Source organism: Achromobacter sp. MFA1 R4 (genome assembly GCF_900156745.1).
GTDB lineage: Bacteria > Pseudomonadota > Gammaproteobacteria > Burkholderiales > Burkholderiaceae_B > Achromobacter.
In genome coordinates this window covers 111,232-226,574 of sequence record NZ_LT707065.1, presented here as the reverse complement: position 1 = coordinate 226,574, position 115,343 = coordinate 111,232, and the positions used below count along the sequence as shown (strand labels likewise).

The 115,343-nt window shown below is 69.0% G+C and carries 83 protein-coding genes (2 of these 83 only partly in view); 61 read left to right on the top strand and 22 right to left on the bottom strand.

Features of this window, described 5'->3' with window-relative positions; all coding sequences use genetic code 11:
* The 5 genes in view from BXA00_RS00945 to BXA00_RS00925 are tightly spaced (at most 60 nt apart) and all read left to right on the top strand, a layout consistent with a single transcriptional unit that may run on beyond the window.
* Positions 1–70: the final stretch of a ligase-associated DNA damage response DEXH box helicase gene (locus tag BXA00_RS00945; protein ID WP_076515444.1), read on the top strand. The gene continues 2,393 nt to the left of window position 1, outside the view; only the last 70 of its 2,463 coding nucleotides appear in the window; its start codon lies beyond the left edge, outside the window; its stop codon occupies positions 68–70.
* Positions 54–725: a ligase-associated DNA damage response endonuclease PdeM gene (gene pdeM, locus BXA00_RS00940; RefSeq protein WP_076515442.1), complete on the top strand. Its 672-nt coding sequence runs from the start codon at positions 54–56 to the stop codon at positions 723–725. Before BXA00_RS00945 ends, pdeM begins: the two co-directional genes overlap by 17 nt.
* A gap of 60 nt (positions 726–785) precedes the next feature.
* A complete protein-coding gene (locus tag BXA00_RS00935) occupies positions 786–1,826 on the top strand; it encodes an acyl-CoA dehydrogenase (protein WP_076515439.1) in 1,041 nt (346 codons plus the stop codon).
* Positions 1,814–2,416: a bifunctional 2-polyprenyl-6-hydroxyphenol methylase/3-demethylubiquinol 3-O-methyltransferase UbiG gene (locus BXA00_RS00930; protein ID WP_076515436.1), complete on the top strand. Its 603-nt coding sequence runs from the start codon at positions 1,814–1,816 to the stop codon at positions 2,414–2,416. The genes BXA00_RS00935 and BXA00_RS00930 overlap by 13 nt, the downstream gene beginning before the upstream one ends.
* A complete protein-coding gene (locus BXA00_RS00925) occupies positions 2,413–3,144 on the top strand; it encodes a glycosyltransferase family 2 protein (protein WP_076515433.1) in 732 nt (243 codons plus the stop codon). The genes BXA00_RS00930 and BXA00_RS00925 overlap by 4 nt, the downstream gene beginning before the upstream one ends.
* Here the strand turns inward: BXA00_RS00925 and BXA00_RS00920 are convergent.
* Both BXA00_RS00920 and BXA00_RS28635 read right to left on the bottom strand, forming a co-directional pair.
* Positions 3,093–3,617, bottom strand: a complete 525-nt coding sequence (locus BXA00_RS00920; RefSeq protein WP_076515431.1) for a CinA family protein — start codon at positions 3,615–3,617, stop codon at positions 3,093–3,095. The two genes, BXA00_RS00925 and BXA00_RS00920, sit on opposite strands and share 52 nt — an antisense overlap.
* 62 nt (positions 3,618–3,679) lie before the next feature.
* Entirely contained in the window at positions 3,680–3,835 is a 156-nt protein-coding gene (locus tag BXA00_RS28635; protein ID WP_156902709.1) for a hypothetical protein, read from the bottom strand.
* A 337-nt stretch (positions 3,836–4,172) separates the two neighbouring features.
* On the opposite strand from BXA00_RS28635, the gene BXA00_RS00915 reads away from it, so the two are divergent.
* The 4 genes from BXA00_RS00915 (at position 4,173) to BXA00_RS00900 (ending at position 7,139) form a co-directional block, all read left to right on the top strand.
* Positions 4,173–4,931, top strand: coding sequence for a BON domain-containing protein (locus BXA00_RS00915; RefSeq protein ID WP_076515429.1), 759 nt, complete (start codon positions 4,173–4,175; stop codon positions 4,929–4,931).
* Positions 4,932–5,001: 70 nt separating this feature from the next.
* Positions 5,002–5,199 carry a hypothetical protein gene (locus BXA00_RS00910; protein ID WP_076515427.1) on the top strand — a complete coding sequence of 66 codons (198 nt, stop codon included), beginning with the start codon at positions 5,002–5,004 and terminating at the stop codon, positions 5,197–5,199.
* A gap of 34 nt (positions 5,200–5,233) precedes the next feature.
* Entirely contained in the window at positions 5,234–5,473 is a 240-nt protein-coding gene (locus tag BXA00_RS00905; RefSeq protein ID WP_369825589.1) for a hypothetical protein, read from the top strand.
* A 244-nt stretch (positions 5,474–5,717) separates the two neighbouring features.
* Positions 5,718–7,139 (top strand): FAD-binding oxidoreductase, encoded by a 1,422-nt coding sequence (locus BXA00_RS00900; protein ID WP_076515425.1) that lies wholly within the window; start codon positions 5,718–5,720, stop codon positions 7,137–7,139.
* A gap of 17 nt (positions 7,140–7,156) precedes the next feature.
* Here BXA00_RS00900 and BXA00_RS00895 read toward each other — a convergent pair whose 3' ends face one another.
* The 5 genes from BXA00_RS00895 to BXA00_RS00875 form a co-directional block, all read right to left on the bottom strand.
* Positions 7,157–8,380, bottom strand: coding sequence for a PepSY domain-containing protein (locus BXA00_RS00895; protein WP_076515423.1), 1,224 nt, complete (start codon positions 8,378–8,380; stop codon positions 7,157–7,159).
* A 7-nt stretch (positions 8,381–8,387) separates the two neighbouring features.
* The gene (locus tag BXA00_RS00890; protein ID WP_076515421.1) at positions 8,388–10,778 is read right to left on the bottom strand and encodes a TonB-dependent receptor; all 2,391 of its coding nucleotides are present in this window, start codon (positions 10,776–10,778) and stop codon (positions 8,388–8,390) included.
* 98 nt (positions 10,779–10,876) lie between these two features.
* Positions 10,877–11,797: a DUF4880 domain-containing protein gene (locus tag BXA00_RS00885; protein ID WP_076515419.1), complete on the bottom strand. Its 921-nt coding sequence runs from the start codon at positions 11,795–11,797 to the stop codon at positions 10,877–10,879.
* Positions 11,790–12,302, bottom strand: a complete 513-nt coding sequence (locus tag BXA00_RS00880; RefSeq protein WP_076515417.1) for a sigma-70 family RNA polymerase sigma factor — start codon at positions 12,300–12,302, stop codon at positions 11,790–11,792. Before BXA00_RS00880 ends, BXA00_RS00885 begins: the two co-directional genes overlap by 8 nt.
* Positions 12,303–12,481: 179 nt before the next feature.
* The gene (locus BXA00_RS00875; protein ID WP_076515415.1) at positions 12,482–13,300 is read right to left on the bottom strand and encodes an IclR family transcriptional regulator; all 819 of its coding nucleotides are present in this window, start codon (positions 13,298–13,300) and stop codon (positions 12,482–12,484) included.
* Between the two features lie 144 nt (positions 13,301–13,444).
* Here BXA00_RS00875 and BXA00_RS00870 point away from each other — a divergent pair, with 144 nt between their 5' ends.
* From BXA00_RS00870 to BXA00_RS00860, 3 genes are read left to right on the top strand one after another with little or no spacing between them, the layout of a single operon-like run.
* Entirely contained in the window at positions 13,445–14,260 is an 816-nt protein-coding gene (locus BXA00_RS00870; protein WP_076515413.1) for an enoyl-CoA hydratase/isomerase family protein, read from the top strand.
* Positions 14,257–16,362, top strand: coding sequence for an acetate--CoA ligase family protein (locus BXA00_RS00865; protein ID WP_076515411.1), 2,106 nt, complete (start codon positions 14,257–14,259; stop codon positions 16,360–16,362). Before BXA00_RS00870 ends, BXA00_RS00865 begins: the two co-directional genes overlap by 4 nt.
* Positions 16,363–16,392: 30 nt before the next feature.
* Positions 16,393–17,385 carry a tripartite tricarboxylate transporter substrate binding protein gene (locus BXA00_RS00860; protein WP_076515408.1) on the top strand — a complete coding sequence of 331 codons (993 nt, stop codon included), beginning with the start codon at positions 16,393–16,395 and terminating at the stop codon, positions 17,383–17,385.
* A 61-nt stretch (positions 17,386–17,446) separates the two neighbouring features.
* On the opposite strand, the gene BXA00_RS00855 is transcribed toward BXA00_RS00860, so the two are convergent.
* Both BXA00_RS00855 and BXA00_RS00850 read right to left on the bottom strand, forming a co-directional pair.
* The gene (locus BXA00_RS00855; RefSeq protein WP_076515406.1) at positions 17,447–18,433 is read right to left on the bottom strand and encodes a tripartite tricarboxylate transporter substrate binding protein; all 987 of its coding nucleotides are present in this window, start codon (positions 18,431–18,433) and stop codon (positions 17,447–17,449) included.
* An 89-nt stretch (positions 18,434–18,522) separates the two neighbouring features.
* The gene (locus BXA00_RS00850; RefSeq protein WP_076515404.1) at positions 18,523–19,752 is read right to left on the bottom strand and encodes a CaiB/BaiF CoA-transferase family protein; all 1,230 of its coding nucleotides are present in this window, start codon (positions 19,750–19,752) and stop codon (positions 18,523–18,525) included.
* A 172-nt stretch (positions 19,753–19,924) separates the two neighbouring features.
* Here BXA00_RS00850 and BXA00_RS00845 point away from each other — a divergent pair, with 172 nt between their 5' ends.
* The 18 genes from BXA00_RS00845 to BXA00_RS00760 all read left to right on the top strand — a co-directional run bounded on the left by BXA00_RS00845 (position 19,925) and on the right by BXA00_RS00760 (position 37,018).
* Positions 19,925–21,136, top strand: a complete 1,212-nt coding sequence (locus BXA00_RS00845) for an ABC transporter substrate-binding protein (protein WP_076515402.1) — start codon at positions 19,925–19,927, stop codon at positions 21,134–21,136.
* Between the two features lie 27 nt (positions 21,137–21,163).
* Positions 21,164–22,003, top strand: coding sequence for a MaoC family dehydratase N-terminal domain-containing protein (locus BXA00_RS00840; RefSeq protein WP_076515400.1), 840 nt, complete (start codon positions 21,164–21,166; stop codon positions 22,001–22,003).
* A 46-nt stretch (positions 22,004–22,049) separates the two neighbouring features.
* Positions 22,050–22,805 (top strand): SDR family NAD(P)-dependent oxidoreductase, encoded by a 756-nt coding sequence (locus tag BXA00_RS00835; RefSeq protein WP_076515398.1) that lies wholly within the window; start codon positions 22,050–22,052, stop codon positions 22,803–22,805.
* A gap of 28 nt (positions 22,806–22,833) precedes the next feature.
* A complete protein-coding gene (locus BXA00_RS00830; protein ID WP_076515396.1) occupies positions 22,834–23,769 on the top strand; it encodes an NAD(P)-dependent oxidoreductase in 936 nt (311 codons plus the stop codon).
* Positions 23,762–24,640, top strand: a complete 879-nt coding sequence (locus BXA00_RS00825; protein ID WP_076515394.1) for a branched-chain amino acid ABC transporter permease — start codon at positions 23,762–23,764, stop codon at positions 24,638–24,640. The genes BXA00_RS00830 and BXA00_RS00825 overlap by 8 nt, the downstream gene beginning before the upstream one ends.
* Positions 24,633–25,628: a branched-chain amino acid ABC transporter permease gene (locus BXA00_RS00820; RefSeq protein WP_231952181.1), complete on the top strand. Its 996-nt coding sequence runs from the start codon at positions 24,633–24,635 to the stop codon at positions 25,626–25,628. The genes BXA00_RS00825 and BXA00_RS00820 overlap by 8 nt, the downstream gene beginning before the upstream one ends.
* A complete protein-coding gene (locus BXA00_RS00815) occupies positions 25,625–26,413 on the top strand; it encodes an ABC transporter ATP-binding protein (RefSeq protein WP_076515392.1) in 789 nt (262 codons plus the stop codon). The genes BXA00_RS00820 and BXA00_RS00815 overlap by 4 nt, the downstream gene beginning before the upstream one ends.
* Positions 26,406–27,179 (top strand): ABC transporter ATP-binding protein, encoded by a 774-nt coding sequence (locus BXA00_RS00810; RefSeq protein ID WP_076515390.1) that lies wholly within the window; start codon positions 26,406–26,408, stop codon positions 27,177–27,179. The genes BXA00_RS00815 and BXA00_RS00810 overlap by 8 nt, the downstream gene beginning before the upstream one ends.
* Positions 27,180–27,190: 11 nt before the next feature.
* Positions 27,191–28,135, top strand: coding sequence for an SMP-30/gluconolactonase/LRE family protein (locus tag BXA00_RS00805; RefSeq protein WP_156902708.1), 945 nt, complete (start codon positions 27,191–27,193; stop codon positions 28,133–28,135).
* Positions 28,132–29,151 carry a tripartite tricarboxylate transporter substrate binding protein gene (locus tag BXA00_RS00800; RefSeq protein ID WP_231952180.1) on the top strand — a complete coding sequence of 340 codons (1,020 nt, stop codon included), beginning with the start codon at positions 28,132–28,134 and terminating at the stop codon, positions 29,149–29,151. The genes BXA00_RS00805 and BXA00_RS00800 overlap by 4 nt, the downstream gene beginning before the upstream one ends.
* A gap of 99 nt (positions 29,152–29,250) precedes the next feature.
* Positions 29,251–30,453: a MaoC family dehydratase N-terminal domain-containing protein gene (locus tag BXA00_RS00795; protein WP_076515384.1), complete on the top strand. Its 1,203-nt coding sequence runs from the start codon at positions 29,251–29,253 to the stop codon at positions 30,451–30,453.
* 37 nt (positions 30,454–30,490) lie between these two features.
* Positions 30,491–31,654 carry a CaiB/BaiF CoA-transferase family protein gene (locus tag BXA00_RS00790; RefSeq protein WP_076515382.1) on the top strand — a complete coding sequence of 388 codons (1,164 nt, stop codon included), beginning with the start codon at positions 30,491–30,493 and terminating at the stop codon, positions 31,652–31,654.
* Positions 31,651–32,883 (top strand): CaiB/BaiF CoA-transferase family protein, encoded by a 1,233-nt coding sequence (locus BXA00_RS00785; protein ID WP_076515380.1) that lies wholly within the window; start codon positions 31,651–31,653, stop codon positions 32,881–32,883. Before BXA00_RS00790 ends, BXA00_RS00785 begins: the two co-directional genes overlap by 4 nt.
* 59 nt (positions 32,884–32,942) lie before the next feature.
* Positions 32,943–33,524, top strand: a complete 582-nt coding sequence (locus BXA00_RS00780; RefSeq protein ID WP_076515378.1) for a cysteine hydrolase — start codon at positions 32,943–32,945, stop codon at positions 33,522–33,524.
* Positions 33,525–33,531: 7 nt separating this feature from the next.
* Positions 33,532–34,344, top strand: coding sequence for a CoA ester lyase (locus BXA00_RS00775; RefSeq protein ID WP_076515376.1), 813 nt, complete (start codon positions 33,532–33,534; stop codon positions 34,342–34,344).
* An 80-nt stretch (positions 34,345–34,424) separates the two neighbouring features.
* The gene (locus BXA00_RS00770) at positions 34,425–35,072 is read left to right on the top strand and encodes a GntR family transcriptional regulator (protein ID WP_076515374.1); all 648 of its coding nucleotides are present in this window, start codon (positions 34,425–34,427) and stop codon (positions 35,070–35,072) included.
* Positions 35,073–35,219: 147 nt separating this feature from the next.
* A complete protein-coding gene (locus BXA00_RS00765; protein WP_231952179.1) occupies positions 35,220–35,813 on the top strand; it encodes a hypothetical protein in 594 nt (197 codons plus the stop codon).
* 104 nt (positions 35,814–35,917) lie between these two features.
* The gene (locus BXA00_RS00760) at positions 35,918–37,018 is read left to right on the top strand and encodes an NAD(P)-dependent alcohol dehydrogenase (protein ID WP_076515370.1); all 1,101 of its coding nucleotides are present in this window, start codon (positions 35,918–35,920) and stop codon (positions 37,016–37,018) included.
* Between the two features lie 139 nt (positions 37,019–37,157).
* Here the strand turns inward: BXA00_RS00760 and BXA00_RS00755 are convergent, their stop codons facing one another.
* A complete protein-coding gene (locus BXA00_RS00755; protein WP_231952178.1) occupies positions 37,158–39,065 on the bottom strand; it encodes a mechanosensitive ion channel family protein in 1,908 nt (635 codons plus the stop codon).
* Between the two features lie 8 nt (positions 39,066–39,073).
* Here BXA00_RS00755 and BXA00_RS00750 point away from each other — a divergent pair, with 8 nt between their 5' ends.
* Entirely contained in the window at positions 39,074–39,400 is a 327-nt protein-coding gene (locus tag BXA00_RS00750; RefSeq protein ID WP_076515366.1) for a hypothetical protein, read from the top strand.
* Between the two features lie 139 nt (positions 39,401–39,539).
* Here BXA00_RS00750 and BXA00_RS00745 read toward each other — a convergent pair whose 3' ends face one another.
* Positions 39,540–45,836, bottom strand: a complete 6,297-nt coding sequence (locus tag BXA00_RS00745) for an autotransporter domain-containing protein (protein ID WP_172805838.1) — start codon at positions 45,834–45,836, stop codon at positions 39,540–39,542.
* Positions 45,837–46,219: 383 nt separating this feature from the next.
* On the opposite strand from BXA00_RS00745, the gene BXA00_RS00740 reads away from it, so the two are divergent.
* The 4 genes from BXA00_RS00740 (at position 46,220) to BXA00_RS00725 (ending at position 51,605) form a co-directional block, all read left to right on the top strand.
* The gene (locus BXA00_RS00740; RefSeq protein ID WP_076515362.1) at positions 46,220–48,097 is read left to right on the top strand and encodes a tetratricopeptide repeat protein; all 1,878 of its coding nucleotides are present in this window, start codon (positions 46,220–46,222) and stop codon (positions 48,095–48,097) included.
* A gap of 219 nt (positions 48,098–48,316) precedes the next feature.
* A complete protein-coding gene (locus BXA00_RS00735; protein ID WP_076515360.1) occupies positions 48,317–49,342 on the top strand; it encodes an isocitrate/isopropylmalate dehydrogenase family protein in 1,026 nt (341 codons plus the stop codon).
* 232 nt (positions 49,343–49,574) lie between these two features.
* Entirely contained in the window at positions 49,575–50,579 is a 1,005-nt protein-coding gene (locus BXA00_RS00730) for a TauD/TfdA family dioxygenase (protein ID WP_076515357.1), read from the top strand.
* Between the two features lie 15 nt (positions 50,580–50,594).
* Entirely contained in the window at positions 50,595–51,605 is a 1,011-nt protein-coding gene (locus BXA00_RS00725) for a tripartite tricarboxylate transporter substrate binding protein (RefSeq protein ID WP_076515355.1), read from the top strand.
* A 39-nt stretch (positions 51,606–51,644) separates the two neighbouring features.
* Here BXA00_RS00725 and BXA00_RS00720 read toward each other — a convergent pair whose 3' ends face one another.
* From BXA00_RS00720 to BXA00_RS00710, 3 genes are read right to left on the bottom strand one after another with little or no spacing between them, the layout of a single operon-like run.
* Positions 51,645–53,363, bottom strand: a complete 1,719-nt coding sequence (locus BXA00_RS00720; RefSeq protein ID WP_076515353.1) for an ABC transporter ATP-binding protein — start codon at positions 53,361–53,363, stop codon at positions 51,645–51,647.
* Positions 53,364–53,389: 26 nt separating this feature from the next.
* A complete protein-coding gene (locus tag BXA00_RS00715; protein WP_076515351.1) occupies positions 53,390–54,256 on the bottom strand; it encodes an ABC transporter permease in 867 nt (288 codons plus the stop codon).
* 30 nt (positions 54,257–54,286) lie between these two features.
* Positions 54,287–55,300: an ABC transporter permease gene (locus BXA00_RS00710; RefSeq protein WP_083714123.1), complete on the bottom strand. Its 1,014-nt coding sequence runs from the start codon at positions 55,298–55,300 to the stop codon at positions 54,287–54,289.
* A 304-nt stretch (positions 55,301–55,604) separates the two neighbouring features.
* Here BXA00_RS00710 and BXA00_RS00705 point away from each other — a divergent pair, with 304 nt between their 5' ends.
* The 9 genes from BXA00_RS00705 to BXA00_RS00665 all read left to right on the top strand — a co-directional run bounded on the left by BXA00_RS00705 (position 55,605) and on the right by BXA00_RS00665 (position 63,690).
* Complete coding sequence (locus tag BXA00_RS00705; RefSeq protein ID WP_156902891.1) at positions 55,605–56,384, top strand: transporter substrate-binding domain-containing protein; 780 nt, start codon at positions 55,605–55,607, stop codon at positions 56,382–56,384.
* The gene (locus tag BXA00_RS00700; RefSeq protein ID WP_076515349.1) at positions 56,381–57,259 is read left to right on the top strand and encodes a transporter substrate-binding domain-containing protein; all 879 of its coding nucleotides are present in this window, start codon (positions 56,381–56,383) and stop codon (positions 57,257–57,259) included. Before BXA00_RS00705 ends, BXA00_RS00700 begins: the two co-directional genes overlap by 4 nt.
* A gap of 36 nt (positions 57,260–57,295) precedes the next feature.
* A complete protein-coding gene (locus BXA00_RS00695; RefSeq protein WP_076515347.1) occupies positions 57,296–58,555 on the top strand; it encodes an aminotransferase class I/II-fold pyridoxal phosphate-dependent enzyme in 1,260 nt (419 codons plus the stop codon).
* Positions 58,552–59,289, top strand: a complete 738-nt coding sequence (locus BXA00_RS00690; RefSeq protein ID WP_076515345.1) for an amino acid ABC transporter permease — start codon at positions 58,552–58,554, stop codon at positions 59,287–59,289. Before BXA00_RS00695 ends, BXA00_RS00690 begins: the two co-directional genes overlap by 4 nt.
* Complete coding sequence (locus BXA00_RS00685; RefSeq protein WP_076515344.1) at positions 59,279–60,106, top strand: amino acid ABC transporter permease; 828 nt, start codon at positions 59,279–59,281, stop codon at positions 60,104–60,106. The genes BXA00_RS00690 and BXA00_RS00685 overlap by 11 nt, the downstream gene beginning before the upstream one ends.
* Positions 60,093–60,914 carry an amino acid ABC transporter ATP-binding protein gene (locus tag BXA00_RS00680; protein ID WP_076515342.1) on the top strand — a complete coding sequence of 274 codons (822 nt, stop codon included), beginning with the start codon at positions 60,093–60,095 and terminating at the stop codon, positions 60,912–60,914. Before BXA00_RS00685 ends, BXA00_RS00680 begins: the two co-directional genes overlap by 14 nt.
* Positions 60,915–61,010: 96 nt before the next feature.
* A complete protein-coding gene (gene metC, locus BXA00_RS00675) occupies positions 61,011–62,231 on the top strand; it encodes a cystathionine beta-lyase (RefSeq protein ID WP_076521720.1) in 1,221 nt (406 codons plus the stop codon).
* A gap of 147 nt (positions 62,232–62,378) precedes the next feature.
* Positions 62,379–62,729, top strand: a complete 351-nt coding sequence (locus BXA00_RS00670) for a VOC family protein (protein ID WP_076515340.1) — start codon at positions 62,379–62,381, stop codon at positions 62,727–62,729.
* Positions 62,730–62,754: 25 nt separating this feature from the next.
* Complete coding sequence (locus tag BXA00_RS00665) at positions 62,755–63,690, top strand: CysB family HTH-type transcriptional regulator (protein WP_076515338.1); 936 nt, start codon at positions 62,755–62,757, stop codon at positions 63,688–63,690.
* Between the two features lie 54 nt (positions 63,691–63,744).
* Here the strand turns inward: BXA00_RS00665 and BXA00_RS00660 are convergent, their stop codons facing one another.
* The 3 genes from BXA00_RS00660 to BXA00_RS00650 form a co-directional block, all read right to left on the bottom strand.
* Positions 63,745–65,361, bottom strand: coding sequence for an ABC transporter substrate-binding protein (locus BXA00_RS00660; protein WP_076515336.1), 1,617 nt, complete (start codon positions 65,359–65,361; stop codon positions 63,745–63,747).
* 62 nt (positions 65,362–65,423) lie between these two features.
* Entirely contained in the window at positions 65,424–67,121 is a 1,698-nt protein-coding gene (locus BXA00_RS00655; RefSeq protein ID WP_076515334.1) for a hydantoinase B/oxoprolinase family protein, read from the bottom strand.
* Positions 67,118–69,271: a hydantoinase/oxoprolinase family protein gene (locus BXA00_RS00650; protein WP_076515332.1), complete on the bottom strand. Its 2,154-nt coding sequence runs from the start codon at positions 69,269–69,271 to the stop codon at positions 67,118–67,120. The genes BXA00_RS00655 and BXA00_RS00650 overlap by 4 nt, the downstream gene beginning before the upstream one ends.
* Positions 69,272–69,523: 252 nt before the next feature.
* Here BXA00_RS00650 and BXA00_RS00645 point away from each other — a divergent pair, with 252 nt between their 5' ends.
* The 4 genes from BXA00_RS00645 to BXA00_RS00630 all read left to right on the top strand — a co-directional run bounded on the left by BXA00_RS00645 (position 69,524) and on the right by BXA00_RS00630 (position 74,191).
* A complete protein-coding gene (locus BXA00_RS00645) occupies positions 69,524–71,785 on the top strand; it encodes a rhodanese-like domain-containing protein (RefSeq protein WP_076515330.1) in 2,262 nt (753 codons plus the stop codon).
* Positions 71,786–72,064: 279 nt separating this feature from the next.
* Positions 72,065–72,280 carry a molybdopterin-binding protein gene (locus BXA00_RS00640; protein WP_076515328.1) on the top strand — a complete coding sequence of 72 codons (216 nt, stop codon included), beginning with the start codon at positions 72,065–72,067 and terminating at the stop codon, positions 72,278–72,280.
* Positions 72,281–72,487: 207 nt separating this feature from the next.
* Positions 72,488–72,745: a hypothetical protein gene (locus BXA00_RS00635; RefSeq protein WP_076515326.1), complete on the top strand. Its 258-nt coding sequence runs from the start codon at positions 72,488–72,490 to the stop codon at positions 72,743–72,745.
* Between the two features lie 33 nt (positions 72,746–72,778).
* Complete coding sequence (locus BXA00_RS00630; protein WP_231952177.1) at positions 72,779–74,191, top strand: patatin-like phospholipase family protein; 1,413 nt, start codon at positions 72,779–72,781, stop codon at positions 74,189–74,191.
* Here BXA00_RS00630 and BXA00_RS00625 read toward each other — a convergent pair.
* The 5 genes from BXA00_RS00625 to BXA00_RS00605 form a co-directional block, all read right to left on the bottom strand.
* Positions 74,072–74,413: a DUF3325 domain-containing protein gene (locus BXA00_RS00625; protein ID WP_076515325.1), complete on the bottom strand. Its 342-nt coding sequence runs from the start codon at positions 74,411–74,413 to the stop codon at positions 74,072–74,074. The genes BXA00_RS00630 and BXA00_RS00625 overlap by 120 nt on opposite strands.
* A complete protein-coding gene (locus tag BXA00_RS00620) occupies positions 74,410–76,287 on the bottom strand; it encodes a PepSY domain-containing protein (RefSeq protein ID WP_076515323.1) in 1,878 nt (625 codons plus the stop codon). Before BXA00_RS00620 ends, BXA00_RS00625 begins: the two co-directional genes overlap by 4 nt.
* 2 nt (positions 76,288–76,289) lie before the next feature.
* Positions 76,290–78,767: a TonB-dependent receptor gene (locus tag BXA00_RS00615; RefSeq protein WP_076515322.1), complete on the bottom strand. Its 2,478-nt coding sequence runs from the start codon at positions 78,765–78,767 to the stop codon at positions 76,290–76,292.
* Between the two features lie 121 nt (positions 78,768–78,888).
* Entirely contained in the window at positions 78,889–79,869 is a 981-nt protein-coding gene (locus BXA00_RS00610) for a FecR domain-containing protein (RefSeq protein WP_076515320.1), read from the bottom strand.
* Positions 79,866–80,372 carry a sigma-70 family RNA polymerase sigma factor gene (locus BXA00_RS00605; RefSeq protein ID WP_076515318.1) on the bottom strand — a complete coding sequence of 169 codons (507 nt, stop codon included), beginning with the start codon at positions 80,370–80,372 and terminating at the stop codon, positions 79,866–79,868. The genes BXA00_RS00610 and BXA00_RS00605 overlap by 4 nt, the downstream gene beginning before the upstream one ends.
* 465 nt (positions 80,373–80,837) lie before the next feature.
* Between BXA00_RS00605 and BXA00_RS00600 the strand changes: the two genes are divergently transcribed.
* From BXA00_RS00600 to BXA00_RS00540, 13 genes are all read left to right on the top strand, one after another.
* A complete protein-coding gene (locus tag BXA00_RS00600; RefSeq protein WP_076515317.1) occupies positions 80,838–81,353 on the top strand; it encodes a sigma-70 family RNA polymerase sigma factor in 516 nt (171 codons plus the stop codon).
* Entirely contained in the window at positions 81,350–82,348 is a 999-nt protein-coding gene (locus tag BXA00_RS00595) for a FecR domain-containing protein (RefSeq protein WP_083714121.1), read from the top strand. The genes BXA00_RS00600 and BXA00_RS00595 overlap by 4 nt, the downstream gene beginning before the upstream one ends.
* A gap of 196 nt (positions 82,349–82,544) precedes the next feature.
* On the top strand, positions 82,545–84,953 hold the full coding sequence (locus BXA00_RS00590; protein WP_231952176.1) for a TonB-dependent siderophore receptor: 2,409 nt from the start codon (positions 82,545–82,547) through the stop codon (positions 84,951–84,953).
* 15 nt (positions 84,954–84,968) lie between these two features.
* Entirely contained in the window at positions 84,969–85,490 is a 522-nt protein-coding gene (locus BXA00_RS00585) for a sigma-70 family RNA polymerase sigma factor (protein ID WP_076515315.1), read from the top strand.
* Positions 85,491–85,641: 151 nt separating this feature from the next.
* Positions 85,642–85,869 (top strand): MbtH family NRPS accessory protein, encoded by a 228-nt coding sequence (locus BXA00_RS00580; RefSeq protein WP_076515314.1) that lies wholly within the window; start codon positions 85,642–85,644, stop codon positions 85,867–85,869.
* The gene (locus BXA00_RS00575; protein ID WP_076515312.1) at positions 85,866–86,609 is read left to right on the top strand and encodes a thioesterase II family protein; all 744 of its coding nucleotides are present in this window, start codon (positions 85,866–85,868) and stop codon (positions 86,607–86,609) included. Before BXA00_RS00580 ends, BXA00_RS00575 begins: the two co-directional genes overlap by 4 nt.
* The gene (locus tag BXA00_RS00570) at positions 86,587–87,294 is read left to right on the top strand and encodes a 4'-phosphopantetheinyl transferase superfamily protein (protein WP_076515310.1); all 708 of its coding nucleotides are present in this window, start codon (positions 86,587–86,589) and stop codon (positions 87,292–87,294) included. The genes BXA00_RS00575 and BXA00_RS00570 overlap by 23 nt, the downstream gene beginning before the upstream one ends.
* Before the next feature lie 71 nt (positions 87,295–87,365).
* Positions 87,366–88,382, top strand: a complete 1,017-nt coding sequence (locus BXA00_RS00565; RefSeq protein WP_076515309.1) for a TauD/TfdA family dioxygenase — start codon at positions 87,366–87,368, stop codon at positions 88,380–88,382.
* A 6-nt stretch (positions 88,383–88,388) separates the two neighbouring features.
* Positions 88,389–92,834 (top strand): TauD/TfdA family dioxygenase, encoded by a 4,446-nt coding sequence (locus BXA00_RS00560; protein WP_076515307.1) that lies wholly within the window; start codon positions 88,389–88,391, stop codon positions 92,832–92,834.
* Positions 92,831–96,019 carry an amino acid adenylation domain-containing protein gene (locus BXA00_RS00555; protein ID WP_076515306.1) on the top strand — a complete coding sequence of 1,063 codons (3,189 nt, stop codon included), beginning with the start codon at positions 92,831–92,833 and terminating at the stop codon, positions 96,017–96,019. The genes BXA00_RS00560 and BXA00_RS00555 overlap by 4 nt, the downstream gene beginning before the upstream one ends.
* A complete protein-coding gene (locus BXA00_RS00550; RefSeq protein WP_076515304.1) occupies positions 96,016–103,905 on the top strand; it encodes a non-ribosomal peptide synthetase in 7,890 nt (2,629 codons plus the stop codon). Before BXA00_RS00555 ends, BXA00_RS00550 begins: the two co-directional genes overlap by 4 nt.
* Positions 103,905–111,776: a non-ribosomal peptide synthetase gene (locus BXA00_RS00545; protein WP_076515303.1), complete on the top strand. Its 7,872-nt coding sequence runs from the start codon at positions 103,905–103,907 to the stop codon at positions 111,774–111,776. Before BXA00_RS00550 ends, BXA00_RS00545 begins: the two co-directional genes overlap by 1 nt.
* Before the next feature lie 5 nt (positions 111,777–111,781).
* Positions 111,782–115,343, top strand: the 5' end (the start) of a protein-coding gene (locus BXA00_RS00540) for a non-ribosomal peptide synthetase (RefSeq protein ID WP_076515301.1). Its footprint extends 11,534 nt past the window's final position; only the first 3,562 of its 15,096 coding nucleotides appear in the window; it begins with the start codon at positions 111,782–111,784; its stop codon lies beyond the right edge, outside the window.

Here is a 115,343-nt window from a genome sequence, read left to right as displayed (position 1 = left end):
CGAAACCTGGCAGGCGCGCGTCCGGCGCGCGGCCGAGCAGTTGGAGAAGCGCTATGCCCGCGACGCCTGACGCGGGACTGGCGATGACGCTGGCGGGCGAGCGCGTGGTCCTGCTTGGCGCGCGCGCCTTGCATTGGCCGGCGCGCGCCAGGCTGGTGATCGCCGATCTGCACCTGGGCAAAAGCCATGTCTTTCGACAGGCCGGCATCGCGGTCCCGCGCGGCGCCACCCTGGACGATTTGCGGCGGCTGTCGGACCTGGTGGCGGCAACGGCAGCGCGCGAATTGCTGATCGTGGGCGACGTGCTGCACGGCCCGGCCGCGCAGGCCGCCTGGCGCGATGCGTGGATCGGCTGGCGCCAGGCCCATCCCGATCTGGACGTGGCCGTGCTGGCGGGCAATCACGATCGCGCGCTGGACGGCGTGGCCCTGGGCATGCGCCAACTGGGCCAGGCGTGGGCCGACGGCCCGTTTCTGTTCCGGCACCTGCCGCAGGCGGACGCGCAGGGACGCCATGTGATCGCCGGGCACGTGCATCCCAAGACGCGCGTGCCCGGCGTGCCGCGAAGCTGGCCCGCTTTCTGGCTGCGACCCGCGATGACCGTCCTGCCCGCGTTCTCCGACTTCACGGGCGGACACGCGGTGCAGGGCGGGCAGGGCGCGGCGCTGGTCGCGTGCGTGGAGGGCGACGCGTTGCCGCTGGGATGGACGCCGCGCCCGGCGTGACGATGGGCACGGCGTTTGCTGCATGCGGGGCATTCTCCACGCCGCGCCATCGACCTTTCCATGACCCACTCTCCCGGCTTCGCATCCCCCTTGCCCCCACTGCACCAGGCGCTGGGCGAGGCCGTGGGCGGCGTGCGCAGCGCGATGGACGCCGGACGATGGTTGCGCGTCCTGGTCGACCAGGGGTGCGATCGATTGCCGCTGCCCGCGTCCGGCCGCACGCTGGACCGTTGGCGGGCGCTGGCACGTGTGGCCGCGGCGGACCTCAGCCTGGCCAAGCTGTATGAGGGGCACACCGACGCGCTGGCGATCCTGGCCGAGCTGCGCGCGTCCGCGCCGCCGCCGCATAGCCGCTGGGGCGTGTGGTGCGCCGAACCGCCGGACCAGCGTGTCGAGATCGTGCCGCAGGCAGGCGGCGCCGCGCGGCTGCGCGGCGTGAAGGGCTGGTGTTCCGGCGCCGCGTCGGTGACGCACGCCCTGGTGAGCGGATGGAATCCGACGGGCGAGCCTTGTCTTGCCGCCGTGGCGCTGGATCAACTGGGCGTCGCGGTGACCGACGCCGGCTGGCACGCCGTGGGCATGCGCGCGTCGGCCAGCGTCGATGTGGTGTTCGACGACGTGCCCTGCACGCTCGTCGGCGAGCCGGGCGCGTACGTGCATCGCCCCGGCTTTCATCATGGCGGCGCGGGCGTCGCGGCGTGCTGGTACGGGGGCCTGGAGCGCATCGCGCAGACCCTGCGCGGCGCGTTGCCAGCAGCGGGCGCCGATCCGCACCGGCTGGCGCACCTGGGCGCCATCGACGTGGCCATGGCGATGGCGCGGGCCGTGCTGCGCGAGACCGCCGCGGTCATCGATGCGCATCCGCACGAGGCGTGCGCGCTGGAGTGCGTGCGCGCACGCCTGGCCGTGGAATCCGCCGCGGCGCAGGTAATGGAGCGCGCCGCGCGCGCGCTGGGCGCCGGGCCGCTGTGCCGCGACGCGGGCTTTGCGCAAGCGATGGCCGATCTGCCCATCTACATCCGGCAGAGCCATGCGGAGCGCGACCAGGCCTCGCACGGACAGGTGGTGCTCAGGCGGGAAGGCGCGCCATGGGCCCTGTAGCGGCAGACCATTTCGAACAGCTGTACCGCGCCGATCCCGACCCCTGGAGGGTGTCAAGCGCCTGGTACGAACGCCGCAAGCGCCGCCTGCTGCTCGCCGCGCTGGGCCGTGAACGCTACCGCCATGCCTTCGAGCCGGGTTGCGGCGCGGGGCAATTGACGCAGTGCCTGGCCCTGCGCTGCGCGCGCGTCAGCGCGGCCGACATTGCGCCCGCCCCCGCCGCGCGTTGCCGCGCACGCATGGCGGAAAAAGGCCTGGACCACGTGGACGTGCTGCTGCTGGACCTGCCGCGGCAATGGCCCGCCGCACCGGCGCGCGGATTCGATCTCATCGTGCTGTCCGAGGTCGGGTATTACCTGGACGATGTCGCGCTGGCCCGGTTCCTGCGCGGCGTGGACGCGTCGCTCGCGCCCGGCGGCGAGATCGTGGCCTGCCACTGGCGGCCGGATTTCGACGATCGCCTGCAGCCCACCGACACCTTGCATGCCGCAATCGGCGCGCTGCCCGGCCTGGCGCGCCGGGTCCATCACGAAGAGGCCGAGTTCCGCCTGGATCTCTGGCGCAGACAACCCCAAGGAAGCGAGCCATGATCGGAGTATGCATTCCGGCGCACAACGAGGAGCGCCACATCCAAGACTGCCTGCGCGCGGTCACGCGCGCCGCGCGCCATCGGCGGCTGGGACGGGAAGCGGTGAAGATCGTCGTGGTGCTCGATCACTGCATGGACCGGACGGCGCCCTTTGCGGCCGCGTGGCCCGTGGATTGCGTGGCCATCCAGGCGCGCAATGTGGGGATGGCGCGCGCTGCGGGCGCGCAGCATCTGCTGCGGGCCGGTGCGCGCTGGCTCGCCTTCACCGACGCCGACAGCCGCGTGTCGCCGGCCTGGCTGGCCGATCAGCTCTCCCTGGACGCGGAAGTGGTGTGCGGGACCGTATCGGTGACCGGGTGGGAGGCCCATGGCGCGCTCGCCCAGCGCGCCCAACGCGCCTTCGTGCGGCACTACCAGGACTGCGACGGCCACCGTCACGTGCATGGCGCCAACCTGGGCGTTGCGGCGCAGGCGTACCGGCGGATCGGCGGGTTCGCTGCGTTGGCGTGCAGCGAGGACCAGGCCCTGGTCGACCGGCTGGAACAGGGCGGGGCGCGCATCGCCTGGAGCTGCCTGCCGCGCGTGACGACCAGTGCGCGGCCGCACTCGCGCGTCGAAGGCGGATTCGCCAGCGCGCTGCGCAAGGGCCGCGACGAGGGCGCGGCAGGCCCCGGCGTTCAGCCGGAACGCGATGCGGATGGCCGCGCGCCTTCGCGCCACTGCCTGTGATAGTCGATCAGGCGCGCCAGCGCATGTCCTGCGCTGGCGCGTCGGATCGTGTTGCGATCGCCCATGAATCGCATCGTTTCCGTGTAGACCGCCGGCGAAGCGTCGGCCGGCCCGGCCTTGAACACCCAGGCGTAGCACTGCGTGCCGGCGGGAATCTCATCGTCGGTGTCGTCGGTGACGCCTGTGTTGGAGATCGCGACGTTGGCGGGGCTGTTGCGCGCGGCGCCCAGGGCCATTTCCCGGGCCACCGCCTCGCTCGTGAGGTTGTGGCGCTGCAGCGTGCGCGCCGACACGCCCAGGCACTGCTGCTTGGCCTGGGGCGAGTAGGCGACGAATGCGCAGTCCAGCAACGCGCCCGCGCCGGGGATGTCCGCCAGCGTGGCCGCGATCAGGCCGGCCGTGCACGATTCGGCCGTCACGAGTGTCAGCGAATGCTCGTGCATGTAGGCGGCAACCCGTTCGATGGCATTCATGTCCGTCCCTCCTGGTGCATCGCCCGGGTGCGCAGCAAGCCGTGTGCCGGCCGGATATCGGCCTATCTGTCCGGCGGTTTGTGCGCCACGGCCACGCCCACCGCGCCGCAGGGCAGGCGGTACTTTCCACCGCCCAGCCATGTGACGGGCTCGCCCGTGGGCAGGGTGCAGACGTAGATGGGAACGCCAGAAGCTTCCTTGGTCCGTCTTGCGATCAAACGCCGTTCTACGCGGCATGTCGATCGATCGGGGAGTTTTACGATTACATCGGACAGCCTGGATCCCGAAGCCATTGTTCATCTCCTGAATGTCGTGTGTCGTTGTGCCGGATGCGGGGGGGCGGCCAGACCGCGCCGTCGTCACCGCATGGTTCCCCATTCTTAGCACCGCGGCGGCATTCGGCCTATCGGCCATTCAGCATGGGACCCCAATGGCGCATGCCCCGGCGTGCAAATCCGGCACAGCACTTGCTGCGCGTAGGGGGGCGGGCCGGCAACGTGGCAGATGGCCGAGGCCGGACCCGCAGGATTTGCAACTTGCAACGGGAGACACGACATGAGCAGAGATCCGAGGAACACGTCGAGATATCGCGGCGACCGGGAGCCATGGCAGGACCCCGCGCCCTCCTTCGGATACCAGGGCGCCGGCACGCGCCAGGGCGGCGCGCGCAACACCCGCGAGCCGGTGCGCAGCCGCAGCGACGATCCTGGCCAGAGCAGCTATGGCGGCTTTTCGAACGAAGACCCCGCGTTCCAGCGTCAACAGGTCTACAGCGGACGCGACCGGGCAGCGGGCGGCTGGGACCGTGACAGCGGCCCCGGACGGGGCCCGCGCGGCGGCAACCGGGACCCCGGCGGCCGCGACCCCGGCGGCCGCGACCCGGGCTATGACGGCCCTACATCGTTCGGTGACGACGAAGGCGGGTATTACGGAGACCGTCCGGCGTGGAGCGAGGAGCCCATGTCGTTCGAGACCGCCGAGCGCGGCGGCTATAACCGCGGACCGACGGCGTGGCGCGACCGCGGCTCGCGCCGGACCGATCCCAAGGGCTACGTCCGTTCGGACGAACGGGTTCGCGAGAACGTGTGCGAGGCCCTGGCCCACAGCGGCCTGGACGTGAGCGATGTGTCGGTGTCGGTGACCGACGGCCGGGTCGTGCTGGAAGGCACCGTGCCGCAACGCCGCACCAAACACGACGTGGAGGATTGCACCGTCGAGTGCGCCGGCGTGAATGACGTCGACAACCGCATCCGCGTTGCGAGCCCGGGCGCCAGCGCCGCGGGGGCCGGCGGCGTCCCCGGGAAGACGGCATGACCGGCGCGCCCGGACACAGCAGCCCCCCAACCCCCATGGGCCGATACGGCCCCGATGACAGGAGCAGACGATGACCAAGCCAAACGACACCACGCGGGACAAGGACGCCCCAAACCGCAGCGAAGACGACACGCCCCGCCAGGCCCAGGCCAGCCATGGCGACACGCAGAACCGCAGCAAGAAAGAGGGCCATGTCTCGCAGATAGGCACCGGGCAAGACCAGCAGAGCCAGCGCAATCGCGGGCAGGGCGCCCGGTCCAAGCCTTGAGCCCGTCCCCTGGCGCATCGCAGGACGGCAGGCCATGACGATGGACGCGCTATGGGACTTCCTGCAGTGGCCGGCCATGGCGGCGTCGCTGGGCGCCGCGTGGCTGGTCGCGTCGCGCAGCGCCCGCCGGCGCACGGCGGGCTTCTGGGTCTTTCTGCTGAGCAATGTGCTGTGGGTGGCGTGGGGCCTGCATGACGGCGCCTGGGCGCTTATTGCACTGCAACTGGGCCTGGCGGCGCTCAACGTGCGCGGCGTCCTGAAAAACGAGGCCTAGGGGCTGCTGGGCTCGCGGCCAAAGGCCTATACTTTTTTCATCACGCACGCTCCGGCGCACGAAACAGGGCGTCTGCCGCCTTCCCCCGCGCGGCGTACGCCGGGCAATCACGTGCCTAGGGTCATGGCCCCTTTCACAGGAGGCAAATCCCATGTCGCGCCCGATCCGATAGACGGCTCGCTCCGGACCCATTCCGGAGCTTCAGACGCTGTTTGTGAATGCATCGCCTTCAAGGAGATGTGTGATGAACAAACTGTCCAGCAGTAGTAACGATGACCCGCAGGCGAATGCGGCGCGCATCGCCGACCTGCAGGCGACGGCCCGAGGCCAGGTCCTGTTGCCGGGCGATGCCGGCTATGACGAGGCCCGCAAGATCTGGAACGCGATGGTCGACCGCCGCCCCGCGGTCATCGTCCGTTGCGCGGGCGTGGCCGACGTGCGGCGCGCTGTCGATGCCGCGCGTGAAAACCGGATGACGGTGTCCCTGCGCGGCGGGGGCCACAACATCGCCGGGACCGCCGTCTGCGACGGCGGCATGATGATCGACCTGTCGCCGATGAAGTCGGTGCGGATCGACCCCGAGCGCGCCAGGGCGTATGTGGAACCCGGCGCGACCCTGGCGGACCTGGACCACGAAGCCCAGGCTTTCGGCCTGGCGGTTCCCCTGGGCATCAATTCGACGACGGGCGTGGCCGGCCTGACCTTGGGAGGCGGCTTCGGCTGGCTCACGCGCAGGTTCGGCCTGACGATCGACAACCTCGTGTCCGCCGACGTGGTGACCGCGGACGGCCAGCTCCTGCGGGCCAGCGAATCGGAAAATCCGGACCTGTTCTGGGCCATCCGCGGCGGCGGCGGCAATTTCGGCGTGGTCACGATGTTCGAGTTCCAGCTGCATCCGGTGGGTCCGCAGGTCTATGGCGGGCTGGTCGTGTTGCCGCTTGAACAGGGCAGGCAGGCGCTGGCGAGATACCGCGACGCGCTGCAATCCTTGCCCGAGGAACTGACGGTGTGGGCGGTCCTGAGACAGGCGCCGCCCTTGCCGTTCCTTCCGCCCTCCGCGCATGGCAAGCCCATCGTCGCCTTCGCCGCCTGCTACACCGGCAGCCTGGACCAGGGAGCGCAGGCCGTCGAGGCGGTGCGCGCGCTGGGCGAACCCTACGGCGAACAACTCGGCCCGATGCCCTACGCGGCCTGGCAAAAGGCCTTCGATCCCCTGTTGACGCCCGGCGCCCGCAACTACTGGAAATCGCACAACCTGGGCGTGCTGGAGGACGGCCTGATCGACGCGGTCGTGGCGGCGGTGGGCGACGTGCCTTCGCCGCAGTGCGAGATCTTCTTCGGCCACATCGCCGGCGCGGCGATGCGCGTGCCCGTGACCGCCATGGCGTATCCGCACCGCGCGGCGCAGTTCGCCATGAACGTGCACGGACGCTGGGACGATCCGCAGGACGACGAGCGCTGCATCGCCTGGACGCGCGACATCTTCAAGGCCACCGAGCCGTACTCGCAGGGCGGCGTCTACGTGAACTTCCTGACCCAGGACGAGACCGCAAGAGTGGGCGCGGCCTACGGGGAAAACTACGACCGGCTGGTGCAGGTGAAGACCCGCTACGATCCGCAGAACCTGTTCCGGCACAACCAGAACATCAGGCCGGCGGGGCCTTGATGATGAACCGCGGCGGGTCAGCCGGGCCGGCGGGCGTTCGCATGGGCCCGGCCCCGCCGCTTGCGCTGCCAGATCAGGACGCCGGTCACGGACAGCATGGCGACGATCAGCCCAAGCGCGCAAGCGAAGATCCGGTAGGGCAGCCCGAAGACATGGGCCATGTGCAGCGCGCCCAGCCAGTTGCTGAACGTGTCGCCCCAGGCGCCGCGCGTGGGCAGGTAGGTTCCCACGCGTTTGCCGGTGTTGGCGTCGATCAGGATCGCGGTGTTGCCCACGTGCCGGCGCAGGTCGGCGTCGCTGTGCGCCAGATAGGCGTAGACGCCGCGGCGCCGGTCCAGCATCAGCATTTCCTCGCCGTCCACCTTGAAGCCGCGCTCGCGCGCCAGGGCGTCCATCGCGCGGCGCGCGGCCTGGAGCGCGGCGGGGCCGTCCAGCGCCGGCGTGGACATCGGCGCGGGCAGGACGGGCGCGCCGCGCCATGACGTATCGAACGGCATGATGACCGACATCACCGGCTGGTAGACCTGCGCGCGCAGATTGAACATCACGCTGGACCAGGCATACACCAGCAGCATCGCCCACAGCCAGAGGCCGAAGGCGCGGTGCAGATCCAGTGTGCAGCGCGCCGCGCTGGCGCCCGGCTTGATCAGCCAGGCGGGCCGCCAGGCGCGCCAGAAGCCCTTGCGCCGCGCGCCCCGGGCGGGCAGCGTCAAATAAAAACCCACGAAACAATCCAGCGTCCAGACCAGCGCGATCACGCCATACAGCAGCCGGCCCCAGACGCCCGGCAGCGTCAGGTCCAGGTGCAGGCGGTAGATGAAGGGCAAGAGATTCCCGCGTGCCAGCGAGAGGGCGTTTTCGTCGCGCCACCCCAGCACCTTGCCGCTGTAGGGGTCGGCGAACGCATGGGTGGCCGCCAGCGGCAGCGGCCGGCCGGTGGCCGCATCCCGCGCCGGCGCCAGCCGGAAGATCACGGCGCGGCCGGCTTCCCGCCGCAGCGGCACCTGGTCAACGGCGGCCCAGGGCAATTGCCGGGCCACCGCGTCCCGCAGCGCAATGGGGGCCAGCATGTCGCGCCCCTGCGCGGGCGCCATGAACCATTGCGGGTTCAGCCACGCGTCCAGGTCTTCCTTGAAGGCGAGCATGCTGCCGGTCAGCCCGGCCACGCACAGGAAGATGGCGGTGGCCAGCCCCGCCCACCGGTGCACGCCGACCCAGAACGGGCGCGCTGCGCTCGACATCGCGCGCTCAGTAGCGGGCGCGCAGGGTCAGCAGGAACGCCTGGGGCTCGCCAAAAATGTTCTGCGAACGCGGCGAACTGATCGTCGCGTAGTACTTGCGGTCAAACAGGTTGGTGATGTTGAGCGCCACGTCCAGGTTGCGGTTGATCTCGTAGCCGAACTTCAGGTCCACCGTCGCATAGCCGCCCTGTTCCAGCCGCGCGCCGTTGTATTGGGGCAGGGCGACATAGGTGCCGCTTTGCACGTTGACCCCGCCGCCGATGGTGTAGCGGTTCCAGTCGCCGGGAAGACGATAGTCGGTCCACACGCGCAGCAGATGACGCGGTGCGACCGCGGTCACGTTCGAATCGTAGGAGGCGCTCTGGTCCACGCGCGCCTGCAGCCAGGTATAGCCGGCGTAGACGTTCCAGCCTGGGCGGATTTCGCCGTTGACCTGCAGCTCGAAGCCGCGGTTGCGGGTCTTGCCGTTAGCGGTGTAGACGGTGGTGGAATCGGGCGAGAGCGTGGCGCGGTTCTCGTCGCGGATCTCGAACACCGCGAAGGACGCATTGAGCGCGCCGTCCAGGTATTCGCCCTTGATGCCGGCTTCGATCTGCCTGCCCTCCAGGGGCTTGAGCATATTGCCATCCGCCGTCGAATAGCCGTTCTGCGGCTGGAAGATCTCGGAATAGCTGGTGTATAGCGAGTAGGTGTCGTTCAGGTCGTAGATCAGCCCCAGGTTGGGCGTGAACTCGCCGTTGAAGCGGGCGTCCTGCGACTTTTCCCCGGCCAGCGTGCGTTGTGTGGAGGTCAGGTCCCACCAGCTGAAGCGGCCGCCTGCAACCAGCGTCAGCGGATCGGTCAGGCGCAGCCGCAGGTTGGAATAAATGCCCCACTGCTGGGTGCGGGCGTGATTGCCGTTGTTGAAGGCATAGTCCAGGCGGTCGAAGTCCGAGCGCGGCCGGGTGATGTCGATGCGCGGCGCCCAGCTTGGCGTCGGATAGTTCCACTCGTTGTCGAAACGCGAGTCCGTGTAATTGGCGCCCAGCGTCAGCGTGTGCTGGCGCCCGAACAGCGTGAAGGGGCCGTCGGCATAGGCGTCGTAGGAGGTCTGCGCCTGGCGGGTCGGGCCCTTGGCGGACAGGAGCTGGATCAGGTTGTTCGACGTGTTGGCCGGACCCCACCCATACGCCTGCTCGCGGTCCAGTTTGTTCTCGGCGTAGCGGCCCGACAGCTTGGCGGTCCAGCCGTTATCCAGGCGGTGCTCCACGTCGGCGAAAGCCTCGGTGGACGTGAACTGGTCGCGGTTCCAGTCGGCGCCGATGAAGGTCGAGCGCTTGATGTCGGCCAGCGAGAAGCTGGGCTGGCCCCCCGGGCCGAGGGTCATGGTGGCCGGGAGCGACCACATCGACGCATGGATATCGCGCTCCTGGCGGCCGCCGCCCACGGTCAGCGTCGTGCGGGGCGTAAAGTCGTACGCCAGTGCGCCGTACAGCACGGAATGCTGCTCGTTGGTCTTGTCATAGAAAAAGCGGCGGTCCTGGTACACGCCCACCAGCCGCCCGCGCAGCGAGCCGTCTTCGTTCAGGCCGCCCGTCAGGTCGACCTGCGAACGGTAGTTGTCCCACGATCCGGCCGAGACGCTGCCTTCGAAGCCGAATTCCTTCTGCGGGAGCTTGTGTACCAGATTGATCGCGCCGCCCAGCCCGCCCGCGCCGTTGTACAGCCCGGCGGGGCCCTTCAGCACTTCGACCCGGTCGTAGATGGCAAGGTCGGTGGACGACAGCATGCGCCAGTCGTATTGCGTGGGGATGCCGTCGATCTGGTACGACGTCATGTCGAAGCCGCGCGAATGGAAGATCGAGCGGCTGTTGTCGCGGCGTTCGACCGTGACACCCGCCGTGTTGCGCATCGCGTCGTCCAGCGTCTGCATCGCCTGCTGACGCATGCGATCCTGCGTCACCACGCTGATCGACTGCGGGATCTGGCGCTGCGTGAGCGGCGTCTTCGACCCCACGGTCGTCGGCGGGTTGTAGCGTTCCGCGGCCGAGTCGCCCGTCACCGTGACCGGCGCCAGCGTGCTGACCGCCGGCGCGGCCGGCCGGATGACGTAGTGGCGCTCGCCCGTCTGTTCCGCGATCAGGCCGCTGCCCGCGAGCAATGCCGCGAAGCCGTCGCCGACCGAATACGCGCCGTCCAGCGCGGGCGCCTGGCGGCCCGCTGTGAGCGACGGGTCGAACGACAGCGTGACCCGCGCCGATGCGGCGTATTGGTTCAACGCGGACTCGAGCGGCGCGGCGGCCTGATCGACGCTCATGCGCGCGGGCTGGGCATGGACGGGGGAAGCGAGCGCCAGCGCGGCGCACAAGGGCAGCAGGCGAAAAAGGCGCGTAGGCGTAAAGCAGGGGGAACGGGGCATGGCGGAAGCGATCCTGTTCAAACTGGGGGTGTCGTTCCCTATGTCGAACGGCGCGGCCAAAACCCGTAAAACCCGGCGCAGAAAATTTGTAACGGCATTCAGGTGGGCAGCACGCGGGTCCACAGGCCCGCGTAACGCTGGATCCGCGTGGGCAGCGCGCGGGCCAGCGTATCCAGGGCGCCCGGCAGGTCGTCCAGCAGGAATACGCCCGAGACCCGCAGGTCGGCCACGGCCGGATCGCAACTGATCCAGCCGCGCTGGTAGCGTGACAGCTCTTGCAGAAAATCCGCCAGGCGCATGCCGCGCACCGTCAGCACACCGCTCGCCCAGCCTGCGGGATCGAACGGCGCGGCCGGCTCGCGCCGCGCGTCGCGCGCGGTCACGCGATAGCGGCCGCCCGGGTCGGCCAGCGTCTCGCGGCCCTGCACTGGCGCAATGCGCAGGTCGCCGTGCGTCAGATCCAGCAAGGTCGCGTCCTCGATCTGACGCAGCAGGAAGCGGGCGCGCGTCCCCGTGAAGCAGGCCTGTCGCGTGCGCACTTCCCACGGGGCGCCTGCGCCCGTGTCCATGCGCAACTCGCCGGCCAGCAGGGTCAGGCGGCGCTCGCCCGAATCGGTGCGCACCGCGCTGCCGGTGTTCAGCCACAGCTCGGCGCCATCGGCCAGCGCGAACCGGCGGCGCTCGCCCACGCCGCTGCGGTAGTCGGCGGTCATGCGCTCCCAGGCGCCATCGCGCCACGCCAGCGTCGCGCCCGTGCCCACCGTGCCCAGGGCAAGCATCGCCAGCGCGCGGCGGCGGCCGCGTGACGGCGCGGCGCGCAAAGCCGCCGCCGCCACGGACCCGGACACCGTGCGCAGATCCGTTTCGATCGCCTGCAACTGGCGCCACACCCGCTCGTGCTCCGCATCGGCCTCGCGCCAGCGGCGGCAGGCCTCGTGCTCGGCCGCGTCCGCGTGGCCGGAGTTCAGGCGCACCGCAAAGAAAATCGCGCGTTCGAGCACGCCGGCCGGATTAGCCATAGCGCAGCGTGTAGCAATGGCGGATGGCGGCGGCCATGTACTTTTCGACCGAACTCAATGACACGCGCAGCGCCGCCGCGATCTCGGGGTAACGCATGCCGTCCAGCCGCGACATCAGGAAGGCCGCCTTCGCCTTCGCGTTCAAGCCGTCAAGCATGCGGTCGATGCGGACGATGGTTTCCAGCAGCAGGGCGCGCGTCTCGGGCGAGGGGGCCAGTTCCTCGGGCAGCAGGGCAAGTTCGTCGAGATAGGCGCGCTCCAGCCTGCGCCGGCGGATGTGGTCCACGGCCAGGCCATGCGCCAGCGTCGTCAGGTAGGCGCGCGGCTCCTGCAGGCCAGTGGCGCGTTCAGGCGCGGCCAGCAGGCGGTGGAAGGTGTCCTGCGCGATATCCGCCGCATCGAACCCGCAGCCCAGCTTTCTACGCAGCCAGTTCACCAGCCAGCGGTGATGATCCACATAGAGTGCGCGCACGTGGCGGTGATCCGGCGCCAGGCTGTGAGTCATGGAAGTGCGAGGGTATAGGAAAGGGTAGGATCGCGACGGAGTGGCGTCGAGATTGAGAATGGTTCTTATTGTATCAGCGGATGCCGGATGCCGGATGCCGGATGCCGGGTGGCGGCGCCGGCCGGCGCCCGGCCTGGGCCGCCGCCGACACGCCAGGCGCCAGGCGAACCCGGCCGCCCTCAATCGGCCGGCGCCTGGATTTCCAGTTGATGCGCGATCCTGGCCTTCAGCGCCAGCAGGTCCTGCGCGTGCTGCCGCGCCACCACGGACGGCGCATCGTCGGTGATCAGGCTGACGTTCAGCGCCAGCGCCAGTTCGCTCTGGCCGCGCAGCGGCGTGGACATCGCCACGACGCCGGGCTGCCAGGACGCGACGCAATATCCCTGCGCCGCCACCTTGGCGATGGCGGCGTCGATATCCGCGCGGATGGGCTTCCAGGTGGCGCTGCGATAGGTGCGCCGGATCTGGTCCAGCAACGTCTCGCGCGCGCTGGTCGGCAGCGTGGCAAGGTACGCACGGCCCAGCGAGGTCAGTTCGATCGGAACCCGCTGCCCCGCGACGATGGTGCGTAGCGACGCCCTGCGGTTGTAGCGGATGGATTCCAGGTAAACCATCTCGGCGCGGTCGGCGCTGGCCAGTCCCACGTTCATCCGCAGCTTGACCGACAGATCGCGCATCAGGGGCGTGGCCGCGCGGAGCACGGGCGAGGCGGCACGCATGGCGTGCCCCAGGCTGAGCACGGGCGCGGCAAGACGGTAGGCGCGCGCGCGCCGGTCGTGTTCCAGAAAGCCGCTGGTCACCAGGGTCTGGGTCAGGCGGCTGACCGTGGCGGCGGACAGGCCGGTGCGTTCGGCGAGCTCGCCGTTGCCCAGCAGATCCGTGCCGGGCTTGAACGCGCGAAGAATCTCCAGGCCGCGCTCCAGCGATCGATTCTGGCTGACGCCGGTAAAGCGCCGGCTGGCGCCGGACGGCGTTGCAGGCTTGGGGGGCGTATTCATGCAATTCCACTCCGTGGAAATGGGACGGTGTATTTGCGCACTGTAGCGCCTACCGTGTCGTCATTGCCAGCCGCCAAGTCCGCGATGGTCCGCGATGGTCCGCGATGCGCAGCGGCTGGCCCACCACAACGACGGAGCACGGATATGGCTGACTACGAATTCATCAGGCTGCAATCGCAGGACGGCGTGGCGACGCTGACGCTGAACCGGCCTGACAAGCGCAACGCGATCAGCGACGCGATGCGCGGCGAACTGATCCACGCGCTTGAGCTTGTCGCCCAGGACCGCGCCATCCGCGCGCTGGTGCTGACCGGCGAAGGCAAGGGCTTCTGCGCGGGCGGGGACATTGCGGGCATGCAGCGCCGGATGGACGCGCCGGCCGGCGAGGTCGGGTTCAACGGGTGGTCGCGCCAGCAGCGCGTGCACCACGCGCAAAACCTGCTGCATCGCATGCCCAAGCCGACGATCGCGGCGGTGAACGGCGCGGCGGCGGGCCTGGGGGCCGATACCGCGCTGAGCTGCGATTTCATCGTGGCCTCCGAGAGCGCTTCGTTCGCATGGAGCTACATCGCGCGCGGACTGATCCCGGACGGCGGCGGCCTGTATTTCCTGCCGCGCCGCGTCGGGCTGGCGCGCGCGAAGGAATTGATCTTCTCCGGCCGCCGGGTCCTGGCCCAGGAGGCGTTGCAGTTGGGCATCGCCGACCGGCTGGCGCCCGCAGGCACGGAGGTGGAGGCGGCCCAGGCCTGGGCCGCCGCCTTGAGCCAGGGCTCGGCCACGGCGCTGGCGCTGGGCAAGTCGATCCTGGACCAGAGTTTCGAGCTGACCGCCGACCAGGTCTTCGCCATGGGTAGCCAGGCGCAGGGCATCTGCTACACCAGCGCCGAACATCGCGCATCCGTGGCCGCGTTCCTGGAGAACATGGCCCAGACCGCCCGCGGCCGGGGAGACGCCCAATGAGCGCCCTCGACAAGCTGCTGCGGCCGCGCAGCGTGGCGGTGGTGGGCGCCTCGGCCGACCCGGCCAAGACCTCGGGCCGGCCGGTGGCCTACCTGCGCAAGCACGGATTCCAGGGCAGCATCTATCCCGTGAATCCCCGGGCGTCCGACATCGACGGGCTGCGTTGCTATCCCGACGTGCGCGCCTTGCCGCAGGCGCCGGACGTCGCCATCGTGGTGCTGGGCGCCGAGCGCACCCAAGATGCCGTGCGCGAACTCGCCGCCATCGGCACGGGCGCGGCCATCGTGCTTGCCAGCGGCTACGCGGAGGCCGGGGAGGAGGGCGCGCGCCGCCAGCACGAGCTGCGCGAGGCCGCGGGCGCCATGCGCATCCTGGGGCCGAACACGATCGGCCTGGTCAACCTGACGGACCGCATCACGCTGTCTGCCAGCGGCGCCCTGGAGCTCGACGCGCTGCACGCCGGCCCCATCGGCCTGGTCTCGCAAAGCGGGGGCATCCTGGGCGCGCTGCTGTCGCGGGCCGCCGCCCGCGGCATCGGCCTGTCCAAGCTGATCTCGACCAGCAACGAGGCCGACCTCGACCTGGCCGACTTCGTCGACGCGCTGGCCGACGATCCGGCCACCCGCGTCATCGCCTTGTATGTCGAGAGCATCCGCCATCCCGCCAGGTTCCGCGCCGCCGCGCGCAAGGCCCTGGAAGCCGGCAAGCCGGTGGTGGCGTTCAAGATCGGGCGTTCGGAATCGGGCGCCCGGGCGGCCGAGTCGCACACGGGCGCGCTGGCTGGGGCGGATGCCATGTACGACGCGCTGTTCGAGGACGCCGGCGTCATCCGGGCCGAAGCGTTTTCCGACCTGCTGGATATTCCGGCCGCGCTGGCGCATGAGCGCGCGCTGCGAGGCCGCCGCGTCGCGATCCTGACCTCGACGGGCGGCGCGGGCACGCTGGTGGCCGACTGCCTGGGCCTGGCGGGCTTCGAACTGCCGCCGCCCGATGCGGCGACCGGCGCCGCCCTGCGCGCCCTGCAGCCCGGCGGCCACGCGGTCCTGGACCGCAACCCCATCGACGTGACCCTCGCGGGCCTGCAGCCCGAGCTGCTTCGGGGCGCGATCCGCATCATGCTGGACAGCGGCGGCCACGACGCGCTGGTGGTGGTCGTGGGCTCGTCCGGCGTCGCCCAGCCCGAGCTGATGGCGGGCGCGCTGAAGGACACGCTGGCGGGCGCCGGCAAGCCCGTGTTGGCGTACATCAGCCCGCACGCGCCGCGCGCCGCGGAAGTGCTCGGCCGCTACGGCATTCCCGCGTTCCACACGCCGGAGGGCGTCAGCGCCGCGATGGCGGCGATGTGGCAAGTGCAGGGGCGCGGCCAGCCATCCAGGGCGCAGGCGCCGCGCGCGCCGCTGCCCATCGCCGCGCCCGTCGACGAAAGCGGGTCGCTGGACGAGGCCCAGGCCAAGGCGCTCTTTGCGCGCCATGGCATTCCGGGCGTCAGGGAAATCGTCGTGCGCACCGGAGAAGAGGCCGCGCAGGCCGCCGCCCGGCTGGGGCCACGCGTCGTGCTCAAGCTGCTGTCGCGCGAGATCACGCACAAGAGCGACGTGGGCGGCGTGGCCGTCGGCGTGGCGCGGGAAGACGTGCCTGCGCGGCTGCGGCAGATGGCCGACGATGTCCAGCGCCTCGCTGGCAGCCGGCCGCAGGCCTTCCTGGTCCAGGAGATGGTCACCGGCGCGGCGGAACTGATCGTCGGCCTGCACCGGGACCCCCTGGGGTCGGCGATTCTGCTCGGCATGGGAGGCGTCGTCGCCGAACTGGTCCGCGATACGACGCTGCTGATGCTGCCCGCCGACGGCGGCGGCCTCGCGCCGGAGCAGGTGCTTGCGGGGCTGCGTCGCCTGAAGACGTGGCCGTTGCTGGACGGCTACCGCGGGCGCGAGCGCGCGGACGTGCCGGCGCTGGTCGAGGCGGTGGTGGCGTTCTCGCGGATGGCCGCGGCCTTGGAGGACAGGCTGGTCGAGGCCGAGATCAACCCGCTCTTCGTGCGGCCCTTAGGCCAGGGCGTCTGCGCCGCGGACGGCGTGGCCGTCCTGCGGGAGCGGTCGAAGTAGTTCAGGCAGGTGGACAAACAGGAGACAACCATGAAACAGAAGAACCTATTCACGCGCGGCGGCATGGCCCTTGCGGCGGCCGTCCTGGCGCTGGGCGCCGCTGCGGCACCGCAGGCGCGCGCGGCATTTCCGGACAGACCCTTGCGCATCGTGGTGCCGTTCACGCCGGGCGGCGGCACCGACCTCATCGCGCGCCAGCTCGCCAAGGGCCTGACGCAGGAACTCGGCCAGACCGTCGTCGTTGAAAACCGTCCGGGCGGCAGCACCATCATCGGCACCGAGAACGTGGCCAAAAGCCCGCCGGACGGCTACACCCTGCTGATGTCCACTTTCGCCCACGCGGTGAATCCGGCCATCCACAAGAAGCTGCCCTATGACACCGACCGCGCCTTTGCCCCGGTGGCGATGATAGGCAAATCGCCGAACGTGCTGGTCGTCTCGCCGAAGTCGCCCTTCAAGAGCGTGCAGGACATCCTGGCCTACGCGCGCGCCCATCCGGGCAAGCTGACGTTCGGCTCCTATGGCAACGGCACGTCGGCGCACCTGGCCGGGGAACTCTTCAAGAGCCTGGGCAAGGTCGATATCCTGCATGTGCCCTACAAGGGCGCGGGCCCCGGCATCAACGACCTGATCGGCGGGCAGATCGACATGATCTTCTCGACCTCGGCCAGCGTCAGCAGCCACATCAAGAGCGGCCAGTTGCGCGCGCTTGCCGTGACGACGCAGCAGCGTTCGCCGGCCTATCCTGGCGTGCCCACCGTCGCCGAGTCCGGCGAGGCGGGCTACTTCGTGGATAGCTGGTACGGGGTCTTCGTGCCGGAAGGCACGCCCGCCGCGGTGATCGACCGGTTGAATGCCGCGATCCGGAAAGCCTCGCAGGACCCCGAGTTCCGCGCGGCGCTGGAGCTTGAAGGCCTGGCGCCCGACGTGGGCACGCCCGCGGCGCTGGGACAATACGTCAAGGAAGAAGAAGCGCGCTGGAGCCGGATCGTTCGCGACGCCGGCATTACCGACAAGCCGTAAAGGCGACACGCGGCCGGGCGGCTCGCCGCGCCGGCCGCCGTGACGCACCGGGCCCGGCGGCTCACTCGATCTTGATGTCCGCCTTGCGCGCCACGTCGCGCCACCGCTGCAGGTCCGCCTTCAGTTCCGCGCTGAACTGCGCGGGCGTGTCCAGGACCGGCTCCACGCCGCGCGTGACCAGCGCCTGCCGCGCGTCGGGCGCGCCCATGCCGGTCTTGAGCGCCTCATACAGGCGCTCGGCCAGGGCCGGGTCCAGCTTGGGCGGCGCCAGCACGCCGAACCAGGTCGTGGTCTGGAAGCCGGGCAAGCCGGCTTCCTGCACGGTCGGAATGTCCCGCGCCGTGTCCGAGCGCGCCGGGCCGGTCACCGCGATGGCGCGAAGCTGGCCGCTCTGGATGAGGGGCAGCGACGAGGGCAGGGTGTCGAAGTAGGCATCGACGCGCCCGCCGATGAGGTCCGTGATCACCTGGCTGCTGCCCTTGTAGGGCACGTGCTGGAAGTTCGACACCCCTGACGACTGGACGAACAGCGCCGCGGCCATGTGGGTGATGTTGCCCGTGCCTGCCGATCCGTACGGCACGGGCGTGCGGCTGGCCTTGGCGTAGTTCAGGAATTCGCCCAGCGTCCTGGCGGGCAGCTTGGGATTCACGACCAGCACGAGCGGGGTGTAGCCCACCTGCGTGATCGGCGTGAAGTCGCGCAGCGGATCGTAGGGCAGGCGCGATGACAGCGCCGGGCTGATGGATTGCGAGGCCGTGACGCCCAGCAGCAGCGTATAGCCATCTGCCGCGGCCCGCGCGACTTCGGCCGCGGCGATGGTGCCGTTGGCGCCTGCCTTGTTGTCCACGACGACGCTGGCGTGCAGGGATTCGCCCAGCCGCTGCGCAACCTGCCGCGCCACGAAGTCGGCGCCGCCGCCCGGCGGAAAGCCGACGACCAGGCGGATGGGCCGGTCGGGATAGCCCGCGGCGGAGGCGGTGGCGGCGGCGAACAGCAAGCCGGCGATGGCGGCCTTGAACAGGCCGGGCACAACGGGGTTGAGCTTCATCTTCTGTCTCCTCGGTTCTCGCCGCGCTGTCGCGCCCGTTGTCGATCCGGTCATCGTTGGGGCGTGATTGCGGCGCCTTTATACGCGGGTCATGCCTGCTTGCGCACGGGCGCCCATGCGAAATCGCCCGGCCGGCCGGCGCAGGCGGCGCCGCTGTCGATCAGGGCCTCGCACGCGTCGGGCGTAAGCCCCGCGGCCAGCAGCACATCCCGCGTGTGTTCGCCCAGATCCGGCGGCGGCAGCGTCGCCACGCCGTCGCGGGCGGCATCCCGGCGCGGAAACTCCGGCACGTCGAACGCCAGGTCGCGGTAGCGCACGCTGCGCAGCTTGCCGGGCTGGCGCGCCTGCTCGGCGTCCAGCACGCGTTCCAGCGGCAGGACTTCCGTGCTGCCGACGCCCGCCATCCGCAGCCGCGCGGTGGCATCGTCGAACGTCCGGGCGCCGATCGCCTTTCGGACGATTTCTTCGACCCGCTCGCGCGCCTTCTTCCTGTCCTTCAGGGCGGCGAGCGAGGCGTCGGCGGCCTCGGGCAGTTGCATTGCCTGGCAGAACTTCAACCAGTGTGCGTCGGTCAGCATCAGCAGGTACATCCAGCGTTCGTCGGAGGTCAGGTAGGCGCCGTACCCCGGCATGCTGAATTCGCCATGCGGCTCGCGTTCCGGCCGCCCAAGGAGCTGGGTCTTGAGCTGCACGCCCACCAGGTCGCGCGATGCGACGTGCAAGCCGGTTTCGTACAGGCCGATCTCCACATGGCCGCCTTCCTTGGCGGCTTCCGGCTGCAGCATGCGGGCGAGGATGCCGATGACGGCATAGGCGCCGGCGAACTGGTCGTGGTAGGACGGCCCCAGCCTGCTGGGGCGGCCATCGATGCGGTTGGCCTCCATGACGCCGGTGGACGCTTCGGCGACGGGGTTGGAAGCCAGGTCGTCCGCCTGCGGCCCGTCCGCGTAGCCGCGGATGTGGCAATAGATGAGACGCGGATTGATCGCCTGGCATTCCGCCTTGGTGAGCTTGAGCTTGCGCGCCGCCTTGGGCGCCAGGTTGTGCACGAATGCGTCGGCCGTCTCCAGCATTTTCAGAAAGGCGGCATGGCCGTCCGGCCGGGCGAGGTCCAGGCATACGCTTTTCTTGCCATGGCTGTAGGCGATGAACGTGCCGCTCGGGCCGCCGCGGACCAGGCTGCGGGTGGGATCGCCGCGCGGCGGCTCCACCTTGATGACTTCGGCGCCAAGCTGGGCAAGGATGTGCGAGGCAAAAGGGGCGGCAAGCATGGTGCCCAGTTCAATGACGCGGCGTCCCGCGAGGGGTGGGGAGTGCATGGTGTCTCCTGGCGTTTGGCTTGAAAGAATGCATTCTATATGTTCAAGGTTTGCCCAGTGCAACGCATTTTGCTAGGGAAAGCCCGTATTTTTCGCGGCTTGTAAATATATAAAATGCATTCTTAGTCGCTCAGCAGACGGCGGCAATCGAAGAACAACCAGGAGACACAACGTGCACAGAAGGACTTTTCTTTCCGGTTGTGCGGCGGCAGCCTCGATTTCGCTTCCAGGCTGGGCGCGCGCGCAGTCCGTTTCTCCCGGCATCGATACGGCCAGCAAGACGGTCACGGTCGGCGCCTTCACTCCCATCACGGGCCCGGTGCCGTTCTATGCCATCCTCTCCCGCGCCGCCGACGCCTGCTTCAAATGGATCAACGAGACCGACGCGCTGAACGGCTGGAAGATCAAGCTGGTCACGTATGACGACGGCTATGAGCCGGCCCGCAGCGTTGCCGTCACGCGCCGCCTGGTCGAAGAGAACAAGATCTTCGCGCTGGCCGCGCCCGTCGGCACCGCGCAATCCGTGGCGGTGATTCCCTACGCCAAGGAAGTCGGCCTGCCGATGATCGGCCCCATCGGCGGCGCGACGGCGCTTTTTGCGGAACGGCTGGTGTTCCCGCTGCTGCCCGACTACGGCTGGTCCGCGGCCTCGAACCTGGAATACGCCTTCAGCGGCCTGAACGCCGACCGCGTGGCGCTGCTATGGGAAAACGACGAGCTGGGCCGCTCGGCCAAGCGCGGCTTCGACATGCTCATGGCCGCGAATAAAAAGCAGCCCGCCGAGTCCATCCCCTTCGAGGTGCGCAGCACCGATTTCACGCCCCACGTGCGCCGCATCGCCAACGCCAAGGCGGACGTCGTGATCCTGTTCGGCTCCAACGCCAACCTGGCCGCGGCGCTCAAGACCGCGGACCGGCTGGGCTATCAGGGCAAGTGGATGGCGCCGTTCTTCACCGCCGATCCCACCACCTACAAGCTGGCCGGCCCGCTGCTGGACGGCGCCTATTTTTCCTCGTGGCTGATGCCGGTGGACGCGGACGACGCCAACATCAAGGCCTACCGCGACACCGTGGCCAAGCACTATCCCAACGACCCGATCGGCGTCTTCGGCCTGAACGGCTGGAGCAACGCGGCGCTGTTCGCCAAAGGATTCCAGATGCTGCTGGCCAGCGGCAAGCCGTTGACGCGCGCAAACCTGGTGGATGTCATGGAGACCATGACGAACCAGACCGTCGGGGGCGCGCGCGAGGTGACCTTCAAGCCCGGCGACCACCGGGGCGCGCGCCAGGAAGGGATCATCCAGGCCGTGTCCGGCGGCAGCTTCAAGCTGGTGCGGGACTTCAAGCCCTATCCGGCCGACGTGTTCGACGCCAAGCTGGCCTAGGCCGGCACACAGTAAAGGAGTGCCCGCGTGAGCAATGCATATGAAGAATGGGTCGGCCGCGAAGAAGCGCATACGCAGCGCATCGACGCGGCGGCCGTGGCGGCGATGGCGGCAACGCTGGACCTGGAAGGCGCGCCGCGCGCGGGCGAACCGCTGCCGCCCGGCTGGCAGTGGCTGTTCTTCAACCCGGCCGCGCGCCGCAGCGGGCTGGGCGAAGATGGCCATCCGCGACGCGGCGGCTTTCTGCCGCCCATCGACCTGCCGCGCCGCATGTGGGCGGGCAGCCGGATCAACTACCTGGCGGACCTGCCCATCGGTGAGCAGGCCACGCGGCGCAGCCGCATCGTGAAGGTCGAGAACAAGGTCGGCAAGCGCGGCGCGTTGTGGTTCGTGACGGTCCAGCACACGACGCAGTGCAACGGGACCGACTGCATCGTCGAGGAACAGGACATCGTCTACCGCGAGGCGCCGCCGCCCGGCGCGGCCGCCGCGACGCCGACGCGGCTCGAGGCCGAGGCGCGCTGGGGCCGCGAGGTCCGGCCCGACACGACGCTGTTGTTCCGCTATTCGGCGCTGACCTTCAACGGGCATCGCATCCATTACGACCAGGCCTACGCGCGCAACGAAGAAGGCTATCCGGACCTCGTCGTGCATGGGCCCCTGACCGCCACGCTGCTGCAGCAGCTTGCGGTGGAACACGGAGAAGGACGCGGCCTGGCGCGCTTTGACTTTCGCGGCGTCAGCCCCTTGTTCGTATCGCGCGCCTTCCACATAGAAGGCCACACGCAGGAAGACGGCACGTTCGCGCTGTGGGCGCGCGGGCCGGACGGCGAATTGGCGATGTCCGCCACGGCGGTGCTGCGGTAAGGCGCGGCGCGGCCCGGATAAAAACACTGACAGGAGACAAGAGAAGATGGCACAGCATTTGAGCGGTCCGGCGAATCTTGAAGGCCAGGTTGCGTTCATCACCGGCGGCGCGGGCGCCATGGGGCAGGCGATCGCCAAGGCATTCCGGCAGGCAGGCGCGCGCGTCATTGCGACGGACCGCGTGGCGCCCGAGGAGCTTGGACAGGCGCTGGGCGGCGGCATCGACTATCGCCGCTACGACGTGACCTCGCGCGCCGAGACCGACCAGGTTATCGACGCGGTGCTGGCCGAATACGGCCGGATCGACATCCTGGTGCTGTGCGCGGGCATCATCGCCCGCACGCCGCTGGGCGACAGCACCGATGACGAATGGGACGCGGTGATGTCCGTCAACGTGCGCGGCGTGGTCAATCCGGCGCGCAAGCTGTTTCCGCTGATGTGCCGGCAGGGCTTCGGCAAGATCCTGGCGGCCGGCTCCATCGCGGCCAAGAACGGCGGCGTGGCGTCGGGACCGGCCTACGTCGCGTCCAAGGCGGCCGTGCACGGCATGATGCGCTGGATCGCCAAGGCCGGCGCGCCGCACGGCGTCTATGCCAACACCCTGGCCCCGGGACCCGTCGAGACGGCGATGTGGGCCAGCGTCACCAGCGGCGGCGCGCCCTCGGCCAACGGCACCGTGCCGCTGGGCCGCTACGGCAACGCCGACGACATCGCGCAGGCGGCACTGTTCCTGTGCTCGCCCGCCTCCAACTGGATCACGGGCACGTCGCTGGACATCAGCGGCGGCATGTGGATGGACTGACGACCGCCGACGCAGACAGGAGCCACGCATGACCGCAGATACCCTACCCGTGATCGGCTTTATCGGCCTGGGCGTGATGGGCGGCCCGATGTGCCGCAACATGGCCGTCAAGCACGCCGGCGACGTCATCGCCTTTGACACGAACCCGCAGGCCCACGCCCTGCTGGACGGCACCGGCGCGCACCGCGCCGGCTCGGTGGCCGAGGTGGCCGAACGCGCCGACGTGGTGTTCCTGTCGCTGCCCGGCGGCCCGCAGGTGGAAGCGGTTTGCCTGGGCGAGGGCGGCCTGGCCCGCGGCGCGCGCCGTCCCGCCGTGATTGTCGACCTCAGCACCACCACGGTGGCGTCGGCCCGCGCGACGGCGCAGCGCCTTGCCGACCTGGGCGTCGCATTCGCCGACGCGCCCGTCGCCCGCACCCGCGAAGCGGCGCAGCGCGGCGAACTGAGCATCATGGTGGGCGCGGACGAGGCGCTGTATGCGCGCATCGAGCCGCTGCTGCGCTACATCGGCTCGGACGTGACACGCTGCGGCGAGACGGGCTGCGGTCAGGTGGTCAAGCTCATCAACAATGCGCTGGTGTTCGAGAACACCGTGGCGCTGGCCGAGATGATGGTGCTGGGCGAGCGCGCCGGCGTGCAGCCGGCGGTGCTGCTGGATGCGGTGTCCAAAGGGTCGGGCGACAGCTTCGTGCTGCGCAACCACGGGCGCCGGGCGATGCTGCCGCGGGAATTTCCCGAAAAATCCTTTCCGCCTGAATACGCGCTCAAGGATCTGGGCTACGTGCTGGAGCTTGCCGGGCAGACGGGGTTGACGGCGCGCGTCACGGAACTGGCCCAACGGTACTACGCGGCGACGGCCAGCGGCGGATGGAGCGGCCGCTACTTCCCGTCGGTGATCGAAATCATCGATCGCGGCGACGGCGCCGGCGTGGCGTCGGCGCAGCAGGAGTCCGGCCATGGATGATTTCATCGGACTCATCTGGGCGGGCGTGGTCAGCGGCTGCCTCTACGCCATGGGTGCGATCGGCATCGTGCTGATCTACAAGAGCTCGAATGTCGTGAACTTCGCGCACGGCAACCTGGCGGGCCTGGCGGCGTTCCTGGTGTTCGGCTTCACGGCCGGGCTGTTCGCGAACCTGGCCTGGGGCGCGGCCGTGGTGCTCACGCTGGCGATCATGGTCGCGGTAATGGCGGTCAGCTACTTCCTGATCGCGCCGCTGGTCTTCAAGTCGGACCTGACCAGCACCATCGCCACCCTTGGCGTGGGCCTGATCGCGCAGGGGGCGACGCAATTGCTCTTCGGCTCGAACGTGGTGTCGCTGGACCTGCCGCTGCCCGCGTGGCGCGGCCAGATCGGTCCGATCCGCATCACCGCCTATGACCTCGCGGTGCTGGGCGCGACCGCCGTCGCCATCGGGCTGCTGTACCTGCTGATCGAACGCACCCGCATCGGCATTGCGTTCCGCGCGGTGTCGGCCAATCCCTATGCCAGCCGCGTGTGCGGGCTGAACCTGCGCCGGGTGCATCTGTTTTCGTGGATCACGGCCGGCGTGCTGGGGCTGATCGCGTCGCTGCTGATCGTGCCGACGACGTTCCTGTCCTCGACCAGCGTGTCTTCCTTCATGCTCCAGGCGTTCGCGGCGGCCGTCGTGGGCGGCTTCAACAGCCTGCCGGGCGCGGTGCTGGGCGGCATCCTGATCGGCGCCATCATGAACCTGCTGTCGTTCTATGTCTCGGCCGAGTTCAACAACACCTATCTGCTGCTGACGATCCTGCTGGTGCTCAATGTGTTCCCGAAGGGCGTTCTGGCAATCCGGGGAGGCGCCCGTGTCTAGCGTGATCATGTCATCCAACCGCCTGGCGGCGGACGCAAAGCCGGCCGCGGTCGCCGCGGCGCCGCGGCGCCTGATGGCGGGCGCGGGCGTGGCCGGCGTGGTGGTCCTGGCGTTGCTGCCCCTGGTGGCGGGCGGCTACTGGACCTACACCCTGGGCCTGTGCTTTGCCAACGCCATTGCCATCATTTCGGTGAGCTTCCTGGTGCGCTATGGCGGCGAGGTCTCGATCGGCCATGGCGTGTTCGTCGCGGCCGGCGCGTATACCGTCGCCCTGATGGAAAAATACCTGGGCGTGTCGCTGCTGGCCAGCCTGCCGCTGGCGGCGGTCTCGGGCGCTTTCCTGGGGCTGCTCTTCGCCTATCCCTCGCGCTATCTGTCGGGCATCTACCTGGCCGTCGCCACGATGGCGCTGGCGCTGGCCCTGCCCGAGGTGCTGCTGCATTTCTCGTCGGTGTCGGGCGGCTACGAAGGGTTGTACGTCAAGCTGGATGCGCTGCCCGGCATCGCCAAGGAAACGCAGCGCTATTACCTGCCGCTGGCCGGGCTGGTCGCCGTCGCGCTGCTGCTGCGCCACTTCCGCCGCTCGCGCCAGGCGATGGCGCTGCTGCTGATCCGCGCCTCGCCGCACGCGGCCGAATCGTTCGGCGTGCGCCGCAGCTGGGCGCGCGTGTCGTGCATGGCCCTGAGCGGCGCCATCGCTGCCATCGCCGGCGCCCTGCTGTCGTTCAGCTCGTCAACCGTCTCGCCCAACAGCTTTACGTTGTGGACCTCGATCTTCCTGCTGGTCGGCTCGGTGGTCAGCCTGTATTCGATGTCGATCCTGGGCAGCCTGCTGGGCGGCCTGTTCCTGACGCTCATGCCGCTGCTGCTGGCCGGCGCGGGCGACTGGGTGCCCATCCTGTACGGCACGGCGCTGCTGGGCGTGGTGCTGGGCGTCAACGCGCTGCCCGCCAAGCTGCGCGCCCGTCTGCACGGAGGCAATCCATGAGCGCGCAAGCCACGCTGGACCGCGATCCGCTGGTGGTCGAAGACCTGTCGCTGTCGTTCGGCGGCATCCAGGTGCTGCAACACATTGCCCTGCATCTGAAGGCGGGCGAGATCACCGGGCTGATCGGACCGAACGGGGCGGGCAAGACCAGCTTTTTCAATTGCCTGACCGGCCTGTACTCGCCGCAGCACGGCAGCATCCGGCTGGGCAGCCAGCGCCTGGAGGGCGTGCCGCCCACCGGCCGCGCGGCGCTGGGCTTTTCCCGCAGCTTCCAGCACGTGGCGCTGTGTCCGGAGCTGACCATGGCCGAGAACGTCATGATCGGCCTGGACCGGCAGTCGTCGGCGGGCTGGCTGGACGCCTTCCTGCCCTTGCCCGGCGGCCGCGCCGAGCGCAGCCGCAACCGTGAGCGCGCGCTGGCGGCGCTGGACCGCCTGGGCGTGCTGCACGTGGCCGACGACTATCCCGCGCAGCTTCCGCCGGGCGTGCTGCGCCTGGCGGAGATCGCGCGCGCCATCGCCGGCGATCCGCGGGTGCTGCTGCTGGACGAGCCCGCGGCCGGCTTGAACTCCATCGAGACGGGCGACCTGTCCAGCGCCCTGAAGCGCCTGCGCGCGCCCGGGCTGGTGCTGGTGGTGGTGGAACACGACATGGACCTGATCATGGACGTCTGCGACACGATCCACGTGCTGAACGTGGGGCGGCTGCTGGCCTCGGGCAGCCCCGGGCAGGTGCGGAGCAATCCCGACGTTGTGCGGGTCTATCTGGGAGACGAGGATGCATGACGGAGCATCGACGCTGCTGGCGGTGGAAGGATTGACGGTGCGGTACGGCGCCGGGCCGGTTGTGCACGGCATCGGGCTGTCGGTAGGCGCGGCGTCTGTCGCCGCGCTGCTGGGCGCAAATGGGGCGGGCAAGTCCAGCACCTTGCGGGCCATCGCCGGGCTTGAGCCCGCGCAGGGCCGGGTCCTGCTCGATGGGCAGGACATCACTGGCCTGTCGGCGGCGCAGCGCTTTCGGCGCGGCATCGTGTACGTGCCGGAAGGGCGTGCCATCGTGACGGACCTGACGGTGGGCGAGAACCTCATCCTGGGCTCTTACTTCGTCGATGCGCGCACGCGGGCGCGGCGGGAACAGATGGTGATGGACTTCTTTCCCGAGATCGCGGGGCGGCGCAACGCGCCGGCCGGCCTGCTCAGCGGCGGCGAGCAACAGATGCTGGCGATCGGCCGCGGCCTGATGTCCGGCCCGCGCCTGCTCCTGCTTGATGAGCCCTCGCTGGGACTGGCGCCCCTGCTGGTGGCGCGCGTGTATGAGCGCCTGGCCGCCATCCAGCGGGAACAGAAGCTCGCGGCGCTGCTGGTGGAGCAGAGCTTTCACGTCGCGGCGCGGCTGGCCGAGCGGGCCTGGGTGCTGCGGCACGGCCATATCGTGGGCGAATTGGACGAGCAGGCGCTGCGCAGCCGCGAAGGACGCCAGCGCGCGATCGACGCTTATCTGGGCGCGCGTGGGCAGGCCAGCCCGTCCGCCACGACCGCCACCCACGCATGAAAGGAACCGAGATGGAACATCTGAAGCTGCAAGGCGAGGTCCTGGCGAGCGGACTGGAATTCCCGGAGGGGCCCGTGGCCATGCCGGACGGCAGCGTGCTGGTGGTGGAGATCGCCGCGGGACGCCTGACGCGCGTGCTGCCCGATGGCGAGCTGCGCAAGGTGGCCGAGCTGGGCGGCGGGCCGAACGGCGCGGCCTTGGGGCCCGACGGGCACGTCTACGTCTGCAACAACGGCGGGTTCAGCTGGCGCACCGACAACGGCTTCACGCGGCCGACCGGCCCGGCGGCCGACTACGCGGGCGGCAGCATCCAGCGCGTGGACGTGGCGACCGGCGCCGTGCAGACGCTTTACACGCACTGCGACGGCGTGGCGCTGCACGGCCCCAACGACATCGTCTTCGATGCGCACGGCGGCCTCTGGTTCACCGATTTCGGCAAGACCTTTGAAGACCGCATCCTGCGCGGCGCGGTGTATTACGCCCGCGCCGACGGCAGCCACATCCGCCGCGCGGCGCATCCCGTGCTGACGCCCAACGGCGTCGGCCTGTCGCCGGACGGCCGCGTGCTCTACGTGTCAGAGACCGAGACGAGCCGGCTGTGGTCGTACCCGGTCCTGGAGGGCGAGCGCGGACAGCTGGGCGCCGAGCCCTGGCCGTCGCCCAACGGCGGGCGGCTGGTGCATGGCCTGCCGGGCTTCCAACGCTTCGATTCGCTGGCGCTGGAAGCGGGCGGCAACATCTGCGTCGCCACGCTCGTGCGCGGCGGCATCAGCGTGTTCTCGCCGGGTGGCGAGCTGCTGGAGTTCCACGAGGCGCCCGAAGGTTATTGCACCAATATCTGCTTCGGGGGCGCCGACCGGCGCACCGCCTACATCACCCTGTCGGGGCACGGCCAGCTCTTCGCCGCGCGCTGGCCTCGCGCCGGCCTGGCGCTCAACGGAGGATGCTCCCAATGAACCTTCACGCAAAGGACGCATCGATGAAGCGCTCGAAGAACCCCGCCCGCCGGTCGGCCATCGCAGCCATGTTGGGCGCGGCGGCCCTGTGGGCCCTGCACCCGGCGGCCGTGGCGCAAGCGTGGCCCGACAAGCCCATCCGCGTCATCGTGCCTTACGCGGCCGGGCAGGGCGCTGACGTGCTGGCGCGTCTGGTGTTCCAGGAGATCGGCAAACGCCTGAACCAGCCCATCGTCATCGAGAACCGGGCGGGGGCGGGCGGCAACATCGGCTCGGCCGCGGCGGCGCGCGCCCCGGCGGACGGCTACACCTTTCTCTTTGGCACCAACGCCACCAACGCGGCCAACGAATTCCTCTACGCCAACCCCGGCTACGACGCCGCGAAGGATTTCGTGGGCGTGGCCATGATCGGCCTGCTGCCGATGGTGATCGCCACGTCGGACGCGGATCTGCCCGCCAACAGCGTGCCGGCGCTGATCGAGCGGGCCCGCGCCAAGCCCAATGCGTTGAACGTGGGCCTGCCCAGCACCACCGCGCAGGTCGTCTTCGCCGAGTTCGTGAAGTCCGCGCAGGCGCCGCTCTTCGCCGTCAAGTACAAGGCGTCCGGCCAGTCGCTGACGGACACGATGGGAGGACAGATTCCGCTGGCGATCGACACCGTCACCGCGGCCCGTCCGCACCTGGCGAGCGGCAAGCTGCGCGCGGTGGCGATCACTTCGCTCAAGGCGAGCGACATGCTGCCGGGCGTCAAGTCCGTGGCCGAGCAGGGCGTGCAGGGGTTCGACGTGGTGGCCTGGGATGCGCTCTTCGCGCCACGCGGCACGCCGGCCCATATCGTCCAGGAACTTGGCGGCCACATCCGGCATGTCCTCGAACAGCCGGATATGCGCCGCCGGATGCTGGATATCGGCGTCGAACCGCTGGTGATGCCGCCCGCGCAACTGGATGCCTTCGTCAAGGACGAACGCCAGAAGTGGGGCGACATCATCAAGGCCGCCGGGATCCGCATCGAATAACCGCCACGGACAGCGCCAACGCGCGCCCCTTTTTTTGATTACTTGAAGAATGCATTCTGCATTCCGTTGATAGCAAGGAGCATCAAAGTGAGCAATGTCATGAGTCTTCCCCAAGCCGATGTCGGAAACGCGCCCGCCGAAGGCCGCATCACCGACGAGGCCGTCGCCGCCGCCCGCGCGATGATCGGCCTGCACCTGCGGCCCGAAGGGCCCTACCTGCAGGACGCCACGGCGGACACCCTGCGCAACTGGTGCAACGGCATCGGCGACCTGAATCCGCTGTACCGCGATACCGGCTACGCCGCGGGCACGCGCTACGGCACCTTGCTGGGCCATCCCATGTTCCCCATGGCGTTCGGCTGGCTGGGCCGCACCCGCTGGGGCCTGCCCGGCGTGCACGGCTTCTACGCCGGCAACGATTGGGAGCTGTTCCGTCACGTCCGTCCCGGCGACCGCATCACCGCCATCGAACGCGTGGTGGGCGTCGAGGAAAAAGAGAGCAAATTCTCGGGCCGCCTGGTGCTGCAGTACGTGGAGGCCAGCTACTACAACCAGCGCGGCGAACTGGTCGCCCGCGCGCTGGGCACGTGCACCCGCCACGAGCGCAAGGCCGCGCGTGAAACCGGCAAATATAAAGAGATCGTCCAGCACGAATACACCGACGAGGAACGCGACCGCATCGACCAGATGGTGCTGGACGAGCCCAAGAACATCCGCGGCGCCAATGTGCGCTACTGGGAAGACGTGCAGGAGGGCGAGGAACTGCCGACGATCGCGCGCGGTCCGCTGTCGCTGATGGACACGATGGGATTCCTGGTGGGCTGCGGGCGCGGGCACACGCACGGCGTCGTGCTGCAGGCGGCCGTCAAGCATCCGGGCCATTTCTTCCGAAACCCCGAAGCGGGCGGCGGCGTGGAATACACCGGCATCGGCCATCACCGCGAGTCCGTGGCCAAGGAAGTCGGCGTGCCCGGCACCTATGACTACGGCCCGCAGCGTTCGTCGTGGATGTGCTCGCTGGTGACCAACTGGATGGGCGACGCCGGCGTCATCAAGCGCGTGCGCACCGAAATGCGCCGCTTCAACATCATGGGCGACACGACCTTCTGCAAGGGCAAGGTGGCCCGCAAGTACGTGAAGGACAAGACCGGCCTGGTGGACATCGAGCTGGCGGCGGAGAACCAGCGCGGCGAACTGACCACGCCGGGGATCGCCACCGTGGCCCTGCCGTCGCGCGACGTGCGGCTGCCGGCCTTCCTGGACGGTTCGGGCGTCGACCTCGAACTGCCGGTGACGCGCTGATCCGGCCCGCGGCCGCAACCTTTCGAGGCAGCCCCTTATGCAGTCCAACGAAACGCCACACACCGCCACCTTGCCGTTGTCCGGATGCAGCGTCCTGGAGCGGTCAAACACGGTGGCGGCCGCCTATGCCGGACGGATGCTTGCCGCCCTGGGCGCGCGGGTCGTGATGCTGGAGCCGCCCGGCGGTTCGCGCCTGCGGCAGGCGCCGCCGCTGACAGATGACGGCGAAAGCGCGCTCTTCGCGTACCTCGCGGTGGGCAAGCGCAGTCTGCAGGCCGACCTCGCATCGCCCGCCGGCCGCGACCTGCTCGACCGCGAACTGGCGCGCGCCGACATCCTGATCGACGACACGCCGGTGCGCGACCGCGAAACGCTGGGCCTCGTCCCGGGCGACATCGGCCGGCGCTTTCCCCGCCTGGTCCACGTCAGCGTCCTGCCGTTTGGCGCCGAGGGGCCCAAGGCCGATTGGGACGGCGAGGAAGTCAATCTGCTGCACGCGGGCGGCGAAGGGTTTCTGCTGCCCAACGGCCTGTCCAACGAACTGTTCCCCGACCGGCCGCCCCTGAAGATCTACGGCCACTTCGGCGGCTACCAGGGCGGGGCGATGGCGGCGTTTTGCGCGCTGTCGGCATGGTGGGCCGTGCCGGCGAGCGGCGGGCAGTATGTGGACGTGTCGGTGCAGGACGCCGTGCTGTCCGTGGGCGCCTTCGCCTTGCAGCGCCTGGGCGACGGGTCGCTGGAGCACCGGACCAGCCGGCGCTTTCGCTACGGCGGCGTGTTCGAGGCGCAGGACGGGTTCATCGAACTGCTCACGCTGGAGGACCGGCAATGGTCGTCGCTCGTCGACCTGCTGGGCAATCCGGAATGGGCAGCCGATCCCGGGCTGCGCGATCCGCTCGAGCGCAGCCGGCGCGGCGACGAGATCAACGCCCACGTCCGCGCGTGGATGGCGCGTCATCCGGTCGACGACATCGTGCGGCGCGCGCAGGAGCTGGGTGTGCCCGCGGCCAAGTACCGCCTGCCCGCCGAAGTGGTGGCCGGCGAGCAGGAGGCCGCGCGGGGCCTCTTCGCGCCGGCGGTGCTGGCCAACGGGCGTGACGCCCACATCCTGGTTGCGCCGTTCCAGTTCCGTTGCACGCCCTTGCCCAGGAAGGGACGCGTCCCGCCCTTGGGCGACATGGCGCAGGAGACATCCGCATGAACCCATCCGACACCCTCTCCGGCAACCCGCCCCGTGCGCTGCGGGCGCCGCTGGCCGGCGTGCGCATCGCCGATTTCACGATCCACGCGGCTGGCCCGTTCTGCACGCATCTGCTGTCGCAGTTGGGCGCCGAGTGCATCAAGATCGAAAGCCTGACGCGGCCCGACGCATTCCGCAAGCCGCACGCCGTCTATGGCCGCATGTCCGCGGCCACGTTCGACCAGGTGTCGGCCAACAAGCTGTCCGTGCGCCTGAACCTGAAGCAGCCCGAGGCCGTGGCGCTCGCCAAGCGGATCGTGGCGCTGTCCGACGTGGCGGCGGAAAGCTTTCGCCCTGGCGTCATGAAGCGACTGGGGCTGTGCTTCGACGCGCTGCGCGAGGTCAAGCCGGATCTCGTGCTGCTGTCCCTGTCGTCCTGCGGCCAGAGCGGCCCGGACTCGCACTTTGCCGGTTATGCGCCGCTGTTCGGCGCATGGGGCGGGCTGGGATGGATGAGCGGCTATAGCGACGGCCCTCCCGTGGAGATGCGGCACGTGATGGACCACGCGGCCGGCGTGCACGCCGCGCTGGCCACGGTGGCCGCGCTGAACCAGCGCCGGCGCACCGGCCAGGCCCAGCACGTGGACCTGGCGGCGCGCGAGGTCGCTTCGGCCATGATCGGCGATGCGCTGGTCCTGGCCAGCCTGGGCATCACCCCCGAACGGCCGGGCAATGCCGACCTGGCGATGTCCCCGCACGGCGTCTATCCCACCGCGCAGCCGGACCGCTGGCTGACGCTGGCCGTGCGCGACGATGCGCAGTGGCGCACGCTGGCGCGCATGCTGGGTCACGAGGACGACGCCGCGCGCCATCCCGACGCCGCATCGCGTCTGGCGCATCGCGGCGAGATCGATGCCATGGTCACGCAATGGCTTGCGTCGCGCGACGCCGATGCCACGGCCGACGCGTTGCAGCAGGCGGGGCTGTGCGCGCACGTGTCATGGACCATGCAGGACATCGCTTCGGACCCGCATCTGCACGCCCGCGGCGCCGTCACGCCGGTCGAGGCGCCCGGCATTCCCGCCCGCCTGGCGGTGGGCGCGCCGGCCCGCTTCAGCAAGTCGGACGAGATCGGAATCCGCCGCTTGACGCCCGCCTTGGGCCAGGACGAGGATTATGTCTTCGGCGAACTCCTGGGGCTGGACTCGGCCCAGCGCGCGGACCTGCAGGCGCGCGAGGTCATCCTGTAGGCCCTGCCGACCCGGCCCGCATCCCCAACCTTTTGAACCACAACCCTGAGGAAAGCCCGATGAAAGACGCCATCTATCTGGTGCTGGACATGGAGAACGACCTGGTCCACGCCGACGGACCCAATGGCCGCGCCGGCTACGGCGAACAGGTGCGCACCCGCGGCATCGTCGAACATACGCGGCGCGCCGTGGACAAGGCGCGCGCCGCCGGCCTGCCCATCGGCTTCGTGCGCGTGGGCTTTTCGCCCGACTACCGCGAATGCCCGCCCAACTCGCCGATCTTCTCGGGCGCGCGCAAGAACGGCATCTTCAAGCTGGGCGAGTGGGGCACCGAAGTGCATCCCGACCTGGGCCGCCAGCCGCAGGACTTCGACATCGTCAAGCACCGCGTCAGTCCGTTCTACAGCACCAGCCTCGAATCCATCCTGCGCGCTCACGGCATCAAGCGAATCTATTGCTCCGGCATCTCCACCAACGCCGTCGTGCAGGCCACGGTGCGCGAGGGCCACGACCGCGACTACGAAATGATCGTCCTGGAAGACTGCTGCTGCGGCCTGACCGCCGAAGAGCACGACAACGCGATCAAGAGCCTGCAGCGCTTCTGCCGGATCGTCAGCTCCCACGACGTCGTCTTCGAGTGAGGACCTTGTGAACCGACCCAGCCGCAGCCTGCTGTTCGTTCCGGGCGACCGCCCCGAGCGCTACGACCGCGCCGTCGCCAGCGGCGCGCACGAGGTCATCCTGGACCTGGAAGACGCCGTCGCGCCCGCCGCCAAGGACGCGGCCCGCGCCGAGGCGGCCAAATGGCTGGCGAATGGCGGCCAGGCCTGTGTGCGGATCAATCCCCCGGACACCCCTTGGCACGAGGATGACCTGGCGGCGCTGCGCGCCTTGCCCCGGGCCGCCGTGATGCTGCCAAAGGCCAATGCGGGCACACTCGCGCAGGCGCTGGCCGCCTTGCCCGGCCAGCGCATCATTGCGCTGCTCGAAACCGTGGACGGCTACATGGACCTGCCGGCGCTCGCCCGCCTGCCGGGCCTTGCGCGCATCGCCTTCGGCAGCGTCGACTTCGCCATGGACAGCGGTATCGCGGACCAGGACGATGCGATGACGCCCGTGCGCACGGCCATCGCGTTGGCGTCGCGCCACGCGGGCCTGCCCGCGCCCATCGACGGCGTCAGCCTGGAATTCAACGATCCGGACGCGATGCGGGCGCACGCGGTCCGATCCCGGCGCCTCGGCTTTGGCGGCAAACTGTGCATCCACCCGCGGCAGGTGGCGCAGGTCAACGCGGCCTGGCTGCCCACCGAGGCCGAGCAGTCCTGGGCGCGGCGCGTCCTGGAGGCGTTCGAGGCGAGCGGCGGCGCCGCCACCGCCGTCGACGGCAAGATGATCGACAAGCCGGTGGTCGAGCAGGCGCGGGGCATCGTCGCGCAAGCCGGGAGTGCGGCCATGGCTTAACGGTTAGAATCGGGCCCATATGGGCTTTGCGGCCTGCAAGCAGGTTCATCCGGTTCGTCCGGGCCACTCAGGCTTAATCGATGGAATACCGTACAAAAGAGGAACAGGTCGCTGACTATCTGCGCGAGCGCATCATCTCGGGCGTGTTTCCCCGAGGCTCGCGCTTGAAGCAAGCCGAAATCGCCGAGCAACTGCGCCTGAGCATCACGCCCGTGCGCGAGGCCCTCAAGCTGCTCGAGGCCGAGGGCTATATCAGCGGGGATTCGTACCGGGGAGCGCGCGTCGTCCCCTTCGATGCGGGGGCGTCCGCCGAGATCCTGCAACTGCGGCTGCTGCTCGAATCGCAGCTCGTGCGCGCCGCGATCGAACGCATCACCACCCAGGACATCGCCGAGCTGCGCGTGCTGGCCGAGGATTTCGCCAAGTCCTTCGCCAGCGGCGACCGCGCCACCGCTCGCGGCATCAACTACCGCTTCCATCGCCAGCTCTATGACATCGCCCAGTTGCCCCAGACCCTGCATTTCGTGCAGATCCTGTGGGCGCGCTATCCGTTCGACCTGATCAATTCGGCCTCGGGCCGCGGCGACGACGCCGTGCGCGAACACGAGGAGATCCTGCAGGCCTTTGCCTCCGGCGACGCGTCGGCGGCCATGCTGGCCATGCGCAAGCACATCGAGTCGGGCTGGAAGGTGCTGAAGTCGCTGAGCGACGCCGGCCCGGCGGAGTAAGAACCGCCCAGGGTGATGACTTTTGTCAACAACCCTCCCCGGAACTGCGCCAACATGATCGGGCGGACCCACCTCGCGATTTGACCGCGGGTCCCGCCACGGGGAGGCATCATGGGCGTTCGTAGCGGTGCAATAGGGCTTCTTCTTATGGTCCTGGCCGTCCTGCAAGGGGGCGTGGCCGCCGCGCAGCCGGTGGATCTGATGGCGCCGATTTCTCCGGCCGCGCTCGAACGCGTGAATCAGGACGCCGAAGCCACCCTGCTGCGGCTGTACCGCCAGTCGCCAAAAGCCCAGGCGCTGATCGCCCGGTCTTTCGGGGTGCTGGTGGTGTCCGCCATGCAGGCCGAGGCAGACGCCCCGGGCGTCGCCCAGGGGCGGGGCGTGTTGATCGACGCCGTGGGGGCGCGCAGCTACTACAACGTTGTCGCCAGCCTGGCCTCGTCGGTGCTCGGGCTCAGGGGCAAGGCGCTGATACTGGTCTTTTCGGACTACGAATCCATGCGCGCGTTCCAGGCCCTCCCGGGCTGGGTCGAAGGTGTCAACGGCGCCATCCAGATTCTGGACGACACGCACCTGGCCAGCCGCCGCGAGCCGGTCATTGAACCCATCGCTGCCTTCATCCTTTCCGATACCGGCCTGGTGCGCGGCCTGTCGCTCAAGGGAAGCCTGTTCATCCGGGTGCCGATGTACCTGTGCGCCGAGCACGCGCAGCCTTCCCCGCCGGATGCCGCCAAGCCCTGATCGCTGGGCTCCCGGCCTCGCGGGAAACTTGACTTCGGTCAAGTTGCCGACGGCATGGCGTACTAAGCTGAAAGCGCACCGCCGTTCAACTGCCGGAGTCCACCATGACCGCCACGATGAAAGCTGCCGTCTTTGCAGGTCCGGGCCGCATCGAAATCAGGGAAAAGCCCATTCCCGCAGTGGGACCGAACGACGCGCTGATCAAAATCACCACCACCACCATCTGCGGCACCGACATTCACATCCTCAAAGGTGAATACCCGGTCGCGCCCGGACTGACCGTCGGCCATGAACCGGTCGGCATCATCGAGAAGCTGGGAAGCGCCGTCACCGGCTACGAAGAAGGACAGCGCGTGATCGCCGGCGCCATCTGCCCGAACTTCAATTCCTACGCGGCGCAGGACGGCGCGCCATCCCAGGATGGCAGCTACCTGATGGCCAGCGGCCTATGCGGGTGCCATGGATACCGGGCCACCGCCGGATGGCGCTTTGGCAACATCATCGATGGCGCCCAGGCCGAGTATCTGCTGGTGCCCGATGCGCAGGCCAATCTGGCGCCGGTGCCGGACGCCCTGACCGATGAACAGGTGTTGATGTGCCCGGACATCATGTCGACCGGCTTCAAGGGCGCCGAGAATGCCAACATCCGCATCGGCGATACGGTCGCGGTGTTCGCGCAAGGCCCGATCGGACTGTGCGCGACAGCAGGCGCCCGGCTGCTGGGAGCCACCACCGTCATCGGCGTGGACGGCAACGCGCAGCGCCTGGCCATGGCGCGCAACTGGGGCGCCGATGTGGTCCTGAACTTCCACGAATGCGATGTGGTGGAAGAAATCCTGCGGTTGACGGGCGGCAAAGGGGTGGATTCGGCGATTGAAGCCCTGGGGCAGCAGACCACATTCGAATCCGCCCTGCGCGTGTTGAAGCCAGGCGGGACGCTATCGAGCCTGGGTGTGTATTCCAGCGATCTGACGATTCCCGTGTCGGCGTTCGCGGCGGGCCTCGGCGACCACCGGATAAACACCGCGCTTTGCCCCGGCGGCAAGGAACGCATGCGGCGCCTCATGAACGTCCTGGAATCCGGCCGGCTGGATTTGAGGAAGATGGTCACGCACCATTTCAGCCTGGACCAGATCACCGACGCCTACGATCTGTTCGGCAATCAGCGCGACAACGTGCTGAAGGTGGCCGTTCGTCCGGCTTGAGCGGGGTCTCCGCGGTGCTTCAATGCTGGGGGGCACGTTTCGGGCCGACGTGCTTCCCCCCCTTCATGCAGTCAATCACCGATGGTCGAGGGCTTTATCAGCTTTAATCCACGCGCCCCGTTGTAGCCGAGCGTTCCGATCAGCGTTCAGATCCGTGTTCCGATCCTTGTTCCGGCGCGGCCGGCGCGGCGTACCACTGCGCCGGTGGCACGACCTTCGGCTGGTCGGGGTCTCCCTCGTAGGCGGGAGTCATGATCTGCACCTTGTATTCGTTGAAGACATCCAGAATGTGGCGATGCAGTTCCGCATAGGTCTTGGCGATCGTCTGCGTGTCGCGGACGTACACGTTCAATTCATACTTGACCGAAAAATCCCCCAGCGTGGTCAGCAGGACAAATGGCGCGGGGTCCGCGAGTACGCCGGCGGTTCGCGCAGCCGCGGTGCGCAGCATGGCCTCCACCTGCCGCCACGGGACCTCATAGCTGATGCCGACCGAGGTGTGCAGAATCAATCCCCTGGCTTGGGCAAGGGAGCTGTAATTCGTCACGTCGCTGTTCAGGATCTGCGAGTTGGGAATCGTCACTTCCTCGTTCTTGGCGGTCCGCAGATGGATCACCTGAAGACGGACGGCCACGACTTCGCCGGTCACGTCCCCCACCTTGACCCGATCCCCGACCTTGAAAACCCGTCGATAGGTCATCAGGTAGCCCGCGATGAGATTGGAAATCGCCGTTGATGAGCCCAGCGATACCACCAGGCCGATGAAGATCGAGATCCCCTTGAACGCCGCGGTTTCAGAGCCCGGGATGTAGGGGTACGCGACGATAAGCGCAAACGCCAGGATCAACACCCGGACGAGCTTGTAGGTCGGGATGGCCCATTCCGGTTCGAACTGCGCGAATGCCACGCGCTTTTGTTCCACCGCATCGAAGAACTTCCAGGTTCGCCGCAGTACAAAGCGGGTCAGGTAGTAGATGAGGACGAGAATGAGAACGTCCGGAATGATCGCGGCCACGGATCTTCCCAGGTTCCCGGCCGTGCCGGTGGCCAGGTTCAACAGGTCGTTGGAAGCAGAGCGGGTCCAGGGAAAGAGCGCCAGCACATACTGCAGATACGCGTAAATCGACACGACGATGGTTGCAAGGCCGATGCCGAGCACCAACCGGTGCAAGACCTTCCAGATGGTATCCGACCGCACAACCTCGAAAGACTGTATTTCGACGGCGTGGACGCGACGCTCCAGACGCCGGGAGACGGCCTTGTCCAGCCACCGGTTCAGCATGAGGAGAATGGCAATTCCCACCGCCAACAAGGCGGTCGCCACTGCGGCGGAGAGGCCCGACTTGAGCAGGGCGTCGGTTGTGCGGGCAGCCCTGAATTCGTCGATGGCCCGCTGGATGCGGATCAGGTGCAGTGCCGCGACATTGTCGCGGCTGGTCTGCTCAAGCTGCGCATCGGCATCCGTCACCATCATCACCGCGGTCTTTCCCGCCAGGATGAGGGTGCCGTTGTCGGCCTCTTCAACCTTTACCTCGCCGCTTGGAAAAGACCGGTTCGACGCAACGTCGACGATTCTTTGCTGGATGCCCTTGGCCCGCTTGTCGGCCGGAAAGGACGACAGTCCACGAACCTGGAACAGGACCTGGCCATCGATTTCGACCGGGGCGGTCTCCAGCGTCTGTTCAAGGGAAGACGTTGCCGGCGCACGCGACGCTTCGCCTGCTGCGCCCTGCGAAGGCGCCGGCATCAGTAACAGTGCGGCAAGGATGGAGCACCAGAGTTTTCCAGCCATATCTTTCTCCCGCGCCGATGTCGCACCGCCATTTCGCTGCGAAGGCGAAACGTGAGCCATTGAGCGGCAATGCCCGAAACCCGGCAAGTCCGTGGTGAGCGCAGCGTGCCGAGTGGCTTGATCCATCTTAAGCCTGCGCGATCGGGCTGCGCGGAAGTTGATTGTCGTCAATGAATGGCGTTGTTCGCGCTTGCCTGCCGCGCCACGTTCGTCTTGTCTCCCTAAAATGCAGATACGCCGCTTGGCGAAACGCACGCGATTTCATGGAGCTCGATGCCATGATCAAAATGAAGACTCTTCCGCCTAACGAGTACGTCAGGCTGATAAACCACCTCAATGAGAAGGTGTGCGCGGGCGCCAGCGGGTTGTTGGTGACTTACACAGTCAGCGGCGTGGACTTGGGTCAGCGCACCCACCTGAAGGTCCCCCGCCACGCGGTCTCTGCGTCGGCATCCTCCATTATCGAACTGCGGCGAAGAGGCATATTCTGCTTTCCCATCCTCGCGCCGCTCGATGGCGCAGCGGCAGATCTGACGCCTTACCGCAGCGCAGCGGTGGCTTCGCGCAGCCGCGGCGCGATCGCAAGCTGAACCCAGGCGCTGTTGTTCATGTTTGGCATCGGCTGTTCCGTGGGGCCCGGTTTCTTTCGCGGGATGAAGGATGGCGGGGGGCGGTGCTTGGCGTGGCCGGGACGCCGCTGGCGTCCCCCGCCTCCCGTCCCGCTCCCGCCTAGTACCGCCACCGCACGTTCAACGACCCCGAGTGCTCCCGATTGCCGCCGCCATACTGCCCGCTGTAGAACAGGCCCAGCGTGGCGTTGGCGGACATGGCTACTTCGGCGCCCAGCTCGGCCAGCGCCGCGTTGCGCGCGATGGGCGTGCCCGACACGGTGAAGGCCTGGCCGCCGTCGAACGCCAAGGTGGACTGAGGCGCCACGTCGCCGAAGGCATGGCGCCAGCCCAGCGTGCCGTGCAAGCGGCCTTCGGCGCGGCCCAGCATGAAGGCGGTCTGCGCGCGCAGGCCCAGCGTGGACGTGGTCTGCTTGTCGCTGCTGCTTTGGCCGTGCAGCGCCGCCGATCCGCCGGATTCCGAGAAGCTGCGCGTGCGCAGATCGCTCCACGCAACGCCGGCGAACGGTTCGATGCTGGCGCGGTCGGACAGCGGCATCGCATAACCCAGTTCGGTGAAGAGCTGAGCCGTGCTGGCGCCGTAATCGGCGGTCAGCTTCTGCTGGACGCCGGACACGGAGGCATGGCGTTCGGTGCTGACGTCGTGCCAGGTGTAGGCGGCGCCCGCCAGCAGGTTGAGCTTGCCCGCGCCAGCCGCGAAGGATTTGCCGCCGTACACGCTGGCGCTGTAGCCGGACACGTCGGATTGCGATGCGCGGCCATCGACGGTGATCCTGCTGTCGGTGTAGCCCAGCGCGCCGCCCAGGCGCCAGCCGTTGCCCACGGCATGATCGGCGCCCGCAAAGACGCCGCCCGTATGCTGGCGGACCTGCGCCGTGTTGGCATCGCCTTGCAGCGTTTGCCAATTGCCCACCACTTCGGCCCAGGCAGGCTGCGCGTTGGACGAGGGCAGGGCGGAGGCGGGGAAGGTGCCGCCGGCCTGTGCCGTGGGCGCGCCCGCACGCATGCCGGCGTTCAGGTTGGCGCGCAGGTGCGACAGCGGCAGGGTGCGCGAGACGGCGCCGGCCCCCATCAGGCTGGACGCCACGCTGGCGTGCGCCTCGCCCGAGAGGCTGTTGAAGACTGCGGGCGGCGCGCCTTCGGGCAGGGTCAGGACATACTCATGCAAGGGGTTGCCGGCGGGCAGGCTGTCGAGCGCATTGGCCACGGCGCGTTGATTGCTGCTTTGCGCCGCATCGGCGAAGGCGATCGGGCGTGGCGGCGTGGCGGGGTCGACGGGATTGACCGGCGCCTGCTTGCGTTCCAGTTGCAGCGTGACGTTTTGCGCGGCGTATTGCAGCGTGGGATTCAGATAGGCGTAGTTGGACGACACGGTGTCGAAGTGGCCATTGATGGCGCCCGCCGTCAGGATCGTGTATTGCCGGGTGCTGTCGAAGCCGCCCTCCGGGCCGATATGAACGACGGACCCGGCCAGGTTGGCGGCGCCCGTGACAGCCACGCGCGCGCTGGCCGACGACGCGGGATCCGCCGCCACCTGGTAGGTGGAGCCCGGCAGCAGGGTCAGGTCGCCCGCCACCGTCAGGACGCCGCCCAGGTTGCCCGGGGCCAGGATGGCGCCGCTGCGCAGGGTGGTGGACCCGACCTGGCCCGCGCCTTGCAGTTGCGCGCCGCTGGACACCACCAGGGAGCCCCCCAGCGTGGCGGCCGACGCGATGTCCAGCGTGCCTGCCTCGACCAGCAGGTTGCCGGTGTACGCGCTGCCGTTGCCAAAGACGCGCAAGGTGCCCGCGCCCGACTTGGTCAGTTCGCCATTGCCGGTGATGGCCCCGCCCAGGCCCAGGGTGCTGCCGGCGCTAACCGCGAGGCCGCTGGCGGCAGCGACCTTGACGGCGCGTGCGGTGTCGAAACTGGCCGTCGTGGCCAGCACGCCGCCGCTCAGCATCAGACCGCCCGAGGCGGCGCCCAGGTTGGCGTCGCGCGACACGGACAGCGTGCCCTGGCGGATGTCGGTGCCGCCGGTGTAGGTGTTGTCCGCCGCCAGGACGAGCGTGCCGAAATCGGTCTTGGCCAGCGTGCTGGCGCCCGTGAGCGACGACGCGATGGTGCCGGTCATGGCCGCATCCGCGATCGATCCCGTCCCCACGCGGACGATGCTGACGCCGCCCGCGCCTTGCAGCGCGATCGCGTCGCCCTGGATACGATAGCCATCGGCAGCGATCTGCAGGCCAGTGACGCCGATGGCGCCCGCCGCGTCATCGACCGTGACGGTGCCGGCTTGCCCCTGGAACACGGCGTAGGTCGGGTTCGGCTTGAACACGCCATTGAGCGTGCCGTCCACGCTGGTCCAGTTGAGGTTGTCGGCGCGCCATGTGCCTCCGCCTCCGTCGACGGCGGCGTTGTCATGCAGCGCGGCGTTGCCGCCGTCCCAGAAGCCCAGCGCGGCGCCGGCGGTCGAGGCCAGATTGACCTGGCCGGCAACGGACGTCTGCACGGTCAGGGCGTTGGCGTCCACGCCCGCGGGTGTGATGCCGATGGCCAGGTGGTTGTCGGTCAAGCTACCGGCATAGTCGAACAGGCGGTAGACGCCCGCGCCAAAGCCGCCTTGGTCCGCCACGTTGAGCGTGCCGGCCAGGGTGAGGTCGCCGCCCACATTGAAGAGGCCGCTGTTGGGCGCGCTGCCCAGTCCGACATTCACCTGGCTGGCGCCGGTCAGCGACAGGTCCCCTACGATGGTCAGCATCTGCCCTTGCACGCCTTCCAGCGCGCCGCCGGTCAGCGCGGCGTTGCCCGTGATGGTGCCCGCGCCCGCGAGGACGCCCGTGCCGCTGGCGGCCGCGTTGCCGCGCAAGAGGCCATCGACCTGCAGGCGTCCGCCTGTGACGCTGGCCGAGCCGCCCAGCGCGTTGGCCACGCGCAGCGTGCCTGCCTGCACCTGGGTCTGGCCGGCGTATGCCTGGCTGTCACCCAGCAATTGCAGCTGGCCCGCGCCGGTCTTCACCAGGCTGCCCGTGCCCGTCAATTGACCGGCAAAAGCCGCGCCGGCGGCCTCTTCGAATACGACCGTGCCATTGTTCAGCAGATTGCCCCGGATGGCGCTGGCGTTGCCCGCCAGCGTGCCGGCCTCCACGCGCGTGTTGCCGTAGGTGTTGGCGCCGGACAGCGTCAGCGTGCCGGCGCCTTGCTTTTGCAGGTCGGCCGCGCCGCTGATGTTGCCTTGCAGGCCCAGCGTGGTGCCCGCGTCGACATCGATGACGCCGTCCTGCAGCAGCGACACCGCGCGCGCGCTGTCGAAGCTGGCGGTCGTGGCCAGCGTCCCGCCGTTGAGCGTGACGGCGCCTGCCGTCGCGCCCAGGTTGGCGTCGGCGGACACGGACAGCGTGCCCTGGCGGACTTCGGTGCCGCCGGTATAGGTGTTGTTGCCCGCCAGCACCAGCGTGCCGAAGTCCGACTTCACCAGCGTGCTGGCGCCGGTCAGGCTGGAGGCAATGGTGCCGCGCATGCCGGCGCTTGCGGCCATGCCCGTGCCCACGCGGATGATGCTTTCGCCGCCCGCGCCCTGCAGCGCGATCGCGTCGCCCTCGATGCGATAGCCGTCGGTCGCGATCTGCATGCCCGTCACGCCGATGGCGCCCGCGGTGTCGTCCACCGTCACCGTGCCTCCAGCGCCCTGAAACACCGCAAAGGTCGGGTTGGGCTGGAACCGGCCGTTGAGCGCGCCATCGCCATCCGTCCAGTTCAAGCCATCGGCGCGCCATGCGCCCGTGCCGCCATCGATCAGGCCGTTGTCGCGCTGCGCCGCGTTGGCGCCGTCCCAGAAGCTCAGCGTTGCGCCGGCGGTCGACAGCAGGTTGACCTGCCCGCCCACGGCGGTCTGAAGGCGCAGATCGCTCGCGTCGATGCCGCTGGGCGTGGCGCCGACGCTCATGGTGTTGCCGGTCAGCGCGCCGGCATAGTCGAACAGCCGGTACACGCCCGCGCCAAAGCCGCCCTGGTCGGCGACGTTCAACGTGCCATTCAGGCCGAGGTCGCCGTCCACCTGCACGAGCGCGCTGTTCGAGGCTGCGCCCAGGCTGACGTTGACGCGGCTGGCGCTATCCATCAGAAGGTTGCCGCCGATGGTCAGCGTCTGGCCTTGCGTGGCTTGCAGCACGCCGCTGGTCAGCGTGACGTTTTGATTGATGCGGCCCGAGCCGCCCAGCGTGCTGTTGTCCTGCACCGCGACGCTGCCGGCGATCGTGCCATTTGCGATCAGGGTGCCGCCCGTCAACACCCGGGTCAGGCCGGTGTAGGTGTTGACGCCCGACAGGGTCAGCGAACCGGGCCCGGCTTTGTCCAGGCCGCCTGTGCCCGAGAGCGTGCCCGCGAAGTTGCCCGTTTGCAGGGTCAGCGTATTGGCGCCCAGCGCGACCGTGCCCGCGCCCGAGAGCAATCCCAGGCCCCGGTTCCCCCCGGCGGACAGATCAAGCGTCCCGCCCGCGTTCACCGTGACGCCGGCCGTGGGAAGCACGCTGCCCCCCGCGCCCAGCGCCAGGGTGCCGCCGCTGACCGCCACGCTGCCGCCAAAGGTGTTGGCGCCCGACAGCGTCTGCGTGCCCGCGCCCGTTTTGATCAGCGAACCTGCGCCGGATATGACTCCCGAGAAGATGTAGCTGGCGTTGCTGTCCAAGGTCAGCGTGCTGGCGCCAAGCTGGACGACGCCACTGCCCATCAGGCCGCCCACGGTCTGGTTGCCTGCGGCGGACAGGTCGAGGGTGCTGGCCATGGTGGACAGAGAGACCTCCGGGGCGCTCAAGCTGCCCCCGGCGCCGATCGCCAGCGTGCCCGCCGTGATGGCGACCGAGCTCCCGGCAGTGTTCGTACCGGTCAGGGTCACGGTACCCGTCCCCGCCTTGTACAAGACGCCGGTGCCGGAGATGTCGCCGGCATACGTGCCGTTCGTGTCTTGCCGGAACATCAGTTGGCCATTGTTGAGGACGTCGCCCAGCACGCTTTGCGTGCCGGTATCCAGCGCCGAGCCGGACTGGATGGTGGTCAGGCCGGCGTACGTGTTGGCGCCATTCATGACGACCACGGCCGGCCCCGCGATGGTCAAGCCGCCCGTGCCCGATATCGTGCCGTCCAGCAGCATGTCGTTATTGCCCGCCAGGGTCAGGCCGCCGGCGCCAAGCACGAAATCGTTGTCCAGGAGCAGGCCGCTGGCCGGGCCCGTGATGGTGCCGCCATTTGCCGTGATCTGCGCGGTGCCCAGCACGTCGTTGTTGGTGATGTTGGCCAGGCCGCTGTTCAGGGTGACGGCGCTGCCCACCACCGCGGGTCCGGTCAGGTTCCAGGTGCCGCTGTTGATCACCAGGTTGTCGAAGTTGCGGTACGTGTCCCCCGAGATTTCGGTCGGGGCGCCGCCCGCGCCGCTGCCGGTGCCGGCAGACGGCAACACCGATTGCAGCACCAGGGTGTTGTTTGCTCCCGCACCGCCATCGACCGTGCCGGGCGGGGCGAAGCGCAACCCCGGAATCGTATCCACGGTCAGGTCCGCCACTGCGGTGCCCGATCCGCGCAACACCGTCGAACCCGAGACCGCGGTAAAGGTGTTGTTGCTTCCCTGGCCGAACGAGATGCCCCCGACGATCGTGCCCGCATTGGTGAAGCTGTGGCCTAGGCCGGGGGTGCCGACCTCCGCCAGCGCGATGCGTCCGATGATGGTTCCTGAGGACAGGTTCTCGAACATCACCTGGCCGCCGCCGTAGGCGGCGATCACCGGCATGTCCGCGCCGGCCACGATCAATCCCGTGCGCGGGCTGCTACGGATCAAGCCTGCGTTGCTCAGGCGGGTCGTGCCGCCCGCACCGTTGTGCACGGCGATGGCCATGCTGGACAGGTCGGGCAGGCTGGGTTCCCCGCCCACGACCCCGCCAATCGTGCCCGTCGCGGTGTTGACGATGCTGAGGGTGTTGACCGAACCGTTGCCCATGGCCACCCCGGCCGCCACGACCGAAGAGGGGCCCAGGATGGTCGGGTCGATCCAGCCCGAGTTGGTCAGCGTGACGGTGCTGCCGGTCAGATTCATCGCCGTGCCGCCTGCGCCCGGTATAACGCCTACCGTCGCGTCTTGCTGCACCGTGACGGTGCCGTCGATAGCCATTGCGTAGCCGGGAAACAGCGGATTGGCGGCGCCGGTGCACACGGCGTTGCTGCCGACCAGCGAACAGGTGGCCTGAACCGCGGCGCTCAAGCTGGATAGCCCCATGGCCAGCGCCACGCTCAAGGCATAGCGCGGCGCGCGCGCGCTGACCCGCCCGCCCGACGACGAGCGTCCGCCGCGCGCTTGCGCCGCCAATTCCGATGCCGCTTGCCAGACGCGCAGCTTGCGATTCCATACCAACCGGTAAGTGTGATTCAAAACGGGGCTCTCCAGGGGCGATGGCGGCATTCCTGGGTGCACGGGCAGTGTGCCGGCGGCGAGCGCGGGCCCCAAAGCGCGCCTGCACGAGAGAGGCGCGCCAAAGCTTCTGGAATGACGGCTGATGTGTGGGGTGAATCCGGGTCAATTAGTAACTTGTCTACGGCGCCGTCAATCAAGAGAAAAAAGGGAAACTTGCCGCCTATTCCGGCGATTTGGCCGGGCGGCCCGCCCTGGGCGCGGGCGGCCAGCGCGCTGTCCTCGGCGCCGCGCGCGCGCCCGCAGCCGCGGCGCCCCACCGTCTTGCGCCTGGCGCCACGCCGCCGCTCTGCGGCGATAATTGCGGTTTTCCGGCCGCGCCTGAGCGCCGTGGAGCTGTTTACGTGGGCAAGCACAACGATCCGGCTGTTCCCCCGCTGACGCTGTCGGCGGCGTTGCAGGCCGCGCACGCGCATTGGAATGCGGGCCAGGCGCCCCAAGCCGAGCAGCTTTGCCTGCGGATCCTCCAAGGGGCGCCCGACCAGCCCGACGCGCGGCATCTGCTGGGGGTGATCGCGCATGCCTATGGCCTGGCGGACGTAGCCATTGCGCATCTGCGGGTGGCCTGCCGGCCGGCATCCGCGCCCGCCCTCTACTGCAGCAACCTGGCCGAAATGTGCCGGCAGCAAGGCTTGCTGGACGAAGCGGAACGCGCGGCGCGGCGCGCGGTGGCCGCGGAACCGACGCTGGCCGAGGGCTGGAACAACCTGGGCATCATCCTGCAGGAAACAGGCCAACTGGCCGCCAGCCTGGAATGCCTGCAACGCGTGGCCACCCTGCTGCCGGACAGCGCCGAAGCCCACAACAACCTGGGCAACACCTGCAAGCTCCTGGGCGACAACGCGCAGGCGCTGCGGCACTACCAGCATGCGCTGGCGCTGAACCCGCGCTTCGTATTGGCGCTGTGCAACCTGTCGGCGGTCCTGCGCGACGACGGCCAGCATGCGGCGGCTTTGGCCGCCGTCCGGCGCGCCATCGACATCGACCCGCTGACGCCCCAAGCCCACCAGATCCTCGCCAGTCTCGACGCCACGCACGCCGCCAGCCCGCAACCGGCGGCGCTGGCGCCCTTTCAGGCCGTGCACGCGCAGGCGCAGGCCCTGTTGCTGGCCGGGCGCCACGCGGACGCCGACGCGTTGCTGCAGCAGGCGCTAGCGGACGGCGCCGGACCGATCGCGCTTTGGCGGCAACGGGTCGCGGCCCTGCGCGCGCTGGGCAGGGACGATGAGGCGCGGGTCATCCTGGAACGGGTGGTGGCGGCCACGCCCGGCGATGCGGGGGCACGTTTCGATCTGGCCGAAGTGCTGTTGCTGCAAGGCGAATTCGAGGCCGGCTGGCGCGAATACCGCTTCCGCTATCAGATGCCGCATACGGTGCTGCGGGGCCGCCCCATGCAGCAGCCGCGTTGGGAAGGGCAGCCCATCGCGGGCCAGACCCTGCTGATCCACGACGAACAGGGTTTTGGCGATACGTTCCAGTTCCTGCGGCTGGTGGCCCTGGCGCGCGCGCGCAGCGGGGCCCGGGTCATCCTGGAAGTCAACGCCGCCTGCCATGCGCTGGCCGCGCGCAGCGGCGGCTTCGACCAGATCATTCCCGCGGGCACCGTGCCGCCCGCGTTCGATTGCCACTGCGAGCTGATGAGCCTGCCGCTGGCCCTGGGCCTGCGCCTTCACGATCTGCCCGTCAGCACCGCTTATCTGCGCGCGGACCCGCAACGGGTGGCGCATTGGCGCGCGCGCCTGGCGACGCTGCCCCGGCCCTGGGTCGGGCTGGTGTGGGCCGGCCGGCCCAGCCATCCCAATGACGCGCAACGCTCCATGGCGCTGGCCGACCTGGCGCCGCTGGCGCAACCGGGTGTGAGCTTCATCGGCCTGCAAATGGGCCCGGCGGCCGCCGACGCCGCCAAGCCGCCCGCGGGCATGTCGCTGCTGTCGCTGCGCGACGAGATCCGCGACTTCGACGACACCGCGGCAATCATCACGCTGCTGGATGTCCTGGTGACCGTGGACTCTTCGCCCGCGCACCTGGCCGGCGCGCTGGGCTGCCCCGCATGGGTGCTGCTGCCCTTCGCGCCGGACTGGCGCTGGCTGCGCGGCCGCGCCGACTCGCCATGGTATCCGTCCATGCGCCTGTTTCGCCAGCCGGGACCGCGCAACTGGGGGCCGGTATTGCGCGAGGTGGCGGCGTCGTTGGCGGCGTTGAAACAGCCCGCCGGAAGCTGAGGACGGCCCGTAGGGTCCGTCCCCGGCGGGCCGCCTGCCCGCTCATTTGCGCGAAGTCGCCCGCCAGGACGTTGGGGCCGAGCATGCCGGGGCGCTCGCAGCGCGGGTCTGGTTGTTGGCCTGGTTCATGAATCAGCTACTCTTTCACCGGGCGTCGAGTACCGGGCTTGCCCAGGAGAACGGACTCGATCCCCACCCCATCGCAGACAGGAGCGCACAATGAATCGATCCAGTATCCCCGCCACATTGATCCCCGGCGACGGCATAGGACCCGAAGTGGTCGAGGCCACCGTACAGGTCCTAGATGCCTTGGGCGCCCCATTCGAGTGGGACGTCCAACAAGCCGGGATGGCTGGCGTCGCCGCGACGGGCGACCCGCTTCCCGACGCAACGCTCAACAGCATCCGGGAACGAAAGCTCGCGCTCAAGGGGCCGTTGACCACGCCGGTGGGGGGAGGGTTCCGGTCCGCCAACGTTCGCCTGCGCGAAGCGTTCCAGCTGTTCGCCAATGTCCGCCCGGTGCGCACCCTGGTGCCTGGGCGCTTCGAGAACATTGACCTGGTATTGGTCCGGGAAAACCTGAGCGGCTTCTATGTCGCGCACGAACACTACATCGCCGTCGGCTCGGATCCCAAGGCGGTCGCGGTATCCACCGGCGTGAACACCCGCGAAGGCAGCAAGCGCATCGCCCGCTTCGCGTTCGAGTACGCGCTCAAGCACGGCCGCAAAAAAATCACGGTCGTGCACAAGGCCAACGTGTTGAAGTTGCTCACGGGCATCTTTCTGGAAGCCGCCCGCGAAGTCGCCAAGGAGTACGAGGGGCGCGTGGAGATGGACGACATGATCGTCGACGCGTGCGCCATGCAGTTGGTGCTCAACCCGTGGCGTTTCGACATGCTCCTGTGCACCAACCTGTTCGGGGACATTCTGTCCGACCAGCTTGCCGGGCTGGTTGGCGGATTGGGCATGGCGCCGGGATCGAACTTCGGGACGGACGCGGCGATCTTCGAAGCGGTGCATGGCTCGGCCCCGGACATTGCCGGCAAAGGCATCGCCAACCCCATTTCGCTGATGTTGGCGTCCGCCATGATGCTCGATCACGTGGGCCTGGGTGATTTGGCCGAACGGCTGCGAACCGGCATCGACACCACGCTCAACGTCGATAACGTGCGCACCGGAGACCTCAAGGGTTCAGCCACCACGCGCGAGTTCGCAGCCGCCGTTTCCCGGCGCGTGGCGGCGTAAGGACTTCACCCCGCAAGTCGATGACGCCTGCAACCGCGCCAGCGGTTGCAGGCAGGGCGAACGTCCCTGATATCCATATCCGTTTTTCGACTATGCGGCGCTGTGCCGCATGTCTGCTGCCTTGGCGCGGGTCACGCCCGCGGGTTCATGAACTCATTGCGAATCGGTATTTCTTAGCGCGCATTGCGCGATCCTATCCTGCCTGCACGACAACTCGCCATTGAGGTGCAGAATGAGCAGGCAAGACAATACGGCGGCACGCAGCGCCCATCCGGCCATCGCGGACCTGGATATTCGGCCGCTATCCGTTTTCACCGGCGCGGAAATTCACGGCGTGGATTTGCGCGAACCGCTGACACCGGCCCTTGTGGCCGCGATCCGCGCGGCGCTCGATCGCTGGAAGGTCGTGTTCTTTCGCGACCAGCATATCGACCACGCGCAACACCTCGCCTTCGCGCGCCACTTCGGGCAGGCGACGAGCGCGCATCCCTACGACGCGAATCCGCCAGAAGGCTATCCCCAGATCCGCACGATCTCATCGGCCTCGACCACCGGCCGCCGCGGCGAGCGCTGGCATACCGACGTGACCGGCGTGGTGAACCCGCCGTCGGCCTCGATCCTGCGCGCGGGCGACCAGGTGCCTCCCTATGGCGGGGACACGCTCTTCACGAACCTGGTGGCGGCATACCAGCATTTGTCTCCCGCGCTGCAGGCGCTGGCCGACGGGCTGTGGGCGCGCCACCAGTTCGGCGGCTACAACGGCGATTTCGAAAACGAGACCGTGTATGCCCAGCGCGTGCGCGCCGAGCCGCGGGTGGCGGACCATCCCGTGGTGCGCGTGCTGCCGGAGACCGGCGAACGCGCCTTGTTCGTGAACCCAGGTTTCACGCGGCGCATCCTCGGCCTGGCGGAGGACGAGTCCCGGCATTTGCTCGCGTTGTTTTTTGAAGCCATCACGCGGCCCGAGTACGTCGCGCGCTTTCGCTGGGCCCCCGGCAGTATCGCGTTCTGGGACAACCGCGCCACCGCCCATCAGGGGCCTGGCGACTTTGCCTATCTCGACTGCGAACGCGTGCTGTATCGCATCACGCTCGCGGGGGAACCGCCGGTCGGGGTCGACGGCCGCGAGTCCGTCGCGGTGGCGGGCGGGCGCTTCGGCGCGTACGACGACACGTCCGCCCCGCCCTCGAACGATAGCGCCGCCGGACGCGGCGTGACTGAACTTGAATTGGCTTGAAGCAGGAGTGTCCGCATGAACCGCAAGACCCTATTCAAAAGCGGCCTGGGCGCCGTGTTCGCCCTTGCCGCCGGACTCGCGCTCTGGTCGGGGTCCGGCGCCGCGCCGGTGGCCGTCGAAGACGCGTCGCGTTACCCCAATCGTCCGGTGAAGATCATCGTTCCCGTCGCGGCCGGCGGCAGCGCCGACAAGCTGGCGCGCACGGTGGCCCAGCGCCTGGGTGAAAAATGGCAGCAAAGCGTGGTCGTCGAAAACCAGCCAGGCGCGAGCAGCGCCATCGGCAATGCCGCGGTGGCGCATGCCAAGCCCGATGGCTACACCTTGCTGTTGAGCGGCGACGCCTTGTCGCTCAATGCCCTGCAGAGTACGCGGGCCTATGATCCCGAGCGCGATCTCGTGGGCGTGACCAAGGCGGTGACGAACCCGCAACTGCTGGTCGTGCGTCCGGGCCTGGGCGTGAAGACGTTTCAGGAGTTCGCCGAACTCGTGCGGCGCCGGCCCGGCGAGATCACGCTGGCGCTGCCGGGGGGGACAGGCAGCCTGCAGCATCTCGCGGTGGAACTGCTCAACGAGCGCATCGGCGCCAAGACCAACCAGATCCCGTATCCGGGCGGCGGGCCGGCCTCGCTCGACGTGCTGGGCGGGCATGTCGACGCGATGCTGATCACGCTGGCCGCCGCGACCGAGAACGTGCGCAGCGGCAAGCTCGTGGCGCTGGCGGTGACGACGAGCTATCGCTCCAAGGCCTTGCCGGATGTGCCGACCTTGCAAGAGGCGGGGTTGAAGGACTACGAGGTCGAAAGCTGGCAGGGGCTATCCGCACCCGCTGGCACGCCCAAGGCCTTGATCGACCGCATCAATCGCGACGTGGTGGCGGTGTTGCGCGAGCCTGCCACCGCCAGCCTGCTGGAGAACCTGGGTTTCACGCTCGCCGCCACGCCGCCGCAGGATGTGGACCGCACCGTGTCCGAGGATATCGCCACGTATCGCCGGGTGCTGGCGGGCACCGGCGTCGCGTTGAAATAAAGCGGGTCAGCCGCCGGGGCGCCGAGTCGGCCCTGGCGTTCAAGCCGGCATGGCGGCCAGCAATTGGCGCGTATACGGATGCCCCGGCGCGTGCCACAGCGCGCGGGGCGTGCCCTGGTCCACGATGCGTCCAGCCTGCATGACCAGCACCCGGTCGCAGAAGTAGCGGACCACGGCCAGATCGTGCGAGATGAAGAGGTAGCTCAGGCCCAGCTCGGCCTTGAGATCCGACAGCAGATTGAGGATCTGCGCCTGCACCGACACGTCGAGCGCGGAAACGGGCTCATCGAGCACCAGCAGGCGAGGCCTGGCGATCAGGGCGCGGGCGATGCCGATGCGCTGGCGCTGCCCGCCCGAGAACTGATTCGGATAGCGGCGCGCCGCGTCCGCCGGCAATCCTACCTGCCGCAGCATCTGCTCGGTGCGGGCCGCGCGCTCGTGGCGGTCTCGCACCCCATGCGATTGCTGTACGGCGCCCAGGATGGCGCCCACGGTGTGACGCGGATTGAGCGAGGCGTACGGATCCTGGAACACCATCTGCACCTGTCGGCGCCAGGGCTTGAGCGCGCGTTCGGACAGGCGCAGCAGATCGGTGCCGTCGAATACGGCAGAACCGGCATGCGCCGGTGTGAGCCGCAAGAGCGTGCGCGAGAGCGTGGATTTGCCGCAGCCGGATTCGCCCACCAGGCCCAGGGTTTCGCCGGGCCAGATGTCCAGCGCCACGCCGTCGACCGCGGTCACGGCGCCGCCGCGGCCGGCGTAGCGCGTCTCCAGGTCGCGGACACTGAGCAGGGGCGCGGCGCCCGCCGGCGTCGACCGCTTGGCGAGCGCGGGCTCGGGACGCACCACCTCGAAGCGGCTTGCGACCCCGTTGGCGTCGCGCTGCACGCGAATCTCGGGCAGGCGCGCGTGCGCGTGGGCGGCGGACTCGCGCGCCGGCGCGTCCGCATGCAAGGACGCGGCGAGGAGCCCGCGCGTATAGGCGTGCGCCGGGGCGGCGTAAAGGCGCTCGACCGGGGCGCGCTCCACGGCGATGCCGTCATGCATCACGATGACCTCGTTGGCGCGCTCGCGCACCACGCCAAGATCGTGCGTGATCAGCAACAGCCCCATGCCCAGCTCTTCGCGCAGGGTGTCCAGGAGCGAGAGGATCTGCGCCTGCACGGTGACATCCAGCGCAGTCGTCGGCTCGTCGGCCACCAGCAGGCGCGGCCGGCATGCGATTGCCATGGCGATCATCACCCGCTGCCGCTGCCCGCCGGACAACTGGTGGGGGTAGTCGTGCAGCCGCTGCGAGGCGCGCGGAATGCGCACCCGTTCCAGCAGTTCCAGCACCCGTGCGTCCAGCGTGGCGCGCGGCAGGTCTTCGTGACAGCGGATGGCCTCGGCGACCTGCCGGCCGATGGTGTGCACCGGATTCAGCGAGGTCATGGGCTCCTGGAAGATCATCGCGATATCGCGCCCGCGCAGCTGTCGGAACGCCGTCTCGGGCAGGGCGGTGAGCTCCGTGCCGTCCAGGCGCACCGAGCCCGTCACCGAGGCGCCGGGCGCCAGCAAGCGCATGAGCGCGAGCGCGGTCGTGGACTTGCCGCATCCGGACTCGCCGACGATCGCCAGCGTGCGGCCCGCGGCCAGGTCCAGATCCAGGCCGCGCACGGCGTGATGCACGCCGCCCGGCACGGCAAAGCGGACCTGCAGATCGCGCACGGCAAGCAGGGGCGGGCCGGAAACGGCGTGGGAAGAAGGCTGGGTCGGCATGGGATTGTCACTCCTGGCGCGCGGCATCAGCGGGCCAGTCGGGGGTTGAAGGCATCGTTCGCGGCATCGCCCAGCAGATTGAGCGCGAGTACGGTGGCGACGATGGACAGGCCGGGCAGCGCGGCCAGATACCAGGCGGTGCGCAACATGTCGCGCGCGTCGCCGATCATGCTGCCCCACGACACGACGTTGGGATCGCCCAGGCTCATGAAAGACAGCGCCGATTCCATCAGGATGGCGTTGGCGACCAGCACGGAGGTGGTCACGATGATGGGCGGCAGGGCATTGGGCAGGATCTCCGCCAGCACGATGCGCGCGTGTCCATAGCCCTGCGCGCGCGCGGCCTGCACGAATTCGGCATGGACCAGCGACCGGAACTCCGCGCGCACGAGCCGGGCCACCACGGGCCAGGACGATACGCCGATCGCCAGCGCGATCACGGGCACCGAGGGTTGGGCGATCGCCACGAGCACGATCACCAGCAAGAAGGCGGGGATGGTCTGGAACAGCTCAGTGAGCCGCACCAGCACGCGGTCCGTCCAGCCGCCGTAGTAGCCAGCCGCCGCGCCGACGACCACCCCGATACCCAACGACAGCGCCGCGGCGGCAAGGCCCACCAGCAATGACACGCGCGCCCCGTGCGCCAGGCCGGCGGCGACGTCGCGCCCCATGGTGTCCGTGCCCAGCGGAAAGGCCGGGTCCTGACCGGGCCAGGCCAGCGGCGCACCGACCATGTCGAGCGGATCATTCGGGAACAGCCAGGGCGCGCTCAACGCCGCGCAGGTCACGATCGCGAGCAGCGCCAGTCCGGCCAGGGCCGCAGGATTCGTGAAGAAGCGGCCGAGCGCGGTAGCGCGCGGGGCTGGGGCGTGAGAAAACGTGGTGGTCGTCATGCGAATCGGGAAGTCAGGAGATGCGGCGCGTCAGCGGGTGCGCACGCGGGGATCGAGCGCGGCCTGGGCCAGGTCGACCACGATGTTCGCGATGATCACGAGCAGCGAAGAAAGAATGAGGATGCCCATCAGGACCACGTAGTCGCGCGCCATCACCGACTCGTATGCCAGCCGTCCCAGCCCAGGCCAGCTGAAGACCGTCTCGACCACGACCGCGCCGCCGAGCAGCGTGCCGAAGTTCAGGCCGGCGACGGTGAGCACGGGCATCAGCGCATTACGCAGCACATGGCGCAACGTGACCTGCAACGGCGCCACACCCTTGGCGCGCGCGGTGCGCACGAAATCCTGGCGGCTCACCTCCAGCATGGCCGCGCGCGTCAGGCGCGCGAAGATCGCGACGTAGAAGCCGGCGAGCGCCAGCGTCGGCAGCACCAGATGGCGCGCGACGTCCAGCAGGCGGGCGAGCCCGTGCGTGTCGGCGCCCAACGTGCCGACGCCGCCCGGCGGCAGCCAGCCAAGCTGCACCGAAAGCAGGATGATCGCCATGAGGCCCAGCCAGAAGCCGGGCGTCGAATACAGCAGCAACGCCGCGAGCGACAGCAGCCGGTCGGGCCAGCGCCCGACGAACGAGGCCATCACGGCGCCGAGCGCGATGCCCGCCAGCAGGGCCGTCCCAAGCGCCGCGCTCATGAGCAGGGCAGTGTTGCCGAGCCGGCTGGCGATCAGGTCCACGACCGGCGTGTTGTAGCGCGGAGAGAGTCCCAGATCGAGGCGGGCCAGATGGTGCAGATAGTTGCCCAGTTGCTGCAATACCGGCAGGTCGAGCCCGAATTGCTTGCGTGTGGCGGCCATGCTGTCGGCGGTGGCCGAACCGGATTCCGCGGCGATTACGTCAGCCGCGTCGCCGGGCACCGCCTGCATCAGGAAAAAGCTCAAGAGGATCACGCCCGCCACCGTGGGCAGTGCGTGCAGGATGGTGCGGGCGGCGGTGCGCGCGAGGGCGGGCAGGCGGGAGACGAGGGCGGAGATGAGAGGGGCGGGCATGGCGGTCTGCGACGAGGGATGGCCGATCGTAGGGGAGGGCAAGGCGCGCCGGCTACGAAGCAAAGCGCATATGCAAAGTCGAAATCCTTGGGCAACCCGGCCTCATATCCATAGTTGAAAGCCTTCTTTGCCGGCGCGCGCCGCGGCCCGCACCATGAGCGCACTTTCCGGCTGGCGACACGCCGCCTTTCTTTCTGATGAAGGTGAAGTCCACATGGCTCGACACAACTTCCAACACCGCTTCCAGCGAAAGGCCCGCCGTCATGCGCTGCGCGCCGGCGCCGCCCTTGGCCTGCTGGTGAGCATGGGCGTCGCTCACGCCGACGCCACGCAAGACAAGATCCGCGAGCGCGGCAAGGTGACCATCGGGGTGCTCGCCAACGGCGGCGTGTTCGGTTCGCTCGATCCGGCCACCCAGCAGTTGGTGGGCTGGAATCCCGAACTGGCGCGCAAGCTGGGCGAAGGCCTGGGCGTGCCCGTGGAGCTTGTGCAGGTGCAGACGCCGACCCGCGTGCAGTTCCTGATCTCCGGCAAGGTGGACCTGCTGATCGCCTCGATGGAACTCAACCCGGAGCGGGCAGAGATCCTGGGCTACGCACCCACGCCGTTCTACCGGGTGGGCGGCGCGGCAGCCACCCGCAAGAACAGCGGCGTGACCCGCTGGGAAGACCTGCGCGGCAAACCGGTGTGCGTGTCGCAGGGCTCCAGCTATGCCAAGCCGCTCGCTGCCGACTACGGCGCGGACGTGAAGGGCTACAAAACCTCGTCGGATTCCCTGCTCGCGCTCAAGGGCGGCCTGTGCGTGGCCGCGGTTCACGATTCCACGCTGATTCATCCGCTCTTGAAGAACAACGCCGAATGGGCCGACTTCCATGCGCCCATCGCGACGGATGTGCTGCCGGCGAACTCGGTGGTCTGGACGCGCAAGGGCGAGGCCGAGACCATCGCCGCGGTCGACAAGGTCATCCAGGACTGGCATCGCACCGGTTGGCTGATCCAGACGGAGAAGCGCCTGGGCATCACGCCACCGCAGCCGCTGTTGCAGGAGCTGCACGACAAGGCCGGGAAGGGGGGCGGAGCATGACGCAGCGCGCTACACGTCGTTCTCGCTGGGCCATCGCGTTGGCCGCCGCCGTCGCGCTGCCCGGCCTGGCCACGCAGGCCCGCGCCGACGCCACTCTCGACAAGGTGCGACAGCGCGGCAAGCTGGTCGTGGGCGTGGATGGCGCGAGCCCTCCGTTTGGCGTGCTGGACCCCGCCACGGGCAAGATCGGCGGATTTCAGGCGGAACTTGGCGCCGATATCGCTCGCCGCCTGGGCGTGGCACTGGAGACCGTCCCGGTTACGGCGTCCACGCGCGTGCAGTTCCTGCAGGCCGGCAAGGTCGATCTGCTGATCGCCAACATCCAGTGGACCCAGGAGCGCAGCGAGATCCTGAGCTACGCGCCCACGCCTTACAACCTGGTGGGCGGGGCGGCCATGGTGTCCAGAAAGAGCGGGATCAAGCGCTGGGAAGACCTGCGCGGCAAAGTGGCCTGCGTGTCGCAAGGCAGCAACTTCGCCAAGCCCCTGCAGGAAACCTACGGCGCGGTGGTCAAGGGGTTGCGCAACATTCCGGAGTCGTTGCTCGCGCTCAAGGGGGGAACCTGCGACGCCTCCGTGCATATCCAGCCTGCGCTCTACGAGACCCTGCATGGCAAGAGCGCGTCGGAGTGGACGGCATTCGAACTCGCCACGTCGGTCCCGCTGATTCCGTCTCCCACGGTGATCTGGACGCGCCGCGGCGAGGCCGACACGCGCGCCTTCGTCGATGGCGTGATCCGCGACTGGCATCGGACCGGCCGTCTGGTCGCGGAGGCCGAAAAGTGGAACGTCCCTGCCGATTACCTGCGGCAGTCGCAGCAACGGGCGCAACGCGGCGAGTTCGACGCCGCGCCGCCGGAGCCGGCGACGCGCTGAGTTCCCGCTTTCCGCTCGCCATCTCCAGGAGTCCTCATGACCGCCAGCCTGTTTCCCGCCTTGCTCTCGCCACGCGCCCGCGCCGCGGAAATCTCGCCCATCGCCGCCGCCAGCGCCCAGGCCGCGCGCCTGCGCGCCGAAGGCCGATCCATCGTCACGCTCACCGCCGGCGAACCCGATTTCGACACGCCGGCCGCGATCAAGCAGGCCGCCGTGGCCGCGTTGCAGGACGGCCAGACCAAGTACACCCCCACCGCGGGCACCTGGCCGCTGCGCGAGGCGATCGCGCGGGGCTACGAGGCGCGCCACGCTCTGCGTGTCGACGCGCGCGATGTGCTGGTCTCCAATGGCGGCAAGCAGGTGATCTACCTGGCCTTCAATGCCACGCTGGATGCCGGCGATGAGGTGATCGTGCCCGCGCCGTACTGGCCGACGTTCCCCGACAGCGTGCGCGTCAACGGCGGCACCCCTGTCATCGTGCCCACGCGGGCCGAGGACGGGTTCAAGATCACGCCGTCCGCGTTGCGCCAGGCGCTCACGCCCCGGACCCGCTGGCTGGTGTTGAACTCGCCCGCGAATCCCACCGGCGCGGTCTACCGCGCGGCCGAGCTCGCCGCGCTGGCCGCGGTCCTGCGCCAGCACCCCGACGTGCTGGTGCTGTGGGACGAGCTTTACGAAGAAGTATGGATCGGCGAGCCGCCCGCGCACTGGCTGGCCGTCGCGCCCGACTTCCAGGGGCGCACCTTGCTGGTGAACGGCGTCTCGAAGGCCTATGCGATGACGGGATGGCGCATCGGCTGGGGCACGGGGCCTACGGGCCTGATCGCCGCGCTCGAGGCCGTGCAGTCGCAAGTGTCGTCGGGCCCCAGCGCGATCGGGCAGGCCGCCGCGCTCGCGGCGCTCGAGGGCGCCGCGGACGGCTTTGTGCAAGAGGCGCGCGCCGCGTACGCGCGGCGGGCCCGCCTGATCGGGCAGGGCCTGTCCGCCGTGCCCGGGCTGCAGGTGCATGCTCCGGCAGGATCATTTTTTGCCTGGATCGGCGTCCAGGGCCTGATCGGCGCCATCCGTCCCGATGGCCGCGTCATCGACGACGACGGCGGCTTCGTGGATTGGCTGCTCGACGCCGAGGGCGTGGCGGTGGTGCGCGGCGCCGCCTACGGCCTGTCGCCTTACTTCCGTCTGTCGTTTGCCACCTCGGATGCTCAGCTTGAACTGGCCGTCGAGCGGATCGCGCGCGCCGTGAAGGCCTTGCGGGCTGCGCCCGCGGTGCGGAAGACGGCGAAGGAGACGGCATGACGCATAGCGTGCTTGATGGCTGGGTGGCGTTCGCCCGGCCGCTCGGCCTGAATTACGCCTTCGTCCTGGATGCCGGCGAACGCGCGGCGTTCGTGCACGGGTTGTGGGTCACGCTGCAACTGTGCGCGGCGTCGATCCCGGTGAGCCTGCTGTTCGGTGTGCTTATCGCGGCCGGACTGACCAGTGGACAAGCCTGGCTCACGCGGCCGCTCGCGGCCTTCGTGGAGCTCACGCGCAACACGCCCACGCTGGTTCAGCTTTACTGCGCGTTCCTCGTCCTCAATATGCTGATTTCGCAAAAGCTGGAGGGGGGAAACCCTATTACGCCCTTCATGTGGGTCGTGCTGGTGGTGTCCTTGCACAAGGCCGTGTTCCATGCCGAAGCGCTACGCGCAGGCATCGAGGCGGTGCCGGGCGTCACGCTTGAAGCGGCCCGCTCGCTGGCGTTCTCGCGCGCAGAGATCCTGTGGCGCGTGCAATTGCCCCTGGCGCTGCGTTTTGCCTTGCCCGCCCTCGTGAACAATCTGGTGGATCTGGTCAAGATGACGGCCATCGCATCGGCGATCGCCGTGGGCGACGTGACCTACGAGTCGATCATGATCTGGTCGCAGCGCGACAACGTGCTCGAGCTCTTGTTGTTGATCCTGCTGTACTTCGGCCTGCTGACCTGGCTGGTGAGCGTGGCCGGCCGCTGGCTCGAAAGCCGTCTGAGGATGCCCGGCTATGGCCAATGACACGACCCTCAAGCTGGGCCGCGCCGGGCAGGCGCCTGGCGCGTGGGCGCTGATGCGCGGCCTGTTGCGCGATCCTTGGGTCATCGTGCTGCTGTTGCTGGCCCTGCCGGCGTTGTACTGGCGGGTGTCCGGCACCACGCCGGTCGCCGTCGAAAGGCTCTGGTACTGGTGGCCGGCGTTGATGCGCGGGTTGGGCATGAATGTGCAGATCAGCCTGCTCGCCATGGCCATGGGCACCCTGCTCGGGCTGGTGGTGGGCGCGATCTCGCTCTCGCCGCTCGCGCCGCTGCGTGCGTCGACGCGCGCCTATGTGCTCGTGTTCCGCAATGCGCCGATCCTGGTGCTGGTGTACTTCACCACCTACGTGTTCCCGTTCGAGGTTCCGGTGGCACATTGGGTGCTGCCGTTTCCGGACTGGATCAAGGTGGTGATCGGGCTGGCGCTGCCGGCCTCGGCGAACGTGGCCGAGATCTTTCGCGGCGCGGTGCAGTCCATTCCGGCCGCGCAGTGGGAGGCGGCTCATTCGCTGGGCTTCGCCCGCACGCAGATCTTCCGCACGGTGATCCTGCCGCAATGCCTGCGCCGGATGCTGCCGCCCTGGATGAATCTCTACGCCAGCATCACGATGAGCACCGCGCTCGCTTCGCTGGTGGGCGTGCATGACCTGGTCGACACCGCCACGGTGGCAAGCAATACCGTGGCCCGGACCGACTTCACCATCCTTATTTATTTCACGCTGTTGGCGCTCTTTTTCGCCTACTGCTATCCCATTTCGCGCCTGACGCGCTACCTGGAGCGGCGCCATGCCCGACACTGATTCTCTGGTCCGCCTGTCCGACGTGCACCTGTCGTTCGGCGACACACCGGTCTTGAAAGGCATCGACATCAACGTGCGGCAGGGCGAGGCGGTGTCCATCATCGGCCCCTCGGGTTCCGGCAAGTCGACGATCCTGCGCTGCATCACGGGTTTGTTGCGCCCGCAACAGGGCGGGATTCATGTCGGCGACGTCGATGTGCAGGCGCTGCGCCGCGAACGCGACCTGATCGCGCTGCGCAAGCGGGTCGGCTTTGTTTTCCAGCAGTACAACCTGTTTCCGCACATGAGCGTGCTGGAGAACCTCGTCGCCGCGCCCATCAAGGTGGGCGGCGTGCCGCGCGGCGTGGCGCGGGACCGGGCACGGGCACTCCTGGCGCGTGTGCACATGGAACACAAGACCGATGCCTACCCCGACGAACTGTCCGGCGGGCAGCAGCAGCGCGTGGCCATCGCCCGCGCGCTGGCGCTAGAGCCCGAACTCATCCTGTTCGACGAAGTGACGTCGGCGCTGGATCCCGAGATGGTGGGTGAGGTGCTCACCGTGATCCGCGATCTCGTCGACGATGGCATGACTTGCGTACTTGTCACGCACGAGATGCGATTCGCCGAAGAGGTGAGCGACACCGTGTACTTCACCGAAGCCGGCCGCATCGTGGAGTCCGGCCGGCCGGACCAGCTCTTTGGCGCGCCGCGCAGCGAGCGCACGCGTGCCTTCCTGCAGCGCGCCGCCGGCGGGGCCCCGGCGCGGCGTCGCGCCGATCCGTTCGACGCATTGCTTTCCTTCGATCCCCTGCGGCTGGCGGTCTGACGGCCCGGTGCCGGCGCCCGCCATACGTTTCCACCAGGACCTCACATGACAGAGAACTTTCCCCGTACCGTGGCGCCCACGCACAGCGATGCGCGCATGAGCCACGATCCCGCTTCCCAGGGCGACGCCGATCTGCGCACGCGGTTGATCCATGCCGGTTCGCCGGCGCTGCGCGACGGCTCGGGTCCGGTCAACGTGCCGGTCGTACGCACCAGCACGGTCCGTTTCGCGGACAGCGCCGCCCAACATCGGCTGCAGGCGCAGCGCGGCGCCGGCGACCGGGTGGCGACTTACGGCCGCCATGGCCTGGATACCCATGCGGCGCTTGAATCCGCCATCACGACGCTCGAGGGCGGCTACCGCACGCTGCTGGCGCCGTCGGGGCTCTCGGCCATCACGCTCGTGTTCCTCGCCCTGCTCAAGCCCGGCGATCATGCGCTGGTGAGCGACAGCGTGTACGCGCCGGTGCGCAAGGTGGACCAGGTGCTGCTTGCGCGGCAGGGCATCACGGTGGAGTACTTCACGCCCGGCCGCGATGCGCTTGCCGGCGCGCTGCGGCCCCAGACGCGGCTGCTGTACCTGGAGTCGCCCGGATCCTTGCTCTACGAGGTGCTGGACCTGCCGGCGCTGGCGGCCCAGGCCCGCGAACGCGACGTGGTCGTGGCGGTCGACAATACCTGGGGCGCGGGCCTGTATCACCAGCCGCTCGCCCTGGGGGCGAACCTCTCGATCCAGGCGGCGACCAAGTACCTCGCCGGCCACTCCGATGTCATGATGGGCTCGGTCACGGCCGACAGCGCCGACCTGTTCGGCCGCATCGCGGCCACGCATGATGCGCTGGGACTGTCCGTGGGCGCGGACGACGCGTATCTCACCTTGCGCGGCATCCGCACGCTGGACGTGCGGCTCTCGCGCCATCAGGCCAATGCCACCGACGTGGCCCATTACCTGGCGCAGCATCCCGACGTCGCGCAGGTGTTCTATCCGCCGCTGCCTCAGGATCCGGGGCATGCGCTCTGGCGGCGCGATTTCAGCGGCGCCAATGGCCTGCTGACGTTTTCGTTCACGCAGCCCGATCCGCGTGCGGCGAGCGTGTTCGTGGATGCGCTGCGCTACTTTTCAATCGGCGCGTCGTGGGGCGGATACGAGAGCCTGGCGCTCGAGGCCGCGCCGCAGCGCCTGGCCGAGCACACGGGCTGGGCGGGCGGGCGCAGCGCGGTACGCCTGCACGTGGGCCTGGAGCACCCGGCCGACCTGATCGCCGACCTCGAGCAGGCGTTCGCGGCGGTGCGCGAGCGCCTGCGCCTGAGCGCCTGAACGCACGGGCCGACCCCGGCCCGGCGCTATATGCAAAGACGGCCCCGTCCTTAAGCCTCGCGCTCATGTAGACACGATTACTTCCTCTTTGTTTTTCATGGGCTTGCGTGCCTATCATGTGCCTGGTTCAGCAGCAGGAATCCAGGCATGTCTTCCATTTTGTCCATCGAATCCGTCCAGCTTTCGTTTCTCGCCCGGCAGGCCGGCGCGATACGCGAGTTCTATCGCCACATCCTCGGGCTGCACGAGGTAAGCAGCGCGGGAGGCGCCCGCCTCGCCTTCGCGCTGGGCAATGCCACGCTTTCGTTGTCGCCGGTGTCCACCCTGACGCCGGGCGTGAAGGCGGACTACCTGGCCTTGCGCACCGACGCCTTCGACGCCGTGCGCGACCGCCTGCACGCGGCCGGCCATCATCCCGTCTGTTCGGCGGCGGACGCGCCGCAGCGCGTGATGTACGTGAAGGACCCCAGCGGCAACCAGCTTGCCTTGCTGGGTTGACGCCGCCACCCCGGATGACCAGCCCATGAATTTCCAGCAATTGCGCTCCGTGCGCGAAGCGGTGCGCCGCGATTTCAACCTGACCGACGTTTCCGAAAGCCTCCACACCTCGCAGCCGGGCGTGAGCCGCCAGATCCGCGAACTCGAGGAGGAGGTCGGCGTCGACATCTTCGTGCGGTCGGGCAAGCGGCTGATCGGCCTGACCCCGCCGGGCGAACAGATCCTGCCGCTGGTGGAACAGATCCTGCAGGCGGCCGACAACATCCGTCAGGCCGGCGCGGAGTACGCCGGCGCGACCACCGGCGTGCTGTCCATCGCCGCCACGCACTCGCAGGCGCGCTATGCGCTGCCGCCGGTGATCAAGGAGTTTCGCGCGCGCTATCCGGAGGTCGTGCTGCATCTGCACCAGGGTTCGCCCAAACAGGTTTCCGAGATGCTGCTCGAAGGCGAGGCCGATATCGGCGTGGCGACCGAAGCCGTGGCCGACTATCCCGGCCTCGTGAATCTGCCTTGCTACCGCTGGACGCACAGCATCATCGTGCCGCCGCACCATCCGCTGGCCAACACGGTGGCGCCCACGCTATCGCAGCTTGCCGCCTATCCCATCATCACGTACGGCCACGGTTACACGGGGCGGGCTCATATCGACGAGGCGTTCGCCCGCGCGGGGATCACGCCGGACATCGTCATGACCGCGATGGACGCCGACGTGATCAAGACCTACGTCGAGCTGGAGATGGGGGTGGGCATCGTGGCCTCGGTGGCCTGGGATGCCGAGCGCGATACGCGCCTCACGGCCATCGACGCGCGTCATCTGTTCGAGATCAACCTCACCCGGCTTGCGGCGCGCCGCGGCGCCTGGCTGCGCGGCTACGCCTATCACTTCATCGAACTGTTCGTGCCCACGCTGACCCAGACCCTCGTCGAAAGCGCCCTGCGGGGCGAAGGGATAGGCGAGTAAGCGGGAATCCGGGCGCGCGCCTGTTGCACGGCGCGGGCCCGGTCCTGCCTGGCCTCAACGCCTGGCCGGCGGATCGAGATACACGTCGGCCAGGTTCGATTCCACGCCATCGGCGGTCAGCGAATGGTCGTGCACGCGCTGATTCGCGATCGTGATGAACTCGGGTTGGTAGAGATTGAGGTCGGGCACCTCGCGCGCCACGATCTGCTGGAATTCGGTAAAGAGCGCGACGCGCTTGGCGGGATCGTTCTCGACAGCCGCCGCTTCGAGCAGCGCATCGACCTTCGGGTTGTTGTAGTGCGTGCCGTTGGAGAAGGGAACGCCCTTGATGAAGTTCCTGGACCAGTACAGCCGCTGCACGCCGACCGTCGGATCGAAGAGATTGCTTGCACCGTTGGTCGTGAAAGCGAAGTCGCGATCGGTGTAGACGCGCTTGATGAAGGCCGACGCGTCCTGCGCGCGGACGTTCACGGCGATGCCCACGCGCCCCAGCGTCGTGCGCAGGTAGTCGGCCAGACGCGCGCCGTCGGCGCCGATGGGATTGAAATCCAGCGGCACCGAGAAGCGCACGTTGTTGGCGCCTCGCGGAAAGCCCGCTTCGTCGAGCAGGGCATTGGCGCGCTTCAGGTCGTAGGGGTAGGGGGTGGGCGTGGGATCGTTGTACGCCTTCAAGCCCGGCGCGATGGGCGAGTAGGCGACCTGGCCGACGCCATAGTTCACGACCTTCAGGATCACGTTGCGGTCGATCGCGTGCGCCACGGCCTGGCGCACCTTCTCGTTCTTGAAGTAGGGGTTGTCGAGGTTGAACTCGAGCCGGGTCACGTTGTAGGAGTAGCTGTTTCCCAGGGTCTCGAAGCGCAGGCTCGGCACCTTGCGCAGACGTTCCAGGTCCGCCAGCGGCACGGGCGTGCGGTAGCCGAGATCGGCGGTGCCCGTCTCGAAGGCGATCGCCGCGGCGGCGGGATCCGCGACCACGCGCACGATCAGCCGGTCGATGTAGGGCTTGGGCTTGTCCCAGTAATCGGGATTGCGCTCGTACACGATGTGGCTGCCCCGGACCCATTCCTTGAACTTGAACGGCCCCGTGCCGATCGGGGCGGCGGTGGCCGGGTTGGTGAGCGGGTCGGTGCCCTCGTACACGTGCCTTGGCACGATCGGCGTTTCGGTGGCCACGAACGCGCGGATCAGGTAGGGCGCGGGCTTGGACAGGCGCAGCACCACCGTATGGTCGTCGGGAGTCTCGATCGCGGTCACGTTGGCGAAGGTGTTGCGGCCGCGCGGGTGGATTCTCTTGAGCAGATTGAGCGAATACGCCACGTCGGCCGATGTGAAGGGTTTGCCGTCGTGCCAGCGCACGCCCTGGCGCAGCGTGAAGGTATAGACGGTCCCGTCCGGGCTGACGGTCCATGCGGTCGCCAGTTGCGGCTGTGGCGTCAGGTCGTAGTCGTACTTGAGCAGGCCTTCGGTGACCTTTGCGCTCACGCTCAGGATCGGCGTGGCGACGTTGCCCACGGTGACGAGCGCCGTTGGTTCCGAAGGCAGCAGCAAGGTCAGCGTGCCGCCTTGAGGCTTGGCCGATTCCTCGGCCAGGGCGGCGGCGGGCAGGGCGAGCGTCGCGGCGAGGGCCGTGGCGAGCGCGGCGGCAAGAAGGGTACGGCGAGAAAGTGTCATGGTGTGTAGGGGTGCGAAAGTCGGTAGGGAGACGCCGCCGCGCGCGTCGCGGCGGCGGGCATTCAAGAGGCGAGATAGCTGCCGCGCGCTTGCTCGGCGCTGACCAGGCCGAGCCGCCGGTCGTCGCGCAGCAAGGCGGGATCGCGCGTGGCCGGATCGCCCAGGCCGCCGCCGCCTGGGGTTTCCACCACCAGCGTGTCGCCGGCGGGGATCAACTGGCGGCCTTTGGCTCGCAGCGCCATGCCCGACGCCAGCCCCAGCCGACCGGGCGCGCCGTCATGACCGCCCAGCGCGCCGCGCGCGGGATGCACGACGCGGTCAAAGGCGGCCGCGATGATCATGGCCGCGGCGGGGTCGGCGTGGCGGACCGCGATGGTCTGTCCCAGCCCGCCGCGCTGCGCGCCCGGTCCGCCCGAGTCGGGGCGGTATTCCTTGCGCTCGAACACGAGCGGATTGGCGGCCTCCAGGATCTCGATCGAAACGTTGCGTACGCCGCTCGGGTAGGACGTCACCGACAGACCGTCCTTGCCGGGCCGGGCGCCGGTGCCGCCCGTGGAAAAGCTCACGGCGTTGAAGCGTTGGCCCGCGATGAGCGCGTCGTTCTGGCCGGCGCTGGCGCCCGCGAGCGGCTCTCCGCCGACGAGATGCAGGTTCCACAGCGAGGAACTGCCCTCGGCCGGAACCTGGTCGGGCCGCGCCTGGCGCAGCGCGCCGAAGACCACGTCGGGCAGCATCTGGCCGATGATGTGGCGCGCCGTCACGGCAGCCGGAAAGCGCGCGTTGAGAATGGAGCCCTCGGGCGCGCTCACCTGCACGACGGATAGCGATCCCGCGTTGTTCGGCACGTCGGGGCCGATCAGGCAGCGGATGCCGAAGGAGGTATAGGCGTCGGTATAGGCCTTCACCACATTGATGCCGCGCGCCACCTGCGGCGAGGTCCCGTCGAAATCCACCAGGATGCGGCCTGGCTCCACCGTGACGCGCGCGGCAAGGTCGATCGGCGCGTCATAGCCGTCGATGGTAAGGCGATGGGACCAGCTGCCTTGCGGCCAGGCCGCGATGGCATGCAGCATGGCCGCGCGCGATTGTTCGATGATGGTGTTGCCCAGCGCCTCCAGGTCGTCCAGCTCGAATTCGCGCAGCAGGTCCTTGAGCCGGCGCCCGCCGACTTCGTTGCAGGCGACCAGCGCGTAGAGGTCGCCTTCGACTTGCTCCGGCTCGCGCACATTGGCGCGAATGATCGCGAATACGCCCGGATCGGCCTGATGGGCGTGAAACAGCTTCACGATGGGCAGGAACAGCCCTTCGTGATAGACCTCCAGGCCGTCGGCGCTGCTGCCGATGCCTCCGATGTCGATCACATGCAGCGTCGAGGCAAACAGCGCGACCAGGCGTGCGCCATGGAACACGGGGGACACCATGGTCATGTCGAACAGGTGGCCGGTGCCTTTCCAGGGATCATTCGTGAGCAGAACGTCGCCTTCGCGCAGGGTCTCGGCCGGGAACACGCGCAGGAAGTGCTTCACCGATTCGGCCATGGCGTTCACATGGCCTGGAGTGCCGGTTACGGCCTGCGCGATCATGCGGCCATCAGGCAGGAACACGCCGGCCGAGAGGTCGCCCGCTTCGCGCGTGGCGGTGCCGAAGGCCGAGCGGATCAACACCTGCGCCTGCTCTTCCACGACCGAGAGCAGCCGGTTCCAGGCAAGCTGATGACGGATGCGCGAGCGCGCGTCGGAGGATGGGGAAGTCGACGTCATGCCGTGGTCTCCAAATGCGGGGTAGGCGTGGCGGGAACGCGTTGCTGATCTTGCAGCACGAGCGATCCCTGGGGGCTGCGATGGGCCACGAAGCCATCGGGCACGTGGGTCGTCGTCTCGTCTTCGACGACGAGCGCGGGCCCGCGCACGATCTGGTCGGGCGCGAGCGCGTTGCGTTCGTACACGGGCACGTCCCGCCAGCGCGCAGCAGCGAAGTCGTAGAGCGTGCGTTGGCCCGCCGGCGTCGCGGGCTTGGGGCCGGCCGCGTCGATCACGTCGGCCGCGATGGCCCGGCGTGTTCCGGCCTGCGCCGCGACCGACCAACTCACCGTCTCGGCCGGTACGTGCGGCAGGCTGCGGCCATAGATCTGGGCGTAGCGCTGCGCGAACTGTTCGCCCAGGGCGCGGGCGGCGGCCGCGTCGAAAGCGCCGGCGGCGAGGTCGATCGCGATCTCGTGACCCTGGCCGGCATAGCGCATGTAGACCTGGCGCTTGATCGCAATGGGCTCGCCGGGCGCCGCGCGGCGCACCACGGCTTCGACCTGGGCCGTAAGTTCGTCCAGCAGCCGCGTGGCCAGCGGCAGATCGATGCGATCCAGGCGCTGGTGGAGACTGCGCACCGCCTGGTAGGCGATAGGCGCCCACAGGAAGCCGACGGCCGAGCCGACGCCCGCCGACTGCGGCACGATCACGGTGGCGATGCCGAGCTTGCGGGCGAGTTGCGCGGCGTGCAGCGGCGCGGCGCCGCCGAAGGCGATCAGCGTGTGCTCGTCGGCGGTCTTGCCCAGCTCGGACGCGTGCACGCGCGCCGCATTCGCCATGTTCTCGGTGACCACGTCGACCACCGCCTGAGCGGCTTCGGGACCGGTCAATTGGGCGGGCCTCGCCAGGTGGGCCTGCACCGCGATTTTCGCCAGCGCCGGGTCCAGCGACACCTTGCCCACGGCGAAGCGTTCGGGGGTGATCGTGCCCAGCACGGCATGCGCGTCCGTCACCGTGGCATGCTGGCCGCCAAGACCGTATGCGGCCGGGCCCGGGGTGGAGCCCGCGCTGTCCGGCCCGACCTGGATCACGCCCAGGTGATTGACCCGGGCGATCGAGCCGCCGCCCGCGCCGATTTCGATCATCTCGATCACGGGGATGCGGATCGGCAGGCCCGAGCCCTTCAGATGGCGGTGCACGCGGCCGAACTCGAAGCTGCGGCTGATCTGAGGCTGGTAGTCGTCGATATAGCAGATCTTGGCGGTGGTGCCGCCCATGTCGAAGGACAGCGCCCGCGCCGCGCCGATCTGCTCGGCGATGTGCTGGGCGAGGATGGCGCCGCCGGCCGGGCCGGATTCCACGAGCCGCACCGGTTCTTCCACCCCGGTGCGCAGGGTGGCGATGGCGCCGCCCGACGTCATCAGGAAGGGTTCGGCGCGCAATCCACGTGCACGCGCGGCGTCCTCGAAACGCCGCAGATAGCCTGACACCTGCGGCTGCACGTAAGCGTTGGCGCACACGGTGGACAGACGGGGATATTCGCGGATTTCGGCGCACACATCGGAGGACAACGAGATCCACAGATCGGGCAGTTCGTCGCGCAGGATGTCGCGGATGCGGCGTTCGTGCCCGGGATGGGCGTAGCTGTGCAGCAGGCAGACGGCCACGCTCTCGATGCGATCTTCGCGCAGGCGCCCGGCCAGCGCGCGGACGGCGTCCTCGTCCAGCGGCGTCAGCACGCGGCCCTGGGCATCCACGCGTTCGGCCACGCCGTGACGCCAGTCGCGCGGGACGAGCGGCTGCGGTTTGTCCAGGAAGATGTCGTATTGCGCATACCGATCCTCCAGGCCGATTTCGACCAGGTCGCGAAATCCGGCGGTGGTGATCAGGGCGGTGCGGGCGCCCTTGCGTTCGATGAGCGCATTGGTCGCGAGCGTGGTGCCCAGCACCAGGCGGTCGACGTCCGCCCAGGCGAGCGAGGCGGTGGCGAGCAGTTCGCCGATGCCTGCGAGTACCGCCTGTTCGGGCGCGGCCGGGGTCGTGAGCAACTTGGCGCAGTGGCGCACGTCGCCCCGTTCGAGCACGATGTCGGTGAAGGTGCCTCCGACGTCGACGGCCACCCGGACGGCGGCGCGCCGCGGTGCAGGCGCTTGAGGTTGTGCGGACATGGGGAATCCTGTTCGTGAAGTCCAGTGACGCCGCGAGCGTGTCGCTCGGACGATCGGGAAGGCCACGATGCTAGGCAGCCGCGCCGTTGCGGGGAACGTCGTTTTTCGCATGTGGTTATTCGGGCCGGGCAGGGCGGCATGCCGCATATGGATAGTCGGTTTTCTGCGTTGCCGCGGCCTCGCGGACCGCCGTAGTCTGGTTGCCATCCCGCCCGTGGCGTCAGTCCGGGCTTGTACCGAAACGGAACCTTCATGACTCAACTGCCGCCCACCGCCAAGCTTTCCGTCCAGACCCAGCGGGCACGCGCCGTCGCCGCCTTCATCGCCGGCGTGCGCGCCGTATTGCCCGATCCGGCTCGCGCCAAGCCCAGTCAGTTGGAGGCCGCCGCCGCCTTGTTGCGCGGGCTGGCCGCGCGCACCGAACTATTCGACGCCAGCAGTTTCGCGCTGCAGCCTGAGCGCCCGGGCACGATCTATCGCCTGGCCGAGGACACGGATGGCGCCTACGCGCTTTACCTGTCGCTGGGCGAAGCGGGCAAGGCGCAGCCGCCGCACGACCACACGACATGGGCCATCATCGCTGGCGTGCGGGGGGAAGAACGCAACGAGGTCTACGCGCGCACGCCGGGCGCCGAGCCGGGCCGCGACGTGCTCACGCACGTGCGGCGCGTCGACGTGGCACAGGGTTCGTCGATCGTGCTGCAGCCTGACGACGTGCACACGATCGAGCTGATCGGCAGCGCCGCCGGCGCGCACCTGCACTTCTACGGCCTGGCGCTGGACCGCCTGCCGGGCCGGGTGGTGTTCGAGAGCACCGCGGGCGGCGCCTATCGCACGTTCGGTCCACCGGCCGCGATTTTCCATGCCCGCGTGAGCGCGGACGAACTGGAGCGCGCGCTGCGCGGCACGGCCGAGATCGCCCTGCTGGACGTGCGGGAAGCGGGCCGCTATGCCGAGCGGCACATTCTCGAAGCCGCCAATGCCCCGCTCTGGCGCATCGAGCAGCGCATCGACCGGCTGGTTCCGCGGCGCGGCACGCGCATCGTGGTGGTGGACGAAGACGAATCGCTCGCCCACGAGGCGGCGGGCAAGCTCACCCGGCTGGGCTACACCGACGTGGCCGTGCTCGGGGGCGGCACGCGCGGCTGGGCAGCGGACGGCCGTGAAGTGTTCTGGGGCACCAACGTGCCCAGCAAGGCGTTCGGCGAGGTGATCGAGCACGAGAAGCACACGCCCTGGATCGACGTGGACGAACTGGCGGCCCGCGTCGCGGCCGGCGAGGACATCGTCGTCGTCGACAGCCGCACCCCTGAAGAATTCAACCACTTCACCCTGCCGTTCTCGCACAGCCTGCCGGGCGCCGAGCTCGTCTATCGCATCGGCGAGCTTGCGCCCGACCCGAAGACCTTCGTGGTCGTGAATTGCGCGGGCCGGACCCGTTCGATCGTGGGCGCGCAGACGCTCATCGACGCCGGCATTCCCAACAAGGTCGCATCGCTCAAAAATGGCACGATGGAATGGCTGCTGTCCGGCCGTGAGCTCGCCTACGGACGCCAGGCCGCATTGGCCGAGCCGGGGCCAGCTTCGCTCGCGCAAGCGCGCGAACGGGCACGGGCCGTGATCGCGGCTGCCGGCGTGGACTACGTCGATGCCGCGCGGCTGGCGGCGTTCGAGGCCGACGCCGCTGCTGGCGAGCGCAGCCTGTATCGCTTCGATGTGCGTACGCGGGAAGAATACGAGTCCGGCCACCTGCCGGGCTGGCGCTGGGCGCCGGGCGGTCAGCTCGTGCAGGCCACCGACGAATACGTGGGCACGCGCCGCGCGCGCGTGGTGCTGGCCGACCACGACGGCGTGCGCGCCTTGACCACGGCGGCCTGGCTGCGGCAGCTTGGCGCGGTAGAGGTCTACCTGTTTGCCGCGCCGCTGGCGCCGCAGGCCGCCGCGCCGGGCGAGCCCGCCCGCAGCGTGACGCTCGAGAGCGGCGCCGAGCGCGTGCGCGTGCTGCGTCATCGCGACCCGGCACCGGTGGTGCGGGCGCCGGTGCTTGAGGCCTGGCTGGCGGCCGCGGACACCTTGGTGTACGACGTGGATCGCCGGCAGTCGTATGTGCGCGGACACGTGCCGGGCGCCCGCTACGCCGCGCCCGACCGGCTGCCCGCGCTGCTTGCCAACGAGCGGGCGCGGCGTGTGGTGATCGTGTCAGAGGACGGCGTGCTGGCGCAAAGCGTGGCCGCCGAACTCCAGTGGCAACTACGGCGCGACGAGCATGCGCCGGCCGTGCATGCGCTGCAAGGCGGCACCCGCGCATGGCAGGCCGCGGGCCTCGCGCTGGACAGCGGCGCGGCGGGGGTGCTGACGGGCGATGACGACCAGGACATCAGCCCGTATCTGCTGGACGACGTGGCCGCGCGCAATGCGGGATTCCGCGCCTACCTCGATTGGGAGCTGCAGCTCGTGGCTCAACTCGAACGCGCGGGCGCGCAGGACATCCGCCTGAGCGGGACGGCCCGATGAGCGCCGGGACAGGCCAGGGGGTCAACGCGCGTATCGGCGCGGCCTGGGCGGCGCTGCGCCGCCGTGTTCGACGTATCCGCCGGCGCGAATGGGTGAAGTGGGCGCGCCAGCCGGTGTCTTGCTGGGCCGCCTTGCCTTACGCCATTGGCCCTGTGCCATCGGCGGGCGCAGGCTGGCTGGAAAAGACCAGGAAGAAAGCCCCACCCCAGGATTTATCGTGTCTGCCGATGTCGGCAGGCCACCACACCACGCAATCCGGTTGCGTTACAGGAGTTACGCATGGCCATTCAATCCATTAATGCCCGCAACCAGTTCCGCGGCAAGATCCGCGAGATCGTGCTGGGGTCCGTCGTGTCCGAAGTCGAGATCGACACGCCTGGGGGCATCGTCACCTCGGTGATCACGACGCGCTCCGTCAAAGAGCTGGACCTGCAAGTCGGCACCGAGGTGCTCGCCTTCGTGAAGGCCACGGAGGTAGCCGTGGCCAAGCTCTGACGGAGGTATCACCGCGCGCGGGCAGGCCGTTGCTCCCGCAACAGCCTGCCAGCGCTGCTCAAAGGCGCGGCGCTGGCAACGATCAGACATCGGCCGCCGGGTATGTTGACCAATGTCAATTTCCACGATGCAGGCTGGTCTACGCTGACTTCAGCAAGCGCACCAACCCAGGCTGGTAGCTGCCGACTGTCGTCATTGGAGCCCGTCATGTCTGAATTCATTGAAGCCAACCTCGACACGCTGTACACCCTGGCCGAAAAGCGCGCGGAGAGCTATCTGCGGACAGCGGAAACCCAGATCGATTCAATCTTCGGTGACGGCTACGCCAAGGCACATCCGGAATTGATGGCTGCATTCATGAAAACCGCGTCTGACGAGTTCACGCGCACCGCCACCGCCAAAGTCCTCCAGAATATCGGGTACGCGCTGGATGCGATGGCGGTCGCACTGCGCGGGCGCGGCTGACAATCTCGGATCAACGCGTAGGGAGCTTGGCCTTTGTCGAGCATCTACCTGGGCGAAAAGGCGAAAAACATGCGCGGATTCTTCGTGAGCTTGTTCAGAACGCTGGTCGCCATCAGGGGGAATATTCGCCCCGCGATCCTCATCGTCCTTTTCATGACGGTCGGGCTTGGCCTGCAGGGGTGCACAACCGCGCCGCAGCGCCTGCAAGCGGTTCCCCACGAAGTCGCCAAGCAAGCTGAAATCCCCGGGATGCCCGGCGTGCGCCACTTTGTCGTCGCCAACGCGACGGAGCTCGCCCAAGCGGGGTACGAGGCGCTGAAACGGGAACAGGCTTACCTTGCTCAGCAGGGGCACACGGGCGCGCTGGGACCCGCGGTGTTCCTTGCGATTTCCGGCGGCGGCGACAACGGTGCTTTCGCGGCGGGGTTGTTGAACGCTTGGACCGAAACAGGCACCCGGCCGGAGTTCAAGCTGGTGACCGGCATCAGCACGGGCGCGCTCATTGCCCCTTTCGCGTTTATCGGCAAGAAATACGACGCCACGCTAAAGCACGTCTATACGATGACTTCGCCCCGCGACGTGCTGGAGAAGCGCAGCCTGCTGGGCGGCGTGTTGAGCGACGCGATGGCGGACAACCGGCCGCTCCTGGGCCTGACCCGAAAATTCGTCACCGACGAGCTCCTCAAGGAGATCGCCGCCGAGTACGCCAAGGGACGCATGCTGTTGATCGGCACCACGGACCTCGATTCAGGCCGTGGCGTCATCTGGGATATGGGCAAGATCGCATCGTACGGCGGTCCGGCGGCATTGGACCTGTTCGTGAAGGTCATGGTCGCCTCGACGTCGATTCCGGGCGCCTTTCCGCCAATGATGATCGACGTGGAAGCCGGTGGACAGCGCTATCAGGAAATGCACGTCGATGGCGGCGTCGTGGCGCAGGTATTTGCCTATCCCGTCTCTTTGCGCCTGGCGGAGGAGACGGCCATGCTCGGCGTCACGCGCGAACGCAAACTCTATATCGTCCGCAACGCACGGCTCGATGCGGACTGGATGCAGGTGCAGCGCGCCACGATGAGCATTGCCGCTCGCGCGGTCGTTTCCATGATTCAAAGCCAGGGTATTGGCGACCTTTACCGCATTTACACGACGGCGCATCGCGATGGCGTCGAATTCAACCTGGCGTTCATTCCGTCGAGCTTTCGGGCGCCGCATAAAGAAGAGTTCGACACGGAATACATGCGGTCGCTCTATGACACGGCGTACGAGATGGGCCTGAAGGGCTACCCGTGGTCGCATGTGCCGCCCGGTTTTGTGTTGCCGACCGTTTCAGGCGCAGGCCAGGCCAAAGCCCAGCAGCGCCGCCGCCGTGGCCAGCGTCGGGAGCCGCCGCGGCGCGTAGCTGAGCGTGAGGGTGGTCAGGATCGCGCCGCACGACAGCATGCCTAGCCAGACCAGCGTTGCCACCACGACGCCCCAGGCCTGCTGGCAGACTGCCATTGCGGCAAGCGCCAGCAGCGCCGCGCCCAGGCGCAAGCCGTGCCTGAGCCCTGGCGTTGTCGTTTCGCGGCCGGTCGCCTGCTCGTGATGCCGGTCCATGGCCAGCGCCAGGCAGGCGAGGGCGGCGAAGGCCAGCGCCAGCGATGCAAGGGCGGCAAAAGTGGTGCTCATGCCGTCCCCATCGCCCAGGCCAGCGCCGCCAGCACGGCTATGCCGGTCAGCAGCCAACGCCACGCGCCGCGCGCCGCAAACACCCACAGCGCCGCCAGCGCATAGATCAGAAAGCTCAGCAGGCTGGCCACGACCACGCCGATGGCCGGGCTGGCGAGCCCGCCAAGCGGCAGGGCCAGGGCCAGCACGATGGCGCCCAGGTTGGCCAAGGCATAGCCGCCCAGCACCGCGCACAGCACGCGCCCCAGCACACGCCAGCGATGGCCGCGCGGTGCGGCCGTCACGCGTCCCGGTCCGGGCGTGGCCCAGTCGCCCGCGCGCAGGCGCCAGGCCAGCAGCGCGAACAGGCCGCCGAACACAACGATGGTGGACTCCACCAGCGCGGCCTGCCAATCTCCGGCGCGTGCATAGGCCAGTGCGTGCTGCCCGGTGGTTAGCACATTCGTCACGGGCAGCAAGAGGCACAGCAGCGCGGTGCAGGCGAACTGCTCGAACCAGGCGCGCGGCGCCGGCCGCGCGCAAGCATGCGCCAGGCCCAGGAGCCACGCCAGGAAGAAGGCGCGGATCTCCCAGATGTCGCGGGCGGGCAGCGCGGCCGGGAGCAGACGATTGGCATGGAAGTAGGCGATGCAGGCCAGACAGGCGCCCGCGATCGCCGCCACGTTGAGCGATTCGGCCATGCGGTAGAACGCCGGCGTCCAGGCGCCGAATTCGCCCAGGCCTTTGTTGCGCCGCTTGATCGTGAACAGCACCGCACCCGTCGCCATCATCAGCGTGCCCGCCAGACCGCAAATGAAGTACAGCCACTTGATGGTCCAGCCGCCATAGGCGGCCACATGCAGGCGTTCCATCACTTCATGCGCCGCGTCGGCCGGCGTGCCCGCGGCCGGATGCAGGGCGGAAAACGCGCCGCTGGCGCCGTCGAACACGGCGCGGCCGGCCGGGCTGACGAGGTCGCGTATCGCCATCCCGGCGTCCGGCCGGCCATACACGCTGATGCGTTCCCGGGACTGCCCCGGGCGCTCCACGATGATCATGCGCGCCGGGCTTGCCAGCGCCGCTTGCGCGGCATGCAGCAGGACACCCAGCTGCTGACGGGCCGGCAGGCGGTCGTCCAGCGGCGGGCGCGCCGGCAGCGCGGCCGATCTGGCCGGCGCGGCCCTTTCCGCGAGCGCCGCCTGCCAGCGCGCCGCGCCTTGCTCGCCATACACCGCATGCAGCGGACCCGGCATGTAGCTGGTGTAGAAGATGGCAAGCCCGGTGTAGGCGATCATCAGCTGGAACGGCAGGGTGAGCACGGCCGACGCATTGTGGCCATCGAGCCAGGCGCGCTGGCCGCGCCCCAGGCGGAACGTGAAGAAGTCCTTGAAGATGCGCTTGTGCACCACGATGCCCGACAGCAGCGCCGCCAGCATCCCTATCGTCAGCCAGCCCACCAGCCAGAACCCGAAGGTGCCGGCATGGAGGGTGTAGTGCAGCGTCATGAAATGGCGCCCGCCTTCACTCCTGCGTCCCCACGGCTGGGGCAGCAGGGCGCCGTCGCGCGGATCCACCGCGGCTTCGCGCGTGTCGCCCGCGGCGGTGCGCCAGACCAGCCGGATCGCGTGCCCGGGCGCGTCGGGCAGCTCGATGCGCCAGAAGCGCGCGTCGGCCTGCTGCCCGGCAAGAAAGCGCGACGCCGCCGCCAGCACGGCCTCCTGCGGCAGCACCGCCAGCGCGGGCGGCAGGGCAGGTTCGGCCGTCATCCAGCGCGATACCGGCGCGCGGAATACGCTGATGCTGCCCGCCAGGAAGATCAGGCACAGCAGCCAGGCGCACACCAGTCCGCACCAGGTGTGCAGCCAGCTCATGCGCTGGCGCAGTCTGGCCTTCATGGTCAGAACGTGCCGCGCAGCGTCAGCATGGCATTGCGGGGATCGCCGTACTGGACGCCGTTGACCAGGTTGCCGACGGCGCTGTAATAGGTCTTGTCGAAGATGTTGTTGAGGTTGACCGTGGCCGCCCAATTGCGGTTGATCTGATACTTCGCATAGGCGCTCCACACCGCGCGTCCGCTGGCGTATACGGTGGTGGCGCCGATCTGGCGCGACTGCCCGCTCTGCACATTGACGCCGCCGCCCACCGTGAAGGCGTTCAAGTCGCCCGGCAGCTGATACGTGGTCCAGAGCCGGAAGATGTGCTTGGGCGTGTACCACGCGAACGCCTGGCCTTCGCTATCCTGGTCCTTCAGGTACTTGGTCGTGTTGAAGGTATAGCCGGCATAAAGGTTCCAGCCGCGGGTCAGCTCGCCGCTGATCTCCGCGTCGAAGCCCTGACTGCGCACCTTGCCCGCGTCGGTGTAGCAGAAGTAGCCGGCAGCGCAGGTCGGGCTGGTGTTGAAATCGACCTGGGCGCGGTTGTTCTGGTTGATGCGAAAGAGCGCGAACGCGGTATTCACACGGCCGTCCAGCAACTCGCCCTTCAATCCCAGTTCGTAGCTTTCACCCACGATCGGCTTGAGCGCCTCTCCCGCCGCATTCACCTCGCTCTGCGGCTGGAAAATGTCGGTGTAGCTCACGTACGTGGTCCACTGCGGCGACAGGTCCAGCATCAGGCCGGCATACGGCGTGAAATGGGTGTTGGCCTGCTTGGTCTGCCCGTTGACAAGCACGCCAGCGGTGGTGGTGTCGGTCGTCCAGACCCGGTTGGAGCGGCTGAACCGGCCGCCTAGCACCAGCTTCAAGGGATCGGCCAGTTGCAGCCGCGTGGTGCCGTAAAAGCCCAGTTCGCGGTTCGAGCCGATGCGCACCTCGTCGGTGGCTGCGCGTATCTCGGCCGTGGTCGGCTCGGGCAGGTCCGGATCGAAATTGAACGCGTTGAAGGTCGCGTAATTGACCAGGTAAGCGTAGGAAGTGTCGATCTTGTTGTGCCCGTAGTTGGCGCCCACCACCACCTCGTGCGTGCGGCCGAACGCCTGGAACTTGCCGGTGAGGTTCGCGTCCACGCCCGACGTGTCGATGTCGGCCACCGTCCTGGCTACGCTGACGGTCGCCATCTGGGTCGCCGGATTCACCGCGCGGCTCGACGCGGTGTACTTCAGGTACTGGCTCTCCTGCACGTAGGCGCCGGTCATCTTGAAGCGCCAGTCATCATTGAACGCGTGCGTGAAGTCGGCGTAGAAGCCCTGGTTCGACGTCTCCTGCCGGTTCCAGTTCGCGCCAAAGCTGGTGGATCGCCTGAAGCCCACCTCTTCGCCAGTGCTGTAGCGGGGCAGGCCCGACATCGAGGGCCTGCCCCGCAAATCTTCGTAGCTGTATCCCAGGTTCACCTGGGTGCGCGGCGAGAAGTCGTACTCGACGGTGGCGTAGACGGTGGTGTTCTTCATGTCCACCCGGTCCACGAACGAACGCTCGTCCTGGCGGTCGATCAGGGCGCGGCCTCGCAGACTGCCGTCCTCGTTCAGGAGGGCGCTGCCGTCGATCTGCATGCCGTAGCGGTCCCAGCTTCCGGCCGCGGTCTCGACAATGAGGCGGTCTTCGTCCAGCGGCCGCTTGCGCACCAGGTTCACCGCGCCGCCGGGCGAGCCCGAACCTTGCAGCAGGCCGGCCGCGCCGCGCAGCACTTCGACGCGGTCATAAAACGCGGTGCCGCCCGAGTAGTTGCTGGCGCGGCCATACATGCTGCGCTCCAGCGGCACGCCGTCGTACTGGATCACGCTGTTGATGAAGCCGCGCGAATAGATGTATTTGCCGCCCTGCGGGCTCTGCTGCAGGGTCACGCCAGTGGTGTTTTCCAGCGCGTCGTACACCGAAGTCAGGTTCTGCTCGTCCAGGCGCTGGCGGGTCACCACGCTGACCGACTGCGGAATGTCGCGCAGCCGCTGCTCGCCCTTGCCGATCGTCACCTCCGACGTGGTGTAGGACCCGGTGCCTTCGGTCATCAGACTGTATTCCTGCCCCATCACCGTAACGGGTTCGAGCAGGGTCGCGCTGCCGCCGGGCATGCGCCGCACGGCATAGCCGCCGCTGGAAAACCTGACCCCCTCCAATCCGGTGCGGGCCAGCAATGCGCTCAAGCCGCGTTGGACGCCCCAGCGACCTTGCAGGCCCTCGGTCCGCAATCCGCTCACCAGCCCGGCGTCGAACGACACATTCACGCCGGCGGCGCGGGCGAACTGGTTCAGCGCCAGGTCCAGCGGGCCGGCTTCAATCGCGAAGGTGTATTCCGCGTCTTGCGCCGCGACAGCGCTTTGCGCCTGGACAACAGGGGAGATGACGCCCAGGGCGGCGGCGTACAGCACGCCGGAAAGCACGGTGGACAACACGGTCGGAACGGGCGCCGGGCGCGCCGTCCTGGAGTTACGAGCGAGGGTCATTGCGAAATCTTGATTGGCCAGGTTGAAAGGTCTCTTTCCCTGTAGGCCGGTCGAAGACGCAAATCCCCTCACTTTTTTTAAAAATAAATCGTGGCGCTCGCCAAACGGGGCGGGAAAAGCCTCAGGCGGGCCCCACCGCGACCCAGTAGCGAGTCCAGTAGCGCAACCGGATCGGCAGCGTCTGGGCGAGGAAGGCAAGGGCGCGGTCGGTGTCGTTCACATGATAGGTGCCCGACACGCGGAGATCGGCGACGTCCGGTGCGCAACTGATGCGGCCATGCCGATAGCGCGCCAACTCGGCCAGCAGGTCCGCCAGCCTCATGTCGTGGCCCTCGATCGCGCCTTCCAGCCAGGCATCGGCCGCCATGGCGGGCTTGCGCACCAGGCGGGCGCCCAGGCGGTCCATCCGCGCGGCCTGACCCGCCTCGGCGATCACCGGGGCGGCGCCGTCGCCGGGCCGCAGCGCCACCGCATGCTGCTGCACGCTGACCCGGGCGCAATCGTCATCCAGGCGCACCACGAAGCGCGTGCCCAGTGCCTGGACTGCGCCAAACGGTGTGCGCACCAGAAAAGGCCGCTTGACGGGCGACGCGGCATCGGCGCCGGTCTGGATCGAGATCTCGCCACGATAGAGCACCAGCACGCGTTCGTCGCCTTCCATCCGAACGTCCACCGCGCTGTCGGTGTTCAGCGCCAGCAAGGTCCCGTCGGCCAGCGTCAGACGGTCACGCCCGCCCACGCCGGTGCTGACGTCCGCCAGCATGCGCTGCCACGGCGCGTGCTCGCGCACCGCCCAGCCCGTGCCCGTCAGACCGCCCAACAGCAGCATGCCCTTGAGCATGGCGCGGCGCTGCTTCCGCCGCGCGCCTTGCGCCGTCCCCACGGCGGCGAGCGTGTCCAGCGCCAGCCGCTGCGGCACGGCGGTGAAATCGGCGTTCAGCGTTTGTATTCGCACCCAGGCGCGCTCATGCAAGGGCGCCGCGCGGCGCCAGCGCTCGAAGGCGGCACAGGTGTCGGGATCGGGCGAGCCGAAGTTCAGCTTTACCGACCAGGCGATGGCTTCTTCGACCACCGCATCAGGAATCACGGCGGCCTCGCTCATTCGTCACCGAACCGGTGGGCATAGCATTGGCGCAAGCCCGCCGCCACGTAACGTTCGGCGGTGGCAAGGGAAACGCCCAGACGTTCGGCGATCTGCGGACAGCGCAGGCCATCCAGTTGCGCCCACAGGAAGGCCTGGCGCGCCTTGGGTTTCAGGGCGTCCAGCATTTGATCGATCTTGATGAGCGCCTCCAGCACCAGCATCCGGCTCTCGGGCGAAGGGGCCAGTTCCTCGGGCGTGCGCGCCAACACCTCGAGCCAGGCGCGCTCGAGCTCGCGGCGGCGCCAGTGGTCCACCAGCAAACCGCGCGCGATCGTGCTCAGATACGCGCGCGGCTCGCGCGTCTCGATCGCCGCTGGCCGGCCCAGCAAGCGGACGAACACGTCATGAGCCAGGTCGGCGGCCTCGAACGAATTTCCCAGTTGCCGGCGTATCCAAGCTCGCAGCCATCCGTGGTGATCGGCATAGAGCGTCTCGACTTGGACTTGCTTCGTAGAAGGCATTGCAGGTTTTTGCAAATGATAATTATTATTTATTGTAGAGAACTGCCTTGGTGCAGGCAAGGCGCGAAGGGCGCGGATGGGTGATCGACCGGGACAACCCAAGGCCATCACCGTGCGCGCATTCAGCGACGATGTCCGCCTGAATCCCCTCGCCAGGAGGGGGGGCGTTTCCGTTCCGATCGGCGGATGAACGACCCCCCGACCGCTTGCGCTCCCGTGGTCTGTCTTGATTTCGACGGGTTTGTGCCCGCGTTCGGCAGGTCTCGCAGGTCAGTTTGGGGCAGTCCGGTGCGAGCGCCTGGCAGAGGTCTTGCCAGGAGGCCTTTTCAAAGAGGGGCTCGTGGGTACCTCAGCAAGGCGGCATGTCATCAAAGTGAACGAAAACCGATACTAGACTCAATGGATAATGGTTATCATTGCCATTCCCTGACGGTCATGTCGGGTTGAAACTTTGGAGATTCACCCATGTCCAGCACCGACGCGACCGTGCACCGTCGAACGGAGACGCTCTACGCCGAACACCATTCGTGGCTGGCGGGATGGCTGCGCCATCGGATGGGCGGCGAGGACGTGGCCGCCGATCTGGCGCACGATACTTTCCTGCGCGTGCTGACGGCCCGGGAAGCGCCTACGCTGCTGGAACCCCGTGCCTTTCTGGCCACTATCGCGCGCCGCCTGCTGGCCAACCACTATCGGCGCGAGAGCATCGAAAGGGCATACCTGGAGACGCTGGCCACCCTGCCCGAGGCGCAGAGCCCCAGCCCGGAAGACCGCAAGCTGGTGCTGGAAACGCTCTGCGCCATCGATCGGGCGCTGGACTCCTTGCCGGCCAAGGCGCGGGAAGCCTTCCTGCTGGCGCAACTGGAAGGCATGAAATACGAGGACATCGCCACCCGGCTGGGCGTCACGACCCGGACCGTGGGCAACTACATGGTGCGCGCGGTGCAGTTGTGCTTTTTCGCCCAGGAGCATCAGGCGTGAGCCGGCCGGCGCCGGCCATGGCCATGTACGCGGGCGGCATGCCGCTGGCGCCCCGTGTGGCCGAAGAGGCGTCGCGCTGGTACGTGCTGTTCATGTCCGGCATGGCCACCGAGGACGACAAGCGCGCCTGGCGCGACTGGTGCCAGGCGGATCCCGACCATGAGCGCGCGTGGGCCCATCTGGCGCGCGCCGACGCCCGTATGCGGGACCTGGCGGGCAAGCCGGCGTATGAGGCCCTGTCTCTGGATCGCCGCCAGAAGGGAAGACGCCGCGTGCTGATCGCCGCCGCCTTCATGGCCGGCTGTATCGGGCCCGCGCTGTGGGCCGCCGATCGGAACCGCTGGTTGCGTTTGTCTCCCGACTACGCGACAGGCGTGGGCGAACGGCGCGACATCGCGCTGGCCGACGGCACCAATATCACACTGAATACCGACACGGCCATCGACGTGCGCTTCGAAAACGGCCTGCGGGTCGTCCGCTTGCGCCGGGGGGAAATCCTGGTCGTAACCGGCCATGCCGCCGCCTACGCCGCCATGCCGTTCCGCGTGGCGACGCCGCTGGGCGCGGTGCATGCGCTGGGCACGCGGTTCTCGACGCGCCTGGACGCAGATGCCGTGCGCGTCGCATTGTTCGAGGGCGCAGTGCGGATACTGCCGGATCAACACCCTGGCGACGGCCTGACGCTCGAAGCCGGTCAGACCGCGCGCCAGACATCGGGGCGGGTGACCGCCACGGGGCCGGTGTCCGCCAGCGATACCGCCTGGCTGCGCGGCGAGATCGCGGCGGACAACATGCCGCTGTCGCGCTTCCTGGCCGAACTCAGCCGCTACCGGCCGGGCGTGATTTCCTGTGACGAGCGCGCGGGCCAGCTCCGCATTTCGGGGCTGTTCCCGCTGGCGGACACGGATCGGGTGTTGGCGGCGGTTGGCCGCTTGCTGCCCGTGCAGATCAGCCAGCGTACGTCCTACTGGGTGCGAGTCTCGGCCGCTAACTGAGCGCCGGCCGGGGCTGCCGGCCGCAGGTCGTCCACCGTCCGTCGCCACTGGCCGGGCGCCCCTCGCCAGGCGCCCGGCTAGGGGCGCCCGGCCGGGGCCGCCAAAAATTATTTCATCAAAACCTTTCCGGTTCTGGTCTCTGGCGTGTCCTCTTTATTGAACAGGACCGGCATCCAACGTATCGACATCGGACATCATGGCCAGGCAGACAGGCATCGGCGCGCGCATCGCCCGGCCCCCCAGGGGGCAGGGCGCGCGCGCGCTTTTCACGATGCTGCTGCTGGCGCTGGCCGTGATGCTGGGGCAGCAAGCCGCCGCGTTGGATAACCCAGCCGCGCGGGCGAACGTCAGCCTGCGCTACGACGTCCCGGCGGGGCCGCTGGTGGTGGTGTTGCAGCAGATCGCCAGCCAGGCGGGCGTGCTGCTGTACTTCGACCCGTCGCTGACGCGCAATCTCGATAGCGATGGCCTGACCGGCCGCTACACGGTCGAGCAGGCATTTACCCAGGTGCTGGCCAGCTACGGGCTGGAAGCCCACCAGGACACGCCGGGCGCCTATCAGGTCAGAAGCATGGGCTGGACGCCATCGGTCACCTCGATGCCGCTGACTTTGGTGGAAGGCGCGAGCGTCGGCGTGGACGGCTTCGTGGCGCGGGTGGCCGACGTGGGCACCAAGACCTCGACGCCGCTCATCCGTGTGCCGCAGTCGGTGTCGGTGGTGACCGGGCAAGAGATGCAGGCGCGCCATGTGCGCACGGTCACGCAGGCCTTGCAGTACACCCCCGGCGTGCAGGTCGACAACTTCGGCGGCAACGAAGTGCGCAATGACTGGCTGGTGCTGCGCGGCTTTGACGCCAAGCTGACGGGCGACTACCGCGACGGCTTGAGCCAGATGCCGTACGACCAGATCCGCGCGCGCATGCCGGCGTATGCGCTGGAGAGCATCGAGGCGCTGCGGGGACCGTCTTCGGCCCTGTACGGCCAGGTTGCGCCGGGCGGCATCGTGAACCGGGTGACCAAGCGGCCGACCGCCACCGTGCTTCGCGAAGTGGCGGTCCAGGCCGGGTCGTTCGACAACAGGCAGGCCTTCCTGGATCTCGGCGGGCCGGTCAGCGCGGCTGGCAGCGCTGCCTATCGCCTGACCGCCACGTTCCGCGAGGCCGGCACGCAAGACAAGTACGACGACGATCACCGCTACCGCGACGACCTTGCATACGTGGCGCCAGCGTGGCGATGGCGCGATGCGGACACCTCGTTAACGGTGCTGTCGCACTACCAGCACGACCGCAACGATGGCGAATCGCGCGCCTACTACCCCACGCACACGCTGGTCGGCGATTACGCGTATGACCGCAACGAACGAGACTTCGCCAGTATCGGCTACCTATTCGAGCATCGGCTGAACAGCACGTGGTCGTTGCGCCAGAACGCACGCTATCAGCGCGGCGACATGACCTTGCGCAACCTGTATCCACTGGCGCTGGCCGCCGACGGGCGCACGCTTTCCCGCATGCAGCTGCAAGCGACCGAGCGCGCCGATGGCGTGGCGGTGGATACCCAGCTGGAAGGCCGTCTTGAAGGCGCGGGGCTGACGCACACCCTGCTGGCCGGGGTGGACTATCGCAGGCTGGCGGGCACACAGAACTATCGGCAGGCGCTCGCGCCGTCACTGGACATCTATGAGCCCGTCTACAACCAGCCGATCAAGTCGCTGGACGCCGGCCAGACGGTCCTGGATCTGCGGCAGGTCAGCACGCAGTGGGGGCTGTACGCGCAGGACCAGATCCAGGCCGGGGCCTGGACGCTGACGCTGGGGGCGCGGCACGACCGCTACGTTGACGACACCGACGACCGGCTGACCGGCGGCAGCAGCCGCACGCGTGATCACGCGGTCACGTGGCGCAGCGGCCTGTCCTATACCTTTGCCTCCGGCGTGGCGCCTTACGTCAGCTATGCGACGGGCTTCGTGCCTCAGGCGGGCGCGGCTTTCGATGGCTCGCCCTTCACGCCCGCCAAGTCGGACCAGGTCGAGCTGGGCGTCAAGTTCCAGCCCGCGAATTCGCAAAGCCTCTACACCGTCGCGGTGTTCAACCTGAACCAGCGCAACGCGTTGACCGCGGACCCCGATCCGGCCCACGCGGGCTTCAGCGTGCAGTCGGGCCGTCTGCGGTCGCGCGGCGTCGAGCTGGAGGCCAAGCTCAGCCAGGGCGATGGCTGGGACCTGGTCGCCGCCTACACCTACAACGCCGTGACCAACGTCTCCAGCAATGACGGCGGGGCCGGCAAGACGCCCATTGTCACGCCGCGCCACATGGCCGCATTGTGGCTGGGGCATCGTTTCTCCGAAGGCGCGCTGTCTGGCTGGAATGCCGGCCTGGGCGTGCGCTACATCGGCTCGACCTATGTGGACGTCGCCAACACCATGAAGAATGACGGCGCCACGGTTCTCGATGCATCGCTGGCTTACGACACGGGCGCGTGGCGCTTCTCCGTCGACGCCATGAACCTGCTGAATAAGGAGACGGTCGTGTGTCGCAACGACCGTGTCAATTGCCGTTATGGCGTCGAGCGCACCGTGCTCGCGGCCATCGCGTATCGCTATTGAATCAGGAGAGACATCATGCCCAACGAAGCATCGATCAGGGACGAGCTGGCTGCCTTGTATCAGGTTCATCGACGTCAACTGCTGCACACCGCCACGCGCATCCTCGGTTCGCGGGACCTGGCCGATGACGTGGTCCAGGACACGTATCTGAAGCTGTTGGAAGGTCCGTCGCCCAAAAACGTGCGCGAGCCGGTGGCCTATCTGTTCCAGACCGTACGGCATCTGTCGATCGACTACCACCGGCGGCGCGCGCTGGAATCGCGCCTGTTCGCGGGCCAGGAAGACGGGCAGTACGCCGTATCGGAATCCGTGGCGGAGGACGCGGCGGTCAGCCATCAGGCGCTGGCGCTCGCCGTCCAGGCCCTGGCCACGATGTCGGCGCGCACCCGCCGAGCGTTCGAACTGCACCGCTTTGAAGGCTGCACCCAGCGCGACGTGGCGCGCGAGCTTGGCGTGTCGACCACGCTGGTGAACTTCATGATCCGCGATGCGGACGTGGCGCTCAATTCCTGCCGCGAGTATCTGCTGCCGGGCTAGGGCGCATCGCTTGCCGTCTGCCGCACCGGAACGGCGCGGGCAGCTCGAAACGCCTAAATTCCGCACCGCCTTGTTCGTCAATGTAAATAAGAGTCAATTCCGTCTTCAGGGCGGCATTGATGCACACAGGCTCGTCTGGAGATGGATCGCTATGAGTTGTTTTGATCGTGATGACGCAGTGCTGCGCGTGTTGGTGAACGACGAAGACCAATATTCGTTGTGGCCGGATTTCAAGGCGACGCCGCCGGGCTGGCGCGACACGGGAACCAAGGGCGACAAGCAGACCTGCCTGGCGTTCGTCGAACGCGTGTGGACCGACATGCGGCCCGCATCGCTGCGCCGTTTCATGGATGAACAGACGCCGACGACCCCGCAATGACCGCGTCCACCGTCACCTTGCTGTGCCTGCCTTGCGCGGGCGCCAGCGCCACGATGTATCTGCGCTGGCGGCGGGCGTTGCCCGCCTGGCTGCGCGTGGTCCCCGTGGAGCTTCCCGGGCGAGGTGAACGGTACGCGCAAGCTTACGCCGCCGACCTGGATACGTTGGCGGCGCAGCTTTGCGATCGGCACGAAAGCGATCTGCAAGGGCGCTTCGTGCTGTTCGGCCACAGCATGGGCGCGCTGCTGGCCTACCGCATGGCCTCGCGGCTGCGCCGGCAAGGCCGCCGCTTGCCGGAACTGTTGATCGCCTCGGCAAGTCCGGCCCCCGCGCTGCGCGATCCGGCCCGCTTCGATGGCCTGGATCACGACGATGCGCTGATCGCCGACATGCGCAAACAGGGCGGCACGCCAGAAGCGGTGTTCGCCGACGATGAATTGCTCCGCCTGGCGTTGGACACGCTGGCGGCCGATTACCGCCTGTGCAAATCCCATCGCTATGCGGCGCAGCCCCCCTTGCCGGTGCCCATCGCGGTGTTCGCCGGTCGAGAGGACGACATCACGCCCCTGCAAGTGTCGGGCTGGGGCGCCGAGACGTCGCGGGGTCACACCGAAGCGTGGTTCGACGGCGGGCACTTCTTCATCCGGCATCAAGAGCTCGCCGTGCTGGCGGTCCTGCGGGACCTGCTGGCGGGCCTGGACTGCAAGGCAAACCATCATGCAACAGCTCTGCCTGCCTGAAAGCGTCCCCGCCGACGTCGAGGTCTGGCGCATCGCGCTGGCGGACGGCGCAGCACCCGTATCCACGCATGGACTCTCCCACGACGAGGTCCTGCGCATGGGGCGTTTTCGTCAGGTCGATGACGCCCGTCGCTTTGCCGACACGCGGCGAACCCTGCGTGCGTTGCTGGCGCGGCGGCTGGACGTGGACGCGCAGGCGCTGGTCTTCACGCGCGGCCTGCATGGCAAGCCCGCGCTCGCCGCCGCGCAGCGCGGCGCGTGGGAGTTCAGCGTGTCGCACGCCGGGCAGGCGGCCTTGGTGGCGTTGTCGAATCAGCGCGCCGTGGGCGTGGACATCGAATGGGGGCGGCCGTGCCTGGATGTGCAGGCGATGGGGCCCCTGTGCCTGACAGAAGATGAGCGCGAGCGCGTCGCGCACGCGCCGGATGCCGCCGGCTTCTACCGCCATTGGGTGGGCAAGGAAGCCGTGCTCAAGGCGCTGGGGCTGGGCATCGGGCTGCACATGCAGCAATTGTCCGTGACGCCCGCCGACTGCGGCGAATACCGCTTGCGGCATTGCCTGCCGGGCGTCGATGCCGAGGGCGCCGTCTGCGCCTGTGCGTTGCCGGCGCCTGCCGGCTACCTCGCGGCGCTGGCCTGGCTGGACGATCAGGGCGGCAGCGCATCGCCGCGGCGGCCTGCCTGAAGGCGCGGCGTCGCCTTTCGCACAAGGGCAGTCGGGCGCCGCGGGCGCCCAATTACTGTGGAAAGAGAGCAATGGAACGATTCGAGCGTATTGCACCGGCAGGCAGCGAATTGCCCCTGCTGCTGACGCCGGCCAGCGCCGGCGAACCGGTCATGATAGCCCTGTCGCGCCTGCGAGCCCAGATCGACACCGCGTTGATCACCGTCGGCGGCGTCCTGCTGCGCGGCTTCGATGTGCCGTCGGTGGAGGTGTTCAAAGGCTTCGCGGCGGCATTCGGCCACGAACTGCTGAGCTATGAATTTGCCTCCACGCCGCGTAGCGCCGTGTCCTCGGGTGTCTACACCAGCACCGAGTATCCGGCGCATCAGCACATTCCCCTGCACAACGAACAGGCCTACACGCGCGACTGGCCGATGAAGATCTGGTTCCATTGCGTCAAGGCCGCGTCACAAGGCGGCGAAACCCCGATCGCCGACAGCCGCAACATCTATCGCCGCATGCCCGCCGCCATCCGCGACCGCTTCGCGGCGGGCTTGCTGTACGTGCGCAACTACGGCGATTTCGATCTGCCCTGGCAAGACGTGTTCAACACCGATGAACCGTCGCAGGTGGAGGCCTTCTGCCGCCAGTCCGGCATCGAATGGGAATGGCTGGACGATGGCGCCTTGCGCACGCGGCAGCTGTGCCAGGGCGTGGCGCATCATCCGCTGACGGGCGAAGCGGTGTGGTTCAACCAGGCGCATCTATTTCATGTGTCGGGCCTGCAGCCCGAGGTGCGCGAGTCGCTGGAAGACATCCTGGGCGTCGAGAACCTGCCGCGCAACGTCTATTACGCCGATGGCCGGCCGATCCCCGACGAGGTCTTTGACGAGGTGCGCGCCGTGCTGGCCGACGAGACCGTCACGTTCGGCTGGCAGGACGGCGACGTGATGATGCTGGACAACATGCTGGTCGCGCATGCCCGCACGCCATTCTCCGGGCCGCGCAAGGTGGTGGTCGCGATGGCCGAGCCGCACGGCAACCGATCCGCATCCGGATTCCGACCGGGCCTCGATGCAAGCGCCCAGCCCCTTGACTGCCTGGCGTAGACGTTGATGAATCATCCGGCCTCCCTTTCCGAAACCACCGTCAGCATCGCCGCGCGCCTGCGCGAACTGGCGCACAGCCGCGCCGACGATACCGCGTTGATCGTGCTTGACGCGCAGGGCGAAACGTCCTACAGCTATGGCGCGCTGGACCTGCGCGTGAGGGCGCTGGCCGCCGCGCTGCAAGCGCGCTACGACATCGGTTCGCGCCTGCTGCTGCTGTTGGACAACGACGAGCACTACGTCATCGCATTCTTTGCGTGCATGGCCGCGGGCATGACCTCGGTGCCGGCGTTTCCGCCGCAATCCGCGCGCGATCAGCAACTGGAGCGGCTGCGCCTGATGGCCAGGGACTGCCAGGCCGCCGGCGTCCTGACCACGGCAAACGTCGCGGGCTGGCTGCAGGACAGCGAATCGGTGTTCGCGGGCGTGGACGTGATGGCGGCGGACCGCGTCGATACGGCCGACGCGCAACGGTGGCGGCCCTTTGAGCCGGCGGGCGAGGACGTCGCCTTCCTGCAATACACCTCGGGCTCGACCGCCGCGCCCAAGGGCGTCATGGTGACGCACGCCAACCTGATGGCGAACGAAAGGTCCATCCAGTCCGGCATGCTGACGCGGCGCGAAGACACCTTCGTGTCGTGGCTGCCGCTGTATCACGACATGGGGCTCATCGGCGCGCTGTTGCAGCCGGTCTACGTCGGCTGCCGCGTCGTGTTGATGACGCCCAAGTACTTTCTTGAGCGGCCGTTGCGCTGGCTTGACGCCATTTCCACCTATCGCGCCACGGTCAGCGGCGGGCCCGACTTCGCCTACCGTCTCTGCGTGGAGCGCGTGACGCCCGAGCAGATCGGCAGGTTGGACCTGTCTCACTGGCGTATCGCCTTTTCGGGCGCCGAACCGGTGCGCAACGACACCGTCGACGGGTTCGCGGCGTTGTGTGCGCCGGCGGGCATGCCGCGCCAGACCATCTACCCGTGCTACGGCCTGGCCGAAGCGACCCTGTTCGTGTCCGGCAATCAACGGGGCGACGGACCGCTGATCACGCGCTTTGACGAAGCCGGCCTGGCGGGCGGCCAATTGCGGCCGGCGCCCCTGGGCACGCCCCTGGTCGCGTGCGGCGTGCCTGCGGCGGATCACCGCGTGCTGATCGCCGACCCGGCGACGGCCGAACCCGCCGCGCCGGGAACGCTGGGCGAGATCTGGACGGCCGGTCCCAGCATCGCGGCCGGCTATTGGGGCAACCCGGAGGCCACCCAGAAGGCGTTCGTGGAGCGGGACGGCCTGCGCTGGCTGCGTTCCGGCGACCTGGGCGGCTTTCACGGCGGCCAGTTGTATGTGAACGGCCGCCTCAAGGACTTGATCATCGTGCGCGGGCACAACGTCTACCCGCAAGACATCGAGCGCGTGATCGAGGCGCGGGTCGATGGCGTCAGGAAAGGGCGCGCGGCGGTGTTTCGCGTGGATGGGCCGCAAGGCGAGGGCATCGGGGTGGCGGTCGAGATCTCGCGCACGCATCGCAAGAAGGCGACTGCCGCCGCCACGGTGACGGCGCTGAACCACGCCGTCGGCATCGCGTGCGGCGAGCCAGCCTTCGTGACCCTGCTGCTGGAACCGGGCGCCTTGCCCAAGACGTCCAGCGGCAAGCTGCAACGTGCCGCCACTCGCCAGGGGTGGCTGGACCGGACCCTGGACGCCTACGCCATCCATCAAAACGGCGGCTTCCTGCTTGGCGGGCCGGTCGACGAGCCCGCGCCGCAGCCGGCCCGCGGAGACACCGAACAGGCGCTGGCCGCCATTTGGGCCGAGGTCCTGGCGCGCGAAGCGCCTGGGCGCGACGCGCACTTCTTCGATCTGGGGGGCAATTCCCTCAGCGCGGCGCAAGTGGCCGCCCGGATCCGCGCGCACTGGTCGGTGGACATGCCGCTGCGCGCCGTGTTCGAACACCCCGAACTGGCGCAGGCCGCCGCGTTGATCGACACGCTGCCCCGGCTGAATCCAGGGCATGAGAGCGTGCCCGTGGCGCTGGCGCCCGCGCGGCGGCTGGCCGATATGCCCTTGTCGCCCGCGCAGCAGCGCTTGTGGCTGGTGGACCGGCTGGCCGCCACGCCGGCCCAACGCGCCGCCTACAACCTGAGCGCCGTCTACGAACTGCAGGGCGAGCTGGACCTGGACCGGATGGCGCGCGCCCTGGACGGCACGTTGCGGCGCCACGAGATCCTGCGCAGCATCTACCCGGAAGACGAGCATGGCGATCCGGTGGCGCGGGTGTTGCCCTCGGTGTCGCTGCCGCTGCCGGTCACCGATTTAGGCGCGCAGCCGGATGCGGCGCCAGCGCACATTGCGGCCTGCGCCGCGCAGCCCTTCGACCTGGCCACCGGCCCCCTGTTGCGCGCGGCGGTGCTGCGCCTGGCGCCCGGCCGGCACCTGCTGGTGCTGGCGGCGCATCACATTGTGTTTGATGGCTGGTCGGCCGGCGTCTTCCTGCGCGAGCTGTGCGCAGGATACGAAGGTCGTGAATTGCCTCCCTTGACCTTGCAGTATGGCGATTACGCCGCATGGAGCCAGTCGCAGGCGCAGTCGCCCGCCATGCAGGCGGGACTGGACCATTGGCGGCGCGCATTGGCCGGCGCCCCGGCGCTCAGCACGTTGCCGGGGGACCGCGAGCGGGCCGCCGTGGCGGACCTGCGCGGCGCGACGCTGCGCCTGCCCATTCCCGCCACCCTGACCCGTCGACTGGCCGACCTGGCCCGACGCCACGACGCCACGCTGTTCCAGCTGCTGCTTGCGTCGTTCCTGTGGGTCTTGCACCGCCGCTCGGGCCAGGACGAGCTGGTCATCGGCACGGACGTGGCCGGCCGCGACCACGTCGAACTTGCGCCATTGATCGGCTTTTTCGTCAACGTCGTGCCGTTGCGCATGCGCGTGCGGCGGGAGCAGGCGTTCGCGGACTGGCTGGCGCAGGTGCGCGATGGTGTGCTGACCGCGTTTGAACACCGGCACGTACCGTTTGACCGCATTGTCGACGCCACCGGCGCCGCGCGCGACCGCAGCCGCAACCCCTTGGTGCAGGTGCTGTTCGTCATGCAGAACACGCCGCAGCACGAATTCACGCTATCGGGCCTGGCGATAGAACCGCGCCATGCGCCCGCCACGGACTCGAAATTCGACCTGGGCGTTTTCGTGCACGAGCATGAACAGGGCCTGAACGTGGCGTGGACGTACGCCACGGCGTTGTACGACCCGCCCACGATTGAACGCGTCGCCCTGGAATGGGCGGAACTGTTGCGCCAAGTGGCCGCCGAGCCCGGCTTGCCCTTGAGCGGTTACGCCTTGCCCTCTTTCAAGGAGCCTCGCATGTCTGTCGCCAATCCGTCGCCCGCCGCCAAGCTGGACCGCCTGCGAAGCCTGTCCGCGCGGGGAGCCGCGGCGCCGGCCGCCGCGCCCGCCGCTGCACACGCCCCGATAAGGACCTCGTTCCTGTCGCCCGACCGGCAATTCCCCATCGTCGTCGAGGCGCTGGACCCGGACCTCGACCCCATCGCCTGGGCAGCGGCCGAGCGCACGCGCATCGAGCGCTGGCTCGAGGCGCACGGCGGCATCCTGTTCCGCAACTTCGCGATCGGCACGGCGCAACAGTTCGAGTCCTTTGCCGAATCCGTCGAACCGGTGCTGTATGGCGACTACGGCGACCTGCCGAAGAAGGAGGGCGGACGCAATACGTACCGCTCGACCCCCTATCCCGAGAAGCAGATGATCCTGTATCACAACGAAAGCGCGCATCTGGATCGCTGGCCGCGCAAGCAGCTGTTCTTCTGCGAACTGCCGTCTCGTGTCGGCGGCGCCACGCCCATCGTGGATTGCCGCGAGATGCTGCGCCGCCTGCCCGGCGATCTGGTGCAGGAGTTCGAACGCAAGCAGCTGCTCTACATCCGGACGTTCACGGATCGCCTGGACGTCAGATGGCAGTCATTCTTCAAGACGGATGATCGCCGGCAGGTGGAGGCCACCCTGCGCCAGGCCGGGATCGATTTCGCCTGGGTGGGCGAGGACGCCTTGCAAACGCGCACGCGCTGCCCGGCGGTCATCACGCACCCCGTCACGGGCGAGCGCGTCTTCTTCAACCAGGTGCAATTGCATCACCTGCACTGCCTGGAGCCCGAAGTCCGCGATCACCTGTTGAGCACGGCCGGCCTGGAGCGCGTGCCGCGCCACGTGTGCTTTGGCGACGGCAGCCCCATTCCCGATGCGGTGATGGACCTGATCGGCAAGACCTATGAGGACTGCGCGGTGCGCTTCGATTGGCGGCGGGGCGATGTCGTGATGCTGGACAACATGCTGGCCGCGCATGCCCGCGATCCCTATGAGGAGCCGCGCAAGGTCGTGGTGGCCATGGGGTCGATGTTCGACCGCGCCGCGCTGGGCGCCCAGCCGGATGCAGGAGCCAGCCGATGAGCAACGCCACCGATACCGCGGCGCGGGACCTCCTGCCGCTGAGCCCCGAACAGCGGGCATGCCTGGCCCGGTCCGGGCACGCCCCGGCCGCTCGCCTGATGCTGGCCCGGATGGCATCGGAACGCGACGGCGACGCGTTGCGCGCGGCGTTGAACCGCGTGGTCGCCTCGCATCCGGCGCTGCGCTTGCGCTTTTTCGAGGTGCCGGGATACCGGGGCCTGCGTCAGCAACCGGACGGCGATGCCGCCTGGACCTGGGAGGTCGTGGCGGGCCAGGGCAAGGATCCGCACCGCGCGGTACAGGCCTGGCATGGCCGCGTCGCCGCCCAACCGGGGCTGCACGCCGCCTGGTTCACGGGCGCCGGGCAGGGCGGCTGGCTGGCCCTGGCCGCAACGCCGCTCATCGCGGATGAGGGCTCGATGCTGCAACTGCTGAACGACGTCGCGCGGGCGCTGGAACCGGGCCTGGCCCCACGCGCGATGCCGGACCCCGATGCCGGCGAGGACGCGCCGTTCGACTACACCCACTACGTGCTGTGGCGCCAGGAGCTGGCTGCCGATCCGGAGGGCGAGCCGGGGCGCGCGTATTGGCGCGAGCAGGGCGAGGCGTCCGGTCTGGAGGCGCCGCGCCTGTCCTATCGCGCGACGGGCGCGGCGCAGGATAGCGCCGCGCTCGCGATTTGCGCCGCGGACGCCTCGGCCGCGCATGGCGTGACGCAACTGGCGCAGCGCCTGGACCTGCCTGTCGAAACCGTGCTGCACGCCGCGTGGCTGGCGTTGCTGGGCCGGCTGACGGGCGGCTATCGTCACGTGACCGGCTGGCGGCACGACTGCCGCGCCGATTACGACATGCTGGCCGGCGCGGTCGGCGCGTACGAGAAAGTGCTGCCGCTGGCTGTCGACTGGCAGGCGGACGATGCGTTTGAACACTGCGCCCGGCAGCTTGCCGAGCGGCGCCTCGCGCATATCGGCGCCCAGGAACACTACCCGCTTGCCGCCGATGCCGCCAGCCGGCACCAGGAGGTCGGGTTCGCCGCGATGCCGCAGGGCTTGCCTGGCGCCGGCGTCGCGGCCGTGCGCTGGGAATGCGGCGCCGGCCCGGCGGACTTCGATCTGGCCCTGCAGGTTGTGCTGACGCCGGCAGCCGATCAGGTCGCCCATTTGCAGCTGGCCTACGCGCCGCACCGCTATGGCGCGGCGGCCGTGCGGGGCTTGCTGGCGCAGTATCTGGAGGTGCTGGCGCAAGCGGCCGGCGCGCCGGAAACCCCTTTGTCCAGGCTGTTGCCGCCTGCCGCGCCCGATACCGCGCTGTATGCGGGCGAAACCTGGGATGCCGGCGCGCAGCCGCTGCTGGCGCAGGTGCTGGCGTGGGCCGCGCGCACGCCGTCGGCGCCGGCCATCGTCGACGAGGGCGAGACGCTGGATTACGCGGCGCTGGCGGTCCGGGTGGATCAGGCGGCGCGCGTCCTGGCGGCGCAGGGCGTGACGGCAGGCGCCGTCGTCGCGTTGCGCCTGCCGCGGGGCGCCGACCTGATCGTTGCGCTGCTGGCGGCATGGCGTTGCGGCGCCGCGTATTTGCCGCTGGACCCGCAGTGGCCCGAGGCGCGCTGCGCGGCGCTGATGCAGGATGCGTCGGCGGCGTGCGTGGTGCAGCGCCCGCAGGACGCGTCGCCCTTTGACGGCGTGGCGCGGGTGACGTTGGGCGCCGGCGTGTCCGACGCCGCGCTCCCTGCGCTGAACGACGCGGCGCTGCTGCGCCAACCCGCGTATGTGCTGTACACGTCGGGTTCCACGGGCGCGCCGAAGGGCGTGGCGGTGGGGCAGCGCGCCTTGCTGAACTATGTCGCGGGCGTTACGCGTGCCATGGGACTGGACCAGGCGCGCCGCTGGGCGCTGACGGCCACCGTCGCTGCCGATCTGGGCAACACCGCGCTGTTTGGCGCGCTGTACAACGGCGCCGCGTTGGTGATCGCCGGCGAGGCGGATGTGCAGGACGCGCAGTCCTTCTCGCATTTCCTTGGCGCGCAACGCATCGATGCCATCAAGATGGTGCCCTCGCATCTGGCCGCGCTGCTCGATTGCGATGGCGCCGCGGCGCCGCGTACGGTGATCCTGGGCGGCGAGGCGACCTCCGCCGCGCTGGTGCGGCGCATTTTCCAGCTGACGCCCGATTGCCGGCTGTTCAACCATTACGGCCCCACGGAAAGCACGGTTGGCGTCATGGTCCATGCCGTCACAGCGGCCGCGGATGCCGGCGCGGGCGGTGTGCTGCCGTTGACGCGCGCATTGCCCGGCTGCCGCATCCGACTGCTGGACGCGGACCTGACACCGACGGCGCAAGGGGCGCTGGGCCAGGTGTACATCGGCGGCGCGCAACTGGCCAATGGCTACCTGCGTGCATCCGGCGACGACGCGTTCATTGACGATCCGTACCTGCCCGGGCAACGTCTTTATCGCAGCGGCGACCTGGCGTACGCGCTGCCGGACGGCGGCATCCGTCTGGCCGGACGCGCCGACCATCAGGTGAAGGTCCGGGGCTTTCGCATCGAACCGGCCGAGATCGAAGCGGCGCTGCTGAGCCTGCCCGGCGTGCAACAGGCCGCCGTGCTGGCGATGCCCGGCGCGGCGGGCGTCGAATTGACGGCATGCGTGACGGTGGACGAGACGCATCCGCCCCAGACGGACGCCGACCTGCGCGCGGCGCTGGCCGCGCTGCTGCCCGCGCCGATGCTGCCCTCGCGCATCCAGCGTCAGCCCGACCTGCCACGCCTGCCCAACGGCAAGGTGGACCGCCATGCGCTGCAAGCGCGGGTCGTCGCGGTCCAGGACGCGGCGCCGACGGCGCCGGTGGCGCCTCGCGATGCGTTGGAGACGGTGCTGGCGGGGTGCGTTGCTGTTCTGCTGGAGCGCGACAGCGTTGGCGTGCATGACGACTTCTTCTCGCTTGGCGGCCATTCACTGCTGGTCATCAAGCTGGTGACGCGGTTGCGCAAGCAATTGCGCGTCGAGGCGGCGCCGGGCCTGGTGTTCGACCATCCCACCGTGGCGCGGCTGGCCACCGCCTTGCGCCAGCAGGCCGAGGACCCCGCGCAACTGGACCAGATCGCGCAACTGCGCGTCCAGCTGAACAACTTGTCGCCCCAAGAGCGCGCCGCCCTGGCCGCCCAAGTGACGGAGCCCGCATGAGCGATACCCAGCAAGCCCTGTTGCGAGCCTTGCTCGCCGAAGACGACAACGATGAGGACGCCACGCTGGACGCCTCGGCGATACCGGCAAGCGAAGAACGGGACGACGCGCCCCTGTCGTATTCGCAGCAGCAGCTGTGGTTCTTGCAGAGGCTGGATCCCGCCTCCACCGCCTACAACCTGCCGCGCGCCTTGCGTTTCCGGGGAAAGCTGGACGTCCAGGCGTTGCGTCAAGCCTTCGCCGCGCTGGCCCGCCGCCATGCGGTCTTGCGCAGCACCTTCCATGAACAGGATGGCGAGCCGCGCCAGCGGGTGGACGCCGCCCACGCCTTCACGCTGGACGTGGTCGACCTTGGCGCGTTGGCGCCCGGCGCGCGTGAGGCCGCGCTGCAAGCGCACTGCGCAAGGATCGCAACCCATGTCTTCGACCTGGCCCGGGCGCCCGCGCTGATCGCGTGCGTGTTCAGGATGGCAAGCGACGACCACGTGCTGGCGTGGTGCCTGCATCACATCGTGTCGGACGCGTGGTCCAACCCCATCTTCATGCGGGATCTGGCGCAGGCCTATGGCGAGATCGCCACGTCGGGCGTCGCGGCCGCGAACGAAACGCCGCGGCGCTACAGCGACTTTGCTGCCTGGCAGCGTGCGCATGCGCAGGCCGGCGGCTATGCGGCGCACGTGGCGCATTGGAATGCGCACCTGGGCGATGATCTGCAAGACCTGGTCTTGCCCGCGGACCATCCGCGTCCCGCCGTGCTGGGCGCCGAGGGCGCTGCGCGGTACGTCGACGTCCCCGCGGCGCTGGTCGACGGGCTGCGCGCGTTCTGCCGCGCGTCGCAATGCACGCCGTTCGTGGCCCTGTTCACGGCGTGGCAACTGTTGCTGGCGCGGCTCAGCGGGCAGACCGGCTTCGCGGTGGGCGTGCCCAGCGCCAACCGCAACCGGCCGGAGCTTCAGGAGCTGCTCGGTTTTTTCGTGACGACCCAGGTGTTTCGCGTGAATGCGCCGGCAACGGCCACCCTGGGCGAGATATGCCAGGCCGTGCGCGCCGACGCGCGCGCCGCCATGAACCATGCGGATCTGCCGCTGGAACTATTGCTGGAAAGCCGGGACGTCGTACGCGACCCGGCGCGCAGCCCCTTGTTCCAGGTGCTGTTCGGCCTTCAGGTGGGCAGCGCCGGTCCGGGGCTGTCCTTGCCCGGCGTGAACGTGGAACGGCTGGCGCTGCCCGAGCGCAGCGCCAAGTTCGAATGGTCGCTGGATCTGCTGTGGGACGATGCCGCCGGGCCGTCCCCGGCGTTGCATGGCAGGCTGGAGTTCAACACGGCGCTGTACGGCGAGGACACGGCGGCGCGGATGTGGCGGCGCTATCTGCGGGTGTTGGAGACGCTGGTGACGCAGCCAGACAGCCGCGTGGCGGCCCTGGACCTGATCTTGCCGGAGGAACGTGCGCAGGTGCAGGCCTGGAGCCGCAACGCTACCCAACATGTCCAGCGCGCGCCGGTGCATCGCCTGTTTGAACAGCAGGCCCGCGCCACGCCCGACGCCATCGCGCTGGTGTGCGGCGACGAGTCGCTGTGCTATGCCGACCTGAATGCCCGCGCCAATCGCCGCGCGCATGACCTGATCGCGCGGGGCGCGGGCCCTGATGCGCGGGTCGCCATCGCCGTGCAGCGCTCGGTGGACATGGTGGTGGGGCTGCTCGCCATCCAGAAGGCCGGCGCGGCCTATGTGCCGCTGGACCTGGACTATCCCGTCGACCGGCTGGCCTACATGTTGCGGGACAGTGGCGCGAGGCTGCTGCTATGCGCCCAAGACCTGCCCGATGGGCTGGTGTCCGCCGAAGGCCCTGCGGTCGTGGATCTGCGTGACGCGTCGCTCACGGACGCGGCGCACGATCCGGACGTGGCGCTGCACGGGGAAAACCTGGCTTACGTCATCTATACCTCTGGCTCCACCGGCCGCCCCAAGGGGGCCGCCAACCGGCACGCCGCCTTGACGAACCGCCTGGCGTGGATGCAGCAGGCGTACCGCTTGGGGGCCGGCGACGTGGTGTTGCAGAAGACGCCGTTTGGCTTTGACGTGTCGGTCTGGGAATTCTTCTGGCCCCTGATGACGGGCGCGCGGCTGGTCATGGCGCAGCCGGGAGATCACCGGGATCCGGAGCGCCTCGTTGCGCTGATTCGCGGCCATGCCGTCACGACCGTGCACTTCGTGCCGTCGATGCTTGCCGCCTTCATGGCTTATGAAGCGGCCGCAAGCTGCGTATCGCTGCGCCGCATTCTGTGCAGCGGCGAAGCCTTGCCCGCCGAGGTGCGCGACGACGTGCTGCAACGCATGCCGGGGGCCGAACTGCACAATCTGTATGGTCCGACCGAGGCCGCGATCGACGTCACGGCGTCGCGCTGCATGGCGCAGGATGGCGCGAACGTTCCCATCGGCTCACCCATCTCGGCCACCCAGGCCTGGGTGCTGGATGCCGACCTGAACCTGACCCCGCCGGGCGCCGTCGGCGAGCTGTACCTGGGAGGCATCGGTCTGGCGCGGGGGTATGTACGCCGCCCGGGCATGACGGCGGACCGCTTCGTCGCGGATCCCTTTGCGAGCGAGCCGGGCGCGCGCCTGTACCGCACCGGCGACCTGGCGTCATGGCGCACCGATGGGCAGTTGCTGTATCAGGGGCGGGCGGACCACCAGATCAAGATCCGCGGGTTTCGGGTGGAACTGGGCGAAGTGCAGACGCGGCTGGCGGCGCAGCCGGGCGTGGCGGCCGCGGTGGCGGTCGCGCATGAGGCCGCCAGCGGAACGAAGCTGGTGGCGTACGTGTCGCCACGGGACGCCGCCCGGCAACCCGACCCTGTCGCGTTGCGCGCGGCCCTGGCCGCCGAACTGCCGGATTACATGGTGCCCGCGGTCATCGTGGTGCTGGCGGCGCTGCCGCTCAGCGCCAACGGCAAGATTGATCGCAAGGCGCTGCCCGCGCCCGACTTTCAGCGCGATGGCGGGTTCGAGGCGCCGGTCGGCGACACCGAGCAGTTGCTGGCCGCCATTTGGCGCGACGTGCTGGCCGTGGCCAGCATCGGCAGGCATGACAACTTTTTCGAGCTGGGCGGGGATTCGATCCTGACCCTGAAAATCGTGGCGGCCGCGCGCAAACAGGGCGTGAAGATCGCGCCGCGCGACGTCATGGAGCGGCAGACGATCGCCGCGCTGGCGTTGTCGGCATCGGCGCTGCGTCCCCAGGCCGCATCGGGTCCGGCCCGCGGCCCGGCCCTGCTGGCGCCGGTGCAACACGCGTTCTTCGATCTGTCCGTGCCCAGGCGCGGCCACTGGAACCAGTCGGTGGTGCTGCGCCCCAACGACGACATCGACGTGGCCGCGCTGCAACGCGCCATGGACGCGGTACTGGCGCACCACGATGCATTCCGGCTGCGCTACCGGCAGGATCCGCGGGCGGGGTGGGTGCAGGAATACGACGCCGACGCCGTCGCCCCGCGCCTGGCATTGGCGCCGTCCGGGGACGGCGTCGAGGCCGCGTTGGCGCGGGTGGCGGACACCTTGCAGCGCAGCCTAGACCTGGAATCCGGGCCGGTGACCGCCGCGGCGTGGATCGCGCCGCAAGCAGGCCGTCCGGGCCGGTTGCTGTGGGTGGCGCACCACCTGGTCGTGGACGCCGTGTCCTGGCGCGTCCTGCTGGAAGATCTGGAAACCGCCTATGAGCAGGCGCGCCGCGGCGCGCCGCTGATCCTGCCGCCGGCCACGGTGTCGTTCGCCGACTGGACGCAGGCGCTGGCGCGCTATGGCGCGTTGCCGGCCACGCAAGCGCAATTGCCCCAATGGCTTGCCCTCTGCGGCGATCGTGACGCGCCGCTGCCCGTGGCGCGGCCGCAGGGCGCCAACCGCGTGTCCGACCAGCGCAGCGTGTCGGCGCAGCTGGACCCCGCGGCATCCGCGCGCTTGCTGGCGGGCGGCGCGCGGGCGTATCGGGCGCAGGCCCCCGAGTTGTTGCTGACGGCCGTGGCCCGGGTGCTTTGCGGCTGGATGGGCCAGGAAAGCGTGTTGCTGGAGGTCGAGGGCCACGGCCGCGAAGAGGACGCCACGGGCGTGGATGCGAGCCGGGCCGTCGGCTGGTTCACCTCGCTGTTCCCGTTGCGCCTGTGCCCGGGCGCGGGAGATCCCGGCAGCGCGTTGGCGGCCGTCAAGGCGCAGTTTCGGGCGGTGCCCGACAAGGGCCTCGGCTATGGCGTGCTGCGCACCATGACGGACGCCGGCCGAGCGTTGGCCTATCGTCCGTATCCCCGCATCACCTTCAATTACCTGGGCCGGACCGACGCCGCCGCGCGCGCCTGGACCTGGGTCGACGAGCCGGCGGGCGCTGAACGCGACCCGGACAGCGAGCGCCGCAGCGTGCTGGACATCGGTGTCGCGCTGCGCGATGGCGCCTTGCAATGGACGTGGTCGTACAGCGCCGCCATGCAGGATGACGTCGAGGTGCGCGCGCTGGCCGACGCCTGCGTGGCCGAGCTTGCCCGCCTGGCCGACGTGGTCGACGCGCCCGGCGCGGGCGGCCTGACGCCGTCGGATTTCCCGCTGGCGGACCTGACCCAGGCGCAGTTGGACCGTCTGGCGCCCAACCCGCGCGATGTCGCCGACATCTATCCCCCGACACCCATGCAGCAGGGGCTATTGCTGCACACGCTGATGAATCCCGGCTCCGGCATGTACCTGATGCAGGACCGCTACCGCTTTGACCGCCACCTGGATCTGGATGCGGCGCGCCGCGCATGGGGCCTGATGGCGCAACGCCATGAGGCGCTGCGCGCGGGTTTTGCCTGGCAGGCGGGCGAGACGCCGTTGCAGGTGATCCGGCGCGAGGTCGCGGCGCCGGTCCAGGTGCTGGACTGGCGCGAACTGCCCGTGGAGGCGGCGCTGGCGCAATTGGACCGCCTCCTGCAGGACGAGCTGGCGGCGGGCTTTGACATGGCCGCTGCACCCTTGTGGCGCGTCCGGCTGGCGCGGCTGGCCGACGGCGACCGGATGGTGCTGAGCTATCACCACATCCTGATGGATGCCTGGTGCCGGTCCTTGCTGCTGGCGGACTTCTTTGCCGCCTACGACGCCTTCGCACAGGGGCAGCCGCCGCAGTTGGCGCAGCCCGTGCCGTATCGCGACTTCATCGCGTGGCTGGGGCGGCAGGACATGGCGGCGGCGCGCGCCTACTGGCGCGACGCGCTGCGCGGTTTCGGCACGGTCACGCCCTTGCCGCTGGCGGGCCGGATCGCGCCCACGCCGGGCCAGTCCCGGACCGCGGACGCCGTGGTGTCGCTGAGCCTGGCCGAAACCGCGGCGCTTCAGCGCGCGGCGCAGCGGCAGCAGTTGACGGTGAACACCTATGCACAGGGCGCGTGGGCGTTGTGGCTCGCCCGCGTGGCCGGGCTGGACGACGTGCTCTACGGCGTGACGGTCGCCGGCCGGCCGACGGACCTGAATGGCGTGCAGGACACGATCGGCCTGTTCATCAACACCTTGCCATTGCGGATCGAGGTGCCGGGGCCGGACAGCCCGGTCAGCGTGGCGCAGTGGCTGCGTACGGTGCAGGCGGGCAATGCCGCGCTGCGCGAACACGAACACCTGTCCCTGGCCGAGATCCAGGCCATGGCTGACGTGCCGCGCGGCACCGCGCTGTTCGATACCCTGTTCGTCTTTGAAAACGCGCCTGTCGACGGCGCCTTGCTGGCGCGCGCGCAAGCGATCGGGGCGCGTGCCGATGGCGCCCGCACGCACACCAACTATCCGCTGACGGTCGTGGTCAAGCCGGGCGAGCAGTTGGTGTTGCAGCTGACCTATGACGCCGGCCTGTTCGACGCGGCGTCCGTTCAGCGGGTGCTGGACGGCCTGCGCCATGTGCTTGGGCAATTCGCCGAAAGCGCCGCCTTGCCCTTGGCGCGGATCGGGCTGTTGCCCGAAGTTGAACAAGCCCGCGTGCTGGCGCTTGGGCGGGGCGCGACGCCCGGCTATCCGCTCGAGGCGGGTTACGCCGCGCTGTTCGAGGCGCAGGCTCGCCGCCACGCCGGGCGCATCGCCGCGCGCGATGCACAGGGAGAGATCCGCTACGAAGCGCTGAACCGGCTGGCCAACCGCCACGCGCACGCGTTGCGGGCCGGGGGCGCGCGCCGCGACGACGTGGTGGTGGTGCTGGCCGAGCGTGGCGTCGGCATGCTGGCGGCGGTGCTTGGCGCATTCAAGGCGAATGCGGCCTACCTGGCGCTGGATCCGGCGCTGCCGTCGCAGCGCCTGGCGCAGATCCTTGACCTGTGCCGCGCGCGCGCGGTCATCACGGATCGTGGCGCGGCGGCGGCCCACGCCGATGTGATCGCGGCGCTGCCCGCCACGGTGGCCCGGCACGACGTCGACGCGCCGGCTTCCCGCGACGAGGCCGATCTGCGTGAGCCGGCGCATCGCGACCAGGCCGCCTACGTGATCTTCACGTCCGGTTCCACGGGAACGCCCAAGGGCGTGGTCGTCACCAGCCAGGGCATGCTGAACAACCAACTCAGCAAGATCCCCGCGCTGGGGCTGACCGAGCACGACGTCATCGGCCAGACGGCCGCGCAGAGCTTCGACATCTCGGTGTGGCAGTTGCTGGCGGGGCTGTTGTGCGGCGCATGCATCGAGATCGTGGCGGATAGCGTGGCGCGCGACCCGCAGGCCCTGATCCGCCGCGTGAACGACCGCGGCATCACGGTGCTGGAATCCGTGCCGACCCTGATCCAGGGCATGTTGATGGCCGACGCCGTGTCGATGCCCGGCCTGCGCTGGATGCTGCCCACGGGCGAGGCCAGTTCGGTGGCGCTGGCGCGCGCGTGGCTGGATCGCTATCCGGACGTGCCGCTGGTCAATGCCTATGGTCCCGCCGAATGCGCGGACGATGTGGCGCTGTACCGCGTGGACGACGCCAGGGACGAACCCGGGCCGGTGCTGGCGATCGGGACGGCGGCCGACCACACGCGGCTCTACGTGCTGGACGCGAACCTGGACCTGCTGCCCGCCGGGGCCATCGGCGAGCTTTGCGTGGCGGGCGTGGGCGTCGGGCGCGGCTACCTGCATCAACCGGCGCTGGCCGCCGAACGGTACATCGCCGACCCCTATGCGGCGCAGCCCGGCGCGCGGCTCTACCGCACGGGCGATCTGGCGCGTTTTCGCGGCGACGGCGTGCTGGAGTACGTGGGGCGCACCGACCATCAGGTCAAGGTGCACGGCTTTCGCATCGAATTGGGCGAGATCGACGCTTGCCTGGCGCGGTTGTCCAGCGTGCGCCAGGCGGTCACGGTGGCGCGCGACGACGGCCAGGGCCATCGCCTGGTCGGCTACGTGGCGCCGCGCAACCCGGCGCTGGCGGGGCCACGCGACGATGCGCAGCGCGCCTGGCTGGAATCCGTGCAGGCCGAGCTGGCGGCGGCATTGCCCGCCTATATGGTTCCCGCCGTGTGGGTCGTCCTGCCGTCGATTCCGCTGACGCCCAACGGCAAGGTGGATCGCAAGGCGCTGCCTGCGCCCGACGCACAGGCCTCGTTGCGCCGCTACAGCGCGCCCGAAAGCGATCTGGAACGGCAATTGGCCGATATCTGGGCCGCCGTGCTGGGCGTGCCGCGCGTGGGGCGCGAGGACAGCTTCTTTGAATTGGGCGGCCATTCCTTGCTGGTGATGCGGGTGGTCGCGCGCATTCGGACAGACATGGATATCGAGACGCCGCTGGCCGCGCTGTTCGAGGCGCAGACGCTGGCGCGGTTCGCCGAGCGCGTGGCCGACGCGGCGCAGGCCGGCAAAGGACAGGCAGACGCGCTGAGAAGCATCGACGCGTTCATCGACACCCTGGAGACCTTGTGATGGACGATAACCTGGCCCGGCAGATCGCTGGAAAATTCGCATCGCTCTCGCCCGCGCAGCGTCGCGCCGTGTACGACAAGATGCGCGAACAGGGCATGGAACCGTCGCACCTGCCCATCCTGCCGCGTTCGGGGCGGCCGGTGCTGTCTCACGCGCAGGAGCGGCTGTGGTTCCTGTGGCGCCTGGATCCCCACGACGCCGCCTACCATTTGCCGGGCGTGTTGCGCCTGACGGGCGCGCTGGACGCGGAAAGCGTGCGCCTGGCCTTCGAGCGCGTAGCGGCCCAGCACGCGGCGCTGCGCACACGGTTCGACGTGGACGAGGACGGCATGGCGCATCCGGTGGTCCAGGCGCCTGGGCGCATGGAGATCGCTCAGGCCGACCTGCGCGACGCGCCGCACGCGGATCAGGAAGAACGGGCGCAGGCCATTGCGCGCGGATGGATCGCCGAACCCTTTGACCTGCTGTCGGGCCCCTTGCTGCGGGTGGGGCTGGTTCGGCTGGCTGACGATGAACATCTGCTGGTCACCGTCATGCATCACATCGTGTCGGACGGATGGTCCATCGGTTTGCTGACGGACGCGTTCTGCAAGCACTATGCGGCGCTGCGGGCCGGCGCGGAAGTCGCCTCGCCGCCGCCCGCCATCGCGTACACCGATTACGCGGCCTGGCAACGCGACCTGCTGGCGGCCGGCGAAGAGGATCGGCAACTGGCGTATTGGCGTCAGGCCCTGGCCGGGGATCAGCCTGTTCTGCAACTGAACCCCGACTTCTCCCGGCGTGACGCAGGCGGGCAGGCGGCCGACGCGTGCGTCACCGACGTGCCGCGGGCCCTTGCGGACGAACTGCGCCGCTACGCGCACGCCCGGGGCTGCACGCTGTTTGTCGTCTTGCTGTCTGCATTCCACGCGTTGCTGGCGCGTCACACCGGCCAGGCCGACATTCGCGTCGGGGTGCCCGTGGCCGGGCGCACACGTCCCGAGGTGCAAGACCTGGTGGGGCTGTTCGTCAATACGCAGGTGCTGCGCGCCCGGCTCGCCCCGGACGTGACTTGGTCGGCGCTGGTTGCCCAGACCCGCGATGCCGTGTCGCAGGCGCATGCGCATCAGGACTTGCCGTTCGACAAGCTGGTCGATGCGCTGCAGCCCGAACGCAGCCTGGACCACACGCCTCTATTTCAGGTGTTGTTCAACCATCAACAGTTGCCGGGCGCGGACGGCTGGCAATTGGCCGGGCTGCGTTGCGCGTCGGCATCGTTCGCCCCGCCGACCTTGCCCTTTGTCTTGCAGTGCGATACCGCCGAATACGATGACGGCGGCCTGCGCGTCACGTGGCGATATCCGCGTGCCTCGTTCATGCCCGATACGCTGGCGCGCATGGCCGGACACTATCAAGCGTTGCTGTGCGCGATGGTGCACGACGATGCGGGGTGCGTGTGGGATGCCGCGCTGTTGTCGCATTCGGAGCGCAAGACGTTGGGGGAATGGGAGACGGGGCCGTCTTTGCCGGAGGACTTGGCGGCGGAATTCGGTGCGCTGCCGGTGCATCGCCAGTTCGAACGGCAGGCGCGTCAATGGCCCGACCGCGTCGCGGTGACGTGCTTTGACGCGTCCCTGACCTATGGCGAACTGGACCGCCGCGCGAACCAGCTGGCGCATCGCTTGCAGCGCCTGGGCGTGCGGTCCGAAGACCGCGTGGGAATAGCCGCCGAACGGTCGCTGGACCTGGTGGTGGCGCTGCTGGCGGTGCTGAAGGCGGGCGCGGCCTATGTGCCGCTGGACCCGGACTACCCGGATGATCGGCTGGCGTACATGCTGCAAGACAGCGGCGTGTCGCTGTTGCTGACGCAGACCGCCTTGGCGGCGCGGATGGGCGCGCTGTCGCCGTCGACGACCCTGTTGGCGCTGGACCAGCTGGAAGCGTCCTCCGAACCGGTCACCGCGCCCGACACGCCGCACCACGCGGAGAATCTGGCCTATGTCATCTACACCTCGGGTTCCACCGGCAAGCCCAAGGGCGCGGCAAACCGGCATATTGCGCTGACCAACCGCCTGGCGTGGATGCAGCAGGCGTACGGCCTGACGGCGGACGACGTGGTGCTGCAAAAGACCCCGTTCAGCTTCGACGTGTCGGTGTGGGAGTTCTTCTGGCCGCTGATGACCGGCGCGCGGCTGGCATTGGCCGGGCCGGGCGAGCATCGGGATCCGGCGCGCCTGTCGGCGTTGATCCAGGAACAGGGCGTCACCACGCTGCACTTCGTGCCGTCGATGCTGCACGCCTTCATCAGCCATGCCGAACAGGCGGGCGCGCAATCATGCGCCACGTTGCGCCGCATCGTCTGCAGCGGCGAAGCGCTGGGCGCGGACCTGCAAGCGCGCTGCCTGGCGCTGCTGCCGCAGGCGGGGATGTACAACCTGTACGGTCCGACGGAAGCGGCCATCGACGTGACGCACTGGACGTGCGTGGACGATGGCAGTGGCGTGGTGCCAATCGGCTATCCCATTGCCGGTATCCGCACGCGGGTGCTGGACGCGCAGCTGAACCCCGTGCCCCTCGGCGTGCCGGGCGAACTGTATCTGGGCGGGGTGGGCCTGGCGCGCGGGTATCTGAACCGCCCGGGCCTGACCGCTGATCGCTTTGTCGCGGATCCGGACGGGCAGGGCGACAGGCTGTATCGCACCGGCGACCTGGTGCGCTGGATGCAGGGCGGCCAATTGGAATACCTGGGCCGCCTGGATCATCAGGTGAAGATCCGCGGCCTGCGGATTGAACTGGGCGAGATCGAAGCCAGCCTGCTGTCGCATCCGGCCGTGGAGCAGGCTGCGGTGCTGGCGCAGGACGGCCCGTCGGGCGCGCGGCTGGTGGCGTATGTCGCACCTGCAGACGTGGACACCACCGCGCTGCGAACCGCGTTGTCGGCGGCGTTGCCCGACTACATGGTGCCCGCCGCCTTCGTCACGCTGGACGCGTTGCCCGTGAACGCCAACGGCAAGCTGGACCGCAAGGCCCTGCCCAAGGCGGAATTTGCGGCCAGCCAGGGCTACGCGGCGCCCGAAGGCGAGGTGGAAACTGCGCTTGCCGCCATCTGGTCGCAAGTGCTGGGCGCGGCGCAGGTGGGCCGTCACGACAACTTCTTTGAACTGGGCGGCGACTCGATCCTGAGCCTGCAGATCGTGGCGCGCTTGCGCCAGGCGGGCTGGCAGGTCACGCCGCGCCAGGTGTTCGAGCGGCAGACCGTGGCCGATCTGGCCAGCGTGGCGGTGGCCGCGCAGGCGCAGGACGCCACCGACGAGGCGGTCGGCGATCTGCCGCTGCTGCCGATCCAGGCGGCCTTCCTGGCATTGCCGCTGGCGTCCCACAACCACTGGAACCAGGCCGTGCTGCTGCATGGCGACGCGCCTGTCGATGCGCAAGCGCTGTCCGCCGCCTTGCAGGCCGTGGCTACGCAGCACGCCGCCCTGCGCCTGCGTTTCAAGCGCGAAGACGGCGCGTGGCGCCAGCGCTATGAGGCTGCCCCGGACAGGGCGGACATGCTGTGGCTACGCAGCGATGTGCCGGTGGCCGACATCGAGGCGCAGTGCGACGCCGCGCAGCGCAGCCTGGACATCGAGCACGGTCCGTTGCTGCGCGCCGTGCTGATGCAGGTTGCCGATGGCACGTCGCGCGTGCTGCTGGTCATCCATCACCTGGCCGTGGACGGCGTGTCATGGCGGGTGCTGCTGGCGGACCTGCAACTGGCCTACACCCAGGCGCTGGCGGGCGGGGCGATCACGCTGCCCGCGCGGTCGGCCAGCTTCGGCGCGTGGGCGCGGCGCCTGCACGGCTCGCGCGCGGCGTATGAACCGGAACGGGATTATTGGCGCGCGCTGCCGGCGGGCGATGCCTTGCCGTGCGACAACGCGCAGGGCGCGAACCGCGTCGGCGACCAGCAGCGCGTCGCGCTGGCGCTGGACCGCGCGACGACCCAGGCGTTGCTCAAGGACGCGCCGGGCGCGTACCGCACGCAGGTCAATGACCTGCTGCTGGCCGCGCTGGCGCAGGCGCTGGGCGAGTGGGGCGGGTTGAAGCAGGTGCGCATCGACCTGGAAGGCCACGGCCGGGAGGACGCGACGGGCGAACTGGACCTGTCGCGCACGGTGGGCTGGTTCACCAGCGTGTATCCCGTGGTGCTGGACACGCAAGGCGAGCCCGGGGAACGGCTGATGCGCGTGAAGGAAGCGCTGCGCGCCGTGCCCTCGCACGGATTGGGGTATGGCGTGCTGGCCGATGCGTTGCGCGACCTGCCGCAAGCCCCGGTCCTGTTCAACTACCTGGGCCAATTCGAGACGGTGACCGCAGGCGATGCCGGCTGGCGCATCGCCGCCGAAGCGCCCGGTGCGGGCCAGGACGAGGCCGCGCCGCTGGGCCACGATCTGACCTTCAACGGTCAGGTTCATGACGGGCAGCTGCGTATGTCGCTGGGCTATAGCGGCAAGCGTCACGAACCTGCCCGCATGCAGGCGCTTGCGCGGCACTTTGAAGCGGCCTTGCGCGCGCTGGTGGCGCATTGCGTGAGCGGCGCGCATGGGGTGACGCCATCGGACTTCCCGCTGGCGAGCCTGGCCTGGGAAAGCCTGCGGACGCTGGACATACCCGCGCCGCCGACGCAATGGCAAGACATTTACCCGGTGACGCCGATGCAGGCGGGCATGCTGTTTCACAGCGTGTGGGACGCGGCGGCAGACGAAGGACAGCCGCCCGCCTATGTGAACCAGTTGCGCGTCGATATCGACGGGCTGGACGTGGAACGCTTCCGGCTGGCGTGGACGGCGGCGCTGGCGCGCCACGACGTACTGCGCACCGGCTTTGTGCAACGGGCGGGCGCACCGCTGCAGTGGGTGGCGCGCGAAGTGGAGTTGCCGTATGCGGTGATCGATGCGCGCAGCCGTCAAGATTCATCGCCTCCTGTTCACGCGCTCCTGGACGCGCGGGCCCGCGCCGATCTGATGCAGGGCTTCGATCTGGCATCGCCGCCGCTATTGCGCTTGACCTTGGCACGAACGGCCGAGCATCGCCACCACTTGATCTGGACGTTTCATCACCTGCTGCTTGACGGCTGGAGCGTGACCCAGCTGCTGGGCGAAGTGCTGCGCACGTATGCAGGGTTGCCTGTGGCGGTGGGGGTGGGCCGCTATCGCGACTATCTGGCCTGGCTTTCCCAAAGAAGCGAAGCCGATACGCAGGCCTATTGGCGTCGCTGCCTGCAGGCCCTGGATCAACCCAGCCTGCTGGCCCCAGCACTGGACGTCCGCGGCGAATGGACGCCGGCCGCGGGATACGCGGACGTGCATGCCCGGCTGGATCCTGCCGCGTCGTCGGCGTTGGCCGAGCGCGCACGCCATCATCGCGTCACGGTGAACACCTTGTTGCAGGCGGCGTGGGCGCTGATCCTGGCGCAGGCGACAGGGCAATCCACGGTAGGGTTTGGCGTCACCACGTCCGGGCGGCCCGACACGATGGCGGGCGCGCAGCACGTGCTGGGTCTGTTCATCAACACTTTGCCGTTGGCGGTCACGATGGCGCCCGACAGGCCGCTGGGCGACTGGCTGCGCGGCATCCAGGACCAGAATCTGGCATCGCGCGAGCACGAGCACGCGCCGCTGTTCGACGTCCAGCGCTGGGCAGGCCATGGCGGCAGCGCCTTGTTCGACACGCTGGTGGTATTTGAAAACTACCCGGCGGACGAGGCGCTCAAAGAACAAGGGTCGTCGGGCGTCCGGTTTGCGAATTTGCAGAACACGGAACAAACGCACTACGCGCTAACGCTGGTCGTGACCCAGCAGCGCGGCCTGTCGATGCAGTTGAGCTATGACCGGTCACGCTTGTCGGACACGGTGGCGAACGCGTTGGCGCGTCGCCTGCAGTACGTATTGGCTGGCTTGGCGGCGCACGATGGCCGTGTGGGCGCACTGCCCTTGACCCCGCCAGTCGAAGTGTCCTTGTTGAGTCCGCGGCATGACGGCCTGCCGCTGTCGCCAGACACGGCTCGGCAATACGGCGCGCTGCCGGTGCATCGCCAGTTCGAACGGCAGGCGCGTCAATGGCCCGACCGCGTCGCGGTGACGTGCTTTGACGCGTCCCTGACCTACGGCGAACTGGACCGCCGCGCGAACCAGCTGGCGCATCGCTTGCAGCGCCTGGGCGTGCGGTCCGAAGACCGCGTGGGGATAGCCGCCGAACGGTCGCTGGACCTGGTGGCGGCGCTGCTGGCGGTGCTGAAGGCGGGCGCCGCCTACGTCCCGCTGGACCCGGACTACCCGGATGATCGGCTGGCGTACATGCTGCAAGACAGCGGCGTGTCGCTGTTGCTGACGCAGACGGCCCTGGCGGCGCGGATGGGCGCGCTGTCGCCGTCGACGACCTTGTTGGCGCTGGACCAGCTGGAGGTGTCGTCCGAACCGATGTCCGCGCCCGACACGCCGCATCACGCGGAGAATCTGGCCTACGTCATCTACACCTCGGGCTCCACCGGCAAGCCCAAGGGCGCGGCCAACCGGCATATTGCGCTGACCAACCGCCTGGCGTGGATGCAGCAGGCGTACGGCCTGACGGCGGACGACGTGGTGCTGCAAAAGACCCCGTTCAGCTTCGACGTGTCGGTGTGGGAGTTCTTCTGGCCGCTGATGACCGGCGCGCGGCTGGCATTGGCCGGGCCGGGCGAGCACCGGGATCCCGCGCGCCTGTCGGCGTTGATCCAGGAACAGGGCGTCACCACGCTGCACTTCGTGCCGTCGATGCTGCACGCCTTCATCAGCCATGCCGAACAGGCGGGCGCGCAAGCGTGCGCCACGTTGCGGCGCATCGTCTGCAGCGGCGAAGCGCTGGGCGCGGACCTGCAAGCGCGCTGCCTGGCGCTGCTGCCGCAGGCGGGGATGTACAACCTGTACGGCCCGACGGAAGCGGCCATCGACGTGACGCACTGGACGTGCGTGGCTGACGGCAGTGGCGTGGTGCCGATCGGCTATCCCATCGCCGGCATCCGCACGCGGGTGCTGGACGCGCAGCTGAACCCCGTGCCCCTGGGCGTGCCGGGCGAACTGTATCTGGGCGGGGTGGGCCTGGCGCGCGGGTATCTGAACCGCCCGGGCCTGACCGCTGATCGCTTTGTCGCGGATCCGGACGGGCAGGGCGACAGGCTGTATCGCACCGGCGACCTGGTGCGCTGGATGCAGGGCGGCCAATTGGAATACCTGGGCCGCCTGGATCATCAGGTGAAGATCCGCGGCCTGCGGATTGAACTGGGCGAGATCGAAGCCAGCCTGCTGGCCCTCCCGGCCGTGGAGCAGGCGGCGGTGCTGGCGCAGGACGGCCCGTCGGGCGCGCGGCTGGTGGCGTATGTTGCGCCCGCGGCCGTGGACACCACCGCGGTGCGCAGCGCATTGTCGGCCGCGTTGCCCGACTACATGGTGCCCGCCGCCTTCGTCACGCTGGACGCCTTGCCCGTGAACGCCAACGGCAAGCTGGACCGCAAGGCCCTGCCCAAGGCCGAGTTTGCCGCCAGCCAAGCCTACGCCGCGCCCGACGGTCAAGCGGAGACGCAACTGGCTCAGATCTGGGCGCGAGTGCTGGACACGCCCCGCATTGGCCGGCATGACAATTTCTTTGAGTTGGGCGGCGACTCCATCGCGGTGATGGAAGTCGTGGCAGCCATCAAGCAGGTCCACGGTATCGACGTGCCCTTGCGCGCGCTGTTCGATGCGCCCACCGTCGCGCAGCTGGCGGCGTTGCCGCTGCTGGACGCATTGCGCGGCGCAACGGGCGAAGGCGTTCGGGAACAACGGCAGGCCGAGTTTGCCGCCATCGATTCCCTCTTGAATGAACTGGAGATGTAAGCACCATGGCAATCGATCCCCGCACGCTGGCCGAACGCATCGCGAAGCTTGACGCGCAGCAGCGCCAGACCTTGCTGGCCAAGCTGGTTGCCCAAGGCATCGACCCCGGCGGCCTGCCGATTGTGCCGTTTCCGGACGTGGCGGCGTATCCGCTGTCGTATGCGCAGCAAGGGCTGTGGCTGACGTGGCAGATGGCGCCTGAGTCGTCCGCCTACAACATGGCGGGCGTGGTGGCCTTGCACGGCGCATTGCAGCCCGACGCGTTGCACAAGGCGGTGCAGGCGCTGGCCGAGCGGCATGCCGTGCTGCGCAGCGTCTTCGAGGTGGACGCGAATGACGCGCCGATGCAGCGGGTCTTGCCGCAGGCCGTGGCCGCATGGCGGCACGAGCGCGTCGAACAGGTGACCGGCGACGCGCGCGAGGCGGCGGCGCGCGCCCTGTGCCAGGACGACGCGACGCGGCCCTTCGACCTGGCGCGTGCGCCGGCGTGGCGGGTCACGTTGATATCGCTGTCGGCCAACGAGCATTGGCTGTCGTTGACGATGCACCACATGCTGGCGGACGGCTGGTCGCAGGCCATTCTGCTGCGCGATCTGGCCGCGCTTTACGAGGCGCAGGCCCACGGGCAGCCGCCCGCGCTGCCATCGCTGCCCATCCAGTTCGGCGATTACGCGCTGTGGCAGCGTGAATGGTATGCCGCCAGCCAACTGCCGACGCAGTTGCAATACTGGCGCGAGCGCCTGGGCCAGGACCCCGAGCCGCTGCGGCTGCCGCTGGATCGGCCCAGGCCGGCGCGCCGCGATGCGGCGGCGGGCGCCTGCACCCTGACCTTGCCGGCCGATCTGGCCGCGTCGGCGCGGGCCCTGGCGCAGCGCTGCGGCGCGTCCGTGTTCATGACCCTGCTGGCGGCCTTCAAGCTGACGCTGGCGCGCTATTGCGGGCAGGAAGACATCGTGGTGGGTGCGCCGCTGGCCAATCGCGTCCGGCGCGAAACGCATGGGCTGATCGGCTACCTGACCAATATGAGCGTGCTGCGCACGCAGGTGGACGCCGGCCAGGGCATGGCGGCGCTGGTCGGGGCGGTGCGCGCGACGCTGCTGGATGCGCAGGCCAACCAGGATTGCCCGTATGACCTGCTGGTTTCCGAGCTCGTGTCCACGCGGACGCCGGGCTTGAACCCGCTGTTCCAGGTCAAATGCACCGAGCAGGCGGATTCGGCCGACGCCATGCCCGCACGCTTCGCGGACCTGGCGATGCAGGGCGTGGACGATGCGGCGCGCCGGGAGGCGCACTTTGACCTGAGCCTGGACGTCACGATCCGGCGCGATGAGATCCGCTGCCAGTTCGACTATGCGCAAGACATCTTCGATGCCGACACCATCGCACGGATGGCGCAGGCCTACGCGGCGCTGCTGCGCCAGGGTGCGGCCCAGCCGGACCTGCCGGTGGCGCTGCTCGACATCCCGGAGGACGCCAGCCGGCTCGATGGCGAAGCCGCGCAGTGGGAAGACCGCGATCTGCTTGCCCTGTGGACCCGCGCGGCGGCGCGGCAGCCGGGCGGCATCGCCCTGCAAGAGGATGCGCAGGCATTGAGCCATGCGGAGCTGGAACAGGCCGTGCAACGCCTGGCCGGACAGTTGCAGGCGCGTGGCGTGGCGGCGGACGTGCGCGTGGCGGTCCACGCGCCGCGCGGCAGCGGCTTCGTGATGGCCATGCTGGCCGTGTTGCGGGCAGGCGGCGCGTATGTCCCGCTGGATCCGGCCTTGCCGCAGGAACGGCTGAAGCATGTGGCGCAAGACTGCGGCGCGGCCCTGATCCTGAGCGATGCGGACACGGCATGGGCGCCGGAGATCCCGCGCCTGCCCATCAGCGCGTCGCTTCCGCCGGATCCGTCCGCGCCGGCATCGACGTGGGCGCCCGTGCATCCGGATCAGGCGGCCTACGTGATCTACACGTCGGGCTCGACCGGCGTGCCCAAGGGGGTGGTGGTCAGCCGGGGCGCCCTGAGCAACTACGTGCAGGGCATGCTGCACCGTTTTGCGCTGCCCGGTTCGGCGCGCGCCATGGCCATGGTGTCGACGGTGTCCGCGGACCTGGGGCATACGACGCTGTACGGCGCACTGTGCACCGGCTGCACGCTGCACCTGGTGACCCAGGACTGCGTGTTCGACCCCGACCGCTTCGCCGCCTATATGGCGCAGCACCAGGTGGATGTGCTGAAGATCGTGCCCAGCCACTTGCAGGCCTTGTTGCAGGCGGCGCGGCCCGCCGACGTGCTGCCGCGCCACACGCTGGTGCTGGGCGGCGAGGCAAGCTCGCGCGCCCTGCTGGACCGCGTGGCGGCGCTGGCGCCGCAGTGCCGGGTGGTCAACCACTACGGCCCCACGGAAACGACGGTCGGTGCGTTGACGCAGGCAGCGGTGCAGGCGCAATTCGGCCCGTTGCAGGCGTTGCCGATCGGCGCGCCGTTGCCCAATATGCAGGCCTATGTGCTGGATGCCTGGCTGAACCCGGTGCCGCGGGGCGCCGAGGGTGAACTGTATCTGGCGGGCGCGGGCGTTGCCCGGGGGTATCTGGGACGCCCCGGCCTGACGGCCGACCGCTATGTGGCAAGCCCTTACGTGCCGGGTCAACGCATGTACAGAACGGGCGACCGGGTGCGGCAGCGTGGCGACGGCAGCCTGGTGTTCCTGGGACGCATGGACGATCAGGTGAAGATCCGCGGCTACCGCGTCGAACCTGGCGAGGTCGCGGTGGTGTTGCGCGGCTTGCCCGGCGTGGCCGACTGCGCCGTGGTGGCGCGGGGCGAGGACGATGCAGACGCCACCCGGCTGCAACTGCACGCGTACGTCGTGGCGCGCCAGGGCGCGGTCATCGATGGCGCGGCGCTGCGCGACGCGCTCGCCGCCTGCTTGCCCGACTACATGGTGCCGGCGACATTCACGTTGCTGGACGCGCTGCCGCTCAATGCCAACGGCAAGCTCGACCGCCGCGCGTTGCCGGCGCCGCGGACGCTGGAGGCGGCGCGCGATACGGCGGCGGATGCGCCGGGCGGTCCCGTTGAAACCGCGCTCGCGGCAATCTGGGCCGAGGTGCTGGGCGTGGCCGAAGTGGGGCGGTCGGACAACTTCTTTGAACTGGGCGGCGACTCCATCCTGAGCCTGAAGGTGATGGCGCGCGCGCGGCGGCAGAAGCTGGCCATCAAGCCGCGCCAGCTCTTCGACCATCAGACGCTGCAAGCGCTGGCGGCAGCGATCAGCCCGCCCACGGCCGCCACGGCGGCGGCGGACCCGCCTGAGGAGGCGGCGCCGGTGGACGAACCCGTCGCCCGGTCCGGCGCCGACGCGGTCGGCGTGTTGTCGCACGCGCAGCAGCGCCAGTGGTTCCTGTGGCGCATGGATCCGGACAGCACGGCCTACCACGTCAATGGCGCGCTGCACCTGCGCGGCACGTTGGACCGCGACGCGCTGAACGCCGCGTTCAATGATCTGGTGCGGCGTCACGCCAGCCTGCGCACGCGCTTTGTGGCCACCGCCGATGGGCAGGCGCAGGCCGTGGTGGCCGACC

Bases quoted from the DNA above. Each gene is read 5' to 3' on its own strand.
- pdeM (WP_076515442.1), top strand. From the start codon at position 54: ATGCCCGCGACGCCTGACGCGGGACTGGCGATGACGCTGGCGGGCGAG.
- BXA00_RS00935 (WP_076515439.1), top strand. From the start codon at position 786: ATGACCCACTCTCCCGGCTTCGCATCCCCCTTGCCCCCACTGCACCAG.
- BXA00_RS00930 (WP_076515436.1), top strand. From the start codon at position 1,814: ATGGGCCCTGTAGCGGCAGACCATTTCGAACAGCTGTACCGCGCCGAT.
- BXA00_RS00925 (WP_076515433.1), top strand. From the start codon at position 2,413: ATGATCGGAGTATGCATTCCGGCGCACAACGAGGAGCGCCACATCCAA.
- BXA00_RS00920 (WP_076515431.1), bottom strand. From the start codon at position 3,617: ATGAATGCCATCGAACGGGTTGCCGCCTACATGCACGAGCATTCGCTG.
- BXA00_RS00915 (WP_076515429.1), top strand. From the start codon at position 4,173: ATGAGCAGAGATCCGAGGAACACGTCGAGATATCGCGGCGACCGGGAG.
- BXA00_RS00910 (WP_076515427.1), top strand. From the start codon at position 5,002: ATGACCAAGCCAAACGACACCACGCGGGACAAGGACGCCCCAAACCGC.
- BXA00_RS00905 (WP_369825589.1), top strand. From the start codon at position 5,234: ATGACGATGGACGCGCTATGGGACTTCCTGCAGTGGCCGGCCATGGCG.
- BXA00_RS00900 (WP_076515425.1), top strand. From the start codon at position 5,718: ATGAACAAACTGTCCAGCAGTAGTAACGATGACCCGCAGGCGAATGCG.
- BXA00_RS00895 (WP_076515423.1), bottom strand. From the start codon at position 8,380: ATGTCGAGCGCAGCGCGCCCGTTCTGGGTCGGCGTGCACCGGTGGGCG.
- BXA00_RS00890 (WP_076515421.1), bottom strand. From the start codon at position 10,778: ATGCCCCGTTCCCCCTGCTTTACGCCTACGCGCCTTTTTCGCCTGCTG.
- BXA00_RS00885 (WP_076515419.1), bottom strand. From the start codon at position 11,797: ATGGCTAATCCGGCCGGCGTGCTCGAACGCGCGATTTTCTTTGCGGTG.
- BXA00_RS00880 (WP_076515417.1), bottom strand. From the start codon at position 12,302: ATGACTCACAGCCTGGCGCCGGATCACCGCCACGTGCGCGCACTCTAT.
- BXA00_RS00875 (WP_076515415.1), bottom strand. From the start codon at position 13,300: ATGAATACGCCCCCCAAGCCTGCAACGCCGTCCGGCGCCAGCCGGCGC.
- BXA00_RS00870 (WP_076515413.1), top strand. From the start codon at position 13,445: ATGGCTGACTACGAATTCATCAGGCTGCAATCGCAGGACGGCGTGGCG.
- BXA00_RS00865 (WP_076515411.1), top strand. From the start codon at position 14,257: ATGAGCGCCCTCGACAAGCTGCTGCGGCCGCGCAGCGTGGCGGTGGTG.
- BXA00_RS00860 (WP_076515408.1), top strand. From the start codon at position 16,393: ATGAAACAGAAGAACCTATTCACGCGCGGCGGCATGGCCCTTGCGGCG.
- BXA00_RS00855 (WP_076515406.1), bottom strand. From the start codon at position 18,433: ATGAAGCTCAACCCCGTTGTGCCCGGCCTGTTCAAGGCCGCCATCGCC.
- BXA00_RS00850 (WP_076515404.1), bottom strand. From the start codon at position 19,752: ATGCACTCCCCACCCCTCGCGGGACGCCGCGTCATTGAACTGGGCACC.
- BXA00_RS00835 (WP_076515398.1), top strand. From the start codon at position 22,050: ATGGCACAGCATTTGAGCGGTCCGGCGAATCTTGAAGGCCAGGTTGCG.
- BXA00_RS00830 (WP_076515396.1), top strand. From the start codon at position 22,834: ATGACCGCAGATACCCTACCCGTGATCGGCTTTATCGGCCTGGGCGTG.
- BXA00_RS00825 (WP_076515394.1), top strand. From the start codon at position 23,762: ATGGATGATTTCATCGGACTCATCTGGGCGGGCGTGGTCAGCGGCTGC.
- BXA00_RS00815 (WP_076515392.1), top strand. From the start codon at position 25,625: ATGAGCGCGCAAGCCACGCTGGACCGCGATCCGCTGGTGGTCGAAGAC.
- BXA00_RS00810 (WP_076515390.1), top strand. From the start codon at position 26,406: ATGCATGACGGAGCATCGACGCTGCTGGCGGTGGAAGGATTGACGGTG.
- BXA00_RS00805 (WP_156902708.1), top strand. From the start codon at position 27,191: ATGGAACATCTGAAGCTGCAAGGCGAGGTCCTGGCGAGCGGACTGGAA.
- BXA00_RS00800 (WP_231952180.1), top strand. From the start codon at position 28,132: ATGAACCTTCACGCAAAGGACGCATCGATGAAGCGCTCGAAGAACCCC.
- BXA00_RS00795 (WP_076515384.1), top strand. From the start codon at position 29,251: ATGAGTCTTCCCCAAGCCGATGTCGGAAACGCGCCCGCCGAAGGCCGC.
- BXA00_RS00790 (WP_076515382.1), top strand. From the start codon at position 30,491: ATGCAGTCCAACGAAACGCCACACACCGCCACCTTGCCGTTGTCCGGA.
- BXA00_RS00785 (WP_076515380.1), top strand. From the start codon at position 31,651: ATGAACCCATCCGACACCCTCTCCGGCAACCCGCCCCGTGCGCTGCGG.
- BXA00_RS00780 (WP_076515378.1), top strand. From the start codon at position 32,943: ATGAAAGACGCCATCTATCTGGTGCTGGACATGGAGAACGACCTGGTC.
- BXA00_RS00770 (WP_076515374.1), top strand. From the start codon at position 34,425: ATGGAATACCGTACAAAAGAGGAACAGGTCGCTGACTATCTGCGCGAG.
- BXA00_RS00765 (WP_231952179.1), top strand. From the start codon at position 35,220: ATGGTCCTGGCCGTCCTGCAAGGGGGCGTGGCCGCCGCGCAGCCGGTG.
- BXA00_RS00760 (WP_076515370.1), top strand. From the start codon at position 35,918: ATGACCGCCACGATGAAAGCTGCCGTCTTTGCAGGTCCGGGCCGCATC.
- BXA00_RS00750 (WP_076515366.1), top strand. From the start codon at position 39,074: ATGGAGCTCGATGCCATGATCAAAATGAAGACTCTTCCGCCTAACGAG.
- BXA00_RS00735 (WP_076515360.1), top strand. From the start codon at position 48,317: ATGAATCGATCCAGTATCCCCGCCACATTGATCCCCGGCGACGGCATA.
- BXA00_RS00730 (WP_076515357.1), top strand. From the start codon at position 49,575: ATGAGCAGGCAAGACAATACGGCGGCACGCAGCGCCCATCCGGCCATC.
- BXA00_RS00725 (WP_076515355.1), top strand. From the start codon at position 50,595: ATGAACCGCAAGACCCTATTCAAAAGCGGCCTGGGCGCCGTGTTCGCC.
- BXA00_RS00720 (WP_076515353.1), bottom strand. From the start codon at position 53,363: ATGCCGACCCAGCCTTCTTCCCACGCCGTTTCCGGCCCGCCCCTGCTT.
- BXA00_RS00715 (WP_076515351.1), bottom strand. From the start codon at position 54,256: ATGACGACCACCACGTTTTCTCACGCCCCAGCCCCGCGCGCTACCGCG.
- BXA00_RS00710 (WP_083714123.1), bottom strand. From the start codon at position 55,300: ATGCCCGCCCCTCTCATCTCCGCCCTCGTCTCCCGCCTGCCCGCCCTC.
- BXA00_RS00705 (WP_156902891.1), top strand. From the start codon at position 55,605: ATGGGCGTCGCTCACGCCGACGCCACGCAAGACAAGATCCGCGAGCGC.
- BXA00_RS00700 (WP_076515349.1), top strand. From the start codon at position 56,381: ATGACGCAGCGCGCTACACGTCGTTCTCGCTGGGCCATCGCGTTGGCC.
- BXA00_RS00695 (WP_076515347.1), top strand. From the start codon at position 57,296: ATGACCGCCAGCCTGTTTCCCGCCTTGCTCTCGCCACGCGCCCGCGCC.
- BXA00_RS00690 (WP_076515345.1), top strand. From the start codon at position 58,552: ATGACGCATAGCGTGCTTGATGGCTGGGTGGCGTTCGCCCGGCCGCTC.
- BXA00_RS00685 (WP_076515344.1), top strand. From the start codon at position 59,279: ATGGCCAATGACACGACCCTCAAGCTGGGCCGCGCCGGGCAGGCGCCT.
- BXA00_RS00680 (WP_076515342.1), top strand. From the start codon at position 60,093: ATGCCCGACACTGATTCTCTGGTCCGCCTGTCCGACGTGCACCTGTCG.
- metC (WP_076521720.1), top strand. From the start codon at position 61,011: ATGAGCCACGATCCCGCTTCCCAGGGCGACGCCGATCTGCGCACGCGG.
- BXA00_RS00670 (WP_076515340.1), top strand. From the start codon at position 62,379: ATGTCTTCCATTTTGTCCATCGAATCCGTCCAGCTTTCGTTTCTCGCC.
- BXA00_RS00665 (WP_076515338.1), top strand. From the start codon at position 62,755: ATGAATTTCCAGCAATTGCGCTCCGTGCGCGAAGCGGTGCGCCGCGAT.
- BXA00_RS00660 (WP_076515336.1), bottom strand. From the start codon at position 65,361: ATGACACTTTCTCGCCGTACCCTTCTTGCCGCCGCGCTCGCCACGGCC.
- BXA00_RS00655 (WP_076515334.1), bottom strand. From the start codon at position 67,121: ATGACGTCGACTTCCCCATCCTCCGACGCGCGCTCGCGCATCCGTCAT.
- BXA00_RS00650 (WP_076515332.1), bottom strand. From the start codon at position 69,271: ATGTCCGCACAACCTCAAGCGCCTGCACCGCGGCGCGCCGCCGTCCGG.
- BXA00_RS00645 (WP_076515330.1), top strand. From the start codon at position 69,524: ATGACTCAACTGCCGCCCACCGCCAAGCTTTCCGTCCAGACCCAGCGG.
- BXA00_RS00640 (WP_076515328.1), top strand. From the start codon at position 72,065: ATGGCCATTCAATCCATTAATGCCCGCAACCAGTTCCGCGGCAAGATC.
- BXA00_RS00635 (WP_076515326.1), top strand. From the start codon at position 72,488: ATGTCTGAATTCATTGAAGCCAACCTCGACACGCTGTACACCCTGGCC.
- BXA00_RS00625 (WP_076515325.1), bottom strand. From the start codon at position 74,413: ATGAGCACCACTTTTGCCGCCCTTGCATCGCTGGCGCTGGCCTTCGCC.
- BXA00_RS00620 (WP_076515323.1), bottom strand. From the start codon at position 76,287: ATGAAGGCCAGACTGCGCCAGCGCATGAGCTGGCTGCACACCTGGTGC.
- BXA00_RS00615 (WP_076515322.1), bottom strand. From the start codon at position 78,767: ATGACCCTCGCTCGTAACTCCAGGACGGCGCGCCCGGCGCCCGTTCCG.
- BXA00_RS00610 (WP_076515320.1), bottom strand. From the start codon at position 79,869: ATGAGCGAGGCCGCCGTGATTCCTGATGCGGTGGTCGAAGAAGCCATC.
- BXA00_RS00605 (WP_076515318.1), bottom strand. From the start codon at position 80,372: ATGCCTTCTACGAAGCAAGTCCAAGTCGAGACGCTCTATGCCGATCAC.
- BXA00_RS00600 (WP_076515317.1), top strand. From the start codon at position 80,838: ATGTCCAGCACCGACGCGACCGTGCACCGTCGAACGGAGACGCTCTAC.
- BXA00_RS00590 (WP_231952176.1), top strand. From the start codon at position 82,545: ATGGCCAGGCAGACAGGCATCGGCGCGCGCATCGCCCGGCCCCCCAGG.
- BXA00_RS00585 (WP_076515315.1), top strand. From the start codon at position 84,969: ATGCCCAACGAAGCATCGATCAGGGACGAGCTGGCTGCCTTGTATCAG.
- BXA00_RS00580 (WP_076515314.1), top strand. From the start codon at position 85,642: ATGAGTTGTTTTGATCGTGATGACGCAGTGCTGCGCGTGTTGGTGAAC.
- BXA00_RS00575 (WP_076515312.1), top strand. From the start codon at position 85,866: ATGACCGCGTCCACCGTCACCTTGCTGTGCCTGCCTTGCGCGGGCGCC.
- BXA00_RS00570 (WP_076515310.1), top strand. From the start codon at position 86,587: ATGCAACAGCTCTGCCTGCCTGAAAGCGTCCCCGCCGACGTCGAGGTC.
- BXA00_RS00565 (WP_076515309.1), top strand. From the start codon at position 87,366: ATGGAACGATTCGAGCGTATTGCACCGGCAGGCAGCGAATTGCCCCTG.
- BXA00_RS00560 (WP_076515307.1), top strand. From the start codon at position 88,389: ATGAATCATCCGGCCTCCCTTTCCGAAACCACCGTCAGCATCGCCGCG.
- BXA00_RS00555 (WP_076515306.1), top strand. From the start codon at position 92,831: ATGAGCAACGCCACCGATACCGCGGCGCGGGACCTCCTGCCGCTGAGC.
- BXA00_RS00550 (WP_076515304.1), top strand. From the start codon at position 96,016: ATGAGCGATACCCAGCAAGCCCTGTTGCGAGCCTTGCTCGCCGAAGAC.
- BXA00_RS00545 (WP_076515303.1), top strand. From the start codon at position 103,905: ATGGACGATAACCTGGCCCGGCAGATCGCTGGAAAATTCGCATCGCTC.